107 protein-coding genes and 1 pseudogene (1 of these 108 running past the window's edge) are annotated in these 112,103 nt (G+C 67.0%); 57 read left to right on the top strand and 51 right to left on the bottom strand.

The window, feature by feature from the left end:
- A protein-coding gene (locus BDW41_RS16760; protein WP_074549121.1) for a flavin reductase crosses the window boundary here: on the top strand, positions 1–807 show its 3' portion. Its footprint begins 120 nt before the window's first position; only the last 807 of its 927 coding nucleotides appear in the window; its start codon lies off the left edge, out of view; its stop codon occupies positions 805–807.
- On the opposite strand, the gene BDW41_RS16755 is transcribed toward BDW41_RS16760, so the two are convergent.
- Positions 804–2,537: an ABC transporter ATP-binding protein gene (locus BDW41_RS16755; RefSeq protein ID WP_083337665.1), complete on the bottom strand. Its 1,734-nt coding sequence runs from the start codon at positions 2,535–2,537 to the stop codon at positions 804–806. The genes BDW41_RS16760 and BDW41_RS16755 overlap by 4 nt on opposite strands.
- Positions 2,538–2,688: 151 nt before the next feature.
- Complete coding sequence (locus tag BDW41_RS16750) at positions 2,689–3,699, bottom strand: serine kinase (protein ID WP_074549123.1); 1,011 nt, start codon at positions 3,697–3,699, stop codon at positions 2,689–2,691.
- 207 nt (positions 3,700–3,906) lie between these two features.
- Between BDW41_RS16750 and BDW41_RS16745 the strand changes: the two genes are divergently transcribed.
- Together BDW41_RS16745 and BDW41_RS16740 are read left to right on the top strand one after the other, a co-directional pair.
- Positions 3,907–5,385, top strand: a complete 1,479-nt coding sequence (locus tag BDW41_RS16745) for a radical SAM protein (RefSeq protein ID WP_074549358.1) — start codon at positions 3,907–3,909, stop codon at positions 5,383–5,385.
- Positions 5,378–6,655: a nucleotidyltransferase family protein gene (locus BDW41_RS16740; RefSeq protein WP_074549125.1), complete on the top strand. Its 1,278-nt coding sequence runs from the start codon at positions 5,378–5,380 to the stop codon at positions 6,653–6,655. The genes BDW41_RS16745 and BDW41_RS16740 overlap by 8 nt, the downstream gene beginning before the upstream one ends.
- Here BDW41_RS16740 and BDW41_RS16735 read toward each other — a convergent pair.
- From BDW41_RS16735 to BDW41_RS16665, 15 genes are all read right to left on the bottom strand, one after another.
- Entirely contained in the window at positions 6,625–7,737 is a 1,113-nt protein-coding gene (locus BDW41_RS16735; RefSeq protein ID WP_074549127.1) for a glycosyltransferase family 4 protein, read from the bottom strand. The two genes, BDW41_RS16740 and BDW41_RS16735, sit on opposite strands and share 31 nt — an antisense overlap.
- On the bottom strand, positions 7,734–8,858 hold the full coding sequence (locus tag BDW41_RS16730) for a glycosyltransferase family 4 protein (RefSeq protein ID WP_074549129.1): 1,125 nt from the start codon (positions 8,856–8,858) through the stop codon (positions 7,734–7,736). The genes BDW41_RS16735 and BDW41_RS16730 overlap by 4 nt, the downstream gene beginning before the upstream one ends.
- A 3-nt stretch (positions 8,859–8,861) precedes the next feature.
- The gene (locus tag BDW41_RS16725) at positions 8,862–10,400 is read right to left on the bottom strand and encodes a radical SAM protein (protein WP_074549360.1); all 1,539 of its coding nucleotides are present in this window, start codon (positions 10,398–10,400) and stop codon (positions 8,862–8,864) included.
- Positions 10,397–11,095 carry a class I SAM-dependent methyltransferase gene (locus tag BDW41_RS16720; RefSeq protein WP_074549131.1) on the bottom strand — a complete coding sequence of 233 codons (699 nt, stop codon included), beginning with the start codon at positions 11,093–11,095 and terminating at the stop codon, positions 10,397–10,399. The genes BDW41_RS16725 and BDW41_RS16720 overlap by 4 nt, the downstream gene beginning before the upstream one ends.
- Positions 11,095–12,231: an amidohydrolase family protein gene (locus BDW41_RS16715; protein ID WP_233496907.1), complete on the bottom strand. Its 1,137-nt coding sequence runs from the start codon at positions 12,229–12,231 to the stop codon at positions 11,095–11,097. The genes BDW41_RS16720 and BDW41_RS16715 overlap by 1 nt, the downstream gene beginning before the upstream one ends.
- Positions 12,232–12,322: 91 nt before the next feature.
- Entirely contained in the window at positions 12,323–13,165 is an 843-nt protein-coding gene (locus tag BDW41_RS16710; protein WP_074549135.1) for a class I SAM-dependent methyltransferase, read from the bottom strand.
- A complete protein-coding gene (locus tag BDW41_RS16705) occupies positions 13,162–14,112 on the bottom strand; it encodes a lipopolysaccharide biosynthesis protein (RefSeq protein ID WP_074549137.1) in 951 nt (316 codons plus the stop codon). The genes BDW41_RS16710 and BDW41_RS16705 overlap by 4 nt, the downstream gene beginning before the upstream one ends.
- Before the next feature lie 12 nt (positions 14,113–14,124).
- Positions 14,125–15,294, bottom strand: coding sequence for a hypothetical protein (locus BDW41_RS16700; RefSeq protein ID WP_074549139.1), 1,170 nt, complete (start codon positions 15,292–15,294; stop codon positions 14,125–14,127).
- Positions 15,291–16,235, bottom strand: a complete 945-nt coding sequence (locus BDW41_RS16695; protein WP_074549141.1) for a glycosyltransferase — start codon at positions 16,233–16,235, stop codon at positions 15,291–15,293. Before BDW41_RS16695 ends, BDW41_RS16700 begins: the two co-directional genes overlap by 4 nt.
- A 2-nt stretch (positions 16,236–16,237) precedes the next feature.
- Positions 16,238–17,488 (bottom strand): O-antigen translocase, encoded by a 1,251-nt coding sequence (locus BDW41_RS16690; protein ID WP_074549143.1) that lies wholly within the window; start codon positions 17,486–17,488, stop codon positions 16,238–16,240.
- A complete protein-coding gene (locus BDW41_RS16685; RefSeq protein ID WP_074549145.1) occupies positions 17,485–18,597 on the bottom strand; it encodes a DegT/DnrJ/EryC1/StrS family aminotransferase in 1,113 nt (370 codons plus the stop codon). The genes BDW41_RS16690 and BDW41_RS16685 overlap by 4 nt, the downstream gene beginning before the upstream one ends.
- The gene (locus BDW41_RS16680; RefSeq protein ID WP_074549147.1) at positions 18,597–19,529 is read right to left on the bottom strand and encodes a GNAT family N-acetyltransferase; all 933 of its coding nucleotides are present in this window, start codon (positions 19,527–19,529) and stop codon (positions 18,597–18,599) included. The genes BDW41_RS16685 and BDW41_RS16680 overlap by 1 nt, the downstream gene beginning before the upstream one ends.
- Positions 19,522–20,469, bottom strand: coding sequence for a hypothetical protein (locus BDW41_RS16675; RefSeq protein WP_074549362.1), 948 nt, complete (start codon positions 20,467–20,469; stop codon positions 19,522–19,524). The genes BDW41_RS16680 and BDW41_RS16675 overlap by 8 nt, the downstream gene beginning before the upstream one ends.
- A 6-nt stretch (positions 20,470–20,475) precedes the next feature.
- Positions 20,476–21,141, bottom strand: coding sequence for an acetyltransferase (locus tag BDW41_RS16670; RefSeq protein ID WP_074549149.1), 666 nt, complete (start codon positions 21,139–21,141; stop codon positions 20,476–20,478).
- Positions 21,126–21,563, bottom strand: coding sequence for an FdtA/QdtA family cupin domain-containing protein (locus tag BDW41_RS16665; protein ID WP_074549151.1), 438 nt, complete (start codon positions 21,561–21,563; stop codon positions 21,126–21,128). The genes BDW41_RS16670 and BDW41_RS16665 overlap by 16 nt, the downstream gene beginning before the upstream one ends.
- 297 nt (positions 21,564–21,860) lie before the next feature.
- Here BDW41_RS16665 and BDW41_RS16660 point away from each other — a divergent pair, with 297 nt between their 5' ends.
- From BDW41_RS16660 to folE2, 8 genes are all read left to right on the top strand, one after another.
- Positions 21,861–22,418 carry a cytochrome b/b6 domain-containing protein gene (locus tag BDW41_RS16660; protein ID WP_074549364.1) on the top strand — a complete coding sequence of 186 codons (558 nt, stop codon included), beginning with the start codon at positions 21,861–21,863 and terminating at the stop codon, positions 22,416–22,418.
- Between the two features lie 23 nt (positions 22,419–22,441).
- Positions 22,442–23,770 carry a cytochrome C gene (locus BDW41_RS16655; RefSeq protein ID WP_233496906.1) on the top strand — a complete coding sequence of 443 codons (1,329 nt, stop codon included), beginning with the start codon at positions 22,442–22,444 and terminating at the stop codon, positions 23,768–23,770.
- 70 nt (positions 23,771–23,840) lie between these two features.
- Complete coding sequence (locus tag BDW41_RS16650) at positions 23,841–24,188, top strand: c-type cytochrome (protein WP_074549365.1); 348 nt, start codon at positions 23,841–23,843, stop codon at positions 24,186–24,188.
- Positions 24,189–24,369: 181 nt separating this feature from the next.
- Entirely contained in the window at positions 24,370–25,143 is a 774-nt protein-coding gene (locus BDW41_RS16645; RefSeq protein ID WP_233496905.1) for a TorF family putative porin, read from the top strand.
- Between the two features lie 64 nt (positions 25,144–25,207).
- Positions 25,208–25,795 (top strand): sigma-70 family RNA polymerase sigma factor, encoded by a 588-nt coding sequence (locus tag BDW41_RS16640; RefSeq protein ID WP_074549157.1) that lies wholly within the window; start codon positions 25,208–25,210, stop codon positions 25,793–25,795.
- The gene (locus BDW41_RS16635; RefSeq protein WP_074549159.1) at positions 25,792–26,427 is read left to right on the top strand and encodes a hypothetical protein; all 636 of its coding nucleotides are present in this window, start codon (positions 25,792–25,794) and stop codon (positions 26,425–26,427) included. Before BDW41_RS16640 ends, BDW41_RS16635 begins: the two co-directional genes overlap by 4 nt.
- A complete protein-coding gene (locus tag BDW41_RS16630; RefSeq protein WP_074549161.1) occupies positions 26,424–27,728 on the top strand; it encodes a S8 family serine peptidase in 1,305 nt (434 codons plus the stop codon). The genes BDW41_RS16635 and BDW41_RS16630 overlap by 4 nt, the downstream gene beginning before the upstream one ends.
- Positions 27,729–27,788: 60 nt before the next feature.
- On the top strand, positions 27,789–28,748 hold the full coding sequence (folE2, locus tag BDW41_RS16625; RefSeq protein WP_074549366.1) for a GTP cyclohydrolase FolE2: 960 nt from the start codon (positions 27,789–27,791) through the stop codon (positions 28,746–28,748).
- On the opposite strand, the gene BDW41_RS16620 is transcribed toward folE2, so the two are convergent.
- From BDW41_RS16620 to BDW41_RS16610, 3 genes are read right to left on the bottom strand one after another with little or no spacing between them, the layout of a single operon-like run.
- Entirely contained in the window at positions 28,745–30,235 is a 1,491-nt protein-coding gene (locus tag BDW41_RS16620) for an efflux transporter outer membrane subunit (protein WP_074549163.1), read from the bottom strand. The two genes, folE2 and BDW41_RS16620, sit on opposite strands and share 4 nt — an antisense overlap.
- 17 nt (positions 30,236–30,252) lie before the next feature.
- Positions 30,253–31,410 carry an efflux RND transporter periplasmic adaptor subunit gene (locus BDW41_RS16615; protein ID WP_074549165.1) on the bottom strand — a complete coding sequence of 386 codons (1,158 nt, stop codon included), beginning with the start codon at positions 31,408–31,410 and terminating at the stop codon, positions 30,253–30,255.
- Positions 31,411–31,422: 12 nt separating this feature from the next.
- Positions 31,423–34,620: an efflux RND transporter permease subunit gene (locus BDW41_RS16610; RefSeq protein ID WP_074549167.1), complete on the bottom strand. Its 3,198-nt coding sequence runs from the start codon at positions 34,618–34,620 to the stop codon at positions 31,423–31,425.
- Positions 34,621–34,766: 146 nt separating this feature from the next.
- Between BDW41_RS16610 and BDW41_RS16605 the strand changes: the two genes are divergently transcribed.
- Both BDW41_RS16605 and BDW41_RS16600 read left to right on the top strand, forming a co-directional pair.
- Positions 34,767–35,447 (top strand): heavy metal response regulator transcription factor, encoded by a 681-nt coding sequence (locus BDW41_RS16605; protein WP_074549169.1) that lies wholly within the window; start codon positions 34,767–34,769, stop codon positions 35,445–35,447.
- The gene (locus BDW41_RS16600; RefSeq protein ID WP_074549171.1) at positions 35,447–36,844 is read left to right on the top strand and encodes a heavy metal sensor histidine kinase; all 1,398 of its coding nucleotides are present in this window, start codon (positions 35,447–35,449) and stop codon (positions 36,842–36,844) included. The genes BDW41_RS16605 and BDW41_RS16600 overlap by 1 nt, the downstream gene beginning before the upstream one ends.
- A gap of 31 nt (positions 36,845–36,875) precedes the next feature.
- Here BDW41_RS16600 and tkt read toward each other — a convergent pair whose 3' ends face one another.
- The 3 genes from tkt to BDW41_RS16585 form a co-directional block, all read right to left on the bottom strand.
- A complete protein-coding gene (gene tkt / locus BDW41_RS16595; RefSeq protein WP_074549173.1) occupies positions 36,876–38,927 on the bottom strand; it encodes a transketolase in 2,052 nt (683 codons plus the stop codon).
- A gap of 91 nt (positions 38,928–39,018) precedes the next feature.
- The gene (locus tag BDW41_RS16590; protein WP_074549175.1) at positions 39,019–39,210 is read right to left on the bottom strand and encodes a hypothetical protein; all 192 of its coding nucleotides are present in this window, start codon (positions 39,208–39,210) and stop codon (positions 39,019–39,021) included.
- A 218-nt stretch (positions 39,211–39,428) separates the two neighbouring features.
- Entirely contained in the window at positions 39,429–40,139 is a 711-nt protein-coding gene (locus BDW41_RS16585; RefSeq protein WP_074549177.1) for a response regulator transcription factor, read from the bottom strand.
- 368 nt (positions 40,140–40,507) lie between these two features.
- On the opposite strand from BDW41_RS16585, the gene glgA reads away from it, so the two are divergent.
- The 9 genes from glgA (at position 40,508) to BDW41_RS16540 (ending at position 53,326) form a co-directional block, all read left to right on the top strand.
- Positions 40,508–42,031, top strand: coding sequence for a glycogen synthase GlgA (gene glgA / locus BDW41_RS16580; RefSeq protein ID WP_074549179.1), 1,524 nt, complete (start codon positions 40,508–40,510; stop codon positions 42,029–42,031).
- Positions 42,032–42,057: 26 nt separating this feature from the next.
- Positions 42,058–44,244 (top strand): 1,4-alpha-glucan branching protein GlgB, encoded by a 2,187-nt coding sequence (gene glgB / locus BDW41_RS16575; protein ID WP_074549367.1) that lies wholly within the window; start codon positions 42,058–42,060, stop codon positions 44,242–44,244.
- Positions 44,244–45,986: a malto-oligosyltrehalose trehalohydrolase gene (gene treZ / locus BDW41_RS16570; RefSeq protein ID WP_074549181.1), complete on the top strand. Its 1,743-nt coding sequence runs from the start codon at positions 44,244–44,246 to the stop codon at positions 45,984–45,986. Before glgB ends, treZ begins: the two co-directional genes overlap by 1 nt.
- Entirely contained in the window at positions 45,983–47,935 is a 1,953-nt protein-coding gene (gene malQ / locus BDW41_RS16565) for a 4-alpha-glucanotransferase (RefSeq protein WP_074549183.1), read from the top strand. Before treZ ends, malQ begins: the two co-directional genes overlap by 4 nt.
- Entirely contained in the window at positions 47,928–50,486 is a 2,559-nt protein-coding gene (gene treY, locus BDW41_RS16560) for a malto-oligosyltrehalose synthase (RefSeq protein WP_074549185.1), read from the top strand. Before malQ ends, treY begins: the two co-directional genes overlap by 8 nt.
- A complete protein-coding gene (locus BDW41_RS16555; RefSeq protein ID WP_074549187.1) occupies positions 50,483–50,665 on the top strand; it encodes a DUF2934 domain-containing protein in 183 nt (60 codons plus the stop codon). Before treY ends, BDW41_RS16555 begins: the two co-directional genes overlap by 4 nt.
- Before the next feature lie 5 nt (positions 50,666–50,670).
- Positions 50,671–52,836, top strand: a complete 2,166-nt coding sequence (gene glgX, locus BDW41_RS16550; protein ID WP_074549189.1) for a glycogen debranching protein GlgX — start codon at positions 50,671–50,673, stop codon at positions 52,834–52,836.
- 89 nt (positions 52,837–52,925) lie between these two features.
- The gene (locus tag BDW41_RS16545) at positions 52,926–53,135 is read left to right on the top strand and encodes a hypothetical protein (protein ID WP_074549191.1); all 210 of its coding nucleotides are present in this window, start codon (positions 52,926–52,928) and stop codon (positions 53,133–53,135) included.
- Positions 53,132–53,326, top strand: coding sequence for a DUF3606 domain-containing protein (locus BDW41_RS16540; RefSeq protein WP_074549193.1), 195 nt, complete (start codon positions 53,132–53,134; stop codon positions 53,324–53,326). Before BDW41_RS16545 ends, BDW41_RS16540 begins: the two co-directional genes overlap by 4 nt.
- Positions 53,327–53,336: 10 nt before the next feature.
- On the opposite strand, the gene BDW41_RS16535 is transcribed toward BDW41_RS16540, so the two are convergent.
- Positions 53,337–53,966, bottom strand: a complete 630-nt coding sequence (locus tag BDW41_RS16535) for a hypothetical protein (RefSeq protein ID WP_074549195.1) — start codon at positions 53,964–53,966, stop codon at positions 53,337–53,339.
- 36 nt (positions 53,967–54,002) lie between these two features.
- Entirely contained in the window at positions 54,003–55,262 is a 1,260-nt protein-coding gene (locus BDW41_RS16530; RefSeq protein ID WP_233496904.1) for a divalent metal cation transporter, read from the bottom strand.
- 337 nt (positions 55,263–55,599) lie between these two features.
- Here BDW41_RS16530 and BDW41_RS16525 point away from each other — a divergent pair, with 337 nt between their 5' ends.
- Genes BDW41_RS16525 through BDW41_RS16505 form a run of 5 tightly spaced genes read left to right on the top strand, consistent with a single transcriptional unit; the run spans position 55,600 to position 60,258 of the window.
- A complete protein-coding gene (locus tag BDW41_RS16525; protein WP_074549199.1) occupies positions 55,600–56,781 on the top strand; it encodes a glycosyltransferase family A protein in 1,182 nt (393 codons plus the stop codon).
- Positions 56,778–57,917 (top strand): acyl-CoA dehydrogenase family protein, encoded by a 1,140-nt coding sequence (locus BDW41_RS16520; RefSeq protein ID WP_083337667.1) that lies wholly within the window; start codon positions 56,778–56,780, stop codon positions 57,915–57,917. The genes BDW41_RS16525 and BDW41_RS16520 overlap by 4 nt, the downstream gene beginning before the upstream one ends.
- On the top strand, positions 57,914–58,621 hold the full coding sequence (locus BDW41_RS16515; RefSeq protein ID WP_074549201.1) for a PIG-L family deacetylase: 708 nt from the start codon (positions 57,914–57,916) through the stop codon (positions 58,619–58,621). Before BDW41_RS16520 ends, BDW41_RS16515 begins: the two co-directional genes overlap by 4 nt.
- Positions 58,578–59,216 carry a class I SAM-dependent methyltransferase gene (locus BDW41_RS16510; RefSeq protein ID WP_074549203.1) on the top strand — a complete coding sequence of 213 codons (639 nt, stop codon included), beginning with the start codon at positions 58,578–58,580 and terminating at the stop codon, positions 59,214–59,216. The genes BDW41_RS16515 and BDW41_RS16510 overlap by 44 nt, the downstream gene beginning before the upstream one ends.
- 16 nt (positions 59,217–59,232) lie before the next feature.
- Complete coding sequence (locus tag BDW41_RS16505) at positions 59,233–60,258, top strand: DNA topoisomerase IB (protein WP_074549205.1); 1,026 nt, start codon at positions 59,233–59,235, stop codon at positions 60,256–60,258.
- Positions 60,259–60,513: 255 nt separating this feature from the next.
- Here the strand turns inward: BDW41_RS16505 and BDW41_RS16500 are convergent, their stop codons facing one another.
- Positions 60,514–62,568 carry a PAS domain-containing sensor histidine kinase gene (locus BDW41_RS16500; RefSeq protein ID WP_074549207.1) on the bottom strand — a complete coding sequence of 685 codons (2,055 nt, stop codon included), beginning with the start codon at positions 62,566–62,568 and terminating at the stop codon, positions 60,514–60,516.
- A complete protein-coding gene (locus tag BDW41_RS16495; RefSeq protein ID WP_074549209.1) occupies positions 62,561–64,054 on the bottom strand; it encodes an ATPase domain-containing protein in 1,494 nt (497 codons plus the stop codon). The genes BDW41_RS16500 and BDW41_RS16495 overlap by 8 nt, the downstream gene beginning before the upstream one ends.
- A gap of 350 nt (positions 64,055–64,404) precedes the next feature.
- On the opposite strand from BDW41_RS16495, the gene BDW41_RS16490 reads away from it, so the two are divergent.
- Complete coding sequence (locus BDW41_RS16490) at positions 64,405–64,950, top strand: DUF4142 domain-containing protein (RefSeq protein WP_083337668.1); 546 nt, start codon at positions 64,405–64,407, stop codon at positions 64,948–64,950.
- Positions 64,951–64,975: 25 nt separating this feature from the next.
- Positions 64,976–65,605 (top strand): hypothetical protein, encoded by a 630-nt coding sequence (locus BDW41_RS16485; protein ID WP_146217370.1) that lies wholly within the window; start codon positions 64,976–64,978, stop codon positions 65,603–65,605.
- A 142-nt stretch (positions 65,606–65,747) separates the two neighbouring features.
- On the opposite strand, the gene BDW41_RS16480 is transcribed toward BDW41_RS16485, so the two are convergent.
- On the bottom strand, positions 65,748–66,200 hold the full coding sequence (locus BDW41_RS16480) for a PA2169 family four-helix-bundle protein (RefSeq protein ID WP_074549213.1): 453 nt from the start codon (positions 66,198–66,200) through the stop codon (positions 65,748–65,750).
- A gap of 303 nt (positions 66,201–66,503) precedes the next feature.
- Between BDW41_RS16480 and BDW41_RS16475 the strand changes: the two genes are divergently transcribed.
- The 13 genes from BDW41_RS16475 to BDW41_RS16415 all read left to right on the top strand — a co-directional run bounded on the left by BDW41_RS16475 (position 66,504) and on the right by BDW41_RS16415 (position 78,702).
- Positions 66,504–66,995 (top strand): DUF6496 domain-containing protein, encoded by a 492-nt coding sequence (locus BDW41_RS16475; RefSeq protein ID WP_074549369.1) that lies wholly within the window; start codon positions 66,504–66,506, stop codon positions 66,993–66,995.
- A gap of 151 nt (positions 66,996–67,146) precedes the next feature.
- Positions 67,147–67,794: a cytochrome c3 family protein gene (locus BDW41_RS16470; RefSeq protein WP_074549215.1), complete on the top strand. Its 648-nt coding sequence runs from the start codon at positions 67,147–67,149 to the stop codon at positions 67,792–67,794.
- On the top strand, positions 67,782–70,598 hold the full coding sequence (locus BDW41_RS16465) for a 4Fe-4S dicluster domain-containing protein (protein WP_074549217.1): 2,817 nt from the start codon (positions 67,782–67,784) through the stop codon (positions 70,596–70,598). The genes BDW41_RS16470 and BDW41_RS16465 overlap by 13 nt, the downstream gene beginning before the upstream one ends.
- Positions 70,595–71,941, top strand: a complete 1,347-nt coding sequence (gene nrfD, locus BDW41_RS16460; RefSeq protein ID WP_074549219.1) for an NrfD/PsrC family molybdoenzyme membrane anchor subunit — start codon at positions 70,595–70,597, stop codon at positions 71,939–71,941. The genes BDW41_RS16465 and nrfD overlap by 4 nt, the downstream gene beginning before the upstream one ends.
- Complete coding sequence (locus BDW41_RS16455) at positions 71,938–72,468, top strand: DUF3341 domain-containing protein (protein ID WP_083337670.1); 531 nt, start codon at positions 71,938–71,940, stop codon at positions 72,466–72,468. Before nrfD ends, BDW41_RS16455 begins: the two co-directional genes overlap by 4 nt.
- Positions 72,465–73,040 carry a cytochrome c gene (locus BDW41_RS16450; RefSeq protein ID WP_074549223.1) on the top strand — a complete coding sequence of 192 codons (576 nt, stop codon included), beginning with the start codon at positions 72,465–72,467 and terminating at the stop codon, positions 73,038–73,040. Before BDW41_RS16455 ends, BDW41_RS16450 begins: the two co-directional genes overlap by 4 nt.
- The gene (locus BDW41_RS16445) at positions 73,037–74,116 is read left to right on the top strand and encodes a hypothetical protein (RefSeq protein WP_146217369.1); all 1,080 of its coding nucleotides are present in this window, start codon (positions 73,037–73,039) and stop codon (positions 74,114–74,116) included. The genes BDW41_RS16450 and BDW41_RS16445 overlap by 4 nt, the downstream gene beginning before the upstream one ends.
- Positions 74,113–74,460, top strand: a complete 348-nt coding sequence (locus BDW41_RS16440) for a hypothetical protein (protein WP_074549227.1) — start codon at positions 74,113–74,115, stop codon at positions 74,458–74,460. The genes BDW41_RS16445 and BDW41_RS16440 overlap by 4 nt, the downstream gene beginning before the upstream one ends.
- Positions 74,457–75,233 carry an SCO family protein gene (locus BDW41_RS16435; RefSeq protein WP_074549229.1) on the top strand — a complete coding sequence of 259 codons (777 nt, stop codon included), beginning with the start codon at positions 74,457–74,459 and terminating at the stop codon, positions 75,231–75,233. The genes BDW41_RS16440 and BDW41_RS16435 overlap by 4 nt, the downstream gene beginning before the upstream one ends.
- A complete protein-coding gene (coxB, locus tag BDW41_RS16430; protein ID WP_074549231.1) occupies positions 75,230–76,165 on the top strand; it encodes a cytochrome c oxidase subunit II in 936 nt (311 codons plus the stop codon). Before BDW41_RS16435 ends, coxB begins: the two co-directional genes overlap by 4 nt.
- Positions 76,152–77,756 carry a cbb3-type cytochrome c oxidase subunit I gene (locus BDW41_RS16425; protein ID WP_074549233.1) on the top strand — a complete coding sequence of 535 codons (1,605 nt, stop codon included), beginning with the start codon at positions 76,152–76,154 and terminating at the stop codon, positions 77,754–77,756. The genes coxB and BDW41_RS16425 overlap by 14 nt, the downstream gene beginning before the upstream one ends.
- Positions 77,753–78,412: a cytochrome c oxidase subunit 3 family protein gene (locus tag BDW41_RS16420; protein ID WP_074549235.1), complete on the top strand. Its 660-nt coding sequence runs from the start codon at positions 77,753–77,755 to the stop codon at positions 78,410–78,412. Before BDW41_RS16425 ends, BDW41_RS16420 begins: the two co-directional genes overlap by 4 nt.
- On the top strand, positions 78,409–78,702 hold the full coding sequence (locus BDW41_RS16415; RefSeq protein ID WP_158537006.1) for a cytochrome C oxidase subunit IV family protein: 294 nt from the start codon (positions 78,409–78,411) through the stop codon (positions 78,700–78,702). The genes BDW41_RS16420 and BDW41_RS16415 overlap by 4 nt, the downstream gene beginning before the upstream one ends.
- A 31-nt stretch (positions 78,703–78,733) precedes the next feature.
- Here the strand turns inward: BDW41_RS16415 and BDW41_RS16410 are convergent, their stop codons facing one another.
- Both BDW41_RS16410 and BDW41_RS16405 read right to left on the bottom strand, forming a co-directional pair.
- Complete coding sequence (locus BDW41_RS16410; protein WP_074549237.1) at positions 78,734–79,147, bottom strand: CBS domain-containing protein; 414 nt, start codon at positions 79,145–79,147, stop codon at positions 78,734–78,736.
- Positions 79,148–79,198: 51 nt separating this feature from the next.
- On the bottom strand, positions 79,199–79,675 hold the full coding sequence (locus tag BDW41_RS16405) for a PA2169 family four-helix-bundle protein (RefSeq protein ID WP_074549239.1): 477 nt from the start codon (positions 79,673–79,675) through the stop codon (positions 79,199–79,201).
- Between the two features lie 124 nt (positions 79,676–79,799).
- Between BDW41_RS16405 and BDW41_RS16400 the strand changes: the two genes are divergently transcribed.
- The gene (locus BDW41_RS16400; RefSeq protein WP_074549241.1) at positions 79,800–79,991 is read left to right on the top strand and encodes a hypothetical protein; all 192 of its coding nucleotides are present in this window, start codon (positions 79,800–79,802) and stop codon (positions 79,989–79,991) included.
- Between the two features lie 16 nt (positions 79,992–80,007).
- Here the strand turns inward: BDW41_RS16400 and BDW41_RS16395 are convergent, their stop codons facing one another.
- The gene (locus tag BDW41_RS16395) at positions 80,008–81,975 is read right to left on the bottom strand and encodes a protein-L-isoaspartate(D-aspartate) O-methyltransferase (protein ID WP_074549243.1); all 1,968 of its coding nucleotides are present in this window, start codon (positions 81,973–81,975) and stop codon (positions 80,008–80,010) included.
- 238 nt (positions 81,976–82,213) lie between these two features.
- On the opposite strand from BDW41_RS16395, the gene BDW41_RS16390 reads away from it, so the two are divergent.
- The gene (locus tag BDW41_RS16390; RefSeq protein WP_083337673.1) at positions 82,214–83,005 is read left to right on the top strand and encodes a BON domain-containing protein; all 792 of its coding nucleotides are present in this window, start codon (positions 82,214–82,216) and stop codon (positions 83,003–83,005) included.
- A 31-nt stretch (positions 83,006–83,036) separates the two neighbouring features.
- Here the strand turns inward: BDW41_RS16390 and BDW41_RS16385 are convergent, their stop codons facing one another.
- Positions 83,037–83,231, bottom strand: a complete 195-nt coding sequence (locus BDW41_RS16385) for a hypothetical protein (protein ID WP_074549247.1) — start codon at positions 83,229–83,231, stop codon at positions 83,037–83,039.
- A 23-nt stretch (positions 83,232–83,254) separates the two neighbouring features.
- The gene (locus tag BDW41_RS16380; protein ID WP_074549249.1) at positions 83,255–83,752 is read right to left on the bottom strand and encodes a DUF1269 domain-containing protein; all 498 of its coding nucleotides are present in this window, start codon (positions 83,750–83,752) and stop codon (positions 83,255–83,257) included.
- Positions 83,753–83,947: 195 nt separating this feature from the next.
- Here BDW41_RS16380 and BDW41_RS16375 point away from each other — a divergent pair, with 195 nt between their 5' ends.
- The 3 genes from BDW41_RS16375 (at position 83,948) to BDW41_RS16365 (ending at position 87,694) form a co-directional block, all read left to right on the top strand.
- Complete coding sequence (locus tag BDW41_RS16375; protein WP_074549251.1) at positions 83,948–85,300, top strand: cation:proton antiporter; 1,353 nt, start codon at positions 83,948–83,950, stop codon at positions 85,298–85,300.
- 55 nt (positions 85,301–85,355) lie between these two features.
- Entirely contained in the window at positions 85,356–85,601 is a 246-nt protein-coding gene (locus BDW41_RS16370) for a KGG domain-containing protein (RefSeq protein WP_074549253.1), read from the top strand.
- A 179-nt stretch (positions 85,602–85,780) separates the two neighbouring features.
- Positions 85,781–87,694 (top strand): PAS domain-containing sensor histidine kinase, encoded by a 1,914-nt coding sequence (locus BDW41_RS16365; protein WP_074549255.1) that lies wholly within the window; start codon positions 85,781–85,783, stop codon positions 87,692–87,694.
- Positions 87,695–87,722: 28 nt separating this feature from the next.
- Here BDW41_RS16365 and BDW41_RS16360 read toward each other — a convergent pair whose 3' ends face one another.
- Positions 87,723–88,457 carry a response regulator transcription factor gene (locus tag BDW41_RS16360; protein WP_074549257.1) on the bottom strand — a complete coding sequence of 245 codons (735 nt, stop codon included), beginning with the start codon at positions 88,455–88,457 and terminating at the stop codon, positions 87,723–87,725.
- Between the two features lie 233 nt (positions 88,458–88,690).
- Between BDW41_RS16360 and BDW41_RS16355 the strand changes: the two genes are divergently transcribed.
- Positions 88,691–90,766 (top strand): catalase, encoded by a 2,076-nt coding sequence (locus tag BDW41_RS16355; protein WP_074549260.1) that lies wholly within the window; start codon positions 88,691–88,693, stop codon positions 90,764–90,766.
- 69 nt (positions 90,767–90,835) lie between these two features.
- On the opposite strand, the gene BDW41_RS16350 is transcribed toward BDW41_RS16355, so the two are convergent.
- From BDW41_RS16350 to BDW41_RS16340, 3 genes are all read right to left on the bottom strand, one after another.
- Positions 90,836–92,602, bottom strand: a complete 1,767-nt coding sequence (locus BDW41_RS16350) for a thiamine pyrophosphate-requiring protein (RefSeq protein WP_074549262.1) — start codon at positions 92,600–92,602, stop codon at positions 90,836–90,838.
- A gap of 99 nt (positions 92,603–92,701) precedes the next feature.
- Entirely contained in the window at positions 92,702–93,391 is a 690-nt protein-coding gene (locus BDW41_RS16345; RefSeq protein WP_158537005.1) for an extensin family protein, read from the bottom strand.
- Positions 93,392–93,412: 21 nt separating this feature from the next.
- Positions 93,413–94,222 (bottom strand): SDR family oxidoreductase, encoded by an 810-nt coding sequence (locus tag BDW41_RS16340; protein WP_233496903.1) that lies wholly within the window; start codon positions 94,220–94,222, stop codon positions 93,413–93,415.
- A 442-nt stretch (positions 94,223–94,664) separates the two neighbouring features.
- On the opposite strand from BDW41_RS16340, the gene BDW41_RS16335 reads away from it, so the two are divergent.
- The 3 genes from BDW41_RS16335 to BDW41_RS16325 are packed head-to-tail and all read left to right on the top strand — an operon-like array spanning position 94,665 to position 96,361.
- Entirely contained in the window at positions 94,665–95,063 is a 399-nt protein-coding gene (locus BDW41_RS16335) for a BON domain-containing protein (RefSeq protein ID WP_083337674.1), read from the top strand.
- A 16-nt stretch (positions 95,064–95,079) separates the two neighbouring features.
- Complete coding sequence (locus tag BDW41_RS16330; RefSeq protein WP_074549268.1) at positions 95,080–95,598, top strand: hypothetical protein; 519 nt, start codon at positions 95,080–95,082, stop codon at positions 95,596–95,598.
- A gap of 7 nt (positions 95,599–95,605) precedes the next feature.
- Positions 95,606–96,361 (top strand): hypothetical protein, encoded by a 756-nt coding sequence (locus BDW41_RS16325; RefSeq protein ID WP_074549270.1) that lies wholly within the window; start codon positions 95,606–95,608, stop codon positions 96,359–96,361.
- A gap of 238 nt (positions 96,362–96,599) precedes the next feature.
- Here the strand turns inward: BDW41_RS16325 and BDW41_RS16320 are convergent, their stop codons facing one another.
- A complete protein-coding gene (locus BDW41_RS16320; RefSeq protein ID WP_199535359.1) occupies positions 96,600–96,752 on the bottom strand; it encodes a DUF3309 family protein in 153 nt (50 codons plus the stop codon).
- Positions 96,753–96,919: 167 nt separating this feature from the next.
- Positions 96,920–97,174 (bottom strand): hypothetical protein, encoded by a 255-nt coding sequence (locus BDW41_RS16315; protein WP_074549274.1) that lies wholly within the window; start codon positions 97,172–97,174, stop codon positions 96,920–96,922.
- 265 nt (positions 97,175–97,439) lie between these two features.
- On the opposite strand from BDW41_RS16315, the gene BDW41_RS16310 reads away from it, so the two are divergent.
- Together BDW41_RS16310 and BDW41_RS16305 are read left to right on the top strand one after the other, a co-directional pair.
- The gene (locus BDW41_RS16310) at positions 97,440–98,054 is read left to right on the top strand and encodes a hypothetical protein (RefSeq protein WP_074549276.1); all 615 of its coding nucleotides are present in this window, start codon (positions 97,440–97,442) and stop codon (positions 98,052–98,054) included.
- Positions 98,055–98,245: 191 nt separating this feature from the next.
- Positions 98,246–99,601 (top strand): sigma-54 dependent transcriptional regulator, encoded by a 1,356-nt coding sequence (locus BDW41_RS16305; protein WP_074549278.1) that lies wholly within the window; start codon positions 98,246–98,248, stop codon positions 99,599–99,601.
- Between the two features lie 20 nt (positions 99,602–99,621).
- On the opposite strand, the gene BDW41_RS16300 is transcribed toward BDW41_RS16305, so the two are convergent.
- Both BDW41_RS16300 and BDW41_RS16295 read right to left on the bottom strand, forming a co-directional pair.
- Positions 99,622–101,205 (bottom strand): PAS domain-containing sensor histidine kinase, encoded by a 1,584-nt coding sequence (locus BDW41_RS16300; RefSeq protein ID WP_074549280.1) that lies wholly within the window; start codon positions 101,203–101,205, stop codon positions 99,622–99,624.
- 14 nt (positions 101,206–101,219) lie between these two features.
- Entirely contained in the window at positions 101,220–101,600 is a 381-nt protein-coding gene (locus BDW41_RS16295; protein WP_074549282.1) for a response regulator, read from the bottom strand.
- A gap of 277 nt (positions 101,601–101,877) precedes the next feature.
- Here BDW41_RS16295 and BDW41_RS16290 point away from each other — a divergent pair, with 277 nt between their 5' ends.
- On the top strand, positions 101,878–102,258 hold the full coding sequence (locus BDW41_RS16290; RefSeq protein WP_074549284.1) for a response regulator: 381 nt from the start codon (positions 101,878–101,880) through the stop codon (positions 102,256–102,258).
- 25 nt (positions 102,259–102,283) lie between these two features.
- Here BDW41_RS16290 and BDW41_RS16285 read toward each other — a convergent pair whose 3' ends face one another.
- Entirely contained in the window at positions 102,284–102,946 is a 663-nt protein-coding gene (locus tag BDW41_RS16285; protein WP_074549286.1) for a UdgX family uracil-DNA binding protein, read from the bottom strand.
- 164 nt (positions 102,947–103,110) lie between these two features.
- Between BDW41_RS16285 and BDW41_RS16280 the strand changes: the two genes are divergently transcribed.
- A complete protein-coding gene (locus BDW41_RS16280) occupies positions 103,111–103,608 on the top strand; it encodes a YetF domain-containing protein (protein ID WP_146217368.1) in 498 nt (165 codons plus the stop codon).
- Between the two features lie 11 nt (positions 103,609–103,619).
- Here BDW41_RS16280 and BDW41_RS16275 read toward each other — a convergent pair whose 3' ends face one another.
- Together BDW41_RS16275 and BDW41_RS16270 are read right to left on the bottom strand one after the other, a co-directional pair.
- Positions 103,620–104,618, bottom strand: coding sequence for an SDR family oxidoreductase (locus BDW41_RS16275; RefSeq protein ID WP_074549290.1), 999 nt, complete (start codon positions 104,616–104,618; stop codon positions 103,620–103,622).
- Entirely contained in the window at positions 104,615–104,914 is a 300-nt protein-coding gene (locus tag BDW41_RS16270; protein ID WP_146217367.1) for a hypothetical protein, read from the bottom strand. The genes BDW41_RS16275 and BDW41_RS16270 overlap by 4 nt, the downstream gene beginning before the upstream one ends.
- A 108-nt stretch (positions 104,915–105,022) precedes the next feature.
- Here BDW41_RS16270 and BDW41_RS23395 point away from each other — a divergent pair, with 108 nt between their 5' ends.
- Positions 105,023–105,187 carry a hypothetical protein gene (locus BDW41_RS23395; protein WP_158537003.1) on the top strand — a complete coding sequence of 55 codons (165 nt, stop codon included), beginning with the start codon at positions 105,023–105,025 and terminating at the stop codon, positions 105,185–105,187.
- 7 nt (positions 105,188–105,194) lie between these two features.
- Here BDW41_RS23395 and BDW41_RS16265 read toward each other — a convergent pair whose 3' ends face one another.
- The 3 genes from BDW41_RS16265 to BDW41_RS16255 all read right to left on the bottom strand — a co-directional run bounded on the left by BDW41_RS16265 (position 105,195) and on the right by BDW41_RS16255 (position 109,336).
- Positions 105,195–105,740, bottom strand: a complete 546-nt coding sequence (locus tag BDW41_RS16265) for a type 1 glutamine amidotransferase domain-containing protein (RefSeq protein WP_074549294.1) — start codon at positions 105,738–105,740, stop codon at positions 105,195–105,197.
- 116 nt (positions 105,741–105,856) lie between these two features.
- Entirely contained in the window at positions 105,857–108,382 is a 2,526-nt protein-coding gene (gene ligD, locus BDW41_RS16260; RefSeq protein ID WP_074549298.1) for a DNA ligase D, read from the bottom strand.
- A gap of 45 nt (positions 108,383–108,427) precedes the next feature.
- Complete coding sequence (locus tag BDW41_RS16255) at positions 108,428–109,336, bottom strand: Ku protein (RefSeq protein WP_074549302.1); 909 nt, start codon at positions 109,334–109,336, stop codon at positions 108,428–108,430.
- Positions 109,337–109,521: 185 nt separating this feature from the next.
- On the opposite strand from BDW41_RS16255, the gene BDW41_RS16250 reads away from it, so the two are divergent.
- Positions 109,522–109,959, top strand: a complete 438-nt coding sequence (locus BDW41_RS16250) for a hypothetical protein (protein ID WP_074549305.1) — start codon at positions 109,522–109,524, stop codon at positions 109,957–109,959.
- Between the two features lie 16 nt (positions 109,960–109,975).
- Here BDW41_RS16250 and BDW41_RS16245 read toward each other — a convergent pair whose 3' ends face one another.
- The 4 genes and pseudogenes from BDW41_RS16245 to BDW41_RS16230 all read right to left on the bottom strand — a co-directional run.
- The gene (locus BDW41_RS16245; protein WP_074549308.1) at positions 109,976–110,851 is read right to left on the bottom strand and encodes a type II secretion system protein GspK; all 876 of its coding nucleotides are present in this window, start codon (positions 110,849–110,851) and stop codon (positions 109,976–109,978) included.
- Between the two features lie 79 nt (positions 110,852–110,930).
- The gene (locus BDW41_RS16240; protein WP_074549312.1) at positions 110,931–111,590 is read right to left on the bottom strand and encodes a prepilin-type N-terminal cleavage/methylation domain-containing protein; all 660 of its coding nucleotides are present in this window, start codon (positions 111,588–111,590) and stop codon (positions 110,931–110,933) included.
- On the bottom strand, positions 111,587–111,985 hold the full coding sequence (locus BDW41_RS16235) for a prepilin-type N-terminal cleavage/methylation domain-containing protein (RefSeq protein WP_233496902.1): 399 nt from the start codon (positions 111,983–111,985) through the stop codon (positions 111,587–111,589). The genes BDW41_RS16240 and BDW41_RS16235 overlap by 4 nt, the downstream gene beginning before the upstream one ends.
- A gap of 5 nt (positions 111,986–111,990) precedes the next feature.
- Positions 111,991–112,103, bottom strand: a pseudogene (locus BDW41_RS16230) (type II secretion system protein GspH); the annotation flags it as partial.

Raw genomic sequence — 112,103 nt, 5'->3', positions numbered from 1 at the left:
GTCACCATGGATCACACCGTGGCCTCGCTCAAGCCGCTGGTCATCGCGACCAGCATGAATGCGGGTCAGCGGCCGGTCATCGAATATTGCGACACAGTGACAGGCAAGCGGCTCGGCAGCCTGCGGCTGGCGCGCATGGTTCCGCTGAGCATCGGCGAACAGGCATCGCCCACGCTGTATCGCGTGACGGCGGGCGAACACCATTGCCTGGGCTGGCCGCGAAATGCCTGGAACCGCTGGCTGCAGAACCGCCTCATGCAACGGCAACCTTCGTCGCAGCATGCCTTGATGGCGCCGAATGCGGTGCAGCAGTTGATGATCGCGTACCTGTGCCCGCGGCCGGTCGTGCTCGTCTCGGTGGACACGCCCCATCACCGCAACATGTTTCCGATGGACCTGATCGGGCCGCTGTCGCGATGCGGACTGTATTCACTGGCCCTGCGCAGCACCAATGTCTCCGCTCAGGTCATGCGTGAAACGGGTCGCGTAGCCCTGTCCTGCATTCCCGCCGCCATGAAGCCCCTGGCTTACAAGCTCAGCGAACACCACAAAATGCCGCTGCAACGCTGGAGCGACCTGCCGCTTGCCGTTCGCCCTTCGCGTGAACTCAGCATTCCGGCGGTGGCTTCCGCGTTGTGCGTGCACGAGCTCACCCTGCTGCACAGCCAGGAGATCGGCTCCCATATCTTCTTCCTGGGCCGCGTCCTGTCCGATGAGGCGCTTGCCCATGGCGAGCAGCTTCACCACACGCCGGGCTACTACCAGACGTATCGGCGCCGGCGCGACATGCCGTTCGCCGAAGCCTAGCGCCCGCGCGCAACTTCCGCGCGACCTGCGGACCCGATCGATTCCCGAATCGTCACGACAAGATCCGCGCCGATGGTCAGGCTGCGATTCGCCAGGCTCGCGACACCTGCGCGATGGGAGATAACGATGAGGATCGTATCCGGCAATCGCTGCCTGATCGTGGCCAGCACGTGCGCCTCCGCGGCAGCGTCGAGCGCGCTGGTCGCCTCATCGAGAATGGCCAGCGCCGGTCGTCGCAACAATACCTGGGCCAATAGCAGCCGCTGGATTTCGCCACCCGACAGCCGCCCCGATGAACTATCCAGCGTGGCGTCGAGTCCCTGCCCCTGCGTTGCGAGGCGCCGATCCAGGCCCACATCTGCGAGGGCTTGCTGCATGTCCTCGTCGGTGGCGTCCGCCGCGGCCCAGCGCAGGCAATCGCGCACCGTGCGCTGCCACGGCCTCACGCTCTGGCTGACGTAGGCGCCGTTGCGGACCCACGCGCGATAGGCATCGAAATCCATGCGGCTCGCGCCCAACCATGCGGTAAAGGCAGCGGGACGGATCATGCCCGCGAGCACGTCCGCCAGGCTGGTCTTGCCGATGCCGGAGTCGCCACGGATCAGCAGCAACTCGCCGGGATGCAGCCATAGATTCTTCACGCAAAGCGCCATGGGATAGTCGATCGACAAGGATTCGATCCGCAGGGCTTGTCCGGCTTGCGCGTCCATCGTACTCGTGGGCACGGAAGGCAGCGTGCCCGCGTACCTGCACCACAACGCGAAGGCCGGCACCGCCGAGGCGAGCTGATGGAAGCTCTGCCGGGTGGAGACGAGATACGGAAGCAGGCGCCCCAGCAGCAGGCACACCGCGATCAGCGATGCCTGGTCGATGCCGTGCCACCGGTGCGCCACCACGAAAATCGCGGCGATGCCAGCAGCGGCCAGCATTTCGATCACCAGTCGACCCGATGCAATCAGCTCCAGCTGCCTGCGGTAGCCCTCGGCCAGTTGCCCGGATGCCGCGGCGTGATGCGCCTTCTCGGCCTGCTCCTGCCCGAACGACTTGATGTGTCGCCAGCGGCGCGGAAAGTCCTCGCTCATCCAGAACAGCCGCGTCATGTCGGCCACGTAGCGTCGGCTTACCGCCGCATGCTCACGGCTGTTGAAACGCGCGGCGATCAAGGAGCACGCCACGATCACCGGCACGGCCAGCACGAGCGGCGGCGACACCCACAGCGCAAACGCCAGGCTGACCGCGGTGGTGATGCCGGCGACCAGCAGCTGCATCAGCGCATTGAAGCCCTGCGTCACGAGCTCGACGTTGTGGGTGAGTACGTTCGCCAGCTCCGCCGAGGTGGCATCCGCCAGGGAGGAAAGCGGCGCCTCGATCAGGCTTTCATGCACGCGTCCGCGAAGCTGCATGCCATAGCTGCTGGCGAGCCGTGCGGCCAGTCGCGCCGCCTGCCAGCGCACCAGTGCGAATACCGCGGATGCGATCACGAAGAGCAGCGCGCGCATCTCCATGCTGGCGGTGTCTGCCGGCCATGCATGACCCAACCCGCTCACCGCACCCGGCTGGATCATCGGCGCCACCAGCAGGGCCGCGATGCCGCCGGTCAATGCACTGCCGAGCGACAGCGCCACATACGTTGCGATGCGCCACAAGCCCAGGGGCCGCAGCGTCGCAAAAAAGGACCGCGGCAGGCCGTTCGCCCGCTCGCGCAACAGACCCTGCCATGCGCCTGGCATGTCAGGCTTCCTTGCTGCTGCGCGACTGCGCCCGCCGCGGTTCAGTTGGCACCTGATGACTACACAAAACCCCACCCGTCGCTGCTGCTCCTGTCGGTGAGTGCAGGCGGGAAGAAAAAGGGTTGCCAGCCGGAACGATGGAAAACAGCTACTACAGCAGCTGCCTGAGCAGCCGGATGGACTCCGACGGGTGCTGTCCCCTGACCAGTTCAAAAGCGCTCAACCGCGTCGATGTCCGCGCAAAATCCGCCCATGCGGGCTGACTGGCCGCATAAGCCTGTTCCGCGGCGAGGCGCGCGGGCACGTCGTGGCTGTCAACAGGATGAAGCTTCGCCACACTCGACGCCGCACTAGCCGGCGCCGCAAACACGATGCCCGCGAGCTCCAGCGGTCCGGCCAGTCGCGCGGGCCCCTTGCGCAGGTCGATCTCGAACTTCTCCACCCCGCTGCGACGCCGGATCGTGGGCGAGCCGGCGATCCACTGGCGATGCCGTTCATCGTCCAACCACGCCAGCCCATCCCTGCGCACATGAAGAAAGTTCGGGACTCCCGTCGCACGCAGGCTTTCGGGATGCACGAACACGGCATCCTCGGCGAGTAGATCCAAGCCTTCCAGCAAGCCCTGCAATGCCAGCGTCGATTTCCCGGCCCCACTGGCGCCCACGATCAGAAGCCCGCGCCCATCAAGACCCAGGCAGGCGCCATGCAGGGGGATCAGGCCCTGCGCACGCGCAGCCAGGGTGAACACCGCGAACTCGATGAGTTCGTAGCGCAGGTGATACGGAAACGCCAGCATGTCCCCGGATGCCACGACGAGTGCGCGCATCGTCTCTGGTGAGATGACCACATAGTTGGCCGCGTCCACCACACCGCACAACAGGCCGGCGCCCGATTGCATGTGCATGCAGGGCGGCTCGTCGCCCGTCCATTCACTATGGGATGGTGTCAGCCGAAGCTCGACCTCAAGCACCGGCGAGTCACCCGGCAGCACGTGCGGCGGCAGGCCCGCGTAGGCCTCTTCTACCGATGCCAGCAGCGCCTCGCTCGCACTGGTGAAGCGAAAACAGCGCCCGAGTATCCAGTGCTCGGCGGTTCGCGCGCACGCGGGGCGTTCGAGAAAGGGATCGGCAAGAAGGTCGCTCGCCTGTGGCTCGGATGTCATGGCATGCGTCGGTGATGTCAGGCGGCCATGTGATAGCACACGCCTGGGCGAATGGACATCCAAAAATTTCCTCGCCATGGCGCAACCGCCGAACTCCCTGGTGGCACTCACGCCTGACGAGCGTAAAACGCTGGAGGCCTGATCGCCGACCTGCCGTGGATGCGCCGGAGCAGCTCGCCCAACGGCAACGACGGAGATCCTTCCAAGATGCTAACCATTCAGGTCGGTCACTCCTACTTCCTGAGGTTCGACCGCAAGCAATGGGAGCGCGGCAAGCCTTATCCGCCGCTCGCGACCATCCACGTGGCCGCGCTGCTGCGTCGCATGGGCCATCGGGTTTCCCTTTTCGACGCCATGCTTGCCGAAGGCGTGGAGGATTATGCGAGCAGCCTGTCGGCGTCGCGTCCCGATGTGGTCCTGATCTACGAGGACAACTTCAACTACCTCACCAAGATGTGCCTTGCCCGCATGCGCGATGCGGCATGCGAGATGATCGCCGCCGCGCGTGCGACGGGCGCGCGCGTGATCGTCGCGGGCTCCGATGCGTCGGACCAGCCTGATGCCTTTCTCGCCGCGGGTGCGGATGCCGTACTGATCGGCGAAGGCATCGCACCGCTGGCCGAGCTGGTTCGCCGGCTCGATCAGAACCCTTCCATCGATACCCGCGACTGGGTGGCCGGCCTCGCCGGCGTGGCGTCGATGCAGCGCGATCAACTGCAGCTCGCGCGCATCGGCGCGGCGCCACCCGATCCGCGCATCGTCGGCCATCCCGCCTGGGACTTGGTGGACGTGGATCGCTACCGCGCGTTCTGGCTGGAGCGCCACGGCTATTTCAGCCTCAACATGGCGGCCTCGCGCGGCTGTCCATTCCGTTGCAACTGGTGCGCCAAGCCGATCTGGGGCAACCATTACAACCGCCGTTCCGCCGAGGACGTCGCGGCGGAGATGGCGTATCTCAAGCACACCTACCGCGCGGACCACGTCTGGCTCGCCGATGACATCTTCGGTTTCCATGTGGACTGGGTCGAGGCGTTCGCGGCCCACGCCAACCAGGTCGCCGGCTCCATCCCCTTCACCATCCAGACGCGCGCCGACCTCGTCAGCGAGCGCATGGCCGCGGCGCTGAGCCATGCCGGTTGCGCGGAGGCCTGGATCGGCGCGGAAAGCGGCAGCCAGCGCGTGCTGGACCGCATGAACAAGGGCACCAAGATCGAGGACCTGATCGTCGCGCGCGAACGGCTGGGCGCGCACGGCATCCGCGTCGGCTTCTTCATCCAGCTTGGCTACCTGGGTGAAGAACTGGACGATCTGTTGGCCACGCGCGATCTCATTGCGCGCGCCTCGCCGGACGACATCGGCGTCAGCATTTCCTATCCCTTGCCGGGCACGCGCTTCTACGAACAGGTGAAGGCGCAGCTCGGCGAGAAGACGCATTGGCGCGACAGCGACGACCTCGCGATGATGTTCCAGGGCGCCTACGACTCGGAGTTCTATCGCCGCGTGCGCGATTTGCTGCACGAGCAGGTCGTCGTGCAGCAATGGAAGACGGCCGACCTGCCCGACCGTCACCGGCAAGTATCCCGCGCCCTGGATGCCCGCTGGCATGCCTTGATCGAAGCTGAGGCCACGCATCGCACCACACCTCTGGACGCACCCTTGCGCGCGGGAGCGTCGCAACATGCCTGAGCAGCACGCCAAGCCATACGCCCGGCCTCCGCTTGCAACGATCAAGGCCGGACTATTGCGTACCACCGAGGCACTCGCCACCGAGTTGGCGCATCCCGCGGGCGACACACCCGATTGGAACGCGCTGGAATGGCGGCTGGCCATGGCAGTGGCGGCGGCGCACGGCGTGGCCGGGCAAGGAAACGTGTACGCCCGCTGGCGACATGACGGCTGGATCAGGTTCCTGGACAGCCAGCACGAACACGTGGCGCGGCGCCATGAACGTATCGATACGCTGCTGGAACGCATTGGCGCGCACGCGCGCGCCATCGGCCTGCCGCTGGTGGCGCTCAAGGGCGCGGCGCTGCATGCGATGGGACTCTACGCGCCGGGCGAACGCCCGATGGCGGACATCGACCTGCTGGTGAGCGAGAACGATCAGGAACGCGCCGGCGCCATGCTGGAACGCATGGGCTACGTGCTGTCGTTCGCCGCGTGGAAGCACCGGGTCTACAAGCCGGCCGGCGACGCTGCCGTGGCCTGCCTTGGCGAGCACCGCGACACACCGGTCAACATCGAGCTGCATACGCGCATCCAGGAGCGCCTTCCGGTGTCCATCGTGGATATCACGAGCTGCGTCTATCCACGCTCGCCGGTGGCCGGCATCAACCCCTACCCTTCGCATGGCGCGTTGATGAGCCATCTGCTGCTGCATGCGGCAGGCAACCTCTGCAATCGCTCGATGCGGCTCATTCATCTGAACGACATTTCGCTGCTGGCTGCCCGCATGATGCGCAGCGAGTGGCTGGCCCTCTGGGGCGACGGCACCACGGAATCGCCCTGGTGGGCGCTGCCGCCCTTGCGGCTGGTCTCGCGCTACTACACCGGCGCGGTGCCGCCGACGCTGCTCTACGAACTTCAGTCCGAATGTCCCGCTCTGCTCCGTTTCGCGTCCGGGCATCTCACCCTGACCAGGGCGTCCTGTTCCGAACTATGGCTGCACGCGTGGTCCGGCATCGAGTGGGCGCGTTCCCTGCCCGAGGCCGGGCGGTTCGTGTCCCATCGCATACGTCCCTCGCCGCATGCGCAACAGGAACGTGCGGACATGGTGCGCACGCAGCTCTGGCTGCAGGACTCGCCGTGGGTCACTGCCAGCCGGTGGCGCCGCGCGTTCGGCTGGCTTACGCACCCGGTGACGCGCACGGACACCATGTACGTCGTGCGCACCGCGCTGGAGCAGCAGGCATCGCCCGCATGGGCTCAGCGCCCGGAGCCCGCCGTCACGACCTGAAGGTAGAGCGCCTCGAAGGCACGCGCCGTGTGGTCGGCGTCTTCCGTCACGGCGCGGCGATGCGCGCACACCGCAAGCCGCAGGCGCAGCGCATCATCCTCCAGCACGCGACGGATGGCGTTGGCCAGCGCCATCCAGTCGCCCACCGGCACCGCCAGGGCCGCCGATGGCGACCATTCGGCGATATGCCCCACCGCGGTGCCGACCGTGGGCACGCCTACCACGGCCGCCTCCAGCGACACGAGTGGCCCCGCCTCGTGACGGGACGACATCACCAGCAGGTCGGCCGCTTCCATCACGGGACGCAGTTCGCGCTGCGTCCTGAAGCCATGGAAGTGCACGCGCCCGTTGAGTCCTAGCTCATGAGCCAGTCGCTGCATTTCGCCATCGAGGGTGTCCTCGCCCACGATATCCATCTCGAACTCCACGCCCTGCCCGGCCAGCAACGCCAGCGCGCGCAACAGCGTCGGTTGGTCCTTGACGCGATTGAGGCTGCCCACGTGGACAAGCCGCGCGCAGCCCTCGCCTCGGCTGCGCGGCGGCCTTGGCGGCCAGCAGCGAAGGTCCACGCCCAGCGGCACACGGCGCGCTGCAAGGCCAAGAGATCGCAAGGAATCGATGATGGGCGCGCTCGCCGCGGTTACCGCATCGGCGCCGCGCAATACCAGCGCTTCACGCAATCGCCCTTTCAGGAAACGGCGGCCGCCATAGCCGATCTCATGCATGGCCACCAGCTCGCCGCCGGCGATGTGCACCAGGCTCGGCAGGCCGAGCGATACGGCGGCGGCCACCGCTACCAGGCTGCATGAACCGGAGAAGATGGCGTGCACCAGGTCGAACGGCGCGCGGCGGTGTTCCTCGCGAATGGCGCGGATGGCGCGCAGGCGCGGCCAGCCATCGCCGATATTGTGGATGCGCGCACCGGCGAGCGGCCAGCTGTCGGCCGCCGCTTCCTGCCGCAGCGCATACACGTGCACCTCGTGTTCGCTGGCAAGCCGCCGGATCAAGGCCAGCAGCACGGGAATCACGCGAAACTCGCCGGTGCGATCCACGCCGCCGGGCACCACCAGCGCGAGCTTCACGATACCCCTCCACGGCGTTCACGGATCAACTGCCCGTAGGCATCGACCCAGCGGCGTCCAATCGCTTCCAGCGACAGATGGCGCTCGAAATGATCCCTCACCGTCTGCACCGACGGACGCGACGCCGCCGCAGCGATCAGCGCCTGCGCAAGCTCGTTGGCATCGCCGGGCGACCACAGGCGGCCCACCTCGCCGACCAGCGCAAGAAACGAGGGAATGCGGGTGACCACCGGCGTCGCGCCGCACGCCATCGCTTCCAGCAACGCGTAGCCGCAGCTTTCGGCACGACTGCCCGACACGAAGATGTCGGCTGCCCGCATCAACGACTGCACGCGCTCATGCGGAACGCGGCCCAGCAGGTGCACGCGATCCTTCAGGCGGGGATCGCGCGCCATGCGCTGTTGCACCTGCGCCAACAACGGAGCATGGCCATACGCACACCACAGCTGCATCTGCGGCAGTGCCTCGGCTGCCTGCGCAAAGCCCGCCAACACCGTCAGCGGATCCTTGCCGGTTTGCAGGTGCCCCACCCAGACCACGCAAGGGTTGCCATACAGCCCTGTCTCCGCCCACGCCTGCGCAAGGCTGCCCGGCGTGAAGCGGCTGGTGGATTCGGGTATCGCAAACAGGCGCATCGCCGCACCGAACAGCCTGGCCGATACATAAGGCCGCGCCAGCTCCGGCGCCGTGAACGCCACGCCACGGGCCGATGCGTACCAGCGACGCCAGCGCGGGCGCTTCCACCATGACGGCAGGCGATCGGCATGATCCTGCAGCAGGATCGGAACACCGGGCATCACTCGGGAAAGCGCATGGGCCTTGGCCGCCGCACCCAGGCTATGGGCGTGTAGCACATCCGCGCGCTGCTCGCGCAACGCTTCGGCGACGGCACGCACGCCACCGTCGCCCTCATCGCTGGAAGCGATGAAACGATAGTCCACGGCGCCTCGCTGAAGTCGCTCCGCATGCGCCGCACGCTGGATCACCGTCACTCGTGCGCCGGCGCTCGCCGCGGATTCGGCGATGTCGACCAGCGACGGCCATCGCGCCAGCGTATCGGCCAGGTTCTGCCCTGCCGGCGCGGCGTGGAAATTGATCTGCGCGACATGGAGCGGTCGCACGGATCAGAGTCCCGAAACCTGCGGCATGCGCAAGCGCACCAGCCGATTCGCCAGATTCAGCTCCCACGGGCGGTCGTAGCGGCGCAACCGGTAACGCCACGATGCCGCCGCGGCCAGCGTGCGCTTCGCCCACGGCGGCGAGCGCAGGTCCTGCACCGTGGGGTAACGGCAGCGCAGCACGGTCACGAAATCGTGGATGCGTTGACGCAGCCTGTCGCTCACCCACGGCGCATCCGCGTGGCAGGCGTAATCCACCCAGCGCTTCTGCGTCCACTCCTCCGGCGTCGCGGGAAACACCACGGGTTCCCCGTTGAGATCGAGCAGCGGCGTGGAAGGCCGGCGATGCCGGTCCTTCTCGTGACGGCTGCTCTCGGGCAGCGGCGTGTAGACGTAGACGATGATCTCCGACTGCGGATTGATGCGCTTTAGCTCGCGGATGAACTCGAACGTATGCTCGGTTTCCTCCTCGGTGTTCTCCGGCGGCGCCACCATGAAGGACAGCTCCGGGATCACGCCGTGGCGCCGGCACAGCTCCGCCACGGCCAGCGTCTGGTCCGGCCGCGTGCCCTTGCGGATCTCCTTCAGCATGGCCGGGCTGGGCGACTCCGCGCCGATGTAGGCCATGCGCAGGCGGCTCTTGCGCACCAGCTTCCACGTGCTCTCGGACAGATTGAGCAAGGCATCCGCGCGTGCGTAGCACCACCACGGCAGCTCATGGCGGGCCATGATTTCCAGCAGCGGGATCATGTCCTGCTCGCGGTCGAAGAAGTTGTGGTCGAAATACTGGATGGAGTCGGCGCCAAGGCCATGCTTGAGATAGGCCAGATCCCGCTCCAGCCGCGCCAAGGGCGGCAACGCGGTAGCGCCGCCGAACATGGCGGCCACGCCGCAGAACGTGCAGCGGAAGCGGCATCCCACTGACGCCTGGTGCGCCGCCGTGCGGCGGCCGAGAAAGGTGCGCGCGAGGTAACGGCGGGGATCGCCCAGCTTTTCGTAAGGCAGCAAGACCGGCGGGCCGCTGCGCGAGAACGGCCGACTCGGGTTGTGTACCGTGCCGCCAACATCCTTCCACGACAGACCCTGGATCGCCGCCAGACCGGCCGTGTTGCCGGCATGCAGCGCAGCGACGAGTTCCGGCAGGCTGTCTTCGCCTTGCCCGCGTATCGCATAGTCCACATAGGGTGCGGACAGCGCAGTGCCGGTATACAGCGTGGGAAAGTAGCCGCCCCACACGATGGGCACGTCGGGACGTTGCGCGCGAATGGCGCGCGACACGGCGATGGCCGGCTCTACCTGCGGCCCGCCCATCACGCTGATGCCGACGGCGCTGCACGGGCGCTCGTCCAGCGCATGGAGCGTGCGCGCGATGAAGTCGCGATCCACGTTGCCGTCGATGATGCGGCTGCTGCCAGTGCGATCGAGCGTCGCGGACAGGTGGAGCAACGACAGCGGAAAGCGCGCGCTGGCACGCGAGGTGATGGTGGGATTGACCAGCAGCGTATGCGGCCTACGGCTGGCGGGAACGTGTATGGGCAAAGTCATGGCCTGCGCCACAGCTGAAAGACCAGCGCCACCGGCACATCCAGCGCGGCGGGATCGAAATGCGCGCCTGCCGGGATGTCCGCCGGATCGATCATGGGTTCGAGCACGCAGCCGATCTCCAGGTCCAGCGCGGCACAGGCGGCATGCCAATGGCTGTAGAGGTGTGCGGTGTGGCGCACGGCGTAGCGGCGGCCTTCGGCCTTGAAGTCGCGCAGCCAGCCCAGCGCGTGCCCGATGGGATGCACGTCGCTGCACAACACCATGCCGCCCGGCTGCGTGACGCGACTGAGCTCCGCCAGCACCGGCTCGAGTTGCTCGACATGGCCCACGGCCAGTCCGCAGACCACCAGGTCGGCCCAGGCATCGGCCACGGGCAAGGCATCCAGGCCGCCCTGCAGAAGCTCCAGCGGCACGCGCCTGCGCTCGCTGCGCAGCTCGGTGTCGGCGCGCAGCAACATGTCGCGCGACAGATCCACGCCCAGCAGCCGCGCCGCGCCGCGCTGCAGGGCATGATGCATGTAGCGGCCGGTGCCACAGCCCGCGTCCAGCACATTGCGGCCGCTCAGGTCTTGCGGCAACAGCGCGAGCATGGCCCGCTCCTCCGCCAGCATCACGGGATTGTGTGCGCGCGGCGGATAGCTGGGCGCCCACAGCGCATAGGCCTCGGCGGGGTCGAGCATCGGCGTGTGCAGCATCAGTGGCAAGCCTCCCGCGGAACGGCGGCGACGCCACGTATAGGCAGTTGTTCAAGACCGGGTTCCAGCGCGATCACCTCGGCGTCCGCCAACGATGTCGCCAGCAGTTTCGGGCGGCCATCGAGCATGACGGGAACGGTCTCCACGCCTGCCGCGTCGAACCACTCCGCAAAGTCCGGATCGGCGATGCGCGGCAGGCCATCGCGCACCACCGCGCGCAGTTGCGCCCGGCCGATGCCGACGAGGCTTCGTATCGGATCGCCACCGCGATCCTCGACAATTACCAGGTCCGCCGGCGCGCCCGCTTGCAGGCTGCCGCGCAAAGGCATGCGCAACAATCGCGCCGCATCGGTGGTGACCAGGTCCAGCCACTGCGTTGAACGAAGTTCGCCGCCATCGGCGACGTCCCGCAGTTCCTCCAGCAGGTCGCGCGACCCGCTCAGGCGCGAGTCCGTGCCCAGCGCCAGTCGTCCTGCATCGGCGAGGCGCCGAGGATGCAGCGTGCGACCCAGCAGCCGCCGATTGCTGCGCGGGCACCACACCACCCCAGCACCGACCGCGATGATCCGCTCGATATCCTGCTCATGCAGGCCCACGCCGTGCACGAGGATGCTGTGCGGCGCCAGGTAGCCCAGCGCGTCCAGCTGCGTGAGTTCGGCCTGCGCGACGGCATCCGTTCCTTCGGCCAGATGGATGAGCCACGGCCGGTCGGCCGGTGTCTGCGCGAAACTCTGCCGCACAGGCGGCCCGTAGGAAGGCCAGCCCAGCGCGTAGCTCCAGCCGTAGTCGCGCAACAACGCCACGGGAAAATCATCGGCATCGAGCGCCTCATGCCAGGGATCATGGTGCGCGACGCAGGTGGTGCCTGCCAGCAGGTTCTTCAGGCCGCCGTGACGCAGGCGCACCGCCTTGGGCACCCGCAGCGCGGCCTTGACGGCGGAATCGTCGAAATGCGCCTGGAACGCATCGATCCACGCATAGCTGTTGGCGAATACTTCCGTCGCGGCAAGTGGCGGCACGGCATTCACGTGCAGGTGATCGTGCGCGTTGATCAGGCCGGGAAAGACCAGGTGATCGCGCAGGTAGATGCGAAACGCCCCGCTCGATTCGGCGTCGGCGATCACTCCGTCGCGCATCCGCAAGGGCGCGCCCGACCATCCATCCGGCCGCAGGCATGTCGCGCCGTACACGACGGCATGGCTATGTGCTGATCGCGCGGCCATCGCCTTACCGCCTGCGCATGACCATCAGGAAGTGGTCGCCCATGTCGCGCAGCAAGGGCAGCGAACCGAGATGGTCGTCAAGGCGGCCGAGCTGCTCGTACCAATGGCGGCGACGGCGGTAGTAGTGCACCAGGTACGGCGGCGGCATGAACAGGCTCAACGCGCGATAGCTTTCCAGCGAGAACAGCGGCGCGAAGGCGCGGTAGAACTCGCGCGGCAGGTAGTAGTACGTCCAGATGGTGTGCTTGTTCATGCTCACCGCGGCCGGCCCGCGCGTGCCGCGCACGCCCGCGCGGCGGAAGCGTCCGCGCAGCGCGTAGTGGCCCAGCTCCCACGGGCAAAGGCGACCGATCACGGAGAACACCAGCTTGCCGCCGGGCTTGAGCAGTCGCGCGCATTCCCCGGCCACCGCCTGCAGATCCGGCGCGCAGTTGAGCGGACCGAAGTTGGAGTAGATGCCGTCGAACGTTTCGTTCAACTGGTCCAGCTGCTGCACGCCCAGGTGCAAGGCCACCACGTGCGATTCCAGCCCTGCCAGCGCGGCGCGCGACCGCGTGCGGCCGACCATGGCCGGCGACCAGTCCGTGGCGACCACCTGATGCCCGCGCCTCGCGAACTCGATGGCGTCCAGGCCGGTGCCGCAACCGATGTCCAGCAGCTGCGATCCGGTGGGCACTTCGCGGCAGACGGTGTCCCACAGCGTGGTGCGCATGCGCTGGATCAGTTCGTTGTTGCCGCGCGGGCCGTCATAGTCTTCGGCAACGCTGTCGAACGCGCGCTGCGTGTCGAGCAGCTGCGCCTCGTTCAAGGATGCTTCCGGCGGACGTCGGCTTGCCTGCCCCATCATGGACTTCCTGCACCTGCATGCGGATTGGATGCGACGGCATTGCGCCTCACTGCTGCGCCATGACCGCCATGTGTCGGTAGGTGCCCGGCATCGTCCGTTTGGTTGAACGCGACCGTGGGTGCGTTGGCGCGTCGCATGGCATGCCGCGCGATGGCGGCGAACGCGCCCAGCGCCAGGCCGAACAGCACGCCGACGCCCCACAGCAGGGGCAGATTCGGAAACGCCGGCCCGCGCGGCACATAGACGGGCCACAGCAACGAGGTGTCGTACGTATAGTTCGGGCTGAGGCGCAGGGCGAGATCGCCCCTGGCCTGCTGCAAGCCGTGAATCTCCGTATCCGTCGTGGCCAGCAGCAGCGAGGCGGCGCCAGCGGATGGCGCATCCTTGCCGTGCGCGGCGTCCGGCGCAGCGGTCAGCATCAACTGCTGCCGCTGGTTCCTGGCCACGTCGAGATCGGCCTGCACTTCGCCCAATCGCGCCTGCGTCATGGCCAGCGGGCGGGCCAGCAATTGCTGGTGCAGCGCCTGCAACTGCGCCACGGTGGCCTCGGCAAATTGCCTGGCCTGCTGCGGCGACCAGCCTCGCACCGTGAACTTCACCAGCGGGCCGGCGTATGGCAGCGGCTCGAGTTTCATGCTCCTGCGATAAAGCCTCGCCTCCGGCGCATCGTCCCGGATACCGATGCGCGCCATCACCTGGTTCTGGAACGGCTCGAACTTCAGCCGTTCGAGCACGCGCGCCAGCGGCTCCACCTTGGGGTCCTGCCCCGGCGGAACGCCCGCGACCTGGCCGATCTGGATATAGCCCGTGGCCTCCCATTGCGGCCGCGCCATGCGGGTGAACCCTGCCACCGCCGCGATCACCAGCAGCATGCCCGCGACAAACCAAACCCACTCGCGGAGCAGGATCCGCCACACGTCCACTACGTAAACTTCGTCTCGTTGCATGATCCTGGCTCGTCAATGGATGGATGAAGTGGCGCCGTGGCCGGCGGCCACGCCTGGCGTCTGGTCCCGCGCGCGGCCATCCGGCAGCAGCGCGGCCACCAGTTGCAGCAGCAGGCATAGCGCGATGAAACCGAAGCTGGTCCAGGTGAACGCCTGCGGCGCGAAGGGCGCCATCACCGCCGTGTAGGACACGCGCAGGAAGATCAGCAGGCCGAACAGCGGCACGGTGGGCTGCACGCGGCGCACGCTCCACAGCAGCATCAGGTAGAGCGCGGCCATGGATCCGATGGCGCCCACCGGGCCCAGCGCCATGAGGAACGGAAAGAACTCCGTGCCCACATTGATGTTGCTCGCGTCCAGGGGAATGCCGGTGTCCGCCGTGGCGATCGAGCCCGCCATCGGCACCAGCTGGTTGATCAGGAAATGGGCGTCCGCGTAGTGCTTGGCCAGGATCGAGGAGAAGTTGTACGGGCCCGCGCTGGCATACAGCAGCAGCCATTTCACGCCCTGCGGCGCAGCCCGGTACAGGTCGCTGAAAGGAAGCGTCACGTAATCCAGGGTGCCCGAACGCAGGATGCCAAGCACCGAAAACACCGTGGTGCCGGCAACAATCAGCAGCAATACGCGCTTCCACGGCAGCGCCTTAGTCTCGCTACGGCGCAACAGCATGATCAGGGCCACCGAGAACAGCGCCGCGAAGATGCGGTTGCGGTCGATCACCAGCACGGGAAAGACGAAGCCCGCCACCACCAGCGCGGCACGCAGCCACCGCTGGCGCGCGCACAGCAGGCCGATGGGCGGCAGCACCCAGCACATGTCCGACACGTGCCGGATATGGTCGCGGCCGCCTTCCATGTTCGCGTAGGCGTTGGGCGTGGTGAACAGCGGCACCGGGAACAGCGCCAGGTCCAGCAGGCAGAACACGACGATCAGCGCCGCGAAGACCAGAGCCACGAAGGCGTCGCGCGTTCCCGTGTAGTCGCGCGCAAGAAACGCCGCAGGGCGCGGCAGGCGAATGCCCACGAAGACATCCACGGCGAGGATAGCCACGGCTGCCGCGGCGAGCAGCAGCAGGCCTTCCATATAGTCTGGCGGCAAGTCGTAGGTGAGCAGCGTCAGGCCGCACGCCACCAGCAGCGGCAGGCTCAGGTAGAACGAAGGCAGGCGCAGGAGCGGACTCATGTGCGTTCGGCCAGTCGCTGGGTTGGCCCGCCGCGCATGCGCGACAGCTGCGTCAGCAAGGCATACGCCGCCATATGCGTCGCCACGGCCCACAGCCGCCGCTGCAGAAAGGCGACCTTGGCGCCGAGATGATGCGACTGGGCGAGCAGCAGCGTGCGGTATGGTTCCTCGAACATGCCCATGCGCCGGATCGCCACGTCACGCGCCTCGATGAGGTTGTGGATGCGCGTGCGCGTGTCGCGCGTGCGGCTGACGTTGGCGCCGTGGATGCGATAGGCGCACACGTTGCGATCGATGAAGCCGATGGCGTCGTGCGCGGCCAGGCGCAGGAAGAAATCCCAGTCGTCGAATCGAAGGCCCTCGTTCCATCCCGCCACGCGCTCCAGCGCGCGGCGTCGCACCAGGGTCACCGGCCCGCCGATGGCCCATTGCGTGATCACCGCCCGGCGGATGCCTTCGTCCGTGCCGTACAGCCGCTTGTCCGCGCGATGCAGGTCGCGCATGGCGCTGCCGTGCCGGAGCCGTTCGTTGCGATCCACCACCAGCGAATCGCCGATCACCACCCACTTGCCGGGGTGCGCCAGCAGATAGCCGACCTGGGCGTGCAGGCCGCCCGGCAGCAGGTAGTCGTCGCTGGCGCCAAGGCGCAGGAAGTCGCCGCGCGCGCGGGCGGCCAATTCGTTGAGCGTGGCGGCGATGCCCTTGTTGCCGCGCCGCACGTATTCCACCGGCACTTCGCTGCCGTGGCGCTCGATCCAGTCGGCGATGCGCTGGCCGGTGGCATCCGTCGAGCCGTCATCGATGATGACGATTTCCTTCGCCGGATACGGCTCCTCCAGCACGCTGTCCAGGCAACGCTCCACGAAGCGTTCATGGTTGTAGGCGGGCACCAGAATGGACACCAGCGGCGGAAGCCCTGTCTCGGGCACGATCCCGTCCATCGTCATACTTCCCCCAGGTAGCGCCGCACGACGATCACGTTGAAAACCAGGTAAAGCGCATAGTTCAGCGCGAACGCATACATCGCGCCCACCAACCCGAAGCGCGCGGTGAGCAGGAACACCAGCAGCACGTAGCTGATCGCGAAGACGATTTCGGACACCACGAACAAGCCCGTCATGGCCTTGGCCAGCATCACGTACGACAGCACAAAGGAGGCGATCTTCACGACATCGCCCATCAGTTGCGGCGCATACAGCGCATTGGCCGCCGCGAAGCCATCGCTGAAAAGCAGCAGGGTCACCCAGCCGCGGCACAGGTAGACGCCCACGGCAAGAAGCACCACCGCCGGCATCACGTAGCGGTAGGCCAGACGAAGCTCCGCCACCAGCGATTCGCGCGCATGCGTCGAGGCCAGCTTGGGCAGGTAGTACACGTTGATCGCCGTGGTGAGGAACAGCAGATAGGCATCCGACACCTTGCCTACCGCCTGCCAATAGCCCACGTGTTCCCACCCGAACCGGGCGGCCAGATGATCGCGCACGGCGATGTTCACCAGCGGTGGCAGCAGCGCCGAGGTCAGCGTCATCACGGAGAATGCGGCCAGCCGCCACGTCATCTCGCGGTCGAAGCGCAGGCGCAGCATGTGCCGACTGAAGTACGGGCTGCGCCACCACGCGGGAAGCCCCACGGCAAGCACGAGCAGCTGTCCGACCACCAGCGCCAGCAACACGCCATACAGCTGCAGCCAGCGCGCCAAGCACAAGGCCACTGCCACGCTCAGCAGCGAGCCCAATACCTGGATGCAGGCCAGGCGCTTCACGTCCATGAAACCGTTGATCACGGCAAGGACGTAGTTCGCCATGGCAATGCCCGTCTGCACCGCGGCAAGCACGACGACAAGGCCCCAGTAGCGAACGTCGCCCAGCAGCCAGCCCGCGATCTGCCGGCTGAGCAGCAAGCCGATGACGCCGACCAGGCACGATGCGCATAGCGCGTACCACAGCGCGGCGCCCAGCAGGAGGGACAACCTGTGCGGATCGTCGCGATACTCCGCCACGTACTTCACCACGCCCGCACTGATGCCGCCGCCAGCGAGCACGGCCAGCACCGACATCAGGCTCATGAACTGGCCCAGCCGCCCCACGCCTTCGGGGCCGGCCATCCAGGCCACCAGCTTGACGATCACCAGGCCGGCAAGCAGCTTGGCGGCCGTGGCTATCGAGGCGTAGATGCCGGCGCGCGCGATGTTCATGGCGCACAACCGAACGCATTGCAGGCATCGATGACGCGCGCCATGGCATCTTCGCTCATCACCGGACTGATCGGCAGGCTCAGCACCTCGCGGTGCAAGCGATCGGTCAGCGGCAGCTCGATGCCGTGCAGCGAGGGATACGCCGGCTGGCGATGCGCCGGCACGGGATAGTGCACCTGGCTCTGCACGCCATGGGCGGCCAAGTGCTCCTTCAGCGCATCGCGCCGCGCGGAGCGCACCACGAAGAGGTGCCAGGCGTGCGCCTCTTCCGCCGGCACCGCCGGCAACAGGATTTGCGGGTGGCGGATGCCCTCGCGATAGCGCCGCGCCACGTGCCGCCGCTTCGCCGTCTCGTCGTCGAGATGGCCGAGCTTGACCCGCAGCAGGGCCGCCTGCATTTCGTCCAGTCGTGAATTGAGGCCCTGGTACAGGTGGTGGTATTTCGCCTCCGATCCGTAGTTGCGCAGTGCCGCCACGCGCGCGGCGAGTTCGTCGTCGGCCGTGACCACGGCGCCGCCATCGCCCAGAGCGCCCAGATTCTTAGTCGGGAAAAAGCTGAAGCCGGCGGCACCGCCAAAGGCCCCGGCGCGACGGCCGCCGCAGCTTGCGCCATGTGCCTGGGCGGCGTCCTCGATCAGCAGCAGGCCGCGTCGGCGGGCGATATCGGCCAGGGCGTCCATGTCCGCCAGCTGGCCGTACAGGTGCACCGGCATGATCGCGCGCGTGCGCGGGCTCAGTACGGCCTCGACGTGCGACGGATCGATGTTGAAGGTCGACGGATCCGGCTCGACCGGCACGGGCACCAGCTGATTGGCCGTCACGGCAAGGAAGGTAGCGATGAAGGTGTTGCCCGGCACGATGACCTCGTCGCCATCGCGCAACCGCCCCATCTCCTTGTAGCCGCGCAGGATCAGCGCGAGCGCGTCCAGGCCGTTGCCCACGCCGAGCGCATGCGCTACGCCGCAGTAAGCGGCGAACTCGCGCTCGAATGCCGCCAGCTCGTCACCCATCACGTACCAGCCGGAATCGATCACCCTGGCCGCGGCCGTCTTGAGTTCGTCGCCGTAGCACGCGTTGACGTCGCGCAGCGAAAGGAAGGGCACCTCCATCACAGTACCCACTCGTAGAAGTCCTGCACGACGCCGCGCGCACCGAAGGATTCCTTCTGCGCCACCAGGCCGCTGTTGAGCACGGTGCCGTCCTGTTCGGTGGAGATGCCCAGGCTGAAGTAGCCGCGCTCGGCATACACGTCGCTCACCAGTGCGCCAAGCAGCAGGCTCAGCGCATCGACGCGCCAGCCCTCTTCCGACGCGGCGATGTACTGGGCGTGCACCGTTCGACCGAAATCGTAGACCAGCACCCCGGCCAACAGCTGGCCCTCGCCGCGTGCCTCATGCAGCACGATCTGCCCGGGAAATCGCGACTGCAGCAGGAAGAGTTCCGCAGCGCTGTGCGTCGGTACGGCCTGGTGGCGACGCAGGACCTCGCTCAGCAAGGCATGGAAGGCCGCCAGGTCACGCCCCTGTCCGATGCTCACGCCCGCGCTTTCGGCCCGCCGGATCGCCCTGCAGCGCGTAGCGGAGAACCCCGCGGCGCGGCGCAACGGGATCACCGACGAGATATCTCGCCGGCTCAGGCGTGCGCCGACGCGCTGGAGCGCGTAGAGATCCTCCTCGGCGGGATACGCATGGAAGACGTGCGGCACTGGCTTGTAGATCACGCGCTCGACGCCGCTGCGCCGGTAGTGCTCGCCGATCAGCTCGAACACCTGCAATGTGGCGTCGGTGCGCAGTTCATGCGTCGCGATAAGGCCGGCATAGGTGAGCCCGCCGTGGCTGCTGACCACGTTGTCGCGAAGGTTGGCGGGAAACACTGCGACGATCTCCGAGCCTCGCTCCACCAGCAGCGAGCAATCGGCAAAACGGTCGGCGTGATAATCCATGTAGCCACGCCGATGCAGGAAATTGCCATTGCGCGAACGCTCCACGACAGCATCCCAGGCCTTGGCGTCCGACGGCTGGTAGCGGCGAACCTCAAGCATGGGCCGCCTCCTGGAACAAGGGCTGGCGCGCCACGGCGACGCCAAAACCATCCCGTCCCATGTCGTTGCCGTTGTAGAACATCAGCACGTCGTCGCCGCGCGGTATCAGGGCGGGATAGCAGAGCGTGCGCGAGTCCCAGCCGTCACGGGAAAGCCCGATGTCCAGCGCTTCGTCCCTGCGCACCCAGGCGAGCCCGTCGTCGCTGAAAGCCATGCCCGGGAGGTATTCACCCGTGACGTTGCCCCGTGTGAAGAGCATCGCGTAGCCGTCGCCCATCCGGTACACGCGCGGGCGGCCAATGCGGTACTCGCTGTTTCGCGGCAGCAGGCAGATACGGTCGTCGCGGGGAATGTCCGTGAGATCGCGCGTGGTGACGCAGCGGATGTGGTAGCGCGGAAAGGGCCGCCCGTCTATCCATTCCCAGTCGTCGCCCACCGCATACCAGAGGCGCCACTGGGCTCCATCGAACATGGCGGTGTGCACGGCTGCGATGGTGCTGCGTCCAGGCGCGCGGTCGAGGATGGGCGTCTCCTGCACCCGCTCGAAATGCTCGCCGCCATCGGTGGAAATGGCCAGCCCGGTGAAGGCGAGGAACTTGGCGCGCGCCACCTGTTGAAAGCCGACATAGAACAGATGAAGCCCGCCGGGCGCGTCCACCACGTCGCCCAGGATCATGCCGTTGTCGTCGAAGCAGCCGCCTCGCCCCACATCGAGCACGGGCTGCCGGCTCACGCGCAGGATCACGCTCGGGTCTTCCGCCAGCACGTCCACGTAGCCGATGCGGCTTACGCCTTCATCGTTACGAAAACCCGCGTAGACGCGGATGGTCGCCTCGTCCATGCGCCAGGGCGTCGGCGTGAGCGCCGAATGGCGCATCCATCCGCCCACGCCCTGGCGCGCGGTATCGAAGATCAGCCCGTGCTTGCGCCACGTTGCCATGGGCATTCAGAGCCTCACGTCGAAGCTGGATCGCCCCGGCACGGCCTTGGCCGGCGAGCCCACGTAGACCTTGCCCGGCTCCGTGTCGCGGTGAACCAGCGCGCCGGAGCCGATCACGTTGTCCGACGCCACCTTCACGTGGTCGTTGAACGTGGTGTTGACGCCGATGAAGCTGCTCTCGCCCACGTCGCAATAGCCGGAGATGACGGCGTGCGAGGCCACGAACACATGGTCGCGGATCACCGTGCGATGCCCGACGTGGTTGCCGCTCCACAGGATGCAGTTGTTGCCGATGCGCACGAACGGCTGGATCACGTTGTTCTCGAAGATGAAGCTGTTCTCGCCGATCTCGGCGTTGCGCCACACGAAGGCGCGCGAGCTCACGTAGGTCGCCAGGCGGTAGCCTCGCGATTTCGCGTCCAGATAAAGCCGCGCACGCAGGCGATTGAGCTGGCTCGCCGGAATGGCCACGAAGGCCTCGAACTGCGCCGGCGGATAGAGCGCCTCCAGCAGCTCGTACGGAACCACCGGCCGGCCAGCCAGCTCGGTCTCGCTCAGGTAGGGGCTCTCGACGCTGAAAGCGGCGACCTCGTAGTCGCTGTCGTGCTCGAAATATTCGCAGGCGATCTGCGCCAGTTCGCCCGCGCCGATCAGGACTAGACGCTTTGGCATGCCACCAGCCCACCGGGATAGGCAAGGCCTTTCACCTCGCTGAGGAACACGTCGTAATCGGTGATGTAGTCGGCGGGGTCGTAGAGATGGTCCGCCAGCACCATCAGCACGCAGTCGTCGCTGAAGTCGTACAGCTCGCGCCACACCATGCAGCCAAGCAGCAGGCCCTGGGACGGATCGTTGAGCACCACCTCGACCGGCCCCGAGCCGTCGTCGAGCAGGATGGTCACCGACCCGCGCACCGCCACGGCCAGCTGGTGCAGATGGCGGTGGGCGTGCTTGCCGCGATGCACGTCGCGCTGCGTCGCGAAGATGTAGTACACGCGACGGATCACGAAGGGCACGTTGATGTCCTGTTCCAGGGCGATGAGCATGCCGCCGTGGTCCCCATGCTTCTGCAATTGAACGCGTTCGATTTCCATGCTCTCGGCCCGGCGGATGGAGTCGTCATCAGGGACTCTAGGCACTGAGTGCCATCCATCGCGCACAAGGTTGCGTGACGTCACTTTCCTGTGACCACGCGTCCGCACAACCTTTCCGGGCGGACCCGGCACTCACGCCACAACGCAGGCTTGCCTCTCGCAGCCATCCCTTCCCTTGCGGAACCGATGGGCGCGCGGATCGCGTGAACCGCAGAGGCGCGGCATAGAGGTTCGTACATGGAATGGCAGAACAAGAGCCCATCGGCGACAGGCGACGACGGCGCGCGTGCATCCGCCATGGAGCGCGGCGCCCAGGGCGATGAGCTGCCGGAGCGCCCGCGCGCGCTGGTGGTCATGCACTGGCTGACGGCGCTGTTCCTGGCGATGGCGGCCGCGCTCATCCTGTTGCGTGACGAGGTGGACGGCCGCGCGCTGCGCATGTGGCTGCTGGAAGGCCACCGCCACTTCGGATTGCTGGTGCTGCTGCTGTTCTTTGCGCGCGCGGCGCTGCGCCTGCGGCTGCGCCATTGGCCGGTCGAGGGCAAGGTGTCGCCCTTGATCCGTTTCGCCGCCGGCTCGACCCATCTGGCCTTGTATGTGCTGCTGCTGGTCCAGCCCCTGCTCGGCTGGGCGCTCAGCAATGCGCAAGGCAAGCCGGTGCATTTCTTCGGACTCACGCTGCCCGCCATCGTCGCCAGCGACGAAGACCTCGCCGACCGCCTCACCGACTGGCACCAGGGTGTCGCCTGGGTGCTGCTTGCCCTGATCGCGCTGCATGTCGCCGCCGCGCTGTGGCATCACTTCATGCTGCGCGATCGCACCTTGCGCCTGATGCTGCCGCGCCGCCGCCGATGAATATTTCGAGACCAGGAGATCTCATGCCGTCTGCCCTGACCCGCCATTGGCCATTGTGCGCCGCTTGTGCGCTCGTCGCCGCACTGTTGATGATGGCCGGCAACAGCGCGCATGCGGTGCCGGCCTATGCACGCCAGACGGGCTCCGCCTGCGCGGACTGCCACGCCGGCGCCTATGGTCCCGCGCTGACGCCCTATGGCATGCGCTTCAAGCTCAACGGCTATACCGACACGGATGGCCAGGGCACCAAGATTCCGGTGGCGGCGCAGCTAATCGGTACGCGCACGGTGCCCGAGCGCGGCGACAACACCACGCAGCTCACGGAAGCGGACATCTATCTGGCCGGCCGCATCAGCGACCACCTCGGCGGCTTCGTCAAGGTGGAGACGGACAACAACGGCAAGGATCAATTCAGCACCAAGCTCAGCAACCTCGACCTGCGCTTCGTGGCCAAGGACCTGAAGATCGCCGGCAAGGACGCCGTGATCGGCGTGAGCGTCAACAACAGCCCCGGCTTCGACGACCCCATCGCGGCCCTGCCCAACGCGTCGACGCTCGGGCCGCCGGCCATATCCGGCACGCTGCTGAACCTGTCCAGCCCCAACTCGCTGTACAACCGGGTGATCGGCGGTGGCGTGTATGCGCTCTACGACGACAACTGGTACGGCGAGATCGGCAGCTACAACGCCATGCCGACCTCGGTGCAGGATCACCTGGGCTACAACGTCTCCGGCGACCCCGGCAAGCTCAGCGACACGGGCTACTTCCGCTTTGCCTATATGAAGGACATGAAGCGGCAGTTCTTCTCCGCGGGCCTGGTGGCGCTCACCACCCGGCGCCAGCTGCCGCGCAATGCGCGCAGCGACGACATCACCGACCTCGGCTACGACCTCACGTATCAGTTCCTGGGCAATCGCGAGCACATCGTGCAGGTCAGCTACGTGAACATCCTGGAGCAGCGGGACTACGGCAGCGCGCCCACCATCAACGGGCTGGTCGCCAAGTCGCACGGCGATGCGCACGACCGCACGCTCAGCGTGACCTACACCTTCAAGCAGAGCTATGCCCTGCAGGTGGCGCACCTGGTGAGCACCGGCACGCAGGACCCGGCACGCTACCCGCCCTACGGCAAGCCGGACAGCACGGCCAACCTGATCAGCCTGTACTGGACGCCGTTCGGCAAGGACGATTCGTTCACCTCGAAAGCGAACCTGAAGATCGCCGCCACCTGGTTCCGCTTCACGCGCTTCAACGGCGTGAGCGACAACATCTTCGGCGCGCCGCCGGGTGCGCTCATGACCCAAGCGAAAGACCTCGATGCCTTTACCTTGAGCGCAAGCGTTGCGTTCTGACACCCGACGGAGCCTGGACGTGATTGAACCCAAGCTGGGGAGAGCGGCGCGCGGCGCCGTGATGACGATGATGCTGTGCTGTGGCGCGCATGCCCTGCCCGCGCGTGCGGGCGATGCCGGCGCCGGTGCGGACGTATTCAAGCAGGAATGCGCCGAGTGCCACACCACGCGGCAAGGACACAACAAGAAAGGCCCCAGCCTGTTCGGCATCGTGGGCCGCCATGCGGGCAGCATCGCCGACTACAGTTATTCCGATGCGCTGAAGAACGCCGATTGGGTGTGGACCGAGGACAAGCTGCACTGGTATCTGTCCCAGCCGGCCAAGCAGGCCAACCCTGGCACCAAGATGAAGTACCCGGGGCTCGACGACGCCAGGCAGCTGGACGATCTCATCGCGTACCTGCAGTCGAACCACTGATGGGCGCCAAGGCATCCACGTATACACGGACCCTTGCGCCCACTAACCTAGGGCGGTACCGACGCGGATCAATCCTGGGACCGATGTTGCACGGCCACGCTACTGCCAGCGGCAACCGGCCCTCTCTGCCCGCGGTGCGTTCCGCTCCGCGTCGCGCGGATGCCCGCATTCCGGGACGCCGATGAAGCAAGGCATCGACCCGTCAGCTATCCATGCCCGCATGCGGCCATGCGCGCTCGCGATCGCGCTGGCGTGTGCGTGCCTGCCGTGGCCGACGCGTGCGCAATCGGGAACGATCAGCGGCACGGTCGCCCTGAGCTCGCAACTGGTGGATCGCGGACTGGCGATCACCCCCGATACGGCCATTGTGCAGGGCGCGGCGTCCTGGGCGCTGCCGTCGGGCTGGTCGCTGGGCGTGGCCGCCAGCACGGAGGTGCGCGACGCGGCGCCGCTCGCCGAAGCGTTCGCCCAGGCGTCCCGCGCCTGGCGCATCGGGGCGGACTGGCAGCTTGTCGCCGGCCTGGCGTACTACGACTATCCCGGCCGTGGACACGGCGCCTTCAACCGCGCCGAAGGCAGCGCCAACTGGCTCTACCGCGACGTGCTCACCCTGGGTGTCGCCGCCCTGGCGCCCACGGGCGGCGACGACCACCGCCTGCGCGGCGCCGTCGACGCGGACTTCCACTGGCCGCTGCCCTTGCACTTCGCCGTTTCCGCAGGCGCGGGCTACGCCCAGGCCCAGGTGCCCTACTACCGGGTCTACGGCGACGAGTACGGCACCCACCGCTACCGTCACGGCAACCGCGTAAACTCCTATGGATACGGGCACCTGGGGCTGATCTGGGGCCAGGGTCCGTGGCGCGTGGAAGTGGACCGCGTCTTCGTCGATGCGACCCTGCGCCAGGACAACCTGGCCGCCTCGCCCTGGGTGGCGACGGTGTCATGGTCGTTCTGAGCCTAGGCAACCATTTGGGCTTTTTAGGGCACTTACCGGGTAACACCCTGCCTTCGCCTCAGCCATGAAATACGCCGACATCGATGCTGACGAGACGGACCGCCTGCTGCTCCAGCGCATGGCGGCAGGAGACCGCGCGGCGCTGGCCACGCTGTACCGGGCCTATCACGGCCGGCTGTGCCGGTTCCTTTCCCGCCTCACGCGCCGCAACGACGTCATCGAAGAGGTCATCAACGACTGCTTCTGGATCGTGTGGCAGAAGGCCGGCTCCTTCCACGGCGACTCGCGGGTATCGACCTGGATCATCGGCATCACCTACCGCTGCGGCCTGAAGGCCCTGCGCCAGCGCGGCGACGAACCCGTGGACGAGGAAGGCCTGCCGGAAGACCGCACCCCGGCCTTCGACCCCGGCGAAGACCGCGAACTGCGCGACTGGCTGGGCAAGGCGATGGAGCGCCTGTCGGCCGATCAGCGCGTGGTGGTGGAGCTGGTCTATGGCGTGGGACACACGCTGGACGACGTGGCCACCATCATGCAATGCCCGGTCGGCACCGTGAAGGCGCGGCTGTTCCACGCCAGGGTGAAGTTGCGCAACATCCTGCCGGCACTGGCAGGCGAACCGATCACGCCGAAAGAGAACCGCGTGCCATGAAGTCGACGAAAGACACCGACCAGGACTGTGCCCGCGCGTGGGAAGCCATGCCCTGGGTATTGCAGGACAGCGCCCCGCAGGAGCAAAGCGCCTGGCTCACCGACCATCTCGCGCGCTGCGAAGCCTGCCGGGAGGAGTTCGCGCAGCAGAGCCGGCTGCGCCTGGCGCTGGCTCTTCCCACCGGCATCCAGCTCGATCCCGAGGCCGGCCTCAAGCGGCTGCTGGGACGCATCGACGCGGGCGAAGCCGAGGCATCGGCGCCGCGCGCGCGCGCCGGCGGCTGGGTCACCCGCGCGCTGGTGGCCGCGGTGCTGGTGCAGGCCGTGGGCATTGGCATCCTTGGCGCGGAGCTGTGGTCGTCCGGCGGCAACCACGCGTCGTACCGCACCTTGAGCAACCCGGCCCAGCCGGCCATGGCCGGCGCGATCCGCGTGGTTCCCGACACCAACATGAAGCTCGCCGACTGGAACACCCTGCTGCACTCGCTGCAGCTGGCGGTGGTGGATGGCCCCAATGACGTCGGCGCCTACACCGTGATGCCCGCGCGCACGTCCACCGGGGACGCGGCCCTTCGACAACTGCGGGCCGCGCACGGCATCCGCCTCGCCGAGCCCGTCGCCGCCAACCCATGAAGCACGTGGTACTGCTGCTCCTGTTCGCCACCAGCCTGCTGGGGGCTTGCGCACCCTTGCGTCCGGATCCACCGGCGAGCGCGGCCGATCCAGCCGCCGCGAACGGCAACGCCGTCACCGCCATGAACAGCGCGCGCGACATCGTGCTCGCCGTCGCCAACCCGCAGGATCCGCCGCCGACACACGCCGGCTCCACCTTGCTCGGCTACATCCCCACGGCGAACTACGGCGCGGGGCAGCGCGCCCTCTCCGCGCTCGATGCCATGCGCCAGCGCTACGGCTGGCGTGAGGTGACCGGCTGGCCCATCAAGGCGCTCAGCGTGTACTGCATCGTGCTCGAGCCGCCGCCCGGCATGACGCGCGACGAGCTGCTCGCCGTGCTGGCCAAGGACGATCGCGTCGCGCTGGCGCAGCCGCTGCAGGACTACAGCGTGTATTCGCAGGCGCCGGGCAATGCGCATGCCTACAACGATCCCTACGCCAACCTGCAGCGCGGCTTCGTCGAAACGGACGCCGCCGTGGCCCACAACGTGAGCCAGGGCGACAGCGTGCATATCGCCATCGTCGACACCGGCGTCGATACTTCGCATCCCGATCTGCAAGGCCGCATCCACGACATCAGCAATGAAGTGGATGGCAATGCCCCGGCGTTCAATCGCGACCCGCACGGCACCGAAGTCGCCGGCATCATCGGCGCGATTGGCGACAACCACCTCGGCATCGTCGGCATCGCGCCACGGGCCATCATCAGCGTGTACAAGGCCTGCTGGTATCCCGCCAACAGCCCCGATGGCGCGCACTGCAATACCTTCACGCTGGCCAAGGCGCTTGCCGCCATCCTCGACACCGATGCGCGCGTGATCAACCTCAGCCTGGGCGGGCCGCCCGACCCCTTGCTGGACCGGCTGCTGCAACAGCTGCTGGGCCAGCAACGCATCGTCGTTGCCGCCATGCCGCCTGATGGAAGCCACGCCGGATTCCCCGACAGCACGCCCGGCGTGCTCGTGGTGCGCGTGAGCAACGCCTCGCCTGCGCCGGCCGGCGTGCTCAGCGCGCCGGGCAACGACATCCTGACCACCCAGCCCGGCGGCGCCTACGACTTCACGTCCGGCTCGTCCATGGCCGCCGCGCACGTAAGCGGCATCGTCGCGCTGTTGCTCGCGCTCTCCCCGCACCTAAAGGCCCATGACATGCACGACCTGCTTCTGCGCAGTAGCCGGATGGTGGGTGGCGCGCAACAGGTCGACGCCGCGGCGGCCGTCAGCGCGCTGGGCCAGGTCCACAGCGCGCCGCGGCGCTGACGCATCACCTTCCACGCCAGCAGGGCCCATGTGAAGTACATCGCCGAACCGCTCTCCCTCATGCCCGACGTCGCCGCCGATTCCGCGTCCAGTGGACCGCTGGCATGGGTGGGCATGGAAGACATCCTCATACCCATGCGCGTCGCCACCGGCCATGGCTCGACGCAGCAGGTCATCGGCCACGTCGATGCCTTCGTCAACCTGTTCCGCGACGATCAGCGGGGCATCCACATGTCGCGGCTGTATCGCCTCATCGATGAGTACCTGGGCGATACGCCCTTCGATACCCACGCGCTGGAGCAACTGCTGCAAGCCTTCCTGCAATCGCATCACGAGCTGGCCGACCGCGCCCGCCTGCGCCTGCGTTTCGAGCAGGCGCTGCGCCGCAAGGCATTGCGCAGCGATCATCACGGGTGGCGCGTCTATCCCGTCACCATCGAAGGCACGCTGGGCCCTCGCGGCCTGGACGTCACGGTAGCCACCACCGTCACCTATTCCTCTACCTGCCCCGCGTCCGCGGCACTCGCCAGACAGGTCGCCCGGCAGCACTTCGACGCGCATTTCTCTTCATCGGCCCAGATATCCGGCAGCGCCGCGTCCGCCTGGCTGGGCAGCGAACTGGGCATGCCCGCCACACCGCATGCGCAACGCAGTGTCGCCCATGTATGGATCCGCCCGGCTCGCGGCGCGGCGTGGGATGTGGCTGCGCTGATTGATCGCATCGAGGCGTCGCTCGGGACGCCGGTGCAGACGATCGTCAAACGCCAGGACGAACAGGCCTTCGCCCTGGCCAACGGACGCAACCTGATGTTCTGCGAGGACGCCGCCCGGCGCGTCCAGCACGCGCTCGATGCGGACGACAGCATCGCCGACTTTCACATACGCATCGTCCACGAGGAGAGCCTTCATCCTCACAATGCGGTGGCCCATGCGAGGAAGGAACGTAAAGGTCTTTCCGGCTCATCACGGGAATACGCCAACGGGCCGCGGTCTTCAGGTGCGCCCGACAGCGCTGATTAGCCGTCCACCGGCGGCTTCATCCTCGAGCCGGCTGCCGCCGTCATGGGCATATCGCCGCCCTGCCAACCGCCACCCAGGCCCTTGATCAGGCGGATGCTGCTTTCCAGTTGCCGCCGCGTCAGGTCGTCATAGGCGCGGCGCTGCGCGAGGCTGGTGCCTTGCGTCGTCACGACCTCCAGATAATCGGTGGCGCCGGCCTTGTAGCGGGTCATGGCGAGCACTTCCGCCTGGTGCGCGGCGTCGACGGCGCGTTGCTGGACACTGGCCTCGTCGGATAGCACGCGCAGCGAAGCGAGGTTGTCTTCCACGTCCTGGAAGGCCGTCAGCACGGTCTGCCGATAGTCCGCCGCGGCCGCATCCTCTTTCGCCTGCGCCGACTTGAGCTGCTGCTTGCGACGGCCGCCATCGAAAATCGTGCCCACCAGCGCGGGGCCGATGGCCCAGAACCGGCTGGGCAGCGCGGCCCACTGCGCAAAGTTCGATGCCTCGAAACCGCCGGTGGCCGACAGCAGCAGGTCAGGAAAGAACGCGGAGGTCGCCTCGCCCACATCCGCATTGGCGGCGGCGACGCGGCGCTCCGCCGCTGCGATGTCGGGCCGTCGCTGCAACAAGGTCGATGGCACGCCCACGGGCAAGGCAGGCAATGCCATCGGCGCGGTGGATGCCGGCAGGTTCAGCGCAGACGGAGGCACGCCCACCAGCGTGGCGATGGCATGTTCGTAGTGCGCGCGGCTTTCGCCGAGATCGACCCACTGCGCCTGCGCCATCTGCAACTGCGTTTCCGCTTCCGCAAGATCCGACCGGGAGGCGATGCCGCCCTTGACGCGCACCTGCACCAGATCGCGTGCATGGCGGTAGTCATCCACCGTCTGCTGCAGCAGCGCGGCCTGCGCGTCCGCATTGCGCAGGTCGACGTAGTCCAGCGCAAGCTCCGCATGCATCGCCAGTCGCACCGAAGCCAGGTCCGCATGGCTGGCCTGGTAGCGCGCCGTCGCCGCATCCACCTGATGACGGATGCGCCCGAACAGGTCGGGCTCCCACGACACGTCCAGCCCGCCGCTGAAGTCGGACACGGTTTTTCCAGCCAGGGAACGGCCGACGACATTCTGCGAGGTGTGGTTGCGATTGGCCGCCACGCCTGCGGTGATCGTGGGGTAGTAAGCCGAGCGCGCCACGCCCGCCTCGGCCTTCGCCTGCTCCAGGGCGGCCACGGCCTTGGCGATGTCCTGGTTGCCGGCGTCCACCCGCGCCTCGAGCCCGTTCAAGGTGATATCGCCGAACAGCTGCCACCACGCGCCGCGTATCGCGGCATCCGCCGGTTGGGCCGGTGTCCAGCCGGGCGCCAGGCGATCGGCTTCCTTGAATTGATTCGGCACGTCCATCGATGGCCGCACATACGCAGGCCCGGTCGAGCAGCCCGCCATCAGTGCAAGCGCGAGCGCCAGGGCGCATCCACGCGCAAGCTGCGAAGTAAACGTCATTTGCATGTCCCTGTCCTCCAGGCTCAAGCCGCGTTCAAGGGTTGTGGATTGACCTGCACGCGCTGCCCATTGGCGATGGCATCCCCGGGATTGACGATGACCTTCTCATCGCCGTGCAATCCCGTGCGGATTTCCACGCGCGTGCCGAAGTCGCGCCCCAGCGTGACAGGCACTAGCCGCACCTGGTTCTTGCCGTCGACGGTCGCCACCTGCACGCCGGACGGCCGGAACAGCAGCGCGTTCGCGGGCAGCGACACCTGCCCCGCGCCGGCATCCAACGACAGGCTTACCTGTACGAAGGCGCCGGGGAGCAACGCACCATCGGGATTGGGCAAGTCCACTTCCACGCGCAGCGTGCGGCTCACCGGATCGATGGCACCCGACGTGCGCGCCACCGTGCCCTTGAAGATGCGGCCCGGATATTGCGGCAATGCCAATGTCGCTTCCGCGCCGACGGCAATCGCCGCGGCGTCGTCCTGCGGCACGTTCACGAACACCCGCATGCGATCCGTTTCCACCAGCCGGAACAGCGCCGCCGGCGCGCCACCGTTGCCGGCGTCGATCAGCGCGCCCACGTCGACGTTGCGCACGGTGAGCGTGCCGTCGAAGGGCGCGTAGACCTTCTCGAACGATTGCAGCTGTTGCAGCCGGCTGACGTTGGCCTGGGCGGCGGCCAGCGTGGCCTGCCGGGCCTTCATGCTGCTTACGTTCTCTTCGCTGGATTGCTGCGAGACGGCGTTGCTCTTCAACATCTCCTGCCAGCGCGCCGCCGTTACCTTGGCAATTTGGTAATTGGCGGACGCCGTGGCCGCATCGGCCTGCGCCTGCGCCAGCTGCGCATCGACTTCCGGTGCATCAATGCGCGCCAGCAGGTCGCCCTTGTGCACGTGGGAGCCGATGTCGAAGAACCACTGCCCCAGGTAGCCACTGGTCCGCGCATAGATATTGGCCTCCTGGAAAGCCTGGATGTCGCCGGGCACCACCAGCGTGCCATTACCCGTAGCACGCTCCGGCATCACTGTCGCCACGGTGGGCACGCTCAGCGCCGCCGTCTGCCGGTTGACCAGAGTGCGGGCGGAAAGCCGTGGCAATCCGCCGACGGCCAGCGCCGCTCCGACGGCAATGAAGGGAATGGCGAGCGCGAGGCGTGACTTGCCGGGCACGAAATGGAAGAAGGACATGATGGCTCTCCGTCAGGACACCGGATCGTGGGAAGGAAGGAGCGGAACGGCGTGGCGCGCGCGACGGGCCAGCCATGCATGGACGGCCGAGAACGCCACCGGCACGAACACCAGGGTGGCCACCGTGCCGAACAGCAGGCCGCCGATCACCGCACGTCCCAGCGGTGCGTTCTGCTCGCCGCCGTCGCCCAGGCCCAACGCCATCGGCAGCATGCCGATCAGCATGGCCAGCGCGGTCATCAGGACCGGGCGGAAGCGGGTCTTTCCCGCATCGAAGGCTGCGCGCAACGGCGTGGCCCCTTCCGCCAGTCGATCGCGCGCGAAACTCACCACCAGGATGCTGTTGGCCGTGGCGATGCCGATGCACATGATGGCGCCGGTCAGCGCGGGCACGCTGATCGTGGTGCGCGTCACGAACAGCATCCATGCCATGCCGGCCATGGCGCCCGGCAGGCCGCTGATGATGATCAGCGGGTCCATCCACGACTGGAAATTGATCACCATCAGCGCGTAGACCAGCAGCACCGCCAGGATCAGCCCCAGCATCAAGCCCTGGAACGACGCGTGCATGGTCTGCACTTCGCCACGCACCACCAGGCTGGATCCAGCAGGGAGCGACGCACGCGCTTTCGCCACCAGCTGGTCCACGTCCGCCGCCACGGCGCCCAGGTCGCGCCCCTGCACGCCGGCGAAGATGTCGATCACCGGCTGCACGTTGTAGTGGGACACCACGGCGTCCTGCGTGGCGCGGCTCAGCGTGCTCAGCGAACCGAGAATGGGCGGAATGCCCTGCGCAACGCCCGCGCCGCTCGTGGACAACGGAATGTTGCTCAACGCCTGCAGCGAGTCGATGTCGTATTGCGGAGCCTCCGTCGCCAGCGGATAGCTCACGCCGTTCTTGGGATTCAGCCAGAAATTGGCCGACGTCTGCGAGCTGCCAGACAGCGCGATCAGCAGATCCTGCGCGATGGTGCGCTGCTGGAAACCCGCTTGGATCGCCTTGGTGCGATCCACGTCCACATTGATCGACGGGGCATCGTCGGGCTGCTGGATGCGCGGATCCACCACGCCATCCACATGGCGCAGGCTGGCCAGCAACTGCTCCGCCACCTTGCGGTTGCCCGCCTTGTCGTTGCCCACCACCTGGACGTCGATGGGCGACGGCAGGCCGAAATCCAGCGTCTGGCTGATGATGTCCGCAGGAAGGAAGGAGAACGTCACGCCGGGGAAATCGTGGTTCAGGCGCAGGCGCAGCGCGGTGACATAGTCCGCCGTCGGGCGATGATCGGCTTTCAGTGTGATCAGGATGTCCGCATCCGCCGAACCCACCGGCAGGGAGGAGTCATACGTCATGTTGATGCCGCTCACCGGCAGGCCGATGTTGTCGAGCACGCCGGACAGCTCCGTGGCCGGAATCACCGAGCGCACGCCCTGCTCCACCTGATCCACCAGGCGCGCGGTCTGCTCGATGCGCGTGCCGGTCTTCGCGCGCATGTGCAGGCGGATCTCGCCGGTGTCGGAGGTGGGGAAGAAGTCCTGACCCAGCAGCGGCACCAGCGACAGTGAGCCGGCGCAGACCAGCGCAAAGACCACCGCCATGCGGCGCGGATGCGCCAGCACGCTGCGCAGGGCCAGCTGGTAGCGGCCGTGCAGCCGCTCGAAACCCTGGTCGAAGCGCTGCTGGAAGCGGCGGACGCCCCGCCAGCGCGTGCTGCCTGCAGTGGCGGCGCGCTCGCTGCGCAGGATGTACATCGCCAGCGTCGGGATCAGCGTGCGCGAGAAGAAATACGAGGCCAGCATGGCAAATACCACGGCCTCCGCCAGCGGCACGAAGAGATAGCGCGCGACGCCGGAGAGCAGGAACATCGGCAGGAAGACAATGCAGATCGACAGCGTGGACACCAGCGTCGGCACGGCGATCTGGCCCGAGGCATCGAGGATGGCGTCCTTCAAGTCCTTGCCCAGGTCGCGCTGGTGGCTGATCGCCTCGATGGCCACCGTCGCATCGTCCACCAGGATGCCGACCGCCAGCGCGAGCCCGCCCAGCGTCATGATGTTGATGGTCTGCCCGAGCGCCGAAAGCACCATCAACGACGTGATGACCGACAAGGGAATGGTGATCGCGATGATGAGCGTGGAGCGCCAGCTGCCCAGGAACAGCAGGATCATCAGCGCCGTGAGTCCCGCCGCGATCAGGCCCTCGCGCACGACGCCCTGCACCGCCGAGCTCACGAACACCGACTGGTCCGACACGGGCTTGATGTCGAGCGCCTTGGGAAGCCCGGCGGCGATCTTCGGCAGCAGGCTCTTGACGTTGCCGATGATGTCCAGGGTCGAGGCGTCGCCCGACTTCTCCACCTGCAGCAAGGCCGAGCGCGTACCGTCCACTCGCACGATATTGGTCTGCGGCGCATAGCCGTCGCGCACGGTGGCCACGTCGCGCAGATAGGTCACGCCGCCGCTGTCGGCCTTGACCGGCATCAGGTTGAGCGCATCCACCGAGGTCGGGCTGGCGTTGAGGTTGACGTTGTACTCGAGCGCGCCGATCTTGGCCGTGCCGCCCGGCAGGATCAGGTTCTGCGCGTTGACCGCATTGACCACGTCCAGCGGCGACAGGCCATGCGCCTGCAACGCCTTGGGGTCGATGTCCACCATGATCTGGCGCACCTTGCCGCCGAACGGCAGCGGAATCGCCGCGCCCTGCACCGTCGCCAGCTGCGTGCGTATGAAGTTGTTGCCCAGGTCGTACAGCTGCTGCTCGGGCAGCGAATGGCTGGACAGCGCCAGTTGCAGAATGGGTACGGTCGAGGCGTTGTACGAGATCACCAGCGGCGGCAGCGTCCCAGGCGGCAGAACGCGCAGGATCGACTGCGCATTGGCGGACGCCTCGGCAATCGCGCGGTTGATGTCCGCGCCCTCGTGGAAATAGACCTTGATGACGGCGACGCCATTGACCGTCTGCGATTCCACGTGCTCGATGTTGTCCACGTCCGAGGTCAGCGCGCGCTCATAGGGCGTGGTGATGCGGTTGGCCATGTCGTCGGCGGAGAAGCCGTTGTACGACCACACGATGCTCAGCACCGGAATGTTGATGTTGGGAAAGATGTCGGTCGGCGTGCGCAGCACCATCAACGGCCCCAGCACCGCGAGCAGCAGCGCCACGACAATGAAGGTGTAAGGCCGCCGTAGCGCCAGTTGAACGATCCACATGAGTCACCTCGCCACCACCAGGACAGGTCGCGGCAAAGCCTATGTTTTGGGCGCTTGCCGGGCCCTGACAGGTTCCTGACGATTCTGTAATCACGCTCCGCCGGGCCGTGCGGCTATGATCCGGCCCAGGCAATACGGGAGGCCCCATGCGCCTGCTGGTGATCGAAGACGAGAAGAAGGCCGGCGAGTACCTGAAGAAGGGACTCGAGGAATCCGGCTTTACCGTGGACGTGGTCGCCAATGGCATCGACGGCCTCCACCAGGCGCTGGAGGAGGATTACGATCTGCTCGTCCTCGACGTCATGCTGCCGGGCATGGATGGCTGGGAAGTGCTGCGGCGGTTGCGCGAGAAGAAGGACGTACCTGTGCTCTTGCTCACCGCCGTCGATGAGCTGGAGGAACGCGTACGCGGCCTGGAGCTGGGCGGCGACGACTATCTGGTCAAGCCATTTGCCTTCGTCGAACTGCTGGCACGCATCCGCACCCTGCTCCGCCGTGGACCGCCGCGGGACATCGAACACATGCGCATCGGCGACCTGGAGATCGATGCCGTGCGCCGCCGCGTGCGCCGGAACGGACAGCGCATCGACCTGACGCCGCGCGAATTCTCCCTGCTGCAACTGTTGGCGAGGCGCCGCGGCGAGGTGCTGAGCCGCGCGCAGATCGCCTCCTACGTCTGGGACATGAATTTCGACAGCGACACCAACGTGGTCGAGGTCGCCATCCGGCGGCTGCGCGCGAAGGTGGACGAGGGTTACGGCGTCAAGCTCATCCACACCGTGCGCGGCATGGGCTACGTGCTGGACGACGAGCGCGAGGACGCGTGATGCGCACGCTTTCGCTCACCGCGCGGCTCACCCTTATTTTCACGCTGGTGACGACGACGAGCTTCGCCCTGGTGGGTGTGCTGCTGTTCAAGGCCGCATCGCAGCGCATCATCGAGCAGGACGAAACGAATCTTGTGCTGTCCGCGCGCCACCTGCGCCGGCTGGCGGGCGAGTTCGCCGCCTTGCCGGACCTGGTGGCGCATCAGGATCGCCTGGTGATCAGCGTGCTGGGCGACGCCAGCAACGCACTGCGCATCACCGGCAGCGACGGACAAACCCTGGTCGACCACAACCCGCTGCATCTTCCCCTCGCCTTTCCGGACACCATCGCGCCCGACCAGCGACTCGTGCCCACCATGCTCGAGTCGTTACGCGATACGCACGGCGATACCGTGCGCGGCATGGCCGCCGCCGGGAAACTGCAGGACGGCACGCTCATCACCATCATCGTCGCCCGCTCGCTGGCCGATCGGCAGTTGCTGTTGCGGCACTACCAGCGCGACATGGTGCGCCGTCTTCTCGCCGGCATGGCTGCGGCCATCCTGCTGGGCTATCTGCTGATCCGGCAGGCGCTGCGGCCGCTGAGAACACTGGCCGGCCAGGCGGCCACCATATCGGCCCACAACCTGGGCACGCGGCTGTCGGCGAGCAACGCGCCGCCGGAATTGCATGCGTTGACTGCCACGCTCAACGACATGCTTTCCCGGCTGGAGGAAGGCTTCTCGCGCGTATGGCGATTCACCGTGGACCTGGCCCACGACTTGCGCACCCCCATCGGCAACCTGCGCGGCACCAACGAAGTGGCCCTGACGCGGCCGCGCACCTCGGAGGAATACCAGGCCCTGCTCGGCTCCAACATCGAGGAGTGCGACCGCGTCAGCCGCATGATCGAGAACGTGCTTTTCCTGGCGCGGGCGGAGAGCCCCCAGTTTGCCCTGCAGCGCAGCGTGTTCGACGTGGGCGACGAGCTGCAGCTCATCGGCGATTACTTCGAGGGCATCGCGGCCGATGCCGAGGTGGACATCCGCGTCGCCGGTCATGCGCGCCTGCTGGCGGATCGCGATCTTTTCCGCCGCGCCGTGGGCAACCTGCTTTCCAACGCCCTGCGCTACACCCCGCGACACCATGCCATCGACGTGCGGGTGGAGGAAGCACCAGGGGCGATACGCATCCTGGTCGAAAACCCGGGCGACGGCATCGCCCCGGAGCACCTGGACAAGCTGTTCGACCGCTTCTACCGCGTCGACCGCGCGCGCGGCGATTCGGCCCACTCCGCGGGATTGGGCCTGTCGATCGTGCGCAGCATCCTGGACCTTCACGGCGGGCGCGTGACGGCGGAAAGCGAGCCCAGTGGCACGACGCGCTTCACGCTGTGGTTCCCGACCGCGCCGCCTTGAGGCGACACGCCGTCACAACGGCAGCCCAGCCTTATCGCGCCTCCAGCAAGGCCCTGGCCCTGTCGCAGATCGCATCCACGGTAAAGCCATAGGCCTTCAGCAGCACATCCGCAGGGGCGGACGCGCCGAAGCGCTCGATGCCGAGCATGTCACCGGCGGGGCCGATGTATCGGTCCCAGCCCTGGCGCACGCTCAGTTCAACGGCCAGGCGCGCGGGCACGGAGGGAGGCAGCACCTCGTCGCGTTCGGACTGCGGCAGCGACTCGAACAGTTCCCAGCTCGGCATGGACACGCAGCGCACGGCCACGCCGTCCTCCTGCAGCCGTTCCGCCGCCTCGACGATCAGGCAGACCTCGGAACCCGAAGCGACAAGGATCAGTTGCGGCGTGCCGTCGGGTGCATCGCGCAGCACGTAGGCGCCACGGCGCAAACCATCCGCGGAGGCAAGCTGCTCCCGATCCAGGGTGGGTACGTTCTGCCGAGTGAGCACGAGAGCCACCGGCTGCTCGCGCGTTTCCATGGCGACGCGCCATGCCACCGCCACTTCGTTGGCGTCGGCAGGACGGATGGTGATGAGGCGTGGAATGGCGCGCAGGTTGGCCAGCTGCTCCACCGGCTGGTGCGTGGGACCGTCCTCGCCCAGGCCGATGCTGTCGTGGGTAAAGACGTGGATGACGTGCAGGCCCATCAGCGCCGCCAGCCGTATCGGCGGGCGCATGTAGTCGGAGAAGATCAGGAAGGTGGACCCGAACGGCACCAGGCCACCATGCGCGGCGATTCCGTTGACGATGGCGGCCATGGCGTGTTCGCGCACGCCGAAATGCAGGTTGCGACCCCGATACGACCAGCCCGCCGCATCCGAGCCCTGTTGGTCCGCCGCCTTCGTGGACGGTGGATTGAAGTCGCCCTGCCCGTTCAATGTCGTCTTGGTGGAAGGATCCAGATCGGCGGAGCCGCCGGTGAGTTCGGGCGTCCGTGCGACGAAGGCGTTCACCACCTTGCTGGACGCCTCGCGCGTGGCCATGCCCTTGGCATCGGCCGAGAACGAAGGGATATCCGCGTCCCACGACTCAGCGAGTTCGCCGCGCAGCAAGGACTGCAACTCTTCATGCAGCGCGGGAAACGCATCGGCGTAGGCGCTCATTCTGGCCTGCCATGACGACTCCCACTCCGCGCCGCGCGCCAGCGACTGGCGAAAGTGATCCAGCGCTTCGTCGGGTACCCAGAAATCGGGCTTCAGCGGCCAGCCCAGTTTCATCTTCGTCCTTCGCACGCCCTCCGCGCCGAGCGGTGAGCCGTGCGCCTTGAACTTGTCCTGCTCGGGCGATCCATAACCCAGATGGGTGCGCACGATAATCAGGCTGGGCCGCCCATGCTTCGCGCGTGCGACCTCAAGCGCGGCATCGATCGCGGCGATGTCGTTGCCATCACGCACGCGAACGGTGTGCCAGCCATAGGCCTCGAATCGCCGTCGCGTGTCTTCGGAAAACACCATGTCCGTGCCGGCGGAAAGCGTCACGGCGTTGTCGTCGTAAAGGCAGATCAGCTTGCCGAGCCTGAGATGCCCGGCCAGCGAGGCCGCCTCGGCGGCGACGCCTTCCATCAGGTCGCCATCGCTGACCAGGGCGTAGGTGCAGTGGTCGATCACGGCGTGGCCCGCGCGGTTGTAGCGGGCGGCCAACTGCGCCTCCGCCATCGCCATGCCCACGGCGTTCGCCATGCCCTGCCCCAGCGGTCCCGTGGTGACTTCCACGCCCGGCGTGTGACCGCGCTCCGGATGCCCGGGCGTGCGGCTGCCCCACTGCCTGAACGACTTGAGGTCGTCGAGGGTCAGCGCATAACCGGTCAGGTACAGCAGGCTGTAGAGCAGTGCGGAGCCATGTCCAGCGGACAGCACGAAACGATCCCGGTCGAACCATTGCGGATTGCCCGGATGGAACTTCAGCCAGCGCGTCCACAGCACGTAAGCCATTGGCGCCGCGCCGAGCGGCAGGCCGGGATGCCCGCTGTTGGCCCTCTGCACCATGTCGATCGACAGGCAACGCAGGGCGTTGATGCATATCCGGTCGAGTGCGCGTGACATACGGTGGATCCGGGTTGAACGCAACGCCGTCTGCTGGCGAAAAAAGACGAGGCGGCTCCGCGGAGCCGCCCGAAAGTCAGTGGTTCAGAAGTCAGTCGTTCTTGTGACTCTGCTGGCCTGCCTTTACATGCTGCTCGTGGCTTCCGCCGCGCTGCCCGCCGGATTCCTGGCTGGAGCCCGCCTGCTTGTTGTCGTCGTTCTTGTGGCTCTGCTGGCCAGCCTTGACGTGCTGCTCGTGGGAGGCGTGATCGCCACCGCGATTGCCCTGGTTCGTGTTAGCCATGTCGTTACCTCAAGCGCACCCGGGGAAAGGAGTGCGATCGCGGTGCGCATCGCGATCACGGGAGCAGCTTGACCAATCGCCGTGAGGCCCGGCGTCAGACCGCCATGAAACGTGTCTGCATGTTTGTGAAAGCGCGCGGGCCGTGTCGTTAGCCGCGCATGGTCGCGTCCGCTTGCCTATTCAACACAAGATGAGGCAACGCGGATCGCGTCGAAACTCTAGTTCGACAGATCGCAAAGCCTATAGCCGTACGAGGCCATGGTGTGCAGCAGCGGCCGGCCGAACGGCTTGTCGATGGCGCAGCGAAGTGCGTAAAGGTGGGATCGCAAGGTATCCGAATCCGGCAGGTTCTCGCCCCATACCTCGTGCTCGATGCGCTGGCGCGTCACCAGCTTGGGCGATTCGCGCATCAGCACCTCCAGGATGCGCAGCGCGACCGGCGTGAGCGTGATCGACTGGCCGGCGCGGCGCACGATCAGCGTACCGGTGTCGAATTCCAGGTCCGCCACGCGCAGCACGTTCTGCGACACCCGCTGGCGTGCGCGCCGTATCAGGGCCTTGAGACGCCCGTTGAGCTCGCGCAGGTCGAAAGGCTTGCAGAGGTAGTCGTCGGCGCCGGCGTCGAACGCCTTCACCTTCTCGTCCAGATCGGAGCGGGCGGTGAGCATGAGGATGGGCGCGGAGCTCTTGTTCTCGCGCCGCAGGCGCCGGCATACCTCGATGCCGTCCATGCCCGGCATGGAGCCGTCGAGGATGATGGCGTCGTACTCATTGCTTCCGGCGAGATGGAATCCGGTGATGCCGTCATACGCGTAGTCCACGCTGTACTGCTGTATCTCCAGGTAATCGCCGGCAGCCCGCGCAAGGACCTCGTCGTCGTCGATCATGATCACCGAGCCTGCGCCAGGTCCGCGTTTGGGTCTTGCCATGCCTTCACCGGGTTGTTCCGTTGCTGTCGCTGAACTACAGCCATGGCCGCGTCAGGCAGATGTGAATATGCCGTGCCTGTCATGTCGTCTTCATGCGGGCAGCGCAAAGGCTTCGCTCGCGTGACCAGCATCGGCATGCGCATCGCCAGGGCGCACGCTTCGCGACACGTTCGCGTTGACACTGCGCCGCGCGGATGCCTTCGGCGAAGGCGAAGAAATCGCCATGCGTGTACATCTTTTCGACGCGTCGTTGATGCGCCGATTCCTAACGTGGCTCATCAGCGCTGCATGCCAAAAGCCGCATCGCGTTTCGCCCACGCAATCACCGACAGCCCGCAGGACACGACTGCCGGCGCGAGAACTCTTCGATGAAACAGGCCCTACTCACGCGTTCCACGCGACCCGACCGGAGCGCCGCGCGGCGAAGCCCGGCGCTTCGCGCCAGCCCCATCGCCGACGTGCGTCGCGGTGGCTCGTCCGCGCTTTTCGTCACCACGGAAATCGCCGACTTCGTCAAGACGGGCGGACTTGGCGACGTCGCCGCCGCGCTGCCGCGCGCGCTGTCCCGCTGGCACGACGTGCGCGTGCTGGTCCCGGGATATCCGTCGGTGCTGGAAAATATCCGCGGCCTGCGCTGGGAAGGCTGGACGCGCCCGGTCGCGGGCCTGCCGGCCGCGCGCATCGGCCGCGGTTGCACGGAGGATGGCCTGGGCATCTACGTGGTGCGGGAAACATCCTTGTTCGAGCGCGTGGGCTCGCCTTACCTGTCTCCCAGCGGCGAAGACTGGGGCGACAACGCCGTGCGCTTCGCGCTGCTGTCCATGGCCGCGGCGCAGATCGGCGCGGGCAGCGCCGGGCTGGGCTGGCGCCCTGACCTGCTGCATCTCAACGATTGGCCCACCGCGCTGGCGCCGTCCTACCTGCGCTGGCACGGCTACGCCACGCCCTGCCTGCTGACCATTCACAACCTGGCGCACCAGGGCCTGTTTCCGCTGGAACTCAAGGAAAGCCTGGGCATTCCGTCCTGGGCGGGCGATGCGGATTACCACGGCCAGCTTTCGTTCCTGCGCGCGGGCCTGCTGCAGGCCGACATGCTCACCACGGTGAGCGGGCATTACGCGCAGCAGATCACGCAGGCGTCGCAAGGCATGGGCATGCACGCCATGCTGCATCGTCGCGCGTCGCAGGGCCGGCTGGTGGGCATCGTCAATGGCATCGACGACAGCTGGAACATCGAGCGCGACCCCGCGCTTCCGCTCGCCCCGGATCGCGACCCCGACAGCATTCGCCGACTCGCGCGCCTGGCGCTGTGCGCCGAGATGGGACTGGAGCCACACAAGGGTCCGCTGTTTGCCTTCGTGGCGCGCATGGTGGCGCAAAAGGGCATCGACCTGGTGTGCGAGGTGGGCGCGCAGATCGTGCGCGCCGGCGGCCAGCTCGCCTTGATCGGCTGCGGCGACGCGGACATGGAAGCGGCCGTGCGGCGGCTGGCGCGGCGCTTCCCCGGACGCATCGCGGCCCATATCGGCTTTACCGAGGCGGTGGCGCGACGCATGTTCGCCGGTTCCGATTTCCTGCTGATGCCTTCGCGTTTCGAACCCTGCGGCCTCAGCCAGATGTACGCCCAGGCCTATGGCAGCCTGCCGATTGCGCACGCCACGGGCGGCTTGGTCGACACCATCGAGGATGGCGTCACCGGCCTGCTGTTTGCCGACTCGTGCGCATCGGAGCTGCGCAAGGCATTGGCGCGCGCCTTCCGCATCCATGACGAGCCGGAGCTGATGAGCGCCATGCGCCACGCCGCGATGGCGCTCAAGCACGGCTGGGAGCACTCGGCGCGGAAGTACAGCGCGTTGTACGGAAGGGCCATGGCGCAACCGGCGGCGGCCTGACCATGGCGTTGGGCTCCGCAACCGCCATGACATCCGAAGCGAGCACCGAAGCGTCGAAACTGGCCCACCTGGCCGAAGGCCAACACACCGATCCGTTCGCCTGGCTGGGTCCGCACCGGCATGGCGACCGCTGGGTGGTGCGCGCATGCCTGCCCGGCGCGCGCAAGGTCATCGTCGAATGCCAGGACGGCAGCGAATGGGCGACGGCGCGCGAACGTCCCCCCGGCATCTTCGTGGCGGAAGGCACGCATCCGCCGGGGCACTACGTGCTGCGCGTGCAATGGCCCGGGCACATGCAGCGCTGCCGCGACGCCTACGCCTTCCCTACCCTGCTCGATGACGCGACGTTGCAGGCGTTTCATCAGGGCCAGCTGATTCATCCCGAACAGGTACTCGGCGCCCACGTGATGTCGATCGAGGGCGTCGATGGCGTGCGGTTCGCGGTGTGGGCGCCCAACGCGAAGCGCGTTTCCGTGGTCGGCGACTTCAACGGCTGGGATGGCCGCCGGCATGTGATGCGACTGCGCCACCAGGCCGGCGTGTGGGAGATCTTCGTGCCCGGCGTCGAAACCGGCGCCCGCTACAAGTACGAGCTGCTCGATCGCCGCGGACACCTGCTGCCGCTCAAGGCCGACCCGTACGCCCAGCAGATGGAGCGGCCGCCTGCCTCGGCATCGGTGGTGGCCGATCCCTCGCGCATCAAATGGCACGACACGCACTGGATGGCGCGCCGACAGCAAAGCCAGGGCCCGGCAGCACCCATTTCCATCTACGAAGTGCATGCGCCTTCCTGGCAGCATGCGGTTGGCCGCGATACGGACTGGAATGCGCTCGCCGATACGCTGGTGCCCTACGTGCAGGAGCTTGGCTTCACCCACATCGAGCTGTTGCCGGTGAGCGAGCATCCCTTTGGCGGCTCCTGGGGCTATCAGCCGTTGGGCATGTATGCGCCCACCTCGCGGCTGGGCAGCCCGGCCGCCTTCGCGCGCTTCGTGGACACCTGCCACGTGGCCGGCATCGGCGTGATCGTGGATTGGGTGGGCGCGCATTTTCCCGACGATGCGCATGGGCTGGTGCGTTTCGACGGCACGGCGCTGTACGAGCACGCCGACCCGCGCGAGGGCTTTCATCATGACTGGCACACGCTGATCTACAACTACGGCCGCCGCGAGGTGGCGCAGTACCTGATCGGCAGCGCGCTGACCTGGCTGGAGCGTTTCCACGTGGATGGCCTGCGCATCGACGCGGTGGCGAGCATGCTCTATCGCGACTACAGCCGCGACGATGGCCAGTGGGTGCCCAATCATCTCGGCGGCAGGGAGAACTTCGAGGCCATCGGCCTGCTGCGGGAACTGAACCGAAGGGTGAACGAGCACTACCCCGGCGCACTCGTCATCGCCGAGGAATCCACCGCGTGGGCCGGCGTGACCGCGCCGGCGGAGCACGGCGGGCTCGGCTTCAGCCACAAGTGGAACATGGGGTGGATGCACGACACGCTGCACTACATGCAGCGCGACCCGATCCACCGGCGCTTCCACCATCACGACATGACCTTTGGCATGACGTACGCGCACAGCGAGCGCTTCATCCTGCCGCTTTCCCATGACGAAGTGGTTCACGGCAAGGGCTCGCTGCTGCAGCGCATGCCCGGCGACCGCTGGCAGCGCTTCGCCAACCTGCGCGCCTATTACGGCTTCATGTGGGGGCACCCAGGCAAGAAGCTGCTGTTCATGGGCGGCGAACTGGCGGCGTGGAACGAATGGAACCACGACGACACGCTGGACTGGCGGCTGCGCGACGACCCCATGCACGAGGGCGTGCGCCAGCTGGTGGCCGATCTCAATCGCGTGCTGGTCAACGAGCCCGCGCTCCACGAGGCAGACGACGCCGCCGAAGCGTTCCAATGGATCGTGGCCGACGACCATCTGCAATCGGTGTACGCCTTCGTGCGTCACGGAAAAGACGGCGCGCCGCCCGTGCTGGTGGTGAGCAATTTCACGCCGGAGCCGCGCATGGACTATCGCCTGGGCGTGCCCGAAGCCGGCCGCTGGCGCGAGCTGTGCAATACCGACAGCGCCTTCTACGGCGGCTCCAACCTCGGCAACGGCGGCATCGTGCACACCGGGCCGCAACCGCTGCATGGCCACGGGCAATCGCTGGCCTTGCTGCTGCCGCCGCTTTCCACCCTGATTCTGCGCGCGGAGGACGCCTGATGGCCAGGGCATGCTGGGGCGCCGCGCCGCTGTCCGATGGCCATGTGGAATTTCGCCTGTGGGCGCCGGCTGCCGGCGAGGTCATGCTCGTCACCGGCAACGACGTGGGTTCCATGCGCGCCATCGGCCATGGCGTGCATGCGTGCCGGACGGACGCGCGCGCGGGAACGGCGTATCGCTTCCGCGTCGATGGCGTCGAAGTTCCCGATCCCGCCTCGCGCGCGCAGCAAGGCGACGTGGATGGCCCCAGCGTCGTGGTCGATCCACAGGGTTACCGCTGGCAACACGACGATTGGCAAGGCCGGCCCTGGCACGAGGCCGTAATATGCGAGGTGCACGTCGGCGCGCTGGGCGGCTTCGACGCCGTGCGGCAACGCCTGCCGGAATGGCGCGACGCCGGCTACACGGCGATCGAACTGATGCCGGTCGGCGAGTTTCCCGGCCAGCGCAACTGGGGCTACGACGGCGTGCTGCCCTATGCGCCCGAAGCCAGCTACGGCACGCCCGAGCAACTCAAGGCGCTGGTGGATGCGGCGCATGCGCTGGGCCTGATGGTGCTGCTGGACGTGGTCTACAACCACCTGGGACCCAGCGGCAACGCGCTGCCGCGTTACGCGCCGCGCTTCTTCCGCAGCGACCTGCGCACGCCCTGGGGCGACGCCATCGATTTCCGTCAGGCCAGCGTGCGGCGGTTCTACATCGACAACGCGCTGATGTGGCTGCTCGAATACCGCATGGACGGCCTGCGCCTGGACGCCGTGCACGCCATTCGCCCGGCGTCGTTCCTGCTGCAATTGGCCGACGAGATTCGCTGCCGCGTGCCATCCGGCCGGCATGTGCACCTGGTGCTGGAGAACGAGAACAACGACGCGCGCCTGCTGCCCGCGCCCTACACCGCGCAATGGAACGACGACGGCCACAACGCCCTGCACGTGCTGCTGACCGGCGAGCACGAGGGCTACTACGCCCACTTCGCGCGGCGCCCGTTGACGCAACTGGTGCGCGTGCTGGGCGAAGGCTTCGCCTTCCAGGGCCAGCGCGACCGCCATGGCCGGCGGCGCGGCCAGCCCAGCGGCGGGCTTCCACCCACGGCGTTCGTGCTGTTCCTGCAGAATCACGACCAGATCGGCAACCGCCCTTTCGGCGAGCGGCTGATCGCGCTGATCGACCGCGACCGCTGGCGCGCGGCGATGGCGCTGGTGGCGCTCTGCCCGATGGTTCCGCTGTTCTTCATGGGCGACGAATGGGGCTGCGCCACGCCCTTCTACTACTTCACCGATTACCACGACGAACTCGCCGCCATGGTGCGCGACGGGCGGCGCAACGAGTTCGCCGCGTTCTCGGGCTTTGCCGACCCTGAGCGGCGCGCGGCGATACCCGACCCCAATGCGCTGTCCACCTTCGAGGCCTCGCGCCCCGCGGATGCGCACACCGTCGATGCGCAGGCGACGCGTCGCTGGTTCCGCCACCTGATGGAGCTGCGCATGCAGCATCTGGTGCCCGCGCTTGCCGACAGCCGCGCGCTGGGCGCGGACATCCTCGGCGCGCGCGCCCTGGCGGCACGCTGGCGGCTTGGCGATGGTTCCGTGTGGACGCTGGCGTTCAATGCCGGCGAGCAGGCGCTGCGTTTCCATCCTGGCGGCTCCGCCACCCGCGTGCACCTGGAAGCGGCGCGCGTGAGCGAGGACACCGAAACGCTGCCGCCGGCCAGCCTCGCCGCCTGGCACGAGCCCTCCCCATGACGGCAGACACGCTGCACAGCCGCGCCCGGAAAGCGGGCATCGAAGTGCATTGGGTCGATGCCCAGGGCACGGCGCGTACCCTGGCGGACGACACCGTGGCCGCCTTGCTGGACCTGCTCGCGGATCACGATGCGGAGGCGCCGGCAGGACTCGATGTCGTGCGCGCGGGCATGCCGCTGGATGACGCATCCAGCACGACATCGTTGTTCGACCTGCAGAGCGGACGCGAGGTGCCGCTGATCACGGACACGCATGGCCGCGCGCTGGCGCCGGAACAACCCGGCTACTACGCACAGGCGATGCCGGGTCGCGCGGATCGCCAGCTGGCCGTCGCGCCGTTGCGCTGCCGGAGCGTCGCCGATCTCACCGGTTGCGACGCACCGCGAAGCTGGGGCGTGGCCGTGCAGGTCTACGGCTTGCGCAGCGACGGCAACGGCGGCCTGGGCGGCAGCCTCGCCGCGTGCGAACTCGGGCAGCGCGTGTCGGAGGCCGGCGGCAGCGCCGTGGCCTTGAGCCCGCTGCACGCGCACGGGCCCATCGATGCTCATTTCAGCCCGTACTCGCCTTCGCATCGCGCCTGGCTCGACACCTTGCAGGTGGCTCCGTACCAGATCACCGGCAACGAGGCGTTCCAGGATGCGCTCGAACACAGCGGCCAGACCGCGGCCTGGGCACGCGAAGAGCGCCGGCCGCGGATCGACTGGATCGCGCAGGACCGGATGCGCCAGTCGGTGTGGAAGAGCCTGTTCACGCGCTGGGGACGCGCCGCGCACATACGCCGTCAGCTGGATTTCTTCGTGCAGCGCCGTGGCCCGGCACTGACGCGTCACGCCGCCTTCGTGGTGAGGCAGCGCCAGGCGCGCGAGCGCGGCGAATCGACCGACTGGCGCCGATGGCGCCACCATCTGCATGGCGATCTCGATGCCCTCGCGCGCGAGCACGCCGAAGACGTGCAACTGGAATGCTTCGCGCAGTGGCTGACCGCGGCATGCTGGGACGACACGCAGCGCCGGCTGCGCGAGCAAGGCCAGGCGATCGGCCTGATCTGGGATCTTGCCGCCGGCTTCTCTCCTTCCGGCAGCGAGGCGTGGCAGCACCGGCATCTGGTGGTGAGCGGCGCGCGCCTGGGCGCACCGCCCGATGCCTTCAACCCCGACGGCCAGGATTGGGGTTTGGCCGCCTATGCGCCCCATGCACTGCGACGTTGCGGCTACCAGCCCATCCGCGATCTGCTCGCGCGGATGATGAGCCGCGGCGGCGGCCTGCGCATCGACCACATCCTGGGCTGGGCCCGTGTCTGGTTGGTGCCGGAGGGTCGCTCGCCGCGCGAGGGCGGCTATGTGCGTTATCCGCTTCACGACCTGCTGGGCCTGCTCGCGCTGGAATCGTGGCTGCGCCATGCCGTGGTGATCGGCGAGGACCTGGGCACCGTGCCGCCCGACCTGCGCGCCACGCTGGCGGCCAGCGGCGTCATGGGCATGGACGTGCTGCCGTTCTGCCGCGATGCGCCGGGGCGCTTTCTCGACCCGTCGCGCTGGCGCAGCGATGCCGTCGCCATGAGCAGCACGCATGACCTGCCGCCGCTGGAAGGCTGGCGGGAAGGATGCGATATCGAGCAGTTGTCGCGCATCCAGCAGTGGCCCGAGCCGCAGCGGATCATCGCGAAATCGCGCCGCGCCGCGGACATCGCCCAGCTCGATCGCATGCTGGCGCGCTTCCGTGCACGCACGCCACGGCAGGCCGCGTTGCGCGCCGTCGCGGCGAGCCCGTCGCCGCTGGCCCTGTTTCCGCTGGAAGACCTGCTCGGCGAGCGCGAACAACCCAACCTGCCGGGCACGCTGCATCACCAGCATCCCAACTGGCGACGCCGCCTGAACTGGCGACGCCCGCGACTTGCCGCCTCGTTGCGCCTGGTGGCGCGCCAGCGCAAGGCGGTCGCGCATGCCTGAACTGCGCGCCACGGTGCGGCTGCAACTGCACGCCGGCTTCGACCTGCATGCCGCTGCCGCCCAGGTGCCCTATTACCAGCGCCTAGGTGTCAGCCACCTGTATCTCTCACCTATTGCCCGTGCGCGGCCGGGCTCCACGCATGGCTATGACGTCATCGATCCCGGCGTGGTGTGTCCGGAGCGCGGCGGCGAAGCCGGCCTGCGCGCGCTGGGCGCCGCGCTGCGCGATCACGGCATGGGCGCCATCCTCGACATCGTGCCCAACCACATGGCCGCCGATGCGCGCAACCCGTGGTGGTGGGATGTGCTGCGCCATGGACGCCACAGCCGTTACGCGCGCCATTTCGATATCGACTGGGACTCGCCCGCCTCGCCGGGCCGCGTGTGGCTGCCCTGGCTCACCGCACCGCTGAGCGAGGTACTTGCGCGGGGCGAACTGCGCGTCGAACCACGCGACGGCGAAACCCTGCTGGTGCACGACGACTGGACGCTGCCGCTGGCCATGCACGACACGCCTCCGGAAGCATGCGCAAACGCCGCCGCCCTGCGGCAGCTGCTGTGCCGGCAACCGTATCGCCTCGCCTGGTGGCGCAGCAGCAGCGATGCGGTGAACTATCGGCGCTTCTTCGACATCGACGGCCTCGTCGCGCTCGACATGACCTGCGATGAGGCGTTCGACGCCGTGCACGCGCTGCCGCTGCGCTGGCTGGCCGAGGGCCTTGTCGATGGCCTGCGCATCGACCACGTGGATGGCCTTGCCGATCCGCGTGCCTATCTCTCGCGATTGCGCGAGGCGATGGATGCCGCCGTGGCCCCGCGCGCGGATGCGATGCGCCCGAGCCTCCATGTCGAAAAGATCCTGCGCGGCGACGAGCAGCTGCCGACGGATTGGCCCACGGACGGCACCACGGGCTACGAGATGATGGATCGCATCGGCGCCGTGCTGCACGACCCCTTGTCCGCACCTGCGCTCAGACGCAGCTGGCGCTCGCTGAGCGGCCGAACCACATCGTTCATGCTGGAGGAACGGCTTGCCCGGCGGCAATGGCTGCATCGCGGCCTGCATGCCGATTTCACCCGCTGCATGCGCGCCCTGCAGGACTGCCTTGCATCGGCGCCGGAGCATGGCGACTACACGCCCGCCGCGCTGGAACGCGCCTGCGCCGACGTGCTGGCCGAGCTGCCGGTCTATCGCAGCTATACCGTGGGTGCGGCGCCGTCCACGCAGGACGCCCGGATGCTGGCGCAGGCGTTCGATGCGGCCGATGTTCATGGCCATCCGGATGGCGCCGATCTGCGCCACTGGTTGCGCTCGCTGCTGCTTGGGCGTGGCGAAGGCGACGCAATGCCGTCCGAACGGGTTGCGCAGGCGCGTCGCCGCTTCGAGCAGTTATCCGCGCCGCTCGCGGCCAAGGCGGTGGAGGACACGGCCTTCTATCGCTATGGCGTGTGGCTGTCGCGCAACGAGGTGGGCAGCGACCCTGCGCGCTTCGCGATGGACGCGGACAGCTTCCATCACGACATGGAGCAGCGCGCCACCATCGCGCCGCGCGCACTGACCGCCACCGCCACGCACGACCACAAGCGCGGCGAGGACGTGCGTGCGCGTCTCGCCGCGCTCAGCGAAATGCCCGCGCGCTGGACGAACGCACTGGCGCGCTGGATGCCGCGCCTCCACGCAACAGCGCCCGTGCTGGCAAAAGGCGACCTGGCGATGCTGCTGCAGACCGTGGTCGGCGCGTGGCCGCTGGATGCCGCCAGCGACGGCGAAGCCGCCTATAAAGAGCGTATCCAGCGCTGGTGGATCAAGGCGCTGCGTGAAGCACGCCTGCACACGCATTGGACGTCCCCGCAGGTAGCCTATGAAAGTGCCGCGACCGAACTGGTGCGGCGACTGTTCGACGCGAACGAGCTGGCCGACGTGCGGCACGACGTGCATCGCCTGGCGCGCGAGCTGGATACGGCCGGTGCGCTCAACGGACTGGTCAGCGTGACCTTGCGCCACACTTTGCCGGGCGTGCCCGATCTCTATCAGGGATGCGACTACTGGGATCTGTCGCTGGTGGATCCGGACAACCGCGCACCGGTCGACTACGAAGCGCGGCATCGCAGCCTGTCGGTGGAGGCATCGACCAGCGAACGGCTTGAACGATTCCGCGATGGCGCCATCAAACAGGTGTTGATCCAGCGTCTGCTCGCGGCGCGGCATGCGATGCCGCAGGTGTTCGGGCAAGGCGACTACCAGCCATGGCTGGCGCAGGGCGCGGCATCGGATCACGTGCTGGCCTTCGCGCGGCGGCATGGCGACAACGCGCTGCTGGTGGCCGTGCCTCGCCACTGCATGCGCTGGATGAGCGCAGCCACCGTGCCGCGCGTGCCAGCCGTCGCCTGGCAAGGCACGCGCCTGCCGGCCCTGCCCGGCTCGTGGCGCTATCGCTCGGCGCTGAGTAGCGAAGCCGTCACGCCGGACGATGAAGGCGGCTGGCCCGTAAGCACGCTGTTCGCCGAATGGCCCGTCGCCGTCCTGCATGCGCAACCGGAGGATTCATGACCGACCCCAAGCAACGCGAGGAACGCATCCGCCAGATGGCGCACCGCATCTGGGAATCGGAGGGCTGCCCGCAAGGGCAGGAAGAACGTCACTGGAAGATGGCCGAGCGCCTTATCCAGGCCAGCGAGGACACCGCCGACACCGGCAGCCAGCCGTTGAAAGACCCGGACAAGGAGTGACGCCGATGGCGGGTATCGATGTGCATGACGCGGAGCCCCAGCCTGCCCGGCGGCCGTCGCGCATCCGCGAGGGCATGCCTTTTCCGCTGGGCGCGACCTGGGATGGCCTGGGCGTGAACTTCGCGCTCTTTTCCGCGCACGCCACGCGCGTGGAGCTTTGCCTGTTCGACGAACAGGGCCGCGAGACCGAACGCCTCGCCCTGCCCGAGCACACCGACGAGGTATGGCACGGCTATCTGCCCGATGCACGCCCCGGCCAGCGCAACGGCTACCGCGTGCACGGCCCGTACGATCCCGAGGCCGGCCATCGCTTCAATCCGCACAAGCTGCTGATCGACCCTTACGCCAAGCAGCTGGTGGGCGAACTGATCTGGAACGATGCGCTGTTCGGCTACGTCATCGGCCATCCCGATGGCGACCTGAGCTTCGACGAACGCGACAGCGCGCGCTACGTGCCCAAGGCGCTGGTGATCGATCCGGCCTTCACCTGGGGACGCGAACGGCGGCCCATGATTCCCTGGGACCGCACCGTCATCTACGAAACCCACGTGCGCGGCTACACCATGCGGCACCCACGCGTGCCGGAGGAATTGCGCGGCACCTTTGCCGGCATGGCGGTGAAGGAGGTGGTCAATTACATCCGCCGCCAGGGCATGACGGCGGTGGAGCTGATGCCGGTGCATGCCTTCATCGACGACAAATACCTGCTGGACCTGGGGCTGCGCAATTACTGGGGCTACAACACGCTGGCCTTCTTCGCGCCGCAGCCGCGCTACATGGCCACCTCCACCGTCAACGAGTTCAAGGAGATGGTGGCCCACCTGCACGACGCGGGCCTGGAGGTGCTGCTGGACGTGGTCTACAACCACACCGCCGAAGGCAACCAGAACGGGCCCACGCTCTCGCTGCGCGGCATCGACAACGCCAGCTACTACCGGCTGGCGGACGACCCGCGCTACTACATCAACGACACCGGCACCGGCAACACGCTCAACCTCAGCCATCCGCGCGTGCTGCAGCTGGTCACCGATTCGCTGCGCTACTGGGCCGGCGACATGCGCGTGGACGGCTTCCGCTTCGACCTGGCCACCATCCTCGGGCGCGAGTGGCATGGCTTCGACCAGGGCGGCGGCTTTCTGGACGTATGCGGCCAGGATCCCATGCTGAGCCGCGTGAAGCTGATCGCCGAGCCCTGGGACCTCGGCCCCGGCGGCTACCAGATGGGCGGATTTCCGCCGGGCTGGGCGGAATGGAACGACCGTTTCCGCGACACGCTGCGCGCCTTCTGGCGCGGCGACGAAGGCCGCCTGCCGGAGCTGGCGACGCGCCTCACCGGCTCGTCAGACCTGTTCAACCGCCGTGGCCGCAAACCCTATGCATCGATCAACTTCATCACCGCGCATGACGGATTCACCTTGAACGACTTGGTCAGCTACGACGAAAAGCACAACGAGGCCAACGGCGAGGAAAACCGCGACGGGCCGGACTACAACTACAGCTGCAACCACGGCCACGAAGGCGCGACGCAGGACCCCGCCATCCTCGCCTTGCGCTCGCGGCAGCAGCGCAACCTGCTGGGCTCGCTGCTGTTGTCGCAGGGCACGCCCATGCTGCTTGCGGGCGATGAGTTCTCGCACAGCCAGCAAGGCAACAACAACGCCTACGGACAGGACAACGACCTGACCTGGATCGACTGGCTGGCCGCGGCTGAGAGCGCCGACCTGGCTGCCTACGTGCGGCGCCTGCTGGCCATCCGCAACCGCTACCCGCTGCTGCGGCGCAAGCACTTCCTCACCGGACTCAAGGACGAACGCTCCGGCATCCGCGACGTCGCCTGGCTGCGCCCCGAGGGCGGCATCATGGAGGAACCAGACTGGCGCGACGCGCAGCGCAAGACCATCGGCATGCTGCTGGAAGGACGCGCCGAGGAATCGGAGAACCGCAAGGTCGGCTCCAAGTACAGCCTGCTCCTGCTGCTGCACGCGGGCGATGCGCCGGAGTCCTTCCTGCTGCCCGCCACCGACGGCGCCGCGGGCTGGCAACTGCTGGTATGCAGCGAACCCCGGCTCGGGCACGGCGCGCATCACGGCGACAACACCGGGTTCGAGTTGCCGCCACGCACGCTCGCCCTGTTCAGGGCCCGCGTGCCGCCGCAGAAACGCCGTCGCTGAACCCTCGCCTGCATTGCTCACGCGCGCTGCGCATCCGCCTCACGCGGCCCGCCCGACCATTCACGCCAACGCAAACGCGGAGGCACGCCATGTCCAGCAAAGACCGAAAGGACCTTCCGCATCCGGACGATCGCAAAGACGATGAGCGCGCGCAGACCGCGCCGGAAACCGAGGCGGAGCGACGCGAGCGCAAGCGCCGCGAGGCGGAGAACCACGACGAGGCGCTGGAGGAAACCTTTCCCTCGAGCGATCCCGTGTCGCCCTTCATTCCTTCTCGCGCTCCCGGAGAGAACGCATGAGCCAGGACATCAAATCCGACGGCAAGCGCGAACAGGCGGTCGCGCATCGCACGCGCATCGACATCACGCAGGAAAACGAATGCCGCGACTGGGCGGAGCGTTTCGGCATCTCCGAGCACGAGCTGCGCGAGATCGTCGCCAAGGTCGGGCCGATGGCCGACGACGTACAGCGCGCGCTGGAGCAGCGCTAAGCGGCGGCGCTCAGAACGTGACGTTCCAGCCCACCGTCAGCCAGGTGCCCTGCCCGCTGGCCGAGCCCTTGCCCGCGAGCACATCCACGCTGGCACGATGGCTGTATTTCCAGCGCACGCCCAACTGGTTGATCGATTCCCTGTTCCAGGGCTGCAGGCGTTCGGCGATCAGCGACAACCGCTCGCTGAGCTGGTAGCGCACACCCAGCCCCACCAGCATCTTCCATCGTTGCGGCGGCGCGCTGATGGCGCCGAGATCCGTATTGATCGACCAGCGCTTGTCGTCGTCCGGCGTCCAGGTCATGGCGAGATAACCGTTCCTGCTGATCCAGCGGCCGCCCTGCGCGGTGCCACCGATATTGGCCGCGATGCCGAAGCGGTGCTGCTCGGGGTCGCGGATCATCCATTTGATGGCGGGACTTTCCTGGTGCTGGAAAGGATGATCCTGCGCGGACACGCCCAGCGACCATTCCACCGGGCCCGTGCTGCACGCCGGCAGCGTATTGAGCACGGCCGCGCCACCCGACAGCCATTGCAACCAGCTCTGCACCTGGCAGTGGCCGGCCGGCGTGATGCCGGCGTCGTCCACCACGTAGGCACCCGCGCCGGCGTGGACAAGGCCAGGGATCAGCGCCGCCATGGCCAGACACTGGCTGGCTAGTCCGCGCCAATGCATTCAGCCCTTGCCCAGGGTCAGGAACATCACCACCACCGCCGCGCCCATCGCGACCGTCGCGCACCAGCCAAGAACGTGCAGCCAGCCGCGCAGCACGTGGTCGCCCATCACCTTTCGTCGTCGCGACACCAGCATGATCGCCACCATCAGGGGCACGGCGCATACGCCATTCACCACGGCGCTCCAGTACAGCGCCTTGATCGGGTCGATGGGCGAGAACGTCAGCGCCGCTCCCAGCACCATCGTTCCTACCAGCACAGCATAGAAGAGCTTGGCCTGGCCAGGCTTGCGCGCCAGGCCATAGCGGGCGTGCGCGGCACCCGCCACGGCGAACGCGGTCGATCCCGCCAGCACAGGCACCGCGAGCATGCCGGTGCTGATGATGCCCAGCGAGAACAGCGTGAACGCGAAACGGCCGGCCACAGGCCGAAGCGCCTCCGCCGCATCGGCGGCGGATTTCACATCCATCTTGCCGTGGGCATGCAGGGCCGCCGCGGTGGTGAGGATCATCGCGAACGCGATGACGTTGGAGAAGATCATGCCGACGCTGGTATCCAGCGCGATGCGCCGGAACGCATCAGGCGCCTGGTCCGTGGCGTGCTTGAGTGGATCGCGCCCATTGTTTTCCCGCAGCTCCTCCACTTCCTGCGCGGCCTGCCAGCAGAACAGGTAAGGACTGATAGTGGTGCCGAGCACGGCAACCACACCCGTGAGGTACTCGGCATTCCACGGGGCATGGGGAAACACCAGGGCGCGCATGGCGGTTCCCCAGGGAATGTGGATGGTGAACAGCGTGGCGACGTAGGCGAACAGCGTCAGGGCCAGCACCTTCAGCAGCGGCGCGTATCTATCGAACGACAGGAACACCTGCAGCAGCGTGGACACCACGCCGAAGGCGATGGCGAACAGCACGGCCGAGCCGCCGACCAGCAGCTGCGCGGCGGCGCCCATCGCCAGCAGGTCGGCGCCCACGTTGATGACGTTGGCGACGATCAGCAACGCCACCAGCGTCCACACCACCGCGCGCGGGAAATGCCGCGAAAGCGTATCCGCCAGGCCGCGTCCCGTAACGCGGCCGATCCAGCCGCTCGCCATCTGGATGGCGATCATCAGCGGTATCGTCAGAAAGACGATCCACAGCATCCCGTAGCCGAACTTGGCGCCCACCTGCGAATACGTGCCGACGCCGCTGGGGTCGTCGTCCGCCGCACCGGTGACGAATCCGGCGCCGAGCCGCTTCCACCAGGATGTCTTGCCCACGTCCTTCGCGTCGTCTGCCACTGCGCGCGCCCATGCAAGAAGGAAGTCCATCGTTCGCTGGATCGCCGCCCGCCAGCGGGACACACGGATCACCGGCGAAGGACATCCTCGTCCGTCGCCCTCGGCGGTGGAATCACCATACCCGCGGTGCGTCATGCGGACGGCGGAAATTCGTGAAGGCGCTGCCGACAATCGGGCGGCGTAGGCAACGCGCACTCACCATTGGCTACCAAGAACTCGACAGGTCGTTCACCACGCCACCGACAGCATCCAATCGCCTTTCGCATTCGCCACGGGATGCGTGCGCCAGGCACTGACAGAACGTCGAGGACCACGTATGCCGAACGAGCCCACCCTGGCCGGATTGCTATCCGGCACGCGCCTTCACCGCTCTTGGTACAACGATGCATGGCGGCGCGCGTCGCTGGACTGCGTCGTTGCGATACCGGCGCTGGACGAGGCCACGCGCATTGCGCGATGCCTGGCCAGCCTGTCGGAGCAGACGCTGGCGGCGCATGGCGTGCTGGTGTTCGTCAATGGCACTACCGACGATACATTCCAGGCCGCCGTCGACTATGGCCGCGAGCATGCGCTTCCCTTGCACGTCATCGATGCCGACCTGCCGGCGCATCGCCGCGATGCCGGCGCGGCGCGCTGCGCGGCGATGCATCTGGCATGGAAAAGCCTGGCCTCTCCGGAGGGCGCGCTCTTCACCACGGATGCCGACAGCGTCGTGCCGCGCAACTGGATAGAGCGCTATCGCGCGCTGCTTGCCTCGGGCTACGACATGGTTGCGGGCATCACCGACATCTGCGCGGGAGACGACAGCGACATGCCGCGATCGCTCAAGGCGCGCGGCCGGCTGGAGCAGCGCTACGAGCGCTGCCTGGACGCGCTCGAATGCAGGCTGGATCCCGTCGCGCACGATCCGTGGCCTCGCCACTACCAGGCGAGCGGCGCCAACCTGGCCGCCAGGGTATCGGCGCTCGACCATCTGGCCGGGCTTGCCTGGCCATCGCATGGCGAGGATGTGCATCTCGTCACGCAGGCCGAAGAGCACGGCCTGCGTGTTCGCCATGACACGTCCTGCCGCGTGCAGACGTCCGGACGTATATTCGGTCGCGCGCGCGGCGGCATGGCGGACACCATGCGCCATCGCATCCTTGAACCCGACTCGCCCTGCGACGGCCGGCTGGAAGCGCTGGAGCGCGCGTATTTCAGGGCACGCGTGCGACGCGCGTTTCGCGACCTGCATGCGTTGGGAACCCCCGGTACCGGAGACCTCGCGGCATTCGCGCGGCGCATTCGCCTGCCCGTTCGATCCGTAGCCGACGCGCTGTGCTCGCCGTGTTTCGCGGCGGCGTGGTCGCTGGTGGAAAGGCATTCGCCGCGCCTGCGCCGCGAACCGATCCGGCCCAGCCAGCTGCTGCGCCACTGCGTGCGCGGCGAAGCCTTGCTCGCGCGGCTCGGCAATAGTGACGTACAAACCGAAGCCGCCAGCCTGGTCAATGCACCATGAACGCCGCGGCGGAACAGGCGCGCAGCGCACCGGCCCGACCGCTCGCGTTCGATCGCGAGGAACTACGCCGCGTACTCGATCCGCTCGCCGTCGAGGACGACCGCGTCGATGGCGCGCCCGTGGAGGCGTTGAACTATCTCGTCGCCTGCGGCGCCACCACCGCCGTGCTGCCTGCGTCATTCGGTGGCGCGGAGTTCGGATGGTCGCCGCGAGCATCCCTTGCGTTGAGCCATCTGCTTCGCTGCCTGGGCGGCACGCATCTTTCGCTCGCCCGCCTGTACGAAGGCCACGTCAACGCGTTCCAGCTGATCTGGACGTTTGGCCAACCGCACCAACGCGACGCGCTGTGCCGCTACGTCGCCGACGGCGGATGGCTGGGTGTGTGGAACGCGCCGCATCCCGATGGCCCGCTCCAGCTCGGCATTCGCGGGCCCGGCCAGTACACGCTGGACGGCATGAAGGCCTACGCATCCGGCGCCGGCCTGATCGACCGCCCGCTGGTCACCGCTCGCCACGATGTGCTGGGCGAGCGCATGGTGTGGCCGGCCGCAAAATACCAGGCGGGCGGCCGCCATGAATGGGAGATGCTGGGCATGCGCGCCTCCATCACCCTGCCGGTGCGCTACCAGCACGCCGTGGTGGAACGCGAGGAAATCATCGGTGGCGACGGCGACTACCACAAGGAGCCGATGTTCACGGCCGGCGCCTGGCGTTTTCTCGCTGCCCAGATCGGCGCGGGCGAGCGCCTGCTCGAGGAAATGATGCACGAGCTGACCGTCGCGCAGCGGGACGGCGACCCGCATCAGCGCGCTCGAGTATCCGATGCCTGCGTCGCCGTGGAATCGTCCCTGCTGTGGCTGGATCGCGCACGCGCCGCAGCCGACTCGCAAGGCTCCGCCGATGAGATCACGCACGTCGTGCGCATGGCGCGGCTGGCCGTGGAGCGCCATCTGCTCGATGTCATCGAGCTGGTGCAGCGCTCCATCGGCCTGGCGTCCTTTCGTCGCGCCACGCTTATCGAGCGCATCGCGCGCGACCTGCAGACCTATCTTCGCCAGCCGGCGCCCGATCGCGTGCGCGACCAGGTGGCCGCTCATGCGCTGGCGAAATCGTGCCCGACGGAGGTGCACCCATGAGCTATGCCAGCGCCTTGCGATGCCTGCCTCTTGTCTCGCCCGAAGAGGTGTTCGGCGACGACGGCCTCGTGGTGGTTGCGCCGCATCCGGATGACGAGACCCTGGGCTGCGGCGGCCTGCTGGCGTGGGCCAGCCATCACGGCCTGCTGCGCCACATCGCCTTTCTTACCGATGGCGGGAAATCCCACCCCGATGGCTTGCAGGATCTTCCCGGCATCCGCCGCGCGGAAGCCGTCGCCGCCGCCGCGCAGGTGGGTTGCGGGCCCGGCCAACTCAGTTTTCGCGGATTGCCCGACGCGGGCCTGGCCGCGCTGAACGACGAAGAGCGCCGCCAGACGGTGCAGTGGCTGCGCTCGCTGATCAGCGGCATGGGCACGTGCAAGTGCCTCGTTACCGCGCAAACCGATCCGCACGGCGACCATCGCGCCGCCTACGGCCTAGTGTGCGAAGCCATCGAAGGCCTGCCCGACGTGACGCTGATGACCTATCCGATCTGGAGCTGGCTGATCGAGGACACGCCGGCGGCGCTCGACGGCGTGCGCGTGCGCGTGGGCGACTACCGTCCGGCGAAGTCGGCAGCCATACAGGCCTATGCCTCGCAGCTTGGCAGGCATCCGCTGGACGTGGAGGGATTCGTGCTGCCGGAGGAGCTACTGAACCATGTCGACACCGACATCGAAGTCTTTCTCCGTCCGGAGCTATGACCACGACTATTTCGAGCGGCTCTACCGCGCGCGGCCCGATCCGTGGTCGGTACTCACCAGCGACTACGAGCTCGCCAAGTTCGCGCGCAGCATGCAGTCGCTGGAAAAACCGACGTACGCGCATGGACTGGAACTGGGCTGCTCCATCGGCGGCCTGACGCGTTTCCTCACCGCGCGCTGCCGCATGCTCACCGCGGTGGACACCAGCCACCATGCGCTGCGCCGCGCGCGCCGGCTGTGTACCGGCGCGAACGTGAGGTTCGTGCAGGCGCATCTGCCGGATGGCGCGTTCGAGGGTCCGTTCGACCTGCTCGTGCTTTCCGAGGTGCTCTACTACTTCAACGAAGCCGAACTGAAGCAACTCGCCGGCCGCCTGTCGCGGGTGATGGCGTCGGACGTGGAGATTCTCGTGGTGCACTGGACGGGGCGCACCGATTACCCGCTCAGCGGCGACCGTGCGATGGACGTGTTCCGGCATCACATGCATGCCCAGGTACGGCGGCACATGAGGCACCCCGCCTACCGGCTGGAGACATGGACATGCACGCCCCGTCCGGCCTGCGTGGCCATCGGTTCCGCGCAGCGGACGCCATGACCAGACAGGCGGCACCGTGAAGCGCACCACCGTCAGCCCGCGGCGCGAAGCCAAGGCCGCCGGCCTTCGCTACGTCACCGACGATGCGCCCGGCTGGCATCGGCGGCGCAGCGGCAAGGGCTTCACCTACTGGACCGAACGCGGCCGCCGCATCACCGACCCGCGCACCCTGGCGCGCATACGCAGCCTCGCCATTCCTCCCGCCTACCGCGATGTGTGGATCTGTCCCGATGCGCGCGGCCACCTGCAGGCCACGGGCCGCGATGCCAAGGGTCGCAAGCAGTACCGCTATCACCCGCGCTGGCGCAGCACGCGCGACGAGGGGAAGTTCTCCCGCATGGCGACGTTCGGCCGCTGCCTTCCCGCCATGCGCCGCCGCGTCACCGCGGATCTGCGGCGTCCGGGCATCGTCTTGCCGAAAGTATTGGCCGCCATCGTCAGGCTGCTCGATACCACCTTGCTTCGGATTGGCAACACGGCCTATGCGCAGAGCAACGGCAGCTACGGCGTCACCACCTTGCGCCAGCGCCACGCCAGGACCGCGCGCGACCGCCTGATGCTGCGCTTTCGCGGCAAGAGCGGCATCGAGCGCGAGGTCGACGTGCGCGAGCCCGCCGTCGCGCGCCTGGTGAAGCGCCTGCAGGAGCTGCCGGGGCAGCGGCTATTCAAGTTCCTCGATGAGGACGGCAACACGCATCCCGTGGATTCCGGCATGGTCAACGCCTACCTCAAGGAGATCAGCGGCCACGACTTCACCGCCAAGGATTTCCGGACCTGGGGCGCCACGGTGCTCGCCGTCGTCGCGCTCGGCGGCACCGAACTCGCCGCCGACGCATCCAAGGCAGCGCAGCGGTCGCTGATGAAATCGGCCATCCAGTCCGTGGCCGCGCAGCTGGGACATACGCCGGCGGTTTGCAGGCAATCCTATGTTCACCCGGCGGTGTTGCGTGCCTGCGAGGATGGCTCGCTGCAGAGCGCCTATGCCAGGCTGTCGCGGCATGATCGGAGTGCGATGGAGAAGCTGACGCTCAGGTTGCTTTGAAGGCCCGGCAATCTCGCGTAAACGCTTATCCCCCTCACGTCATTCCGGCGCAGGCCGAAATCCAGTGACGTTGCTGTGCGGTTTTCGCAGAAGCGCAACATGCGTTGACGCCTCGCGACAACCGATCACTTTCGCTACTGGATTCCGGCCTGCGCCGGAATGACGGTGAGGGGGCGTGAACGGCGCGGAAACTCTGCAGGCGCTAAGGCACCGCGCCATGCCACTTCAAACATCGGCTCGCCATGCGGCAACAAATCACTCCACATGATGCAACACCCGCCGCACGACCCTACCAAAATCATCCAGCGCAAACGGCTTGGCGATGATGCTCATATTGGGCCCAAGAAATTCCGACCGCACGGCCGCATTCTCCGCATAGCCCGTCATGAACAGCACCGGCACCGAAGGGTGTTCCTCGCGGATCAGTTCAGCGAGCTGCCGGCCATTCATGCCCGGCAGGCCGACATCGGAAATCAGCAGATCCAGATGGCCCAGCGACGCCACGTGCGACATCGCGGCGGTGGCGTCCACCGCCGTCACCACGGCGTAGCCCAGCTCTTCGAGCAGATAGCTCACCAGCAGCCGCACCTGGTCGTCGTCCTCCACCAGCAGGATAAGCTGCCCGTGCCCCGGTGGCGTCGTCGCGTCTTCCTGCGCTGTGGCGACGGCCTGTTCGGGCGGCGCGACCGGCAGGTAGAGCGAGATGGTCGTTCCGCCGCCCGGCGTGGATTGCAGGTCGACGAAACCCTTGGACTGCTGCATGAAGCCGTAGATCATCGACAGCCCGAGTCCCGTGCCCTGGCCCAACGGCTTGGTGGTGAAGAACGGCTCGAACACGCGTTCGCGTATCGCCGGGTCCATGCCCACGCCATTGTCGGACACCTCCACCACCACGTAGCCCAGCGCATGGGGCGCTTCACCCTTGCGCTGAAACGGCATGGTTGGCGCATGTCGCGTGGCGATCCTGAGGCGTCCGCCGTCGGGCATCGCATCGCGCGCATTGATGCACAGGTTGAGCACCGCGCTTTCGAGCTGGTTGGCATCCACCAGGGCCTTGCCCAGCCCTTCGGCCAGGGACGTCTGCATGGTGATGCGCTCGCCGACGGTCTGCACCAGCAGCATGTGCATGGACTGGATGAGTTCGTTGATCTCCACCGGTTTCGGGTCGAGCGACTGCCTGCGCGAGAACGCCAGCAGGCGTTGCGTGAGTGCGGCGGCGCGGCCAGCCGACTCGGTGGCCGCGCGCACGATCCTTGCGGTGCGCTCGTCGTTCACGCGCATGCCCACCACGTCCAGCGCGCCGATGATGCTGGTGAGCATGTTGTTGAAGTCGTGTGCGATGCCGCCGGTGAGCTGGCCGACGGCTTCCATCTTCTGCGCCTGGCGCAGCGCGGCCTCGCTTTCCGAGCGTGCCTGCATCTGCGCGCGCAGTTCGGCGGTTCGCTCCGCTACCTTCTGCTCCAGCCGCACGGCGGCCTGGCTGATGGCCTCCAATGCCTCCTTGCGCTCGGTGATGTCGCTGGCGAACAGGTGCACGCCATCGATCCGGCCATCGGGCTGGAAGCGGGGAATGTAGCGGAACTCGGCCACGCGCCGTTTGCCGTTGGCATGCGGCCACGGCAGCTCGACGCGGATGGCGTGGCCCGCCATCGCCTGCTGCATGGCCTCCTTGCGGACTTCCCAGCGCTCGCTGCCAAAGACCTGCTCGACGGTCTTGCCGAGCATGTCCTTGGGGTCGATGCCGAACCACGTGTGGTAGGCCTTGTTGGCGAAGCGGTAGCGAAAGTCGGTATCGACGAAGGCGATGAGCACCGGCAAGGCATCGGTGATGCGTCGCAGCTCGGCCTCGCTTTCCGCCAGCGCCTTCTGGCTGGCCGCCAGCTCGTCCATGCGGTCCCGCACCTCGAACTGCTTCTGGCGCGAACGCATGGCCGTGCCCACCGCGCTCAGCAGCGATGCCGCGCCGATCGGCCGCTCCAGCTCGATGCGGTTGAGCACCGCATGCGGCAAGGGCGCGACCGCCGTGTCCCGCCCGTAGGACGTGGAATGGAGCACGACGAAGGGAATGTCGGACCACGCGGGCTGCCGCTCCAGCGCAACCTGCAACGCGTCCGTGCCATTGTCCAGCGCCTCCTGCGTCAGGATGACGACGCCCGTCTCGCTTCCCACATGCTCGGCCAGCGCCGCCAGGTTCGGATACACCGAGGTGCGGTAGCCCTCCCTGGACACCACATCGGCCAGGTTCGCCGCGTCGCGCTGCCACGGCGCCACGATCTGCACCCATTGGCCACGTTCGGCACGGTTAGGCATCCCGGCTTTCCAGCAGCGGCCGCGCGTCCCCGACGAACTCGGGCGTGCCGGTGAGCACGCCACGGAAACTGGCGAGCGGCTCGCCCACGCGCAGGCCCTGGCTGTCGATGTGCAACTCGCGGATGGTGTCCTCGTGCCTGCCGCTGCGGTTCTTGATCACCGAGATGGCCTTTCTGATGCGGCCCTTCGCCTCGAAGAAGCGGAACAGGATGACGGTGTCCGCGATGTAGGACACGTTGAGCGGCCCCGTGTCCAGCGTGCCCACCAAGCCGAACTGCGGATTGATCAGGAACGTGGTGACGCCCGACAGGTTGAGGAAGGCCAGCAGTTCGTGCATCTGCAGCAGCAGGTGTTTCTCCTGCGGCATGGCGGACAGGTAGCCGTTGAGGCTGTCGATCACCACCATCGCGCATTGCTGCTCCTGCACGGCCCGCGTGACGCGCCAGGCGAACTCGCCGGGCGACATTTCCGCGGGGTCCACCTGATGGATCTCGAGCAGGCCGTTGCTCATGAACTGCTGCAGGTCCACGCCCATGGCGTTCGCGCGGTGCAGCAGCGTGCCGATGCGCTCGTCGAATTCGTAGACCTGGCAATGCTCGCCGCGCGCGCAGGCCTCGCCCACGTATTGCAAGGCGAGCGTGGTCTTGCCGGTGCCGGCCGGCCCGGTGAGCAGCGCGCTGGTTCCGCGCAGAAAACCGCCGCCCATCAGCGCGTCCAGGTGCGGCACGCCGCTGAGCGCCGGCTGGTTGACGAACTCCACCTGATAGTCCGCGGCGACCAGTCGGGGATACACCTCGACGCCGCCCGTGCGTATGTTCAGGTCGTGGTAGCCGGCCATGAAGGTGGCGCCGCGCATCTTCTGCACCTGCATGCGGCGGCGCGCGGCGCCGAACTCCAGCGCGAAGCGTTCCAGCGAGATGACGCCGTGGCTGATGCTGTGCAGGTGGGTGTCGCGGTCCCTGCCCTCGCCGGTCAGGTCGTCGATGAAAAGCACCGTGGCGTTGCGCGGCGAAAAGAACTGCTTGAGCGCCAGCACCTGGCGCCGATAGCGCAGCGGATCCTGCGCCAGCAGGCGCAGCTCCGACAGGCTGTCGAACACCACGCGCCGCGGATCGAGCCGCTCCACCTCCTGCTTGATCAGGCGGATAGTCTCGCCCAGCTCGATCTCCCAGGAGTGAAAGACCGATTGGCTGCGGCCCTCGCCCAGGATGTCTTCCACCGACGACAACTCGAACAGCTCGATGCCGTTGAGGTCCCAGCCGTGGGACGCCGCCACCTCGCGCAGCTCCTTGGTGGTTTCGGAGAGGGTGACATACAGGCAGCGCTCGCCTTCGCTCACGCCCTCGATCAGGAACTGCAGCGAAAGCGTCGTCTTGCCGGAACCCGGCTGCCCTTCCAGTAGATAGAGATGTCCGGGCGGCAGGCCGCCGTGCAGCACCTTGTCCAGACCCGGAACGCCAAAACTGCAGCGATGAGAAGGCGGCATGGCGGCGACCCTTGTCAGCGGCAAAGGCGGTTATTACTTGGGATGAAACCGCAACGTGGCGTCGATGAATTGTTAAATCGCGATGAGCGAGAACGCGACATCCGTGTTTTCGGAGTGAGGAAACAGCTCGCCAAATCGCCGTTTCGTCGGCGATGACACACCGTGCGCACGCGGCGCTTACACGAATCGTTGTCGCGATCGTGACCTACGTCGCGACGATCTTCATGACCGGTTCGCGCGTGCGCCAGATGCCCGCCGACATACTCCTGACTCGTGATTGAACAACTGCGAACAGGCATCCGAACGCGGTGCCATTGCGGCGCAGGGGCACGCCAACACGGAGCACTCCGATGAAACGATATGCGGCCATCGTGGCCATTTCCGTACTGCTCGCCGCCGGACCGGTGGCGGCGCAGAACTCTGCCGGCACCACCAGCGGCCCCAGCAGCCAGGACCAGGCGTTCCTGCGCCACGCGGCGGTCGACGGCGCCACCGAGGTGGCCATCAACAAGGAGGCGCTCGCCCACGTGCAATCGCCGGCGGCGAAGAAGATGGCGCAGCGCCTGATCGACGATCACACCAAGGCCAATCGCGAACTGGCGGACGTGGCCAAGCGCAACAACGTCACGGTTTCCGCCGAGCCCGACCCCACGGAACTGGCCAGCGCGAAATCCTGGGCGTCCATGCGCGGCACGGCCTATGACCAGGCTTACGCACAGGCCATGGTCGACGATCACCAGAAGGCGATCCAGCTGTTTACCGAAGGCACGCGCAGCACCAACGCCCAGATCAGCCAGTTCGCGCGGAACACGCTGCCCACGCTCGAGGACCATCTGTCGATGGCGACAGAGCTGACCGGCGGACAGCCGGGCAAGCGGACCTACGGCACGCCTTAGCCAGCCACCCGCTCAGGACGTCGCCGTGATCGCTCAACTCGACCCTTCCCTTTCACCGCCCGGCTGGCGTCCGGTGCCGATCGGTCCGGCACCGGAGTCGACCGGACTCACGCCAAGCCAAGGTGACCTGAACTTGTTCGGCCGCCATCCCGCCTCGCATGCACGCATCGAACTCCCGGCCACGCCGCGCCGGCTTCGGCCACAGACGCTGTCCACCTTCGACATCCTGACGGCCGCGCTGCTTTGCGTGGTGGCGGGCGTGCTGATGGTTCCGCTGTGGTCCGGCCTGCGCGCCCGGCCTTACATTGCCGAGGCCCTCAAGAGCGCCGACACCATGAAGATGGTGGTGCTCGAAGCCGCGACGGTGAATGGCGGCCTGGAAAACATCCGCGCCGCCGATCTTCACTACAACCCGCGTGCCGCCAACGGACCCTACGTGGAGCACGCCGAGATCGCCGACGGCGGCCTGATCACCCTGCAGACCCGCAACACCGATGTCAGCCCGGCGCCGATCCTGCTGCTCATTCCCAAGGAGCAGGATGGCAAGCCTGGCGGCGAGATCACCTGGACCTGCAAGCTGGTGCTGGGCAACGACATTCTCTCGCCGCCGGATTGCCCGACCCATAGTGTCGTTGCGATGGGGCCCATGCTGTAGCGTTTTCTTCGTTCGGCGCACGGGCACGCGGGCATTCGACAACATGAACGCCGGGACGCACAGGCGTCCCGGTGGAGTGACACCGCACCACCATCCGCCCACGGGCCGTCCAGCCTGCCCGCGACTGGACGGCCCCGCTGCCTCAAACCTTCTCGTAGGAATGCTTCAGTTCGCTCATCTCGTCATGCCCCGCGCGAACGGAGGTATAGGCGGCCTGCACGGCGCTGCGCGCCTCGGGCCCGAGCTTCTCGTCCTTCAGGGCATCCTCGAACTTGCTCTTGATGTGGTCTTCGCCGCGCTCGATCTCTTCCACCACGCCCTTGTCGTCGCGACTCATGTGCGAGCGCATGTCCATGAACACGCGATGCGCCGAGGCGAGCACGGTGCCGTCGTCTTCCGGCGTGCCGCCCAGCCCGCGCACGCAGGTGCGCAGCTCCGCCACAACGCGGCTACGCTCTGCAGCCCAGCGCCGGAACAGGTCGGCGATCATGGGGTTCTTCGCGTGGTCCGCGGCCTCGCTGTAACCGTCGCTGCTGTCCAGCGTGGTCTCGATCAGGCCATTGATTACGTCGATATCGTGAGTGCGGTCGTTCATGCTTCTTCTCCAGGCTGTTGCGGGCGCGCATCCGCATGGCACCGCGCTATGTCACGGCCGCTGCGCGCAACGCGACCCCATGCACAGCTTCGCCAACCGCGGGAACGCCGGGCGTCAGGCGATCATGAAGCGCGTCTGCATGTTTGTGAAAACAGGTCGGCCATTGCGTTAGCGGTGCGTGGTCGCGCCACTGTTTCGCGGCACGTTTCTTTCGCCCGATGAGGCACATCTAACGATTTATTTGACAGCACATGGACGCCCAAGGTCGTAAACGAACACCTTCCATGCATCGAGGTAATGACCATGCCGGAAGCAAAAACCAAGAGGGCCGCCGCGAAGGACAAGCGCGAAGGCAAATCCGCGAGCACGCAGGCCGGCGAGTACGTCCGCGAGGAAATGGAACACGTGCGCAAGGGCAAGCACGGTGCGCGATCCGCGAAACAGGCCATCGCCATCGGGCTTTCCAAGGCGCGGCGCGCAGGCGTCAAGGCGCCGGTGAGCAAGCGCGCCTCGGCATCGACCAAGCACAAGGCCGCGCAGGACGAGAAGGCTGCCGAGCATCCGAAGAAGGCATCCGCCAAGCGTTCGCGCGCAACCAAGAGCGCGCTGAAGCGCGAAGGCCATGCCGCGGCATCGCACACGGCGCTCTCCAAGCAGACCAAGTCCGCCGCACGCAAGCGCACCTCGACCTCCCGCTCCGCCGCCGCGAAAAAAGCCGCGCGCACCAAGGGCGCCGCCGGCCGCTCGGCAGCGGCCAAGAAGGCTGCACGCACCCGCAAGCGGCACGCCAGCTGAGCCGTGCGGGCGCATTGCCAAGTGCGCCCGCACCTCGCGTGTCCGTGTCATGAGCTTGCGCCGAGGGCGGCATGCGCCAGCGAGTGACTAACTCCGGCCTTCCGCGCCGTCCGCCCAGGGCCGACGAACACACGGTGGTCCGCACCTGTCGATGGCTCAGGTCTTTTCAAGGTATGCAGGCTTCTACGCCCGTCTTGCGCTGATCGCCCTGCTGGTGCTGACGACCTCCGGTGTACTCGCGTGGCGTGCGCTTACCGCGGAGCGCCACACCGTGAACGAAACGGTGGAGCAACCCGTGCCCTTCAGCCACAAACATCATGTCGGCGACGTCGGCCTGGACTGCCGCTACTGCCACGCCAGCGTGGAAACCTCCGCGCAGGCCGGCATGCCGCCGGTATCGACGTGCATGACCTGCCATTCGCAGCTGTTCACCGACCAGCGCATGCTCGCCCCGGTGCGCCAGGCCTGGATAAGCGGCCAGTCGCTGGCGTGGCGGCGCGTCAACCAGCTGCCGGATTTCGTGTACTTCAATCATTCGATCCACGTGGCGAAGGGCGTCGGCTGCGTCAGCTGCCACGGCCGCGTCGACCAGATGCCGCTGATGCGCCGTACCGAGACGCTTTCCATGAAATGGTGCCTTGACTGCCACCGCGATCCCGAGCAGCAATTGCGGCCACGCGAGCACGTGTTCGACATGGCATGGACGCCGAAGGATCAGCGAAGCCTGGGCATCGCCCTGGTGCAGGCGTACCGCATCGACCGCGCGAAGATGATGGATTGCTCGCTATGCCATCGCTGAAGCGCGGCACAGACGGCAACATCGACGATGGCGCGGCGGCCATCGGCCTGATCGACCGCCGCACATTCCTCAAATGGCTGGGCACGTCGCTCGCCATGACCGGCGTCACCGCCTGCGGCCGTCCACCGGAAGACAGCCTGATCTCACGCACGCGCGACGAAGGCGGCCGCGAAGAAGCGGTGTTCTATGCCACCACCCTGTGCGCCGCCGGCGAAGCCGTGGGCGTGCTGGTCGAAACGCACCAGGGCCGCCCCAGCAAGATCGAAGGGAATCCATTGCATCCATGCAGTGGCGGCGCGACGGGCCCATTGTTGCAAGCTGCCGTGCTGGACCTGTGGGACCCGGATCGCTCGCCCGCCCCGCGCTACCAGGGCAACGTGGCGACGTGGACGGCCTTCGAGGATCAGGTGCTGACCTTGCTCGATCGTTATCGCAACGACGGGCGCGCGCTGCGCGTCGCCAGCGGCCCGCTGCTGTCACCCACGCTGCTTGCCCAGCGCGACGCATTGCTCGCACGCTATCCGGGATCACGCTGGCACGTGCACGACCCGCTGGGCGAGGACACCGCACGGCAAGGAAGCATGCTGGCCTTCGGCGCCCCTTTCACCAGTCGCTATGCGCTGGAACAGGCCGACGTGGTGCTCTCGCTGGAGGCCGACCTGCTGGACGGTAGCCCCGCGCACCTCGCCTACGCCGCCGCGTTTGCCCGCCGGCGGCGCGCGAATGCGGGCGCAACGATGAGTCGCTGGTATGCGGTGGAGGGCACGCCATCGCTGACGGGAGCGATGGCGGATCATCGCTGGATACTCGCATCGTCACGCATTGGCGATTTCCTACTCGAACTCGCTCGCGCGCTCGGCGTCGACGTTCCGGCCGATACGGCAAGCGGCATCGATCCGGCGCGCATGGCGGCGCTGCTGGACGACCTGACATCGCACCAAGGCCGAAGCCTCATCGCGGTGGGGCGAAGCCAGCCCGCGCATGTGCATGCCCTTGCGCACCTAATGAATGCGCGGCTGGGCAACGTGGATCGCACCATCCGCTACCGCCCGTCGGACGCCCTGCCCGTCGACTTCGATGCCTTGTGCGATGACATGCATGCCGGGCGCGTCGAAACGCTGATCCTGCTCGACACCAATCCGATGTACGCCGCACCGGCTGACTTGTCGTTCCATGACGCGCTCCGCAAGGTCGCACACACCGTGCATGCCGGTCTTTACCGCGACGAAACCGGCATGGCCTGCCAATGGCATTTGCCACTGTCGCATGCATTGGAGAGCTGGTCCGATGCGCGCTCGACCGATGGAACCACCAGCATCGTCCAACCAGCCATCCGTCCGCTGTACGACACCCGCTCGATCCACGAGTGCGTGGCGCTGCTCAGCGGTGCGACGGAGCAGCGCGGGCGGGCGATCATCCGCTCGCAGTGGTCGCAGCTGTCCGATAAAGCCTGGGAAAGCGCGCTGCGTGAGGGTGTGATCCAGACCGAACGCCCCGAGTCGACTGCGCCCGCGCCAAGCAATGACGTCGCCGCCTACTGGACGCACGCCACGCCCTCCAGCCCGCTCGAACTCCTGTTTCGCCCCGACGCCCTGCTGCACGACGGCCGCTGCGCCAACAACGCGTGGCTGCAGGAATGCCCGCGTCCGCTCACGCAACTGACCTGGGGCAACGCGGCCATGGTCAGCCCGCATCTGGCCGCCGTCCACGGGCTGGCGAACGGTGACCTGGTCCGTCTTGGCGCGAATGGGCGAACCCTCACCGTGCCCGTGTGGATACTTCCCGGCCAGACGGATACCTGCGTGACGCTGCACCTGGGCTACGGACGCACGCATGCCGGCAGGTTCGGCAATGGCGTGGGCGTGAATGCGAACGTCTTGCGGAGCCACGACACGGGCTGGTCGTGCGCCGCGGCGATTGAGCCAGCCGCCGGGCATGTCGAACTGGCAACCACGCAATCGCAGGACCGCATGGAAGAGCATCAACCCGTGCGAACGGTGCGGTTCGACGCCTCGCATGCGAATACGCCACGCGAGCCGAACGCCACGCCACCCAGCCTCTACGCCGAGCCTGCGGCCAGCGACTATGCCTGGGGCATGACCATCGACCTCAACGCCTGCATCGGCTGCAAGGGCTGCACGCTGGCCTGCCAGGCGGAGAACAATATTCCGGTGGTAGGGCCGGAAGAAATACGTCGCGGGCATCACATGCACTGGATGCGCGTGGACCGCTACCACAGCGGCACGCCCGCGGCACCGCGAACCTTTCATCAGCCGGTGCCGTGCATGCACTGCGAACACGCGCCCTGCGAACTGGTGTGCCCGGTCGGCGCCACCGTACACGACAGCGATGGCCTGAACGTGCAGGTCTACAACCGCTGCATCGGCACACGCTTCTGCTCCAACAATTGCCCGTACAAGGTGCGGCGCTTCAATTTCCTGCAGTACGCGGACCTGGACACGGAAAGCCTCAAGGGGCAGCGCAATCCGGATGTCACGGTGCGCAACCGTGGCGTGATGGAAAAATGCACCTACTGCATCCAGCGCATCGAGCAGGCGCATATCGCCGCCGACCGCGACAGCCGCCCGATCCGCGACGGCGAAGTCGTCACCGCCTGCCAGGCGGCGTGTCCCACGCAGGCCATCCACTTCGGCAACCTACGCGATCCCGGCAGCGATGTCAGCCGCACCAAGCGCTCTCCACTGCACTACGTGCTGCTCGCGGAACTCAATACACGCCCCCGCACCGGATATCTGGCGCGCGTGGAAAATCCGCATCCCTCGCTGGACGGAGAGCAGGCATGAGCGCGTCGCCATGGCTCGCCCCGGACACCACCGCCGAGCGCATCAGCCGCGAGGTGAGCGACATCGTGCTGGCGCGCCCGACCAGCCGCACGTGGCTGGCGAGCTTCGCGCTGGCGCTGCTGTTGACGGGCGTTTTCATGGCCGGCATCGGCCATCTGGTGACCACCGGCATCGGCATCTGGGGCAACAATATCCCGGTCGCCTGGGCGTTCGACATCACCAACTACGTATGGTGGATCGCCATCGGCATGGCGGGCACCTTTATTTCGGCGGCGCTGTTGCTGGCGCGGCAGGTGTGGCGCGCGTCGCTGAATCGCTACGCGGAAACCATGACGGTGTTCGCGGTGTCCATCTCGGGCCTGTTTCCGATCCTGCACCTGGGGCGGCCCTGGTTCTTCTACTGGCTGGCGCCGTATCCGGATCGCATGGGCGTGTGGCCGCAGTGGCGCAGTTCGCTGCTGTGGGATTTCTTCGCCATCATCGCCTACCTGCTGGTGTCGATCCTCTACTGGTATGTCGGCCTGCTGCCGGACCTGGCAACCCTGCGCGACCGTGCCAACAGCCGTGGTCGCCAGGTGTTCTATGGCCTGCTCGCCCTGGGCTGGCGCGGCGACGCGCATCATTGGCAGCGCTACGAAACCCTGAGCCTGACGCTGGCGGGGCTTGCCGTGCCATTGGTGTTCTCGGTGCACAGCATGGTGGCGCTCGATTTCTCCGAGGGCCTGCTGCCGGGCTGGCACTCCACGCTATTTCCGCCGTTCTTTGTTGCGGGCGCCTTGTTTTCCGGCTTCGCCATGGCGCTGGCCATCGCCGTGCCCGTGCGCCGCTGGTACGGACTGCATCGCTACATCACGCCGCGCCACCTGGACTATCTGGCGCGCATGGTGCTCGCGGCGGGCCTGGTCATCGACTACAGCTACGCCGCGGAAATCTTCGACGCGTTCTACAGCCAGGACCGCTATGCCATTGCATCGCTGATGGCGAAGTTCGCCGGCCCATACGCGTGGGTCTACTGGACCACCATCGCCTGCAACGTGGCGGCGATCCAGTTGCTGTGGTCGCGGCGCGTGCGGTACTCGCCGGCGGCCTTGATGGTCATCGCGCTGCTGGTGCTGGTCGGCATGTGGTGCGAGCGTTTCCTGCTTATCGTCAACAGCCTGTTCCGCGATTTTCTTCCGTCCAGCGCGGGCATGTTCTATCCCACCGTGTGGGACCTGGTGTTCCTGTTCGGTTCGATGGCGTTCTTCCTCGTGCTTCTGCTGCTCTTTGCACGCCTCCTGCCCATGCTTTCCATGGCGGAGCTGCGCAAGCTGCTTCCGCGCCATGCCGGGGAGGATGCATGAGCCGGCACGATCACCATGGAACCATGGCTGTATTTGCGCAGCAGGACGAATGGGTGCGGGCGCTGAAGCATCTGCACGCTGCCGGCTTTACCTGCGTGGATGCGTACTCGCCGCAGCCGGTAGAAGGGCTTCCTCCGTACCGAGCGTCGTCGCCGCTGCCCATTATCATGTTCGCGGCCGGATTGTGCGGCGGGCTCGGCATGCTCGCGCTGCAGTACTACTCGGCCGTCATCGCCTATCCCGTGCACATTGGCGGGCGGCCCCTGGCAAGCTGGCCCGCCTTCGTTCCGGCGGCACTCGAGGTGAGCCTGCTGTGCGCGGCGGTCGCCGGTGTGATCGCGTTGCTCGCCGGAAGCGGCCTGCCCTGCCTCTATCACCCGGTATTCCACGTGGACGCCTTCGCGCGCATCAGCCAGGACCGCTACGCGCTGGTCCTGCGAAGCGACGATGCCCACTACACGCCCGATACGCTGGCCGTTCACCTGTACGGCTTCGCCACGGAAGCCATCGCCAGGGTGCCGCGATGAGAACGCCGGCCGCCATGCTTGCGTTGCTGATGCTGTGCAGCTGCGAGCGCGGCATGCACGACATGTACGACCAGCCGCGCTATGGCGCCGATGCACCCAGCCCACTGTTCAGCGACGGAAGCGCGGCGCGCTCGCCACCACCTGGAACGCAGGCATACAGTGCCGGCGCCCTGGTGCAGACCACCAGCGGCCGCTGGCGCGACCGCGCTTCCGGTGCGCGTCCACCCATCACGCTCGCCTTGCTGCAACGCGGGCACCAACGCTACGACGTGTACTGTGCGCCCTGCCACGGGCTGGCCGGCGATGGCGACGGGATCGTCGCCCAGCGCGGTTTTCCGACGCCGCCCAGCTATCACCAGGATCGCCTGCGCGATGCGCCGGATGCGTATTTCTATGGCGTCATCAGCGATGGCTACGGCGTGATGTATCCGTATGGCGATCGCCTGCCGACTTCGGATCGCTGGGCGGTCGTCGCCTATGTCCGCGCCTTGCAGACCAGCCGCCGCGTGCACGCGGATCGACTCGACGCACGCGATCGCGCCTCGCTCGATCACGGCGGTGCTCGACCATGAGCGATAGGCCGCACATGCACGGCGCCTTGCTCGCTGGCCTGCTGCTGGCCTGGCTGGCACTGGGCTGGCTCGGCGCATCCACGCCGCGCCAGGCGCTCGCTTCGTACCTGATGGCGTGGATCGCCCTGGTCGGCCTGCCGCTGGGCAGCCTTGCGTGGCTGATGATCCATGCGCTGACAGGCGGAGCCTGGGGCGATGCCTTGCGCGAGGAATGGATCGATGCCGCGCGCCTGCTGCCCTGTGCAATGGCCTTGTCGCTGCCGCTGCTGCTGGGCGCGCCTTGGCTGTTTCCCTGGGTGCAGCCGACAAACGACGCGGCGTGGCCCGTCTTCTACCTCAATCTGCCGCTCTTCTACGTGCGATGCGCGCTGTGCTTCGCCTGCTGGTTCGCGCTTGCCTGCGGCGTGTTGCGGCGGCTGGCGCGGTCTTCGCAACCATGGCCCGGCTATGCGGCGGCCGGGCTGATCCTGATGCTGCTCAGCGTGTCGGTCTGGGCCGTCGACTGGATCATGTCGCGCGTGGAAGGCTGGCACAGCACGGCGCTGGGGCTCACGCTGTTCGCCGCGCAGTTGCTGTCCAGCCTGTCGTTTGCGCTGTGGCTGCGTCTTCGTCGCGGTGGATTCCACATGCCGCGCGTGCAGCAGGACGTCGCCAATCTGCTGCTGGTGGCCGTGCTCGGCTGGTCGTACCTCGCCTTTATGGACTACCTCACGGCGTGGATTTCCGATCTGCCGGCGGACACGGTCTGGTATCTCCCCCGGCTGCGCACGCATTGGCAATGGCTCGGCGGCCTGCTGCTGGTCTTGCAGACGGCCTTGCCCATCGCCCTGCTGCTGTTGCGTGCGGTGAAACGCCATGCGCCGGCGCTGCGAGGTTTGGCTGGCCTGCTGCTGATCATGCAGGTGTGCTACGCCGCGTGGCTGATCCTGCCTGACGCACGTCCTTCCGGCGCCATGCTCGCCTGGACCGATCCGCTCGCGTGGCTGTGCGTCCTTGGCACAGCCTGCTGCGTAGCTGCGCTGCGGCGGTCGATCGGTGATCGCACAAGTTCGGAATGGCAAGGAGCCGGGCCATGACGGCCGCGGCACGGCATGAAGAGCATCGCGTGGACGTGCGCGCCCTGGCACGCCTCGGTGGCTGGCTGGCGGTGGGCGTGACGCTCGTCGTCATGGCGATGTACGTATTGTGGCGCGAACTGCCAGCGTCTCCACCGCTGGTGCCGCCGTCGCCGGCCGGCGCACCGCTGCAGACTCGTGCGCCACAGGACCGCCGGACCCAGCAGGCGCTTCAGCGGCAACGGCTGGAGCAATATCGCTGGGAGGACGAACAGCACCAGCACGCGCAGGTTCCCATCGAGCGCGCGATGGACATCGTGGTGCGCGATGCGTCCAGAGAGCAGCCGACGAGGGCAAAGCCATGACACGGCGCCTGGCCCTATTGCCACTCGCCTGGCTGCTGTGCGCGGCATCCGTGCCGCCGCCCGCCGATCTCGATGCGCGCGCGGGGTTCGATCAGCATCTGGGCACACAGCTGCCGCTGCAGACATCCCTGCGCAATGCGGAGGATCGCGCCGCCTCGCTCGGTGACCGCCTGCACGGCCATCCGGCGATCATGGCGCTGGGTTACTTCGAGTGCCGGCACCTCTGCGACACCGTCATGCAAAGCATGGCGCATGCTGTTGCACGTGCCGGGCTGCAACCCGGCCGCGACGTGGAAGTGATCTTCCTGAGCATCGACCCGCGCGAAGGCACGGACGCCGCGGCGCGTGCGCGTGAACGTGTCGGGCGCTCCGATCCCCGCACATCCGCCGGCCAGTGGCAATTCCTGCGTGCGACGCCGGGTGCGCTACAAGCCATCGCGCGACCGCTGGGCTTCCGCTATTTCCGTGATGCGCGGCTGGGCGAGTACATCCACCCTTCCGGCTTGGTGGTGATCACGCCCGACGGGCGCATCGCACAATACCTGTTTGGCGTGGAGTACCAGCCGCAGGCGCTGCGCCTGGCCGTGGTGGATGCATCGCGCGGCACGCTGGGTTCGTGGACCGATCGCCTGGTGTTGCTGTGCTGCGGTTACGACCCATCGACGGGCCGCTATTCGCTGCTTATCGGCAAGCTGATGCGCGTGCTGGGCGTCGCGTTCGCGGCGTTGCTGCTGACGGTAACGGCGTGGTCGCTGCGGAGGCACCGTGCATGATCTCGCCGCTACCCCAGGCATCGTCGCTGGCGCCGGGCATCGACGCCTTGTTCAATGCCATGCTTGCGCTCAGCGCGGCGGTCGCACTCGCCGTGTTCGCGGCCATGCTGGTGTTCTGCGTGCGCTACCGCCGCGGCAGCGCGGCCGACCGGTCGCTCTCTCCCAGTCGCAGCCTTGGCATCGAGCTGACCTGGACGCTGGTGCCGCTGGCGCTCTTCATGGGGCTGTTCGGCTGGAGCATCGGCCTGTGGCAGCGCTTGCAGACGCCGCCGGCCGATGCCACGGTGATCTACGTGGTGGCCAAGCAGTGGATGTGGAAGACGCAGCATCCCAACGGGCAGCGGGAGATCGACGCGCTGCACGTGCCGCTCGGCCAGCCGGTGCGACTGGTGATGACCTCCGAGGACGTGATCCACAGCTTCTACGTGCCGGCATTCCGCGTGAAGCAGGACGTGCTGCCGGGCCGCTATACCCAGCTGTGGTTCACGGCGACGCGGCCGGGCCGCTTTCCGCTGTTCTGCGCCGAGTTCTGCGGTACGGATCACGCCGTGATGCGTGGCGACATCGTCGTCATGCCGTCGGCCCAGTACGCGCAGTGGCTGCAGCAGCACGCCAGCCAGACGCTGGCCACGCGCGGCGGCGAGCTGTTCCGGCAATTAGGTTGCAGCGGCTGCCACGGCAGCCAGTCGACCGTGCACGCACCCGACCTGATGGGTTTGTACGGCCACACGGTGGCGCTGTCGGACGGATCGCGCGTGATCGCGGACGACCGCTACCTGCACGACTCCATCATGCTGCCCTCGCTGCAGATCGTGGCGGGCTATGCGCCCATCATGCCCAGCTACCAGGGGCGCATCGGCGAGGAGGACGTGCTCGCCCTGCTCGCCTACATCAAGTCGACCACGCCGGAGCCTGCCCATGAGCAGCACTGATCCGGGCATCGCCGCACCCAGCTACCTCACTGCCGGCGAGCCGGGCCTGGCCGGCTGGCTGCTGACGCACGATCACAAGCGCATCGGCATTCTCTATGCCGTCGGCATCACGTTCTTTTTCCTGCTTGGCGGCATCGCCGCCGCGATGATCCGCATCAACCTCATCGAGCCCCAGGGTGCCCTGATGAGTGCGGAAACCTACAACAAGGCGTTCACCTTCCACGGCGTGGTGATGGTGTGGTTCTTCCTTATCCCGTCGATACCCGCGACGCTGGGCAATTTCCTGCTGCCGCTAATGATCGGCGCGCGCGACGTGGCGTTTCCGCGCCTCAACCTGTTCAGCTGGTATCTCTACGTGGGCGGCGGCCTGTTCACCATCGGCGCACTGCTGCTGGGCGGCGTGGATACCGGCTGGACGTTCTACACGCCGTTTTCCACCTTGTTTTCCAATAGCCATGTGGTGCTCGCCGTGGTTGGCGTGTTCGTGGTGGGTTTCTCCTCCATCCTCACGGGGCTCAACTTCATCGTGACGGTGCACACCATGCGCGCCACCGGCATGCATTGGTTCCGCCTGCCGCTGTTCGTGTGGGCCATGTACGCCACCAGCCTGGTGATGGTGCTGGCGACGCCGGTGCTGGCGATGACGCTGTCCCTGATCGCGCTGGAACGGCTGCTCGGCGTGGGCATCTTCGATCCCGCGCTGGGCGGCGATCCGCTGCTGTTCCAGCACTTCTTCTGGTTCTACTCGCACCCGGCGGTGTACATCATGGTGCTGCCGGCGATGGGCGTGGTGAGCGAGCTGATCACCTGCGGCGTGCGGCGGCAGATCTTCGGCTACCGGTTCATGGCGTGGTCCATGCTGGCGATCGCGGTGATCGGCTTCATGGTGTGGGGGCACCACATGTTCGTGGCCGGGCAATCGATGTATGCCGGCATCGTGTTCTCCATCCTCAGCTTCGTGGTGGCCGTGCCGTCGGCGATCAAGGTGTTCAACTGGGTGGCGACGCTGTACAAGGGCACCATCGATTTCCATGCGCCGATGCTTTACGCGCTGGGCTTCATCGGCCTGTTCATGCTCGGCGGGCTCACCGGGTTGTTCCTGGCGGCGACGGCGCTGGACGTGAACCTCACCGACACCTACTTCGTGGTGGCGCATTTCCACTACATCATGGTGGGCGGCGCGGTGATGGCCTATCTGGGCGGCATCCATTTCTGGTGGCCCAAGATCACGGGCCGCCTGTATCCCGAGGGGCCTGCGCGCTTCGCGGCGATCCTGATGTTCTTCGGGTTCAACCTCACTTTCTTCCCGCAGTACCTGCTCGGCTATTTCGGCATGCCACGCCGCTACCACGCGTATCCGGAGCCGTTCCAGTGGCTCAACGTGCTGTCCTCCGCGGGGGCCTCCATCCTCGCCCTCGCCTACGTGATGCCGCTGTGCTACCTGGGCTGGTCGCTGGTTCGCGGCCGCGCCGCGGGGCCCAACCCGTGGCGCGCCACGGGCCTGGAATGGACGGTGCCCTCGCCGCCGCCCAAGGAGAACTTCGCGCTACCGCCCGTGGTGAGCGAAGGGCCCTACAGGTATCGGCCATGACGCAGGCATCGGCTCCGCTGCTGGCCGCGCGCGCGTCGCAGTTCGACGATACCGAGCAGCAGCGCGGCGCGTCGGCGCTGGGCATGTGGGTGTTCATCGCCACGGAGGTGCTGTTCTTCGGCGTGCTGTTCGCCGGCTACACGATAGGCCGCCTGCGCTTTCCCGAGGCGTTCGCGGCAGGCGGACGCCGCACCGACCTGCTGCTGGGCAGCATCGAGACGGGCATCCTGCTGAGCAGCAGCTGCCTGGCGGCGCTGGCCGTTCGCGACGTGCAGCTCGGCGGGCGACGCTCGTCGCCGTGGCTGCTCCTGGGCACGGCCGCGCTGGGCGCGGCCTTCCTCGTGATGCACGGGTTCGAGTACCACTCGGAATACGAGGAAGCGCTGATCCCGGGCCTGCGCTACCACCCGTCCGGCGACCCGCCGCACGCGATGGCGATCTTCTTCTGCCTGTACTACTTCATCACCGGCTTCCACAGCCTGCACGTGGCCATCGGCGTGGCGCTGCTGTCGCGGCTTGCGGTGAAGGCGTGGCAAGGTGCGTTCTCGCCGGATTACATCGCGCCGGTGGAAGTCACCGCGCTGTATTGGCATCTGGTCGACATCGTGTGGATCTTCGTCTATCCGGCGGTCTACCTAGTGGGGAGATCGTCGTGAACCTGTCGCCGCCATCGCTGCGCAGCCAGTTGCTTACGCTGCTGGCCCTACTGGCGTTACTCGGTTTGACCATCGGCCTGGCGTTCCTGCCATTGGGTGCGCTCAATGCGGCGCTGGCATTGGCCATTTCCGCCGCCAAGACGCTGCTGGTCATGATGTATTTCATGCGGCTGCGCGAGGGCCATCCCTTTCTTCGCGTGGTCGCCGCCGCGGGCTTCGCGTGGCTCGCGCTGCTGCTGGCGTTTTCCCTGGCGGACTACCTGACGCGCCCGCTCCTTCCGCTGCCTTGAGCGCACCTTGGCGCGCACTTTCCGATGCGCGTCAATGCGGCTTGGCCACGCCTTCGAGCAGGGCGTCGCGCGCATTCTCGTGGCCTTGCACGATATTGCTGAGCGCCACGATGCCCACCAGCTGCTTGTCGCGATTGACCACCGGCAGGCGGCGAATGCCCAGGCTGGACATGTTGGCGGCCACGTGCAGGATGTCCTCGTCCTCGAAGCAGTAGCGCACCTCGCCGCTCATCACGTCACGCACCGGGGCGTCGCCATCCTTGCCCGCGGCCACGCCCTTGATGGCGATATCGCGGTCGGTGATCATGCCCACCAGCCGTCCATTCTCGCCCACCGGCAGGCTGCCGATATCGTCCCGCGCCATGGTCATGGCCGCTTCACGCATCGCCTGCTCCGGACCGATGACTTTCACGTCACGCGTCATCACTTCTTGAATCGTTCGCATGTTCGTCTCCCGCTTCGTTCGAGCCGAAGGCCATTCTTCGGCAACCGGGCGTTACGGGGTGTCAATATCGCGATGTGGCGCCGTGGATGAGTCTGCTTGATGCAAGCGTTCCAGGTCCTCGCGCCCCAGTTCGATGAGACGGTGCACTTGCTGCAGGCACACCAGCGTCGAAGGCGACAGCTGCTTGTCGTTGAACGCTGCCTCGAACATGATGCGGATGTGGTTCTCGCCGCGCTCCATTTCCTCCTCGACGGCTGCCATGCCGCGCTTCCACGCGCTGGGCAGATCGAGGAAAAGGCGTCGCACGGAACCGCGCAGCGTTCCTTCGTCGGCGGGCACGCCGCCCAGCGCCTTGACCTGTGCCTGCAGCATGGCCACGCCCTTGCCGCGCTCGCCGCTGCGGTTGCTGAAGAACTCCTTGTACGCATCGTCCCGCACGGCGTCGGCGGCATTGGCGTAGCTGAGCATGCTGTCGATCAAAGCTTCGACCAGGCGATTGAGATGGGCTATGTCGAGTTCGTTGTTCATTACGGTGTCCTCGGCTACGGCGCCTGACGGTTGAGTCCGATCACGCGCCGCAACGCATTTGTCGACCTTCCGTGGCCGCCGGCCATGCCACTTTTTCTCCACATTCACTCCACGGGAGAGCGCCATGGTCCATACCAACATCACTTGCCAGCACCGGCCCTGCCAATGCGAGGTGGCCGAACAAGGCGCGTTCTGCAGCGGCTATTGCAAAGAGGCCTGGGACGACAACCTCACCGATCCGGTATGCAAGTGCGGCCATGATGCGTGCCGGTCGACGCTGGAGGACGGCACGGAGCAACAGGCGAAGTCGCCCTGAGCCAGCCTGCACAGCACTACACCGCGAACGGAAACAGATCGTCTTCACCTTGTCCTTCCACCGCGGGCAGCGCCTGCACCGGGCCGGTGCGGTCCAGCCAGACCCACGCATCGAACTGGCTCGCCAGGCGCGCCCGCATGTAGTGCGAGCGCCGCTCGGTCTCCGGGTGATAGATCACGCCGACGAAGCGCTCCGGCCGATCTTCGTCCAGCGCGGTTTTCAAGGCTGGGTTCTGTCCTGGACGCAGATCCAGCAGAAAGCGGCCGATGCCCGTGCCATGCATGTGATGCTCATGCGACTCCGCGATGGACGGAGCAAGCGGCTTGATCTCAAGCTCCGCGCCCCAGGCTGATGCCGCCGCCACGTGCCCCTGGTGCGTGCCGAAACCGATGGCCACGCAGCGCTCGCCGTAGCGCTGCCGGCACAGCTGGCCCAGGTTGTGTTCGCCCCGTTCGTGGGCCATGGCGGTGGCGCGCGCGTCGCCCACGTGCGAGTTGTGCGCCCACACGACCGCCTTGGCCGGTGGCGGCAACGCGCGGCGCAGGCGGTCGAGCGTCTCGAACATATGCGTGTCGCGAAGGTTCCAGCTCTCCGCCGACGCGCGATAGACGGCGCGGTAATAACGCTCGGCCGCGGCGATGACGCGGGCGTTCTCGGTGGCCTCGAACAGGCCGGCGTCGTCGGTGCCGGTCGCCTGCATGCGCCGGCTCAGCAGGCTTTCGAGCTGCGCCACCACCTGCGCTTCGCAGGCCACGTGCGCGCCTTGCTGCACGGCGCTGCCGTAGCGCGCGGGCGACCCCTGCCACGGCGCGAGACAGTCGTAGCGCTGCCGCGCCTCGGCCGCGGCCTGGGCATCGTGCGCATCGAGATAGCGCAGCACCTCGTCGATCGAGGCATGCAGGCTGTAGATGTCGAGCCCGCGGAACTGCACGCGCCTGGCCGAAGGAACGGTGGCGTTGTAGGCGCGCAGCCAGCGCACCAGCTCGGACATCTCCTCGTTGCGCCACATCCACGACGGAAAGCGCGCGAACGGCACGGCGGGCTCGCCCCGCGGCTCCTGGCCGAGGATGTAGCGGTTGATCACGCTGGCGTCCGGCCAGTCGGCCTCCACGGCGATGATGCTGAAGCCATGCGCCTCCACCAGCCGGCGCGTGATGGAGGCACGGGCCCGATAGAACTCCGACGTGCCGTGCGTGGACTCGCCCAGCAGGATCACGTCCGCGTCGGCGAAGCGGTCGAATGCGACGCCGAACTCGCCACGCCACGGATCCGGCAAGCGCACCGCGTGGCTCGCGATAAGCGCCGACAGGGCCGATTGCCCAGGCACCGCGCGCTCGCCTTCGTTCGGCCACGCATGCTCGCCGATCAGGGGCACGAACCGCACCGCGCCCAGGTCCTCCTCGTCGTAGGTGTTTTCGGTGCGGCGGGTCAATCGCACCAATCGCTGCGTTCCCGCGCGGTCGCCGATGGGCATCACCACGCGCCCGCCGATGGACAGCTGCTCCTGCCATGACATCGGTATGCCAGGGCCGGCCGCCGTGGAAATGATCACGTCGAAGGGCGCGTGCCGCTCATCGCCTAGCGTGCCGTCGCCCTGGTGGCAATGCACGTTGCGATAGCCGGCGTGGCGCAGTCGCTCGCTGGCTTGCGCGGCGAGTTCGGGAATGCGCTCGATGGTATCCACGCGCGCGGCGAGTTCGCCCAGGATGGCGGCGCCATAGCCCGAACCCGTGCCGACCTCCAGCACGCGGTCCTCGGCGGTCACGTAGGCCGCTTCCGCCATCAGCGCGACCACATAGGGCTGCGAGATGGTCTGTCCGTGCCCGATGGCGAGCGCCGTATCGTCGTACGCACGGTCGCGCAGCATGTCGGGCACGAAGCGCGAGCGGTCCACGCGGCGCATGGCATTGAGCACGCGGGGATGCCGGATGCCACGACGGACGATGTCGCGATCCACCATGGCTTCGCGTGCGGGGCTGTTCATGGCGATGACAGATTCCCAAGTCTGAACGCCACCAGTAATAGCGTTCGCGGCGTGTGCGTGCCATCAACCTCATGGCAAGGTCGCGTCTCGCTTCAGGCACGGTGCGGCGGAAAGAGCTGCCGCCATCGGCAATTATTGCCGCCGTAACGGAACGCTCGCCGTGCGCGTGCGCCGCGCAAGGGCGTGGCACAGGGTTTGCTCGCTTTCATCACCCTTGTCTGCCGTGTGGAGAATCGTCATGAATCGCGATACCTGGCCCTCTGACTACGACGACGTCTACGCCAGCGATACCTCGGGTTACGCCCCGCCCTGGAGAGATACCCCGCGACGAGGCGGCATGCGTGAACGCGACGAAGGAACCCGGCGAGACGTGAGCGCGTGGGACCAGTCGCGCCTGTTTCGCCAGCCGTCGCGCCCGTTCCAGGGCATGAACGAAAACCAGGGACGGCGCGGACCGCGTGCCGGATCATCGTGGAACGACGATCCCTTCCGTTCGCGCGGCTACCCTTCCTTCCGCAGCGACGACAACACGTTTGGCCCCGACGTGGACGAGGACGAAACCAGCGGCTATGCGCAAGGCTACGCCGGCTATGGTCAGGGCCAGGGCGACGCCGGTCCGCGCTCCATGCGACAGGGCCGCGGCCCCGCCATGAGCTATGGCCGGCCGGCCGATGCCACGTCGCGTCCTTCCACGCGCATGGGCCAGGGGCCGCACCTGGGCAAGGGGCCCAAGGGCTATCGTCGTTCCGACGAACGCATTCGCGACGATATCTGCGAAGCGCTGATGCTCGATCCGTGGCTCGACGCGAGCCGGCTGGAAGTCAGCGTACAGGACGGCATCGTCACGCTGGAAGGCACGGTGGGCGAACGCTACATGAAGTACCTGGCCGAAGACTGCGCCGCGCATGCCAGCGGCGTGCAGGACGTGGAGAACCATATCCGGCTCGACCGCCTGATGGCCGTGGACCGCCCCGGCGCCGATTCGCCGAACCCGCGCGAGAAGTATCCCGACGAGCCGATCAATGGATGAGGGATCGGCCGCGCAACGCGAGTGCTCAGGGCTAGTCGTGCCGAACCGAGGCGCGAAGCGCCGAGGCGATGGCGGCGTCGCCGCTGGCGATGTCTTTCCACGACAGCTCCTGGCCCTTGCGGTGGCCGCGCGGCATCAGCTTCAGGCCGAGGGCATCGAGCACCAACGTATAGGTCTTGCCTTCGATGGTGACCTGGCGTCGTAGTGGTTTGTCCAAGGGCGTCATGTCTGTTCGGTCCGCTGCGTGGGTCAGGTCATCACCGTGGGCTTGTCGAACGGCATGCGACGCACGCCGGCCTGTTGCACGGCTGCGTCGGCGCGTTCGAGCACGTTTTTCTCCGCATCGAGCACGACCAGGATGCGGCCCTGCTCGATCTCGCCCTCGAACTCGCGACGCACCGGGTCGGGCACCGCCGAGCCAGCCAAGGCCGTGGCCCAGCCACCCACCGCCGCACCCGCGAGCGTAGTCATGCCGACGCCCGCCAGCGTGAGCCCCAGTGGCGGCACCGCCACCGCGACCAGGCCCGCAAGCAGGCCGACCACCGCGCCACCCGTGACGCCACGAATGGCGGCGGGATAGAAATCGCCCTCGACCACCTTGCGTTCGTCGGGGACGGTTTCCAGTTCGATGTCCGAACGCGCGATGAGCGAGATCGCGTCGTTGTCCACGCCGGCGCGTCGCGCGGCATCCATGGCGGATCGTGCCGCCGCGAGATCGGGCGCGCTGTACACATGTCGCGTCTTCATAACCAGGCCCAGATCGAAACGATGGGGCGCAGGCTAGACGCGCCGAAGTCAAGCGTTCGGCAAGGTTATGTCGATCCACGCCATCCGCACGCCGCCTATACACCGCCAACGCCTTGCCATCACTTGTCGGGAACGGCTGCGATGGCAGCGTGATTTGCACGGCTGGCGAATACGCGCGGACAACGAGGTGGCAACGTGAGCATCACCGCATGGCTACTTCTCGCGGGCGTCCTGCTGCTGCCCACGTCACTGGTGGGCGGATGGATGCGCAGGACGCCGCTTACGCCGTTCGCGCTCTACGCGGCCGCGGGCGTGCTCATTGGCCCGTGGGTGGCGAATGCGGCGTCGATCGACCTGGTGGAGCACGCGCGCTTCGTGGAGCGCGTGGCGGAAGCTGCCCTGGTGGTGTCGCTGTTCATCGGCGGCCTGAAGCTGCGCGTGCTCTGGCACGGCGCGCCGTGGCAAGCGGCGCTGCGCCTGGCGGTACCCGCCATGGTGCTGACGATTGCACTCACCGCGGCGGTCGCGCATTACCTGCTCGGCGCATCGTGGCCGATGGCCCTGGTGCTGGGCGCGGCCGTGGCGCCCACCGATCCCGTGCTCGCCAGCCTCGTTTCCGTTGGCGACGCGGCGGACGACGATGCGCTGCGCGTGACGCTTTCCGGCGAGGCGGGCATCAACGACGGCGCCGCCCTGCCCTTGCTCCTGCTCGGCCTCGCCCTGATGCATACGGCGCCGGGCGACATGAAACTGCTCTCGCACTGGCTGCTGCCCGATGTCGTGTGGGCTATCCCCGCGGGCGTGCTGATCGGCTACGGCCTGGGCCGCCTGCTCGGCAGCATGGCCGTTCGCCTGCGGGCGATGAGCCAGGACACCGCGCCGAGCGATCTGCTCGCGCTATCGCTGCTCGTGCTCACCTATGCGATCGCGCAATATTTGCACGCATCGGCATTTCTTGCCGCCTTCGCGGCGGGTCTGGGACTGCGCCACACGGAGTGGCGCATTGTGTCGCGCCATCCCAGCCCGCAGGCGCCGGAGCAACCCATCCATCCGCCTGCCGAGGTGCTGGTCAATCCACACAGGCGCGAGCCGGAACAGGTGGCGGAGCCCGCCACGTCCATCGGCCTGGTCGTGTCGGATGCGCTCACGCTGGGCGACACGCTGGAAAGAATCATCGCCGCCTGCCTGATCGTGTTGCTTGGCGTGGCCTTCGCGACGTACTTCAGTGTCGAGGGCCTGGTGCTGGCCTTCATCCTGTTCTTCGTCATACGGCCGCTGTCGGTGTTCGTATCGACCACGCAATGCGGCCTGCCGCGCGCCAGGCGCGTCATTCTCGGCTGGCTGGGCATTCGCGGCATCGGCAGCCTCTACTACGTCGTGTATGCGGCCACGCACGGGCTGGATCGCGCCGCGGCCACGCAGCTCGCGCAATGGGTAGTTACCCTGGTGGTGGTCAGCGTGACGCTGCATGGCATGAGCACGCAGCCCATCATGGCTTGGCGTGCCGCGCGTATCGCGCGCCGTGCGAAAACGCATCGGCGCGAATGAATGGCGATGGCATGAATGTTGCCCTCCTTCAGTACACCCTTCGTTGGAGAGCCTTATGACCGATCCCAGCAAGCCGTCGCCGCCGCGTGGATTCGCCGCGATGGATCCGGAACGCCAGCGTGAAGTGTCCAGCGCGGGCGGACGCGCGGCGCACCAGGCCGGCCGCGCGCATCGCTTCAGCAGCGAAGAGGCGCGCGCCGCCGGTCGAAAGGGCGGCAGCGCGGTAAGCGAGGATCGCCGCCACATGGCGGACATCGCCAAGCGCCGATCCAGGAAGAACGCACCGGAAGCCGGCGAATAGGCGCCGTGTGCGTTCAGGTTGTGCGCCCGCTTTCACAAGATGACGACATACCAGAAGCCAAGGTCGGGACTTCTCCAAGCAGGCCCGCGCCTTTGCACGTTCGACCACCGCACCCGGCCGGCATCACCGTTCCGCCCCGGCCCGGCGCATGTGGTGCAAAACGCGGGGCATAGGTCGACATGCCACATCCGCCCGCCATTCGGGGATACAACCGCCAATACGCGATCTATCTGCTCAGCCCACGGGGGCGCGTACTCGCGTGCAACATGGAAGGCGTGATGTTCGGCTCGCCGGGTGACGAGGAGCTGATCGGACGCGACTTCCTCTCACTCTATGCCCCCGACGCCAGCCATCGCCACGCCCTGGTGCGCGCCTTGCGCGACGCCGCGCAAAGCCGCAAGAGCGTGTTGACCGACGTGGATCTGCGCCGGCGCGAAGGCCGGCACTTCCGCGCCACGATCACGGTCGAGCCGTTGCAATCGTTCGAGGACCGGGTTCATGGCCTGGTGGTGATCGTGTGCGACCGCAGCGGCGCGCGCGACGCGCAGGAACGCCTTCGCCAGAGCGAGCGCCGCTTCCGTCTGTTCGTGAACGCCGTCGCCGATCACCTCATCTGCATGCTCGACAAGCAGGGCATGATCCTCGACTGGAACCTGGGCGCGCAACGCATGACGCTGTTCCATCCCGACGACATCGAAGGCCAGCACTACGACATCTTCTTTCCCGAACACGACCGGCAGCGAAACCAGCCCGCCCGCCTGCTGGAACGCGCCGCTCGCGCGGGCCGGGTCGAGTACGAGACCGAACTGCTGCGCGGCGACGGCAGCCAGTTTCCCGCCTGCCTCACGCTGGAGGCGGTGCAGGACAGCCAGGGCGACGTGCTGGGCTTCGCCTGCATCGTGCGCGACGTCACCAAACAGCATCGCCTGGAGCAACGCCTGCGCGAGGCCCATGAGCAGATCGCGCATGCGCAGAAAGTGGAAGCCATCGGGCAGCTCACCGGCGGCATCGCCCACGATTTCAACAACGCGCTGCAGGGCATCATCAGTTCGCTGGAGATCGCCTCGGTGTACCTGGAGCGAAACGTTCCGGAGAAGAGCGAGCAGTATCTGTCCGTGGCGCTGGAAGCCGCCAAGCGCGCCGGCGGCCTGACCCAGCGCCTGCTGGGCATGGCGCGGCGCCAGGGCGGCCACCATCACACGCCGGTCGGCACGCTGCTCGAATCACTGAAGGACGTGCTGACGCGCGTGCTCGGCGACGGCATTTCGCTGCAACTGGACATCGAACCCGACCTTCCGCCGATTGCCTGCGACAGTGGCCAATTGGAGAGCGCGGTGCTCAACCTCGCGATCAACGCGCGCGACGCGATGAAGGGCAAGGGCACGCTGATCCTCAAGAGTTGCAGGTGCCCGGCGGACGACGGGCCGACGGCTGCACCGGCCATGGTCGAGATCAGCGTGATCGACAACGGCCACGGCATGGACGAGGAAACCGTTCGCCGCGCCTGCGAACCCTTCTTCACCACCAAGGCGCAGGGACAGGGCACCGGCCTCGGGCTCGCCATGGTTTCCGGCTTCACCGCGCAGCATGGCGGCTCGATGGAGATCAAGAGCATCGTCGGGCGCGGCACGCGAGTGTCGCTGTATTTCCCCAGCGCAGTAACGGAACCGTCGACGGAGCAACGCGCCGCCCAGCCCACGGAACAGGAGCTGGAAGGCCTGCGCGTGCTTATCGTGGAGAACGACGACACGGTGCGCCGCTCCATGGCCGGCCGGCTGGTGCAACTCGGCTGCCAGGTCTTCGAGGCGGCGACCGGCCGCGAAGCGCTGCTGACGCTCGCCGCCTGCCCCAGTTGGGATCTGCTGATCTCCGACATCGACCTGCCGGAGCTCGATGGCTACGACCTGTGCCGCGAGGCGCGCAAGCGTTTTCCGCGGCTGCGGGTGATCCTGATGACGGGCTACGTCGACAGCGAACTCATCCATCGCGACTACGTGGACGAGCGCACCAACGTCCTGATCAAGCCCTTCGACATGGGCGACTTGCTCACCAAGGTGCGCATGCTGCTGCGGCACCGTTCGGCGGCGAGCTGAGCGCCGCGCGGAAGTGACGCGCCGGCACTCAGTGCTGGACGGCAGCCACGCCCTCGGCCGAGAGGTCGCACAGGCGATAGCCGTACGACGCTACGGTATGCAGCAGGGGATTGCCGAACGGCCGGTCGATGGCGCAACGCAGTACGTACAGGTGCGAGCGCAGCGTGTCCGAATCGGGCAGCTCGTCACCCCATACCTCGTGCTCGATGCGCTGCCGGGCAACCAGCCTGGGCGATTCGCGCATCAGCACGCCAAGTATGCGCATCGCCACCGGCGTGAGTTCGAGCAGTTGGCCGGCGCGGCGCACGGTGAGCGTGCCGGTGTCGAATTCGAGGTCCGCCACGCGCAGCACGCTGCGCGACACCTGTTGCCTGGCGCGGCGTATGAGCGCCTTGAGCCGGCCGTTCAGTTCGCGCAGGTCGAAGGGCTTGCACAGGTAGTCGTCCGCGCCGGCCTCGAAGGCACGCACCTTCTCGTCCAGGCTGGAACGGCCGGTGAGCATGATGATGGGCGCGGAGCTTTTGTTCTCGCGGCGCAGCCGGCGGCACACTTCAAGGCCATCCATGCCGGGCATCGACCCGTCGAGGATGATGGCGTCGTATTCGTTGATTTCAGCGAGGTGAAAACCCGTGATGCCGTCGTAGGCATAGTCGACGCAGTACTGCTGGATCTCCAGGTAGTCGCCGGCCGCCCGCGCCATCACCTTGTCATCGTCGATCATGATGACCGAACCTGCCCCGGGGCCGCGCTTGGAACCAGCCATGTCGTCGCCTGCCTCTGTTCAGCGATGTCGAGATCCGAATAGAGCCCCACCGGCGTCAGACCGATGTGAATACGAAGTGCGTGGCGCGTGGTCCGTTCATGTCCGATACGTCAAGCGGGCTCATCCACGGCCCGTCGTCCGCTTCACCACGTGCTGGCGCACTTCACCCAACGGATTCACGCCGCCTCGCCGAGCATCGGGTGTCCCCCACCTCACGCCTGCGGAGAGATCCCATGACTCAGAAGAAAGCGCTGAAGCACGACACGTCCACGCTACGCGGAGAGGCCGACGAGCTGCATGAACAGGCCACGGGCAAGCACCCGCCGCTGACCACCAACCAGGGCATCCCGATCTCCGACAACCAGAATTCGTTGCGCGCCACGCCGCGCGGGCCGACGCTGCTGGAAGATTTCGTGCTGCGCGAGAAGATCACGCATTTCGATCACGAGCGTATTCCCGAGCGCATCGTGCACGCGCGCGGCTCGGCGGCGCACGGCCACTTCGAGCTCACCTGCTCGCTGGCCGACTACACCGACGCCAGGATCCTTACCGAAGTGGGCGTGAAGACGCCCGTCTTCGCGCGCTTCTCCACCGTGGCCGGCGGCGCGGGTTCGGTCGACACGCCGCGCGACGTGCGCGGCTTCGCCGTCAAGTTCTATACCAAGGAGGGCAACTGGGATCTGGTGGGCAACAACATCCCGGTGTTCTTCATCCAGGACGCGATCAAGTTTCCCGACCTGGTGCACGCGGTGAAGATGGAACCGGATCGCGGCTTTCCGCAGGCCGCCACCGCGCACGACACGTTCTGGGATTTCGTGTCGCTGATGCCCGAGTCGATGCACATGATCATGTGGGCGATGAGCGACCGCGCCATTCCGCGCTCGTTCCGCATGATGGAGGGCTTCGGGGTGCACAGCTTCCGGCTGGTGCGCAGCGACGGCACGTCCACCTTCGTGAAGTTCCACTGGCGGCCGCGCCTGGGCATGCAATCGACCGTATGGGACGAGGCCGTCAAGCTGCAGGCGGCCGACAACGATTTCCTGCGGCGCGACCTGTTCGAGGCCATCGAGAGCGGCCAGCATCCCGAGTGGGATCTCGCCGTGCAGCTGTTCACCGAGGAAGAAGCGCAGGCCTTTCCCTTCGACCACCTCGACGCGACCAAGCTGATTCCCGAGGAGACCGTGCCGCTCACCGTGATCGGCAAGATGGTGCTGGATCGCTGGCCGGACAACTTCTTCGCCGAGACGGAACAGGTCGCCTTCTGTCCAGCGAACGTGCCGCCGGGCATCGATTTCTCCAACGACCCGCTGCTGCAGGGGCGTTTGTTCTCCTATCTGGATACGCAGCTATTGCGCCTGGGCTCGCCCAACTTCAACCAGATACCCGTCAACGCGCCCAAGTGTCCCATGCACAACCTGCAGCGCGACGGTCATACGCAAATGCAGGTTCCCGCAGGCCGGGTGAACTACGAGCCCAGCTCCTTGCAGAAGGATACGCCGCGGGAAGTCGCGTCCGGTTTCCGCAGCGCATCCGTGCACAGCGACGATGGACAGAAGGGGCGTGTTCGCGCGGCCAGCTTCGCCGATCACTACAGCCAGGCTCGGCTGTTCTTCCGCAGCCAGACGCCCGTCGAGCAGACGCACATGGCGTCGGCGCTGGTGTTCGAACTCTCCAAGGTCGGCACCCCGCACGTGCGCGAGGCCGTGGTCGGCCAGCTGCGGCATGTGGACCCCGAACTCGCGCAGCGCGTGGCCGATGGACTGGGCCTCAAGCGGCTGCCCGATGCGCCGCCCACCGCCGTGGAAGCCCGCGACCAGCCGCCCTCGCCCGCCTTGCAGATCATCGGCAGGATGAAGGACACCCTGGAGGGCCGATGCGTCGGCATCCTGGTGGACGATGGCTCCGATGCGCAGGCCATCGAAGCCATCCGCAAGGCCGCCAAGGCCGCCGGTGCGACGGTCAAGCTGGTCGCACCGAAGATCGGCGTGACACTGGAAGGCGGCGACGCGATCACGGCGGATGGCCAACTCGCCGGCACGCCTTCCGTGGTCTTCGACGCAGTGGCCGTGCTGCTCGGCAAGGAGGCGGGACAGCGGCTGGCCCGCGAAGCCGCGGCAGTCGATTTCGTGCGCGATGCGTTTGGCCATCTGAAAGCCATCGCCGCCGACGCGGGCGCGCAGGCGCTGCTCGAAGCGGCGGGCGTGATGGAAGACGCCGGCGTGGTGCAGGCCGAGGCCGTCGACGACTTCATCGCGGCCGCCAAGACACGCCAGTGGGATCGGGAGCCGAAGGTACGCACCTTGGCGTAATCGCGCAGCAACCCGACACAGTGCCGGCCGTAGTTCCAGGCATCGCGGCCGGCACTGCAACCCGCTGGATCAGGAAAGCACCTCGCGCACCGTCTGGCGGATCACGCCTGTGCGATCGACATCGCCGCGCATCAGCGCCATGGCATAGGCCTTGGCCTGCGCCAGCGTGATGTGCGGCGGCAGCGGCGGCACGTTGGGATCGGCGGCGAACTCGATCACCACCGGCCGATCCGCGGCGAACGCGGCGCGCCACGCATCGGCGACATCTTCCGGCCGATCGACCTTGATGCCTTCGAAGCCGAGCAGGTCACCATAGGCTGCATAGGGGAAATCCTCCACATCCTGCGCCGGCGCGAACTTGGGGTCGCCGGCCAGCGCGCGCTGTTCCCACGTCACCTGGTTCAGGTCGCGGTTGACCAGCACCATCACCACGAAACAGGGATTGCTCCAGTCCTTGCAGTACTGCTTCACCGTCACCAGTTCGGCGTTGCCGTTCATCTGCATGGCGCCATCGCCCACGATGGCCAGCACCGGCCGGTCGGGATGGGCCATCTTGGCGGCGATGGCATACGGCACGCCACTGCCCATGGTGGCGAGCTTGCCCGACAGGGAGGCCATCATGCCGTCGCGCATCTTGACGTCGCGCGCGTACCAGTTAGTGTGCGAACCGCAATCGCCGCAGATGATCGCCCTGTCTGGCAGCACCTTGGAAAGCTCGTGGAAGATCTTCTGCGGATTGATGGGGTCGGCCGGCTCTTCCGCCGCCGATTCCAGCGAACGCCACCACTTGCGCACGTTCAACTCGATGCGTTCGCGCCACTCGGGATCCTGCTTCGGTTCCAGTCGCGTGAGCAGGCGGCTGAGCACCTGGGCGCTGTCGCCGATCAGGTTCACTTCGGTGGCGTAGCGCATGGACACGTTGTCGGGCGACCGGTCGATCTGCACCGCCCTCGCCTGTCCATCCTTCGGAAGAAACTCCGAGTACGGGAACGTCGTGCCCACCATCAGCAAGGTGTCGCAGTCGTTCATCATGTCCCAGCTGGGCTTGGTGCCCAGCAGGCCGATGGAGCCGGTGACATAAGGCAGCGCGTCGGGCAGCACGGCCTTGCCCAGCAGGGCCTTCGCCACGCCGGCGCCCAGGCGCTCGGCCACCGCCTGCACTTCGCCGCTGGCGCCCAGCGCGCCCGCGCCGACCAGGATCGCCACGCGCTTGCCTTCATTGAGGATGGCCGCCGCGCGATCCACATCCGCATCGGACGGCACCGGCTGCGACACCGCCGCGCCAATGCCCGAATACACGTCGCCATGCGCACGCGGCGGGCTGGTGACGGCCTCCAGCTCCTGCACGTCGTTCGGCACGATCACGCAGCACACCGTGCGTTCCGCAGTGGCGATGCGCAGCGCGCGATCCAGCACGTGCCGGGCCTGCGCCGGCGTGTTGACCACTTCCACGTAGCGCGCGACGTCCTTGTACAAGGTGTGCAGGTCCACCTCCTGCTGATAGTCGCTGCCCAGCGCATTGCGCGGCTGCTGGCCCACGATGGCCAGCACCGGCATGTGATCCATGCGCGCGTCGTAAAGCCCGTTGAGCAGATGGATGGCGCCCGGGCCGGACGTGGCCATGCACACGCCGACCTCGCCGGTGAACTTGGCATGGGCGCAGGCCATGAAGGCCGCCATTTCCTCGTGGCGCACGCGCACGTAGTCGAAACGCTCCGATGCGCGACCCATGGCGCCCATCAAGCCATTGATGCCGTCGCCTGGATAACCGAACACGCGCCTGACCTTCCAGGCGGAGAGGCGCTCGAGCATGAAGTCGGACACGGTCTGTTTCATCGCATGATCCCGTTTTGGCCTTGGCCCAGCATGGCCCGGCGGTCATGCCCGGTTCGTCGGCTTCGTGTCTCCACGATGTGACCGGACTCTGCCGTTCGTTCAGCGACACCAGCCCATGGCGCCGGCCTGCAGATGGAAATGGCCCGCGTGCGCTGCGTTGTAGTCGGGCCCGAGCGCCACGCCGAAATATCCGCATGACTGCGCCTGGATCTGATGCAGGAAGGCGCCGCTCACGGAGCGCTTCCAGTCGCGCATCACGCTGATATCGTGGCCGTTCTTCAGGCGGAAGCCCGTGATGTCGATCGCCTCTGCGCGCGCGTGGCTGCTCAGGGCGCTGCCGTCGTCGCCACGGATGTTGCGGCAGCTGTAGCTGCCGACGTGCTCGATCACCGCGACCGGGCTGCCGAAGGTCGACGCCGCGCGCGGCTGCAGCACGTGCGCATCCAGCATCACTAGCGACGCCGCCAGCGGGCACGTCACTACCGTGGGCGTGGCGAGCGTCGCTTGGCCGGTGCCGCGCAACATCACGGTGCCCTGCCAGCCGCAGCCATCGACCAGTGGCCGATCAGAAACCGCGCGATATTCCGCGCCCGCCTGCGCCAACGCGGCAAGGCACTGATCATTGTGGTGCTGCAAGCGATAGAGCCGGAACCGGGTCAGCCAGTCAGGCTCGGCGCGCAAGTCCAATCGCGCCCACGGATTGTATCGATACGGCGGCCGCCAGCCCGACGCGACGAGCAGCGCGATGAACACTCCGACCATCAGAATGAGCAAGCCGAGGTAGCGCACGACGCTCATGCGGCGTCGCGGTCAGGGCTGTCCCCGGCCACCCGAGGCGCCGTACACCTGCCCCGTCACGTATGTCGCCGCCGACGATGCCAGCAGCACATAGATGGGCGCGAGTTCGGCGGGTTGTCCCGGACGGCCGAGTGGCGTATCCGCGCCGAACTTCTCGAGGTTCTTCTGCGTCTGCCCGCCGCTGACCTGCAAGGGCGTCCAGAACGGCCCGGGAGCGACCGCGTTCACGCGGATGCCCCGGTGCGACATCTGCTTGGCGAGGCTTTTGACGAACGCCACGATGCCCGCCTTGGTGATGGAATAATCCAGCAGGTTCTCCGAAGGATCATAGGCATTCACGGAGGCGGTGCACACGATGGCGCTGCCCGCGGGCATCAGCGGAATCGCCGCCTTGACCAGCCAGAACATCGCGTAAAGGTTGGTCTTGAGCGTCCAGTCGAAGGCTGTGCTGTCGATCTCGAGGATCGAGTCATGGCTCTGCTGGCGCGCGGCATTGCTCACCACGATGTCCAGGCCGCCCATTTCCTTCGACGCGCGCTGCGGCAGCGACGTGCAGAAAGCTTCGTCGCGCAGATCGCCCGGCAAGGCGACCGCTTTTCGTCCCGCCTTGCGGATCAGCTCCACCACGGCCCTGGCGTCGTCCTCTTCGGCGGGAAGATAGTTGATGGCCACGTCCGCGCCTTCGCGCGCATAGGCAATCGCCGCGGCACGCCCGATGCCGGAATCGCCGCCGGTGATCAGCGCCTTGCGGCCCGTCAGCAGGCCATGCCCGCGATAGCTGTTTTCGCCATGATCCGGCACGGGCTCCATGCGCCCGGCCAAGCCCGGCCAGGGCTGGCTCTGCGCCTTGAAAGGCGGTAACGGAAATCCCTGCCGGGGATCCGTGGGCGCACTCGACGATGAAACTCTTTCCGACGCCTGTGCTGTCAGCGGCAACGCTGACCAGGCCAACGCGGCGGCAAGACCGGCGGACGTGTGCTGGATAACGCGCCTGCGATCGGCGGATTGCGGTTCATCGATGCCACACATGGCGCCGTCGCTCGCTGTCCAGGGAAGATGCAAGCGACGTTGCCTCGTGCGACATCCATGTCCTGTCGCCGGCGTGTTTCCTTGGCGTGACGGCGTCGCCTTTCGCCGTGGCGATGAAGATGAAGCCCGCCGAAATCTTTCCGGCGCTTGATTCTTCGCACGCGCAAGTTGCACGACCGGTTCACGCAACGGCCCCAACCATCCAACCACCACGACTTCTCGTTGAGGGACACCCATGATCGCCCACGTTTTGCGGTCTACCCTGCTTGCGTTTGCCATATATCTTCCCGCGACCTTGCTCCATGCGCAGGACGCGCCCTCGCCCGCCGCATCGCCGCATGCCGCTGACAACACCGCGACCAACGTCAGGGATCGTTCCGGCGCGTCGCAGACCAGCTCCGCGCAGCCCAACGACAAGAGCGACGTGAAGCTCGCCGCCACGATCCGGCGCGCCATCACCAAGGATTCCTCGCTGTCCACCTACGGCCATAACGTCAAGGTCATCGTCACCGACGGTGCAGTGACGCTGCGCGGCCCGGTTCACAGCGCGGAAGAGAAAACAAAGATCGAGAGCATCGTGCGTGCCACCGCCGGCGTCGGCCAGGTGACGAACGAACTTGAAGTGAAGCCCTAAGCCCCAGGAGACCACCATGAAAGACTCCGTCTATTGCATCGTGAACACACCCGAGCAGGCCGAAAGCATCGTGCTTGACCTCAGGGAAAAGGGCTTCACGAGCGACGCGATTTCCGCCTTGCTGCCTGACAATCGCGGCACCAAGGATTTCGCCCACGAGCACAACACCAAGGCGCCCGAAGGAGCCACCACCGGTGGCGTCGCCGGGCTGGGCGTGGGCGCGGTGATCGGCTGGCTCGCCGGCATCGGCACCCTGGCCATTCCGGGGCTTGGCCCCTTCATCGCCGCCGGACCGATCATGGCGGCGCTCAGCGGCGCGGCCGTGGGCGGCGCCGCCGGCGGCATCATCGGCGGCCTGGTCGGCATGGGCATGCCGGAGTTCGAGGCCAAGCGCTACGACGCCAAGGTGCGCGAGGGGAACATCCTCATCTCGGTACATGTGAATACGGGCGAGCAGCGCTCGCTGGTCAAGGACATCTTCAAGAGCCACCGGGCCGAGGACATCGCCAGCGCCGGCGAGGCCTCGCCTCCCTGAGTGCCGCATGAGCCGCCTGAGCATCGAGCTGGAAGTTCGCGCACTCAGGGCCCGCATGGGCATGCAACTGCGGCGCGGACTGCCCGCAACGGGCATGCTCCGAGGCGCGGTGATGGATCTGGAAAGGCGCACGCCGCACGTCGACCAGGCTTACCTTCAGGAACGTTTACTGGCGCTGCTCAAGGACTGGCGCATCAGCCTGCTGGTGCGCGCCAATCCCTGGCTGATCCTGCCCCGCGATTTCTACCGGATGCCCGCGCCGCTCGCGGGCCCTGCCTTGCTGGGCAACGTCATCGTGACCGGCGATGGACGCGTCGCGCGTATCGCCGAGGTCGTCACGCGAGACAGCGCGCCCTGCCCGCTGTCGCTCGCATCGATGCGCGAATCCCATGCCGCGATGCCTGGCCGGCTCTGCCTGCACGAGGAAGACGGCGTGATGCTGGCATCCGTTCTGTGCGGATCATCGTTCGACATGTCGCTGATCACGCTCAGCGCCATCGAACCGCTGGAAGGCGTCGCCACGATCATGGGGCAATGCGGCCTGCCTGGCGATGGCGCATGCACGCTGCACGGCGGCGCCGTCGCGCGTTCGCTCGGGCTGGAAGCGCGACATCACGGCATGGATCTCGCGCTTCGCAGCAGCGCGGTGCGCATCGCATCCACGCTGCGCCGCACGCCGCTCACCCGAGGCCGCCGCATGGATGCGGCGAACCTGCGTCCGCGCTGGCGCTGGGTGCTGCCGCGCGTCCAGCATCGGCCCTAGCCGCTACGCACTTATCCTTCTCTGCACTGAATGTCCGCAGCGACGTGAACGAGCTCCTCCATCGAACATCGACCACCGCCATGCGCACGGCGCGCTACCTTGAACCCGCGTTCTCACCGGAAGCAACCGCTGGGGCACAACCCCAAACGCCGTGGAACGTTTTCGGTAGACGCATCGGGGCAGCGCCTCTTCTCTCGGAGGCCCACTGCCCCACTTTTTTGTGCGCGAAGGGCCGCGATCAGATGCGGCCAAGCAACAACAGGATCAACAGGATCAGAAAGATCAGGCCCAGGCCGCCGCTGGGGTAATAGCCCCAGCCGCGGCTGTACGGCCACGACGGCAAGGCGCCAATCACGAGCAACAACAAGATGATCAGGAGAATGGTGGACATGATGCTGTTCTCGGTGAGGCCGGACGCAACAGGTCACGCAATGTCGGGTATCCGGCGTGGAAGGGGCATTGAGGGTGAGCGCAGTTCGATAAGGCGCATGTCAAAAGCGCTTCTGCGAAATGTGCACGCCATGCCTGTGGCCGATGAATGGTGAGCAACCGCCATCGTCAGTGCGCGCGATGACAGGCCACCGGCTGCTGGCCGGGCGGTGGCACCGGATCGCCGACCGGCGGCGGATTGGGTTCGGGATCGGTCAATGGCGGACGCGCCGGTTGCGGCACCGGCGGCTCGGGCGGCGGAATGTCGGGCGATGGCGGTGAAGGCGGCTTCGGCGGCATGGGCGGCGGCGCCGGTTCCGGCGAAATGGACGCCAGCGGCCTTGTGCTGGGAAGCAGCGAAAACTCTCGCAATAGCAGATGCATGACCCATGTCCATGATGCGAATCGTGGGGACAGGTTGGAACGTGGAACCTGCATGCACTGTGGTCGGCGCGTTAAGGAGTTCGGCCACGAAGAGCGGCGGCTTGTCCGCGAGTCGCCCGCGGCCCACCGCGGCGCGGCGCGAAAAAGAACCCACGTCGCGGCGAAAATTTGACCGCCGGCCCACGACGCCTTCACCGCGCTGGCCGCATATCTACGCATCGGTAGGCCGCCGTTGTCCCCTTGCTTGCCCAGGGAGCTTCCGTCCATGCATGACACCGCCACCACGTCCCTGATGGGGCAGCCCGCGCCGCTGGGCGGCCATCCGGCGATCGTCCTCGCCACCGACCACGCGCCCACGGTGGCGGCGATGGCCGATGATCGCCTGGAGTGCCAGAAGGTCATCAGCATCATCTATGCACGCTACTTCGAACACTGCGCGCACTATGGCGACGCCTTGACCGTGTGGCTCGAACCCTCGCGCCTGCGCTCCTTCCGCCGGCCCGATGGGCCGCCCATCATCGACCTTCGGCGCCTGCTTTCGCGCTGCTCGCCGGGCTCGTCCATATTGCAGGCAGCGGAAGGCGGAACGCTGAACCAGCTTCAGGCGCTCGCCGATTGCGCCAGCCGCTCCACGCTCGGCGTCATCGACTGGTTGCGATTGTTGTTGAGCGTCGAGCAGATCGACGAGTCGTCCTGGGGCCTGCTGCTGGCCCTCGCCAAGGATGCCGAACTCGCCACGTTGAGCCACGGCATCGAGCTGCTTTGCGAAGCGCAGCGCCAGCAAAGGCGCATGGTGGAACAGCGCTATGAAGACCTCACGCTCATCCTTTCACGAACGTCGGAAGCGGCCGTGATGCGGGAAGACGGCGGCCATCGTTGATTTCCATCATCGCGTTCACGTCATGCGACCACACGCGCATGGCGAGCGGTGATCGCATGCGTGGCGAGATTGGCGTAGCGCGGCGCACATACGCAACCTGCACGCGACCTCTACCGTAGCGTGGGCATGCTCGCGTTACGACACGACATGGCAGCCGCGCAAGGTTTTCCGGCTGCGAGGAATGTTTAAGCATGCGCGAGACCGCCCCGTCGATCCTGCTGGTCGACGACGACCGTATCTTCCTCAATACCACCCGCGACTACGCCCGACTGAAAGGCTGCGACGTGCATACGGCGTCCACGGTCGAAGACGCCGTGCGCACCATCGAGCAGCGCTTGTCGCCCGATCTCATGCTGCTCGACCTGGCGCTGCCCGATGGCAGCGGACTGGAGATACTGGATCGCCTGGACAACCACGACTGCGGTGAAGTCGTCGTCCTTACGGGCGCGCCCGACCTGGATACGGCGGTGCGCGCCATGCACCTGCGCGTGGACGACTATGTCGTCAAGCCCATGCACGGTGGCCACCTGGACGACCTGCTGCAGCGCGCCGCGCTGCGCGCGCGCCATCGCACCACGCGGGCCCGTTCCCACGACACACCATGCGGAGAGCTGATTGGCGACTCGCCGGTGATGCGCCGCATGTTCCGCCTGATCGAGCGCGTCGCGCCCATGGACAACACTATCCTGATCCATGGCGAAAGCGGCGTGGGCAAGGAACTGGTGGCGCGCGCCATCCATCAGTACAGCGGACGAAGCGGTGCGTTCGTCGCGGTCAACGGCGGCACGCTTTCCCACGAACTGGCCGGCAGCCAGTTGTTTGGCCACGAGCGTGGAAGCTTCACCGGTGCGACGCGCGACCATCCCGGCTATTTCGAGCAGGCGCATGGCGGCACGCTGTTCCTCGACGAGTTCACCGACATGCCGCTGGTCACGCAAGCTTATCTGCTGCGCGCACTGGAAACCCGCGACATCACTCGGCTTGGCGCGCGTTCGCACCGGCATATCGACGTGCGCGTGGTGGCCGCCTGCAACCGGAATCCCGGCATCGCCGTGCGCAAGGGCGATCTGCGCGAAGATCTCTACTACCGTCTTGCGGACTTCCCCATCGAAGTGCCGCCGTTGCGCGCCAGGGGCGACGACGTGCTGCTGCTCGCGCACCGTTTCCTGCGCACGCTGAACCATCAGCACGGCACCGCCTACACCTACTCGGATGCATCCACCGCCTTCATGCTTCGCCACGCGTGGCCCGGCAACGTGCGCGAGCTGCTGCATCTGGTTCGGCGCGCCTATCTGCTCGCCGAACGCGGGGAGCTGCATCTGGACGCCCTGGGTGGCGCGGACCTTGGCACCAGCCTGCGTGCTTCACGCCATGCCGAACCGGCGTGGTCTGGACAGACGCTGGACGAATTGGAGCGACAGGCGATCGAACTGGCGCTATTGCAGTGCCATAACGACAGGACACGCGCGGCGCGCATGCTGGGCGTCAGCGTGAAAACGATCTACAACAAGCTGATGCGCTATCGGCAGCAGCCGTCGGAATCCTGAAGCGTGCAGGCAACAGCCGCCTACGCGTCCTCGACGGCCGTTGTTTCGCCCTCGCCATCGTCAAGGGGAAACAGCAACGTGACGCGCGTGCCCTCGCCCGGCTGCGAATGCAGGGTGACGGTACCGCGCGACTGCTCCATGAAGCCATGCACCATGGACAGCCCAAGGCCCGTGCCCTGCCCCAGCGGCTTGGTGGTGAAGAACGGATCGAACGCCTTGGACGCCATTTCCCTGGACATGCCGATGCCGCTGTCTTCCACGGTGAGACAGGCGAAGACCTGTTCGCCATGCAGCTTGGTCGTCCTGGCCGACGCCGTTCCGGTGGAAATGCGCAGGGTGCCACCATGGGGCATGGCGTCGCGGCCATTGATGGCGATATTGATCAGCGAGGTTTCCAGCTGGTGGATATCGCAGGTGATCCACAGCGGGTCAGGACACAGATCGATGCGCATGCTGACCGTGGCGCCCACCGTGCGCTCGAGCAGGTCGATCATCGAAGCCACGCTGGCGTTCAGGTCGAACCGCGTCGGCAGCAGCGGCTGCCTGCGCGCGAAGGCCAGCAGGCGCCGGGTCAGGTGGCTGGCCTTGTCCACCGCATTCATCGCGCTCTCCAGCTGATGCTCGGCCTTGCCCGGCTCGCCGCGCTGCAGGTATAGCGTGGCCACGTCCAGGCTGCCGGTGATGGCCTGCAGGATATTGTTGAAATCGTGCGCCACGCCGCCGGTCAACTGGCCGAGCGCGTCGAGCTTCTGCGACTGGAACAGCTGCTCGCGCGTATCTTCCAGGGCATTCTGGGTGGCGCGCTGCTCGCTGACGTCGCGAATCATGCAGGCGAAGCCATGCAGCACGCCGTCCTGGTCGGCCAATGCCCTCACCGCCACCTGCGCCAGGAAGAACGAGCCGTCCTTGCGGCGAAGTCGGCGCTCTTCCTCGCGGCTGCCGGTTTCCCGCGCGCGGCGGAGCAAGGCGCCGGAGACGCCGGCTTCCTCCAGCAGCAGATCCAGCGGCTGGCCGATGACGTCCTCCGCGGTGTAACCCGTCACGCGTTGCGTGCTGACGTTCCAGTCCTGGATGCGGCCCTCGGTGTCCAGCATGCAAAGCGCGTATTCGATGGCGCCTTCCGCGAACAGGCGAAGCCGCCGCTCGCTTTCTTCCAGCCGGCATTGCGCCTCCCACTGCCGGGTGATGTCGCGCGTGACCTTGGCGAAGCCGAGCAGCGTTCCCGACGGATCGCGTATGGCGTCGACCACGACCAGAGCGCGGAAACGACTGCCGTCGCGGCGCACGCGCCAGGACTCGCCGTTGTAGCGGCCTTCGCGCTCGGCGATGGAAAGCACGCGCTCGGGCAGGCCCAGCGCCTGGTCTTCCTGCGTGTAGAACATCGAGAAGTGCCGGCCAAGCACTTCTTCAGCCGCATAGCCCTTGATGTGCTGGGCCCCGCTGTTCCAGCTTGCGATATGCCCGGCGGGGTCCAGCATGTAGATCGCATAGTCCACCACGGACTGCACGAGCAGCTCGAAGCGCCCCTCCAGCGCACCCGGCATGGATGCATCGGGCATGTCGATATTCCGGATGGGCATCACGTCGCTCGGCTGGTCTCCCACGGCAAACTCCCTCGTTACTTGCCCGAGCCTTTGCATGCATCGCCCACCACGGCGAGCAGCGTGCTTCGGCCAAAGGGCTTGGGCAGAAAGCGCATGTCCTTGTCGAGCGAGGTTTCCGCCCAGCCAAGATCGCCCGACACCACCACGAACGACGCACGGCTGCCCTTGGACTTCAGTTGGCGCGCGAGCTCGATGCCGTTGGGCGCCTCGCGCAGGTTGACATCGGTGAACACCACGTCGATATCGTCGCGGCTGTCGGCCATTTCCAGCGCCTGGGTGGAGCTGTCCGCGATCAGGACTTCGTACCCGGCATCTTCCAGCAGCACGCTCGTCGTCTCACGCACGTCAGGATCATCTTCGACTACCAGAACAACGCTCACTTCGTCTCCCCGCATACAAGGCCCGGCCCAAGGCCACGAACTCCGTACCGGCGCCGCCAAGCCAGAGCGGCAAGCGGACATGAACATCGACCTGCCGCCAACGCGCAGCCATCCATTCCAGCCGATGTCATCACGTCCGGCCGTTATGTTCAATGAACGGATGTGCACTCATTTGCATGATATGCGTTCCACGTCGCGGATTCACACGCTTAACCTCATCGATACATTGTGGCCACAGATCGCATACGATGCGAAGCGGATGTTGCCACGGCAATAAAAAACAGGGGGATGCATGGGCGCTGTGCTCGTGGTTGAAGACGAAGCCGTTGTACTCGAGGCCACCATCGCCTTGCTCCGCGCCCTTGGCCATGTTGCGCATCCCGCCCGCAGCGGCGATGACGCCATGAAGGCGTTGATCAAGCATCCGGGCATCGACGTCATCCTTGCCGACGTCACCCTGGGCGATGGCGACAGCGGTGTGCTGCTGGCCCGAAGGCTCGCCCATTCGGCCTGGCCGGGAGCCTTCATCTTCGTGTCCGGCGACATGGAAGCGTCCATCCAGACCTCGGACCGACCGCCGCACTCGCTCTTTCTCAGCAAACCCTATGGACGCAGGGACCTGCTGCGCGCACTGGAAAGCGCGCGCAAGCTCACCAGGAACACCGACAGTTAGCGGAACCTTCATCGCGCGACAGCCGCTAGTCGCCATGCGTCACTCCAGCGGCGAATCGCTTGAGGTCGGCAACGAACTCGGCATAACGCCGGGCGCGCCCTTGCGCATCCGGCGACCGCAGGATGGCCGAGGGATGCCATGTCGCCATGCCGGACACACCCTCCCGCAGCGCCGCCCACTGGCCGCGTTGCATGGTCAGCCGGAAGGACGAACCGAATACCGCCTTGGCGGCCATGGCGCCCAACGCAAGGATGCGCGTGGGCCTCACTTCGCGCAGCTCGGCCACCAGCCAGCGACGACAGATGGCCTGCTCCTGCGCGTTGGCGCGCTGGTGCAGCCGGCGCTTGCCGCGCGGCTCGAACTTGAAATGCTTGACTGCATTGGTGAGATACAGCTCGCTTCGCTCCAGACCCGCCTCTGCCAGGGCGCGATCCAGCATGCCGCCGGCCGGCCCCACGAAAGGCTTGCCCTGTTCGTCCTCCTGGTCGCCCGGCTGCTCGCCGATCAGCATCATGTCCACCGAGGCCGTGCCCGCGCCGAAAACCACCTGCGTCGCGTGCTGCCACAGCGGGCACGCATGGCACTCACGCGCCTGGCGGCGCAGCGATGGCAGCGATCCGGCCGGTACGGGGCCGTCCGGCTGCAAGGCGAGCGGCTGAATCCACTCCTTCTTGGACCTCGGTGACATGAAGACATCCTGCCTGCGTGAAGCCAATGTCGGCGGTTCCGCGTCAAGGCGCCGAGAGAAGGGCGTCAACAAAGCCTGCCGTCGTCGATGCGGCAGCTTGACGTGTCTTCCACCCGGCAGCGCCGATGGTCGGGCCTGCACTTTTCCTGCCCGGCGAGGCCAACATGTTCACATCCTGGTTTGCGACTCAAGACCCGTGGTGGACCTATGCGGTTCGCGGCGCACTCACCTATCTCGGCCTGCTCGTGCTGATGCGTCTGGCCGGCAAGCGCTCGTTCGGCGAACTGTCGTCGTTCGACATCGTCGTGCTCGCGCTGGCCGGCGGCACGCTGCGTACCGCCGTCATCGGACATGACACGTCGATGTCCAGTGGTTTCATCGGCGTCGCCAGCATGCTCGCCGTCGACAAGGGGCTGGGCTGGCTGTGCGCGCGGCACGAGCGCTTCAACCGCTGGATCGAGGGCTATCCCAGCATCATCGCGCGCGAGGGCCGCCGCCTGCCCGACGCGCTGCGGCGCGCCAACCTGCCGGAGGCGGCGTTCAATCGCGCCCTGCACGCGGCCGGACACGAAACCGAGCACAAGGTGGTGGTGGGCCGACTGGAGCCCAACGGCAAGATCACGCTGGTGTTCGAGCCCGTCGACCCGCCGCCGAAGGAATGACGGCGGTCGCACTAGCCAGTGGGACCGCCCATCACCGGCAGCACCGCGCCGGAAATGTAGCTGGCGCAACTGGGCGCCGCGAGAAACACGTAGGCCGGTGCGACTTCTTCCGGCTGCGCCGGCCTACCCATGGGGTTGGATTTGCCGAAATCCTTGACCTTCTCCGCCTGCTTGTCAGCGGGATTGAGCGGCGTCCACACCGGCCCGGGAGCCACCGCATTCACGCGTATGCCGCGCTTCACCAGGTTGCTGGCCAGCGCGCGCGTGAAGGCATGGATGGCGCCCTTGGTCGCCGAGTAGTCGAGCAGGCCAGGGCTGCCGAACAAGCCGGTTTCGGAGCCGGTGTTGATGATGCTGCCGCCCTTTTCGAGATAAGGCAGCGCCGCCCGCGCCATATGGAAATAGCCGTAGATATTGGTGCGGATGGTGAGATCGAGATGTTCCTCGGTAAGGTCCTCCAGCGTATCGGCATGCTCCTGGAACGCGGCGTTGTTGACCAGGATATTGAGATGCCCAAACCGCTCCACCACCTTTTCCATCGCTTCGTCGCAGAACATGGGGTCGCTGACGTCGCCGGAAATAAGCAGGCATTCGGCGCCTTCCTTCTCCACGGCCCGCTGCGTGATTTCCGCATCGTCGTGTTCGTCGAGATAGACAATCGCCACGTTGGCGCCTTCGCGCGCGAACAGCACGGCCACTGCCCTGCCGATGCCCGAGTCGCCGCCGGTGATCACGGCGACCATGCCTTCGAGCTTGCCGCTGCCTGCGTAATCAGGCGCCTTGAACTGCGGCTCGGGACGCAGGGCGGCCTCCTTGCCTGGCTTCTTCTGGTGCTGCGCAGGCAGCGGATTCTCCGCGTGGCGGCGCGAACCGGCCTGCACCGCCCGTTTTTTCGAGGCCGCCTTTTTCGCAGGCTTGGCCCGTTCGGTGGCCTCCACGCCACGCTGCACGCGGCGCTGCTTCTCGCTGACGGCCTGCGTCCGCTTCTTAGTGGATTTGCGTGTGCTCATCTCGTGTCTCCCGTTTGCCCGGCCAGATCAGGCTGGTGCGGCGCCGCTTCGCCCTGCGTCTCTGCGGCGCCATCCAGCCAGAGCTTGGACGAAACGCCATAGGCGTCGAAGATCTGATCGATGGCCGCCCGCACCCACGCGCCTTCGCCCATGCCCGCGCGCATCAGGACACTGCGTGCAAGGCCGGCCAGCTCGATCATGAACACGGGCGTATCGGCGTAATGGCGATGAAGCGTGGCGGCGTCCGCTTCAAGCCGGGCAATTTCGCGCTTCAATGGATTTTCTGATCTGTTCATGAAGGTGGCGCACCTTGTTCATGGGAATCGCGTGCCGCCTTGACGTGACCATGACGACGCCTTCAGCCATTGCGCGCCATGGTCCATCCATCAACCACGGAGACCGGCATGAGCGACGACAAGTCACGCAAAGAAAATCCGCGGCGGCCCGAAGACCGCTCCGGCTATGCCGAGCCGCAGCCCACGCCTAGGCATCCCAGCAAGCCGCTGGACGCCAACACCCCGCACGAGCCGCAGAACACGCCGCGCCAGAAGCCCAAGCCGTCGTCCTGAGCGTGCATCACGCGGCAAGCAGCTCGATCACCGCGCTGGAGAAGGCGGGGATGTCGTCCGGCTTGCGACTGGTGATGAGGCGGCCATCGGCGACGACTTCTTCGTCCACCCACTCGGCGCCGGCGTTTTCCAGGTCCTTGCGCAGCGACGGCCACGAGGTCAGCTTGCGCCCCTTGACCAGGCCCGCGTCGATCAGCGTCCACGGCCCGTGGCAGATGGCGGCGATCGGCTTGTCGCTGCGGGAGAACGCCTGCACGAAGGCAATGGCTTCCGGAATCTGCCGCAGCTTGTCCGGGTTCATCACTCCGCCCGGCAACACCAGCGCATCGAACTCATCCGCCTTGGCGCGCGCGAGCGGCTGATCCACCTCGACCTTGTCGCCCCAGTTCCTGACGTTCCAACCGGTGATCTGGCTGTGATCGCCAGGCGCGATGACGACCACTTCCGCGCCCGCCTGTTCCAGCAGGCGCTTGGGTTCGGTCAACTCCGATTGCTCGAAGCCATCCGTGGCGAGCATGGCGATCTTGCGGCCTTTCAGCGACGAGGGTGACATGGGCGGCTCCCGAATGTTCGACAGGGGCGCCATGATGGAAGGCCGCGTATCGGGCCGGTGTCGCCATCGTGTTGTCAAAGCGTGAGGAGCGAGGCGTGCGCGTTCATCCGCGCCGGTCACTCGCCGGCGTCGAGTTTCCGGAGCGCATCGCCCAGGGATTGCCGAACGGTATCGATACCCTCCCACGGATCGCCGCGCAGGCGCCGCAGCCGCTGCTGCACGGTGCGCAAGTCGAATGCCGCGGGGCCCGGCAGCTTGCCGAGCTCGCTCCAGCGTAAAGGCACCGCCACCGGTGCGCCCGCACGCGCGCGCAGCGAATACGAGGCAACGCTGGTCGCGCCTCGTCCGTTTCGCAGGTAGTCCACGAAAATAAGTCCCTTGCGGCGCGACAGCGTGGAAACAGCGATGAATTCCTCCGGCTGCGCTTGCGCCATGGCCTCGGCAAAGGATTTGGCGAAGGATTTCACCTCCGCCCAGGGCGCGGCCGGACGCAGCGGCACCACCACGTGCAGGCCCTTGCCACCCGTGCAGCGCAGGAAGGATTGCAGGCCCAGCTCGTCCAGCCACCGGCGCGCCAACCGCGCTGCCGCCTGCACGCGCGCCCAGGAGACGCCCTCGCCGGGATCCATGTCGAACACGATGCGATCGGCATGCGTGGTGTCGGCGGCGGTGCATCCCCACGGGTGGAATTCCACGGCACCGAACTGCACCAGCTCGATGATGGATGCCGCATCGTCGGGGCAGATGTATTCGCGCCGCTTGCCACCCTGCTCCGTCAACATTACCGAGCCCACTTTCGGCACGCCGGCGCCGAGGTGTTTCTGGAAGAAGCACGGTTTTCCCACCCCGTCCGGACAGCGCAGTATCGACATGGGACGCTGGATGACGCCGGGCAGGAACCAGTCCATCACCGCGTCGTAGTACGCCGCCAGATCCCGCTTGCGTATGCCCGGATAGATCTCGCGGTCCGGATGCGTGATGGCGATGCCGCGCACCGCATCGTCGTCTGCCTTCTTCATCGGCACCTCGCGCTTGGCGGCGGCACGGCCGCTGTCTCTGTCGCTGCTCAGCAGATCGCGCACGCTCTTGTCTTCACGCATCGCCTTCAGGCTGGGCTGGCGAAGCAACCCGTTGCCGGCGATGCCGCGATAAAACACCTCCACCACCACTTCCGGCTTCACCCAATGCGCGCCGCGCAGTTCCGGGTCGATACCGGCGGCATGCACGGTGGGCTTCGCGCTGCTGCCGCGTGCGGCCAGTTCGTCGCTGATCTTGCGCAGCTGCGCATCGGAAAACCCCGTGCCCACGCGGCCCGCATAATCCCAGCCGCCGCGCGGCGACGGACGCCCCAGCAGCAGCGAGCCGAATCCCTTGCGGCTGCCCTTGCCGCGGGTGTAGCCCACCACGGCGAACTCGTCGCTGTCCTGCCGCTTGATCTTCACCCAGTCGCCGCTGCGGCCCGCGCGGTAGCTCGAATCCACGCGCTTGGAGACGATGCCCTCCAGCCCCGCTTGCATCACGCCGGCCCACACCGCATCGCCATCGCCCACGACGTGCTCGCTGAAGCCCAGCAAGGCGGAGGCCGGTCCGCGGGGCCGGTCGAGCAAGGCTTTCAGGCGTGCCTTGCGCTCCACCAGCGGCACGGCGTGCAGGTCCCATCCATCCAGATGGATCAGGTCGAACAGCATGTACAGGAACTCGCCAGGACGTTCGCCGGAAAGCGTCTTCTGCAGCGCATTGAAGTCGCTGCGCCCTTCGGCCAGCACGATCAGCTCGCCATCCAGCCGAGCGGATCGCAGCCCCAGCGACTCGATGGCCTCCACGATCTCCGGCACACGTTCGTTCCACGGCAGCGCGTTGCGCGACCAGCACTTCACCTTGCCCCCGACTACGGCGGTGAGCAGCCGGTAGCCATCCCACTTCACTTCGTGCAGCCAATCCTCGCCCCGTGGCACCTGCTCCCGCAGCTGCGCGAGCGCAGGGGCGAAAAACTCCGTGTCGATGCGCTCCTTGCGATGGCCGTCCGCGGCGCGTGCCGCGGACTTCGCCGGCTTGGCGCGCTTGCTCGCCGCGGCGCGCTTTTCCGGCTTGGCCTTGCCGGATGCGCGCTCGCTCGCCGGCGGCGCGGCCTCGGATTCGAGCAGGTCATCGGCCTCCAGATCGCCGGCATAGGCGTCCTTGGCCTTGATCAGGAACCAGGTGGGCTGGCGCTCCTTGCGATGGCTGCGCACCAGATGCCAGCGTCCATGCAGGCGCTTGCCCTGCAGCGAGAATTCCAGATGCCCCTTGCGCAATTGCGCGCCCGGGTCCTCGTCGGTGCTCCAGGTGCCGCGATCGAAGCAGTCCACGTGGCCGGCGCCGTAATTGCCTTCCGGGATATCGCCTTCGAAATCCGCATAGGAGAGCGGATGATCCTCGACCTCCACCGCGAGCCGCTTCACGCCCGGGTCGAAACTCGGCCCCTTGGGCACAGCCCAGCTCTTGAGCACCTTGCCTACCTGCAGGCGGAAATCGAAATGCCGCCGTCGCGCGTGATGCAGCTGCACCACGAAGATGGGATGGCCCGCGCGGCTCTTCGTGCCTGCCGCGGGTTCGCGCGTGCGCGAGAAATCCCGCTTGCGCCGGTACTCGGCCAGGGTCATCGCTTACCGCTCCTGCGTTCGGAAATAGACATCGCCTCGCTCCTGTCAGCGGGAACTTCGCCGGCGCGGTGCGCGCTTGGCGGTGGCCTTGCGCGCGGTTTTCTGTGTCGCGCCGCCGCGGCGGGCCGCTGTCTTCTGGCCGCCCTTGGCGGGCGTGCGCCGCTTGTTGCCCAGGCTTTTCTGCAGCAGCGCCATGAAGTCCACCACGTTGGTCGCCGCGTTTTCCGCCGGCGCTTCTTCTTCCGGCGTCACCACCACGCCCTTGGACTTCATGCGCTTCTCGATCACCTTGCGCAAACGGTCGCGGAATTCGTCGCGGAACGCGTCGGGCTTCCAGGTGTCGCTCATGGATTCGATCAGCTGCTCGGCCATGTCGATCTCCTTGGCCGACACCCGATAGCTGGCCGGCTTGCCTTCGGGGAAGGCGTATTCGTCGGCATCGATGAGTTCCTGCGGATAGCGCAAGAGCACCAGCATCAGGCTGTCGCCCTTGGGGAGCACGGCGGACAGGTATTCGCGCGTGCGTATCACCACCCGGGCAATGCCCACCTTGCCGGTGCGCTGCAAGGTCTCGCGCAGCAGCACGTAGCCTTTCTCAGCCTTCTTGCCCGGCACCAGGAAATACGGCTTCTCGAAATACTCAGGACCAATCGACGTTCCATCGACAAACGTCTCCACCTCCACCGCCTCGCGTCCTTCAGGCGATGCGGACTTGATGTCCTCGGGGCGCAGCACCACGTAGCTGCCCTTCTTGTATTCGAAGGCCTTCACGACATCGCGCCAGGGCACTTCCTCGCCGGTTTCCGCATTGACCCGCTCGTAGCGGATCGGCGTGTTGCTGCGGCTGTCCAGCATGCGAAAGTGGAGATCGACGCTACGCTCGGCCGGCATCAGGGACACCGGCACGTTGAGCAGGCCGAAGGAAAGGGTTCCGCTCCAGATAGGGCGAGCCATGATGAATATCCCGATGCTTCGAGAAGGCCGGCTTCTAGGGAACGACGCGCAACGTGAACCATCCGTGATACGAAAGTGCATTTCATTGCACCGTGCGGACATGCGCGCGCTTTATTCAACGCACCTGTCACGCCGGGATGATCGGCGGTGAACTAGCGTCATCGGCAAGCAAGCCGAGGTGAATCATGAACGATATCGTCATAGCCGAATTCGACACCCAGTTCGCCGCGTGCGCTGCCCTGGACAAACTGATTTCACGGGGTCTGCCCCGGCAAGGCGCGCATATCCGGTCCACCGAGAGCATCGGCGGCTCGGCGGCCAGCTCCAGCGCACCGACCAGCGTGGTTTCGCGCGTCAGCCATCGGAGCGCGGACACCCATGAGGTGCGCGCGCCCGCAAGCCCGCCCGATCCCGCCGTCTTCGGCCACGCGACACTGACCGTGCGTCTCTCCGACCAGCTTTCACTGGAAGACATGCTTCAACTCATGCAACGCACGGGTGCCCGCCAGGTACAGGTGCTCGAAGACCAGGACATGGACGCCGAGGACGCGGCGCTATCTCCCGACGTCGACTACGGCAAGCCCGAAGACCTCGACCGGGCCATCAAGGCCAGCCGCTCCTGAAGCGCGCTTTCTGGCCTCATTCCGCGGCGTCCTCCTGCCAGCGCAGGATGGTGACGTGTTCGCGGCCACGCACGCGGTCGATGCGAACCGTGGCGCTGACGCGTGACACCGTACCGTCGGTTCCCATGGCCGAGGCGACGATGGTTCGCGCGTTGCTGCCGCGCAGCGTACCCATCGCCATGCCGTTGGGCAGTACCGGCAGGGGCATCCTGGGATTGATGGCGCCGCGCACCGCAACGAAGCGCGAGGCCGACGCCATGTCCATGCCCGGCAGGGACGCGAGGACCGCGGCGGGCGCAAACGCGGGCGCCGGTGTCGCCTTGCGCGACCACACCGTGATGAACGGCGCGACCTTGCGATACAGCGCCGGCGTCATGCCGAGCACGGTTTGCAGTTCGTCCGGCGCGTTGAATTCGCTGTAGCGCGGCCCGCCCGCCTGCCCTGCCTGCCTGTAGCGTTGCGTGCCTTCCTCGCGGTTGAACGCCCCGGCCGCGTCGCGCGATTCGCGTACATTGTCTGCCAGCGTCGTGGCGTCCCCCACGTTCATGCCGGCAATGACGAACAGGTTCCGAAGCACCTGTGGATCGGCGGTGTTGAGATCGACCTTGCCGAGTTCATCGACAATGCGTATGTCCACGCGCTGTCCGTCGATGCTCAACTCGTACGGACGTCCATCGCCCACCCAGCGGCCGCCGTCCCTGGCCGTGATTTCGGCCAGGGCGCGCTGGACGCCCGCCTCGGCGAAATAGCGCAGTTGCGCCCGGCTGGACAGATAACGCGTTTCCGTGGCCTCGGTGCGGGCCAGCGTGGCGAAACCGCCAAGCAGGATCGCCAGCAGCGTGCACGCCCACAGCACCACCAGCAAGGCGATGCCCCGTTGCCTGCTGGGCATCGCTGTCCTCCCGCGGACACGTGCCCGGGTGTGTCCTGGAACATGAAGCATGGCAGCGCGGAACGACATCTTCGTGCCGTCAGTATTGCGCTGCGTTCGGCAACAGCCGAGCCAGCGCGCGCGTGTTTATCGCGGTGGGGCTCTGCCGTACCGGCGTTTGCACGAGCAGCCAGGGATCGCCGCCGCGCTCCAGTTCCACGGCAATCAGCTCCGGCATGCGTCCGGCGACGTGCCACTGGCTGCTCCATTCGGCGGGACTTTTATCGTTCTGACGGCCGTAGTAGCGGAAGCGGCCGCGCGTGATGCCCGTCACTAGCGGCTCCGGCGCAAAACCGACGCTGTGCGAGGCACCCGTCGGGCTCATGCCATCGCTGCCCAGCTCCAAGCGCAGACTGTCCTGGCCGTCACTCACCAATGCCAGCAGCTGCAATTGCGGACCCTGGCGGTCGAGGTATCCGGGAAGCGGCCCCACAAACTGGATGCGGCGTTCGTCTCCCTCGAACACGACGGGCACGCCCTTGTTGTCGATCTTCCAGGGAATCGCACGGGCCTGCAGCAGATCGTTGCGGAGAAAGCGCTGCACCGAGCGAACTTCGTCGAGCTTCTCCATCGATCCCGTGCCCGCGTTGACCATGCGCGTGGCCGTCCGTATGCCGGACAGTACGCCGACCAGCAGGACGCTGAGCAACGCGAGTGCGCTGAGCACTTCCAGCAGGCTGAAGCCCCGCGCGCGCCTCATTTGGTGCTCCGCGCCAGCGCGGGACCGTCGTCGACGGCGCGCAACGTGGTGTAGTGAAGCACCTGGGGACGCCGCGACGAGCCCCAGCGCACGTCCAGGTCGACGCGATAGAGGGAAAGCGGACTTCCCTGCGGCGGATCGCCGTCCTGCCACGGGCGCACGCGCAGATGCCAGCGATAGTCCTTGCCGAAATCGCCAGCGCTCTCGCCCACCGCCACCGGCTCGGTCACGCCCAGCGCGTCCAGCTTCGCCTGCGCCCACATGTCCGCCCTGCTGATCTGTCCCGAATGATCCGCCAGATGCAGGGAGGCGCCTGCCACCTTCAGCAAGGCCGCAAACGCAACAGCCAGCAGCAGAATGGCCGCAATCACCTCCAGCAGACTGAACCCGCGCATGCGCCTCATCGCTTCGCACTCATATCCGCCACGCTCACCGCGCCGGTGAGCCAGGACACGTTGACGCGCCATTGGCGGCGTTCGCGTTGCAGGGTGATGTGGCCGCCGGTGGAGCTGC

Origin of the sequence: Dyella sp. AtDHG13 (genome assembly GCF_003201105.1) — a bacterium.
Classification (GTDB): domain Bacteria; phylum Pseudomonadota; class Gammaproteobacteria; order Xanthomonadales; family Rhodanobacteraceae; genus Dyella; species Dyella jiangningensis_B.
This window is presented reverse-complemented; position numbering and strand designations above follow the sequence as displayed.

Excerpts from the sequence above, each read along its gene's own strand:
- treZ (WP_074549181.1), top strand. The coding sequence starts at position 44,244 with ATGGCCAGGGCATGCTGGGGCGCCGCGCCGCTGTCCGATGGCCATGTG.
- BDW41_RS16360 (WP_074549257.1), bottom strand. The coding sequence starts at position 88,457 with ATGGCTGGTTCCAAGCGCGGCCCCGGGGCAGGTTCGGTCATCATGATC.
- BDW41_RS16680 (WP_074549147.1), bottom strand. The coding sequence starts at position 19,529 with ATGCTTGAGGTTCGCCGCTACCAGCCGTCGGACGCCAAGGCCTGGGAT.
- ligD (WP_074549298.1), bottom strand. The coding sequence starts at position 108,382 with ATGACCCTGGCCGAGTACCGGCGCAAGCGGGATTTCTCGCGCACGCGC.
- BDW41_RS16640 (WP_074549157.1), top strand. The coding sequence starts at position 25,208 with ATGAAATACGCCGACATCGATGCTGACGAGACGGACCGCCTGCTGCTC.
- BDW41_RS16475 (WP_074549369.1), top strand. The coding sequence starts at position 66,504 with ATGCCGGAAGCAAAAACCAAGAGGGCCGCCGCGAAGGACAAGCGCGAA.
- BDW41_RS16610 (WP_074549167.1), bottom strand. The coding sequence starts at position 34,620 with ATGTGGATCGTTCAACTGGCGCTACGGCGGCCTTACACCTTCATTGTC.
- BDW41_RS16425 (WP_074549233.1), top strand. The coding sequence starts at position 76,152 with ATGAGCAGCACTGATCCGGGCATCGCCGCACCCAGCTACCTCACTGCC.
- BDW41_RS16725 (WP_074549360.1), bottom strand. The coding sequence starts at position 10,400 with ATGACTTTGCCCATACACGTTCCCGCCAGCCGTAGGCCGCATACGCTG.
- BDW41_RS16440 (WP_074549227.1), top strand. The coding sequence starts at position 74,113 with ATGACGGCCGCGGCACGGCATGAAGAGCATCGCGTGGACGTGCGCGCC.
- BDW41_RS16480 (WP_074549213.1), bottom strand. The coding sequence starts at position 66,200 with ATGAACGACCGCACTCACGATATCGACGTAATCAATGGCCTGATCGAG.
- BDW41_RS16385 (WP_074549247.1), bottom strand. The coding sequence starts at position 83,231 with ATGACGCCCTTGGACAAACCACTACGACGCCAGGTCACCATCGAAGGC.
- treY (WP_074549185.1), top strand. The coding sequence starts at position 47,928 with ATGCCTGAACTGCGCGCCACGGTGCGGCTGCAACTGCACGCCGGCTTC.
- BDW41_RS16655 (WP_233496906.1), top strand. The coding sequence starts at position 22,442 with ATGCCGTCTGCCCTGACCCGCCATTGGCCATTGTGCGCCGCTTGTGCG.
- BDW41_RS16380 (WP_074549249.1), bottom strand. The coding sequence starts at position 83,752 with ATGAAGACGCGACATGTGTACAGCGCGCCCGATCTCGCGGCGGCACGA.
- BDW41_RS16290 (WP_074549284.1), top strand. The coding sequence starts at position 101,878 with ATGGGCGCTGTGCTCGTGGTTGAAGACGAAGCCGTTGTACTCGAGGCC.
- glgA (WP_074549179.1), top strand. The coding sequence starts at position 40,508 with ATGAAACAGGCCCTACTCACGCGTTCCACGCGACCCGACCGGAGCGCC.
- BDW41_RS16495 (WP_074549209.1), bottom strand. The coding sequence starts at position 64,054 with ATGCCGCCTTCTCATCGCTGCAGTTTTGGCGTTCCGGGTCTGGACAAG.
- BDW41_RS16715 (WP_233496907.1), bottom strand. The coding sequence starts at position 12,231 with ATGCGCGACGGAGTGATCGCCGACGCCGAATCGAGCGGGGCGTTTCGC.
- BDW41_RS16620 (WP_074549163.1), bottom strand. The coding sequence starts at position 30,235 with ATGCAAATGACGTTTACTTCGCAGCTTGCGCGTGGATGCGCCCTGGCG.
- BDW41_RS16705 (WP_074549137.1), bottom strand. The coding sequence starts at position 14,112 with ATGCAACGAGACGAAGTTTACGTAGTGGACGTGTGGCGGATCCTGCTC.
- BDW41_RS16605 (WP_074549169.1), top strand. The coding sequence starts at position 34,767 with ATGCGCCTGCTGGTGATCGAAGACGAGAAGAAGGCCGGCGAGTACCTG.
- BDW41_RS16525 (WP_074549199.1), top strand. The coding sequence starts at position 55,600 with ATGCCGAACGAGCCCACCCTGGCCGGATTGCTATCCGGCACGCGCCTT.
- BDW41_RS16235 (WP_233496902.1), bottom strand. The coding sequence starts at position 111,985 with ATGCGCGGGTTCAGTCTGCTGGAGGTGATTGCGGCCATTCTGCTGCTG.
- BDW41_RS16240 (WP_074549312.1), bottom strand. The coding sequence starts at position 111,590 with ATGAGGCGCGCGCGGGGCTTCAGCCTGCTGGAAGTGCTCAGCGCACTC.
- BDW41_RS16330 (WP_074549268.1), top strand. The coding sequence starts at position 95,080 with ATGAAAGACTCCGTCTATTGCATCGTGAACACACCCGAGCAGGCCGAA.
- BDW41_RS16305 (WP_074549278.1), top strand. The coding sequence starts at position 98,246 with ATGCGCGAGACCGCCCCGTCGATCCTGCTGGTCGACGACGACCGTATC.
- BDW41_RS16370 (WP_074549253.1), top strand. The coding sequence starts at position 85,356 with ATGACCGATCCCAGCAAGCCGTCGCCGCCGCGTGGATTCGCCGCGATG.
- malQ (WP_074549183.1), top strand. The coding sequence starts at position 45,983 with ATGACGGCAGACACGCTGCACAGCCGCGCCCGGAAAGCGGGCATCGAA.
- BDW41_RS16420 (WP_074549235.1), top strand. The coding sequence starts at position 77,753 with ATGACGCAGGCATCGGCTCCGCTGCTGGCCGCGCGCGCGTCGCAGTTC.
- BDW41_RS16500 (WP_074549207.1), bottom strand. The coding sequence starts at position 62,568 with ATGCCTAACCGTGCCGAACGTGGCCAATGGGTGCAGATCGTGGCGCCG.
- BDW41_RS16635 (WP_074549159.1), top strand. The coding sequence starts at position 25,792 with ATGAAGTCGACGAAAGACACCGACCAGGACTGTGCCCGCGCGTGGGAA.
- BDW41_RS16435 (WP_074549229.1), top strand. The coding sequence starts at position 74,457 with ATGACACGGCGCCTGGCCCTATTGCCACTCGCCTGGCTGCTGTGCGCG.
- BDW41_RS16455 (WP_083337670.1), top strand. The coding sequence starts at position 71,938 with ATGAGCCGGCACGATCACCATGGAACCATGGCTGTATTTGCGCAGCAG.
- BDW41_RS16445 (WP_146217369.1), top strand. The coding sequence starts at position 73,037 with ATGAGCGATAGGCCGCACATGCACGGCGCCTTGCTCGCTGGCCTGCTG.
- BDW41_RS16335 (WP_083337674.1), top strand. The coding sequence starts at position 94,665 with ATGATCGCCCACGTTTTGCGGTCTACCCTGCTTGCGTTTGCCATATAT.
- BDW41_RS16390 (WP_083337673.1), top strand. The coding sequence starts at position 82,214 with ATGAATCGCGATACCTGGCCCTCTGACTACGACGACGTCTACGCCAGC.
- BDW41_RS16355 (WP_074549260.1), top strand. The coding sequence starts at position 88,691 with ATGACTCAGAAGAAAGCGCTGAAGCACGACACGTCCACGCTACGCGGA.
- BDW41_RS16510 (WP_074549203.1), top strand. The coding sequence starts at position 58,578 with ATGTCGACACCGACATCGAAGTCTTTCTCCGTCCGGAGCTATGACCAC.
- BDW41_RS16265 (WP_074549294.1), bottom strand. The coding sequence starts at position 105,740 with ATGTCACCCTCGTCGCTGAAAGGCCGCAAGATCGCCATGCTCGCCACG.
- BDW41_RS16745 (WP_074549358.1), top strand. The coding sequence starts at position 3,907 with ATGCTAACCATTCAGGTCGGTCACTCCTACTTCCTGAGGTTCGACCGC.
- BDW41_RS16645 (WP_233496905.1), top strand. The coding sequence starts at position 24,370 with ATGAAGCAAGGCATCGACCCGTCAGCTATCCATGCCCGCATGCGGCCA.
- BDW41_RS16590 (WP_074549175.1), bottom strand. The coding sequence starts at position 39,210 with ATGGCTAACACGAACCAGGGCAATCGCGGTGGCGATCACGCCTCCCAC.
- BDW41_RS23395 (WP_158537003.1), top strand. The coding sequence starts at position 105,023 with ATGAGCGACGACAAGTCACGCAAAGAAAATCCGCGGCGGCCCGAAGAC.
- BDW41_RS16685 (WP_074549145.1), bottom strand. The coding sequence starts at position 18,597 with ATGGAGGTGCCCTTCCTTTCGCTGCGCGACGTCAACGCGTGCTACGGC.
- BDW41_RS16280 (WP_146217368.1), top strand. The coding sequence starts at position 103,111 with ATGTTCACATCCTGGTTTGCGACTCAAGACCCGTGGTGGACCTATGCG.
- coxB (WP_074549231.1), top strand. The coding sequence starts at position 75,230 with ATGATCTCGCCGCTACCCCAGGCATCGTCGCTGGCGCCGGGCATCGAC.
- BDW41_RS16325 (WP_074549270.1), top strand. The coding sequence starts at position 95,606 with ATGAGCCGCCTGAGCATCGAGCTGGAAGTTCGCGCACTCAGGGCCCGC.
- BDW41_RS16365 (WP_074549255.1), top strand. The coding sequence starts at position 85,781 with ATGCCACATCCGCCCGCCATTCGGGGATACAACCGCCAATACGCGATC.
- BDW41_RS16710 (WP_074549135.1), bottom strand. The coding sequence starts at position 13,165 with ATGATGGGGCAGGCAAGCCGACGTCCGCCGGAAGCATCCTTGAACGAG.
- BDW41_RS16515 (WP_074549201.1), top strand. The coding sequence starts at position 57,914 with ATGAGCTATGCCAGCGCCTTGCGATGCCTGCCTCTTGTCTCGCCCGAA.
- BDW41_RS16270 (WP_146217367.1), bottom strand. The coding sequence starts at position 104,914 with ATGAACAGATCAGAAAATCCATTGAAGCGCGAAATTGCCCGGCTTGAA.
- BDW41_RS16245 (WP_074549308.1), bottom strand. The coding sequence starts at position 110,851 with ATGCCCAGCAGGCAACGGGGCATCGCCTTGCTGGTGGTGCTGTGGGCG.
- BDW41_RS16315 (WP_074549274.1), bottom strand. The coding sequence starts at position 97,174 with ATGCATCTGCTATTGCGAGAGTTTTCGCTGCTTCCCAGCACAAGGCCG.
- BDW41_RS16490 (WP_083337668.1), top strand. The coding sequence starts at position 64,405 with ATGAAACGATATGCGGCCATCGTGGCCATTTCCGTACTGCTCGCCGCC.
- BDW41_RS16320 (WP_199535359.1), bottom strand. The coding sequence starts at position 96,752 with ATGTCCACCATTCTCCTGATCATCTTGTTGTTGCTCGTGATTGGCGCC.
- BDW41_RS16275 (WP_074549290.1), bottom strand. The coding sequence starts at position 104,618 with ATGAGCACACGCAAATCCACTAAGAAGCGGACGCAGGCCGTCAGCGAG.
- BDW41_RS16250 (WP_074549305.1), top strand. The coding sequence starts at position 109,522 with ATGAACGATATCGTCATAGCCGAATTCGACACCCAGTTCGCCGCGTGC.
- tkt (WP_074549173.1), bottom strand. The coding sequence starts at position 38,927 with ATGTCACGCGCACTCGACCGGATATGCATCAACGCCCTGCGTTGCCTG.
- BDW41_RS16405 (WP_074549239.1), bottom strand. The coding sequence starts at position 79,675 with ATGAACAACGAACTCGACATAGCCCATCTCAATCGCCTGGTCGAAGCT.
- BDW41_RS16675 (WP_074549362.1), bottom strand. The coding sequence starts at position 20,469 with ATGGCAACGTGGCGCAAGCACGGGCTGATCTTCGATACCGCGCGCCAG.
- BDW41_RS16470 (WP_074549215.1), top strand. The coding sequence starts at position 67,147 with ATGGCTCAGGTCTTTTCAAGGTATGCAGGCTTCTACGCCCGTCTTGCG.
- BDW41_RS16585 (WP_074549177.1), bottom strand. The coding sequence starts at position 40,139 with ATGGCAAGACCCAAACGCGGACCTGGCGCAGGCTCGGTGATCATGATC.
- BDW41_RS16395 (WP_074549243.1), bottom strand. The coding sequence starts at position 81,975 with ATGAACAGCCCCGCACGCGAAGCCATGGTGGATCGCGACATCGTCCGT.
- glgX (WP_074549189.1), top strand. The coding sequence starts at position 50,671 with ATGGCGGGTATCGATGTGCATGACGCGGAGCCCCAGCCTGCCCGGCGG.
- BDW41_RS16520 (WP_083337667.1), top strand. The coding sequence starts at position 56,778 with ATGAACGCCGCGGCGGAACAGGCGCGCAGCGCACCGGCCCGACCGCTC.
- BDW41_RS16285 (WP_074549286.1), bottom strand. The coding sequence starts at position 102,946 with ATGTCACCGAGGTCCAAGAAGGAGTGGATTCAGCCGCTCGCCTTGCAG.
- BDW41_RS16665 (WP_074549151.1), bottom strand. The coding sequence starts at position 21,563 with ATGGAAATCGAACGCGTTCAATTGCAGAAGCATGGGGACCACGGCGGC.
- BDW41_RS16615 (WP_074549165.1), bottom strand. The coding sequence starts at position 31,410 with ATGTCCTTCTTCCATTTCGTGCCCGGCAAGTCACGCCTCGCGCTCGCC.
- BDW41_RS16670 (WP_074549149.1), bottom strand. The coding sequence starts at position 21,141 with ATGCCAAAGCGTCTAGTCCTGATCGGCGCGGGCGAACTGGCGCAGATC.
- BDW41_RS16630 (WP_074549161.1), top strand. The coding sequence starts at position 26,424 with ATGAAGCACGTGGTACTGCTGCTCCTGTTCGCCACCAGCCTGCTGGGG.
- BDW41_RS16410 (WP_074549237.1), bottom strand. The coding sequence starts at position 79,147 with ATGCGAACGATTCAAGAAGTGATGACGCGTGACGTGAAAGTCATCGGT.
- BDW41_RS16660 (WP_074549364.1), top strand. The coding sequence starts at position 21,861 with ATGGAGCGCGGCGCCCAGGGCGATGAGCTGCCGGAGCGCCCGCGCGCG.
- BDW41_RS16545 (WP_074549191.1), top strand. The coding sequence starts at position 52,926 with ATGTCCAGCAAAGACCGAAAGGACCTTCCGCATCCGGACGATCGCAAA.
- BDW41_RS16295 (WP_074549282.1), bottom strand. The coding sequence starts at position 101,600 with ATGCGGGGAGACGAAGTGAGCGTTGTTCTGGTAGTCGAAGATGATCCT.
- BDW41_RS16600 (WP_074549171.1), top strand. The coding sequence starts at position 35,447 with ATGCGCACGCTTTCGCTCACCGCGCGGCTCACCCTTATTTTCACGCTG.
- BDW41_RS16700 (WP_074549139.1), bottom strand. The coding sequence starts at position 15,294 with ATGAGTCCGCTCCTGCGCCTGCCTTCGTTCTACCTGAGCCTGCCGCTG.
- BDW41_RS16350 (WP_074549262.1), bottom strand. The coding sequence starts at position 92,602 with ATGAAACAGACCGTGTCCGACTTCATGCTCGAGCGCCTCTCCGCCTGG.
- BDW41_RS16690 (WP_074549143.1), bottom strand. The coding sequence starts at position 17,488 with ATGAACATCGCGCGCGCCGGCATCTACGCCTCGATAGCCACGGCCGCC.
- BDW41_RS16755 (WP_083337665.1), bottom strand. The coding sequence starts at position 2,537 with ATGCCAGGCGCATGGCAGGGTCTGTTGCGCGAGCGGGCGAACGGCCTG.
- BDW41_RS16750 (WP_074549123.1), bottom strand. The coding sequence starts at position 3,699 with ATGACATCCGAGCCACAGGCGAGCGACCTTCTTGCCGATCCCTTTCTC.
- BDW41_RS16720 (WP_074549131.1), bottom strand. The coding sequence starts at position 11,095 with ATGCTGCACACGCCGATGCTCGACCCCGCCGAGGCCTATGCGCTGTGG.
- BDW41_RS16540 (WP_074549193.1), top strand. The coding sequence starts at position 53,132 with ATGAGCCAGGACATCAAATCCGACGGCAAGCGCGAACAGGCGGTCGCG.
- BDW41_RS16650 (WP_074549365.1), top strand. The coding sequence starts at position 23,841 with ATGCTGTGCTGTGGCGCGCATGCCCTGCCCGCGCGTGCGGGCGATGCC.
- BDW41_RS16695 (WP_074549141.1), bottom strand. The coding sequence starts at position 16,235 with ATGGACGGGATCGTGCCCGAGACAGGGCTTCCGCCGCTGGTGTCCATT.
- BDW41_RS16740 (WP_074549125.1), top strand. The coding sequence starts at position 5,378 with ATGCCTGAGCAGCACGCCAAGCCATACGCCCGGCCTCCGCTTGCAACG.
- BDW41_RS16535 (WP_074549195.1), bottom strand. The coding sequence starts at position 53,966 with ATGGCGGCGCTGATCCCTGGCCTTGTCCACGCCGGCGCGGGTGCCTAC.
- folE2 (WP_074549366.1), top strand. The coding sequence starts at position 27,789 with ATGCCCGACGTCGCCGCCGATTCCGCGTCCAGTGGACCGCTGGCATGG.
- BDW41_RS16450 (WP_074549223.1), top strand. The coding sequence starts at position 72,465 with ATGAGAACGCCGGCCGCCATGCTTGCGTTGCTGATGCTGTGCAGCTGC.
- nrfD (WP_074549219.1), top strand. The coding sequence starts at position 70,595 with ATGAGCGCGTCGCCATGGCTCGCCCCGGACACCACCGCCGAGCGCATC.
- BDW41_RS16255 (WP_074549302.1), bottom strand. The coding sequence starts at position 109,336 with ATGGCTCGCCCTATCTGGAGCGGAACCCTTTCCTTCGGCCTGCTCAAC.
- BDW41_RS16310 (WP_074549276.1), top strand. The coding sequence starts at position 97,440 with ATGCATGACACCGCCACCACGTCCCTGATGGGGCAGCCCGCGCCGCTG.
- BDW41_RS16555 (WP_074549187.1), top strand. The coding sequence starts at position 50,483 with ATGACCGACCCCAAGCAACGCGAGGAACGCATCCGCCAGATGGCGCAC.
- BDW41_RS16465 (WP_074549217.1), top strand. The coding sequence starts at position 67,782 with ATGCCATCGCTGAAGCGCGGCACAGACGGCAACATCGACGATGGCGCG.
- BDW41_RS16400 (WP_074549241.1), top strand. The coding sequence starts at position 79,800 with ATGGTCCATACCAACATCACTTGCCAGCACCGGCCCTGCCAATGCGAG.
- glgB (WP_074549367.1), top strand. The coding sequence starts at position 42,058 with ATGACATCCGAAGCGAGCACCGAAGCGTCGAAACTGGCCCACCTGGCC.